The organism is Corticimicrobacter populi (genome assembly GCF_003123725.1).
GTDB classification, from domain to species: Bacteria; Pseudomonadota; Gammaproteobacteria; order Burkholderiales; family Burkholderiaceae_B; genus Corticimicrobacter; species Corticimicrobacter populi.
This window is the reverse complement of record NZ_QETA01000008.1, coordinates 57237-157642: the sequence shown is the minus strand read 5'-3', so window position 1 is coordinate 157642 and position 100406 is coordinate 57237. Positions and strand designations below refer to the sequence as shown.

94 protein-coding genes and 3 tRNA genes (1 of these 97 only partly in view) are annotated in these 100406 nt (G+C 59.5%); 58 read left to right on the top strand and 39 right to left on the bottom strand.

Translation table 11 applies throughout. The annotated features are described in order from the left end of the window. The 8 genes from DD235_RS15945 to mnmG all read right to left on the bottom strand — a co-directional run. A partial coding sequence (locus DD235_RS15945; RefSeq protein ID WP_239990187.1) for a GTP-binding protein occupies window positions 1-154 on the bottom strand: 154 nt, incomplete at its 3' end. Between the two features lie 72 nt (window positions 155-226). Further along, window positions 227-301 (bottom strand) — tRNA-Thr (locus DD235_RS15940). A gap of 4 nt (window positions 302-305) precedes the next feature. After that, window positions 306-379: transfer RNA gene (locus DD235_RS15935), tRNA-Gly, on the bottom strand. 50 nt (window positions 380-429) lie between these two features. Beyond that, window positions 430-516 (bottom strand) — tRNA-Tyr (locus DD235_RS15930). Between the two features lie 109 nt (window positions 517-625). Next, window positions 626-1528, bottom strand: a complete 903-nt coding sequence (locus DD235_RS15925; protein WP_109063103.1) for a ParB/RepB/Spo0J family partition protein — start codon at window positions 1526-1528, stop codon at window positions 626-628. Between the two features lie 35 nt (window positions 1529-1563). Next, entirely contained in the window at window positions 1564-2361 is a 798-nt protein-coding gene (locus tag DD235_RS15920) for a ParA family protein (protein ID WP_109063102.1), read from the bottom strand. Beyond that, window positions 2358-3041 carry a 16S rRNA (guanine(527)-N(7))-methyltransferase RsmG gene (gene rsmG / locus DD235_RS15915; protein WP_109063101.1) on the bottom strand — a complete coding sequence of 228 codons (684 nt, stop codon included), beginning with the start codon at window positions 3039-3041 and terminating at the stop codon, window positions 2358-2360. Before rsmG ends, DD235_RS15920 begins: the two co-directional genes overlap by 4 nt. Continuing rightward, window positions 3038-4951, bottom strand: a complete 1914-nt coding sequence (mnmG, locus tag DD235_RS15910; protein WP_109063100.1) for a tRNA uridine-5-carboxymethylaminomethyl(34) synthesis enzyme MnmG — start codon at window positions 4949-4951, stop codon at window positions 3038-3040. Before mnmG ends, rsmG begins: the two co-directional genes overlap by 4 nt. 129 nt (window positions 4952-5080) lie before the next feature. Between mnmG and eco the strand changes: the two genes are divergently transcribed. Then, window positions 5081-5836, top strand: coding sequence for a serine protease inhibitor ecotin (eco, locus tag DD235_RS15905; RefSeq protein ID WP_109063099.1), 756 nt, complete (start codon window positions 5081-5083; stop codon window positions 5834-5836). Between the two features lie 337 nt (window positions 5837-6173). Here the strand turns inward: eco and DD235_RS15900 are convergent, their stop codons facing one another. Next, a complete protein-coding gene (locus DD235_RS15900) occupies window positions 6174-7340 on the bottom strand; it encodes a methionine aminotransferase (protein WP_109063098.1) in 1167 nt (388 codons plus the stop codon). Between the two features lie 397 nt (window positions 7341-7737). On the opposite strand from DD235_RS15900, the gene DD235_RS15895 reads away from it, so the two are divergent. Beyond that, complete coding sequence (locus DD235_RS15895; RefSeq protein WP_109063097.1) at window positions 7738-8487, top strand: RNA polymerase sigma factor FliA; 750 nt, start codon at window positions 7738-7740, stop codon at window positions 8485-8487. Window positions 8488-8537: 50 nt separating this feature from the next. On the opposite strand, the gene DD235_RS15890 is transcribed toward DD235_RS15895, so the two are convergent. Together DD235_RS15890 and DD235_RS15885 are read right to left on the bottom strand one after the other, a co-directional pair. Continuing rightward, window positions 8538-10337: an EAL domain-containing protein gene (locus DD235_RS15890; protein ID WP_109063096.1), complete on the bottom strand. Its 1800-nt coding sequence runs from the start codon at window positions 10335-10337 to the stop codon at window positions 8538-8540. Window positions 10338-10438: 101 nt separating this feature from the next. Further along, complete coding sequence (locus DD235_RS15885; protein WP_109063095.1) at window positions 10439-11188, bottom strand: flagellar brake protein; 750 nt, start codon at window positions 11186-11188, stop codon at window positions 10439-10441. Window positions 11189-11551: 363 nt separating this feature from the next. Between DD235_RS15885 and DD235_RS15880 the strand changes: the two genes are divergently transcribed. The 5 genes from DD235_RS15880 (at window position 11552) to DD235_RS15860 (ending at window position 16359) form a co-directional block, all read left to right on the top strand. Next, window positions 11552-12700, top strand: coding sequence for a branched-chain amino acid ABC transporter substrate-binding protein (locus tag DD235_RS15880; RefSeq protein WP_109063094.1), 1149 nt, complete (start codon window positions 11552-11554; stop codon window positions 12698-12700). A gap of 107 nt (window positions 12701-12807) precedes the next feature. After that, the gene (locus DD235_RS15875; RefSeq protein ID WP_109063093.1) at window positions 12808-13743 is read left to right on the top strand and encodes a branched-chain amino acid ABC transporter permease; all 936 of its coding nucleotides are present in this window, start codon (window positions 12808-12810) and stop codon (window positions 13741-13743) included. Continuing rightward, window positions 13740-14837 (top strand): ABC transporter permease subunit, encoded by a 1098-nt coding sequence (locus tag DD235_RS15870; RefSeq protein WP_109063092.1) that lies wholly within the window; start codon window positions 13740-13742, stop codon window positions 14835-14837. Before DD235_RS15875 ends, DD235_RS15870 begins: the two co-directional genes overlap by 4 nt. Beyond that, the gene (locus DD235_RS15865) at window positions 14834-15628 is read left to right on the top strand and encodes an ABC transporter ATP-binding protein (RefSeq protein ID WP_109063091.1); all 795 of its coding nucleotides are present in this window, start codon (window positions 14834-14836) and stop codon (window positions 15626-15628) included. The genes DD235_RS15870 and DD235_RS15865 overlap by 4 nt, the downstream gene beginning before the upstream one ends. Continuing rightward, complete coding sequence (locus DD235_RS15860) at window positions 15625-16359, top strand: ABC transporter ATP-binding protein (protein WP_109063090.1); 735 nt, start codon at window positions 15625-15627, stop codon at window positions 16357-16359. The genes DD235_RS15865 and DD235_RS15860 overlap by 4 nt, the downstream gene beginning before the upstream one ends. Before the next feature lie 77 nt (window positions 16360-16436). Here DD235_RS15860 and DD235_RS15855 read toward each other — a convergent pair whose 3' ends face one another. Together DD235_RS15855 and DD235_RS15850 are read right to left on the bottom strand one after the other, a co-directional pair. Then, window positions 16437-16865 carry a MaoC family dehydratase gene (locus DD235_RS15855; protein ID WP_109063117.1) on the bottom strand — a complete coding sequence of 143 codons (429 nt, stop codon included), beginning with the start codon at window positions 16863-16865 and terminating at the stop codon, window positions 16437-16439. A 108-nt stretch (window positions 16866-16973) separates the two neighbouring features. Beyond that, window positions 16974-18971 carry a methyl-accepting chemotaxis protein gene (locus DD235_RS15850; RefSeq protein ID WP_109063089.1) on the bottom strand — a complete coding sequence of 666 codons (1998 nt, stop codon included), beginning with the start codon at window positions 18969-18971 and terminating at the stop codon, window positions 16974-16976. Between the two features lie 289 nt (window positions 18972-19260). On the opposite strand from DD235_RS15850, the gene DD235_RS15845 reads away from it, so the two are divergent. Next, a complete protein-coding gene (locus DD235_RS15845) occupies window positions 19261-21264 on the top strand; it encodes a methyl-accepting chemotaxis protein (RefSeq protein ID WP_109063088.1) in 2004 nt (667 codons plus the stop codon). Window positions 21265-21323: 59 nt separating this feature from the next. Here the strand turns inward: DD235_RS15845 and rfbD are convergent, their stop codons facing one another. The 3 genes from rfbD to DD235_RS15830 form a co-directional block, all read right to left on the bottom strand. After that, the gene (gene rfbD, locus DD235_RS15840; protein ID WP_109063087.1) at window positions 21324-22232 is read right to left on the bottom strand and encodes a dTDP-4-dehydrorhamnose reductase; all 909 of its coding nucleotides are present in this window, start codon (window positions 22230-22232) and stop codon (window positions 21324-21326) included. Between the two features lie 193 nt (window positions 22233-22425). Beyond that, a complete protein-coding gene (locus DD235_RS15835) occupies window positions 22426-23712 on the bottom strand; it encodes an aspartate aminotransferase family protein (RefSeq protein WP_109063086.1) in 1287 nt (428 codons plus the stop codon). A gap of 109 nt (window positions 23713-23821) precedes the next feature. Beyond that, window positions 23822-25303, bottom strand: a complete 1482-nt coding sequence (locus tag DD235_RS15830; RefSeq protein WP_109063085.1) for an NAD-dependent succinate-semialdehyde dehydrogenase — start codon at window positions 25301-25303, stop codon at window positions 23822-23824. Between the two features lie 289 nt (window positions 25304-25592). Here DD235_RS15830 and DD235_RS15825 point away from each other — a divergent pair, with 289 nt between their 5' ends. From DD235_RS15825 to DD235_RS15765, 13 genes are all read left to right on the top strand, one after another. Further along, window positions 25593-26039: a GNAT family N-acetyltransferase gene (locus DD235_RS15825; protein ID WP_109063084.1), complete on the top strand. Its 447-nt coding sequence runs from the start codon at window positions 25593-25595 to the stop codon at window positions 26037-26039. Between the two features lie 307 nt (window positions 26040-26346). Then, a complete protein-coding gene (locus DD235_RS15820; protein WP_109063116.1) occupies window positions 26347-28407 on the top strand; it encodes a hydantoinase/oxoprolinase family protein in 2061 nt (686 codons plus the stop codon). A 2-nt stretch (window positions 28408-28409) separates the two neighbouring features. After that, entirely contained in the window at window positions 28410-30404 is a 1995-nt protein-coding gene (locus DD235_RS15815; protein WP_109063083.1) for a hydantoinase B/oxoprolinase family protein, read from the top strand. A 16-nt stretch (window positions 30405-30420) separates the two neighbouring features. Continuing rightward, window positions 30421-31911 (top strand): aldehyde dehydrogenase family protein, encoded by a 1491-nt coding sequence (locus tag DD235_RS15810; RefSeq protein ID WP_204524267.1) that lies wholly within the window; start codon window positions 30421-30423, stop codon window positions 31909-31911. 33 nt (window positions 31912-31944) lie between these two features. Further along, a complete protein-coding gene (locus tag DD235_RS15805; protein WP_109063082.1) occupies window positions 31945-32613 on the top strand; it encodes a haloacid dehalogenase type II in 669 nt (222 codons plus the stop codon). 15 nt (window positions 32614-32628) lie between these two features. Further along, entirely contained in the window at window positions 32629-33909 is a 1281-nt protein-coding gene (locus DD235_RS15800) for an NAD(P)/FAD-dependent oxidoreductase (protein WP_109063081.1), read from the top strand. 36 nt (window positions 33910-33945) lie between these two features. Beyond that, window positions 33946-35520, top strand: coding sequence for an ABC transporter substrate-binding protein (locus DD235_RS15795; protein WP_109063080.1), 1575 nt, complete (start codon window positions 33946-33948; stop codon window positions 35518-35520). 19 nt (window positions 35521-35539) lie between these two features. Next, the gene (locus DD235_RS15790; protein ID WP_109063079.1) at window positions 35540-36499 is read left to right on the top strand and encodes an ABC transporter permease; all 960 of its coding nucleotides are present in this window, start codon (window positions 35540-35542) and stop codon (window positions 36497-36499) included. Beyond that, entirely contained in the window at window positions 36496-37362 is an 867-nt protein-coding gene (locus tag DD235_RS15785; protein ID WP_109063078.1) for an ABC transporter permease, read from the top strand. Before DD235_RS15790 ends, DD235_RS15785 begins: the two co-directional genes overlap by 4 nt. After that, complete coding sequence (locus DD235_RS15780) at window positions 37359-39068, top strand: ABC transporter ATP-binding protein (RefSeq protein ID WP_109063077.1); 1710 nt, start codon at window positions 37359-37361, stop codon at window positions 39066-39068. The genes DD235_RS15785 and DD235_RS15780 overlap by 4 nt, the downstream gene beginning before the upstream one ends. A gap of 26 nt (window positions 39069-39094) precedes the next feature. Then, a complete protein-coding gene (locus tag DD235_RS15775; RefSeq protein WP_162300519.1) occupies window positions 39095-39946 on the top strand; it encodes a GNAT family N-acetyltransferase in 852 nt (283 codons plus the stop codon). A 49-nt stretch (window positions 39947-39995) separates the two neighbouring features. Next, window positions 39996-41324 carry an NAD(P)/FAD-dependent oxidoreductase gene (locus DD235_RS15770; protein WP_109063075.1) on the top strand — a complete coding sequence of 443 codons (1329 nt, stop codon included), beginning with the start codon at window positions 39996-39998 and terminating at the stop codon, window positions 41322-41324. A 105-nt stretch (window positions 41325-41429) separates the two neighbouring features. After that, window positions 41430-42452 carry an Rpn family recombination-promoting nuclease/putative transposase gene (locus DD235_RS15765; RefSeq protein WP_109063074.1) on the top strand — a complete coding sequence of 341 codons (1023 nt, stop codon included), beginning with the start codon at window positions 41430-41432 and terminating at the stop codon, window positions 42450-42452. 36 nt (window positions 42453-42488) lie between these two features. Here DD235_RS15765 and DD235_RS15760 read toward each other — a convergent pair whose 3' ends face one another. The 5 genes from DD235_RS15760 to DD235_RS15745 all read right to left on the bottom strand — a co-directional run bounded on the left by DD235_RS15760 (window position 42489) and on the right by DD235_RS15745 (window position 46955). Further along, complete coding sequence (locus DD235_RS15760; RefSeq protein WP_109063073.1) at window positions 42489-43100, bottom strand: plasmid pRiA4b ORF-3 family protein; 612 nt, start codon at window positions 43098-43100, stop codon at window positions 42489-42491. A 250-nt stretch (window positions 43101-43350) separates the two neighbouring features. Next, window positions 43351-43608 (bottom strand): hypothetical protein, encoded by a 258-nt coding sequence (locus tag DD235_RS16760; RefSeq protein WP_146193525.1) that lies wholly within the window; start codon window positions 43606-43608, stop codon window positions 43351-43353. A 275-nt stretch (window positions 43609-43883) separates the two neighbouring features. Then, window positions 43884-45158, bottom strand: coding sequence for an amidohydrolase (locus DD235_RS15755; protein WP_109063072.1), 1275 nt, complete (start codon window positions 45156-45158; stop codon window positions 43884-43886). A gap of 36 nt (window positions 45159-45194) precedes the next feature. Continuing rightward, window positions 45195-45779 carry a helix-turn-helix domain-containing protein gene (locus tag DD235_RS15750; RefSeq protein ID WP_109063071.1) on the bottom strand — a complete coding sequence of 195 codons (585 nt, stop codon included), beginning with the start codon at window positions 45777-45779 and terminating at the stop codon, window positions 45195-45197. Window positions 45780-45881: 102 nt separating this feature from the next. Continuing rightward, window positions 45882-46955, bottom strand: a complete 1074-nt coding sequence (locus tag DD235_RS15745; RefSeq protein ID WP_109063070.1) for a tartrate dehydrogenase — start codon at window positions 46953-46955, stop codon at window positions 45882-45884. 97 nt (window positions 46956-47052) lie between these two features. On the opposite strand from DD235_RS15745, the gene DD235_RS15740 reads away from it, so the two are divergent. Both DD235_RS15740 and DD235_RS15735 read left to right on the top strand, forming a co-directional pair. After that, window positions 47053-47955 carry a LysR substrate-binding domain-containing protein gene (locus tag DD235_RS15740; RefSeq protein ID WP_109063069.1) on the top strand — a complete coding sequence of 301 codons (903 nt, stop codon included), beginning with the start codon at window positions 47053-47055 and terminating at the stop codon, window positions 47953-47955. Between the two features lie 71 nt (window positions 47956-48026). Beyond that, window positions 48027-48521, top strand: coding sequence for an Lrp/AsnC family transcriptional regulator (locus DD235_RS15735; RefSeq protein WP_109063068.1), 495 nt, complete (start codon window positions 48027-48029; stop codon window positions 48519-48521). On the opposite strand, the gene DD235_RS15730 is transcribed toward DD235_RS15735, so the two are convergent. The 4 genes from DD235_RS15730 to DD235_RS15715 all read right to left on the bottom strand — a co-directional run bounded on the left by DD235_RS15730 (window position 48475) and on the right by DD235_RS15715 (window position 51187). Next, on the bottom strand, window positions 48475-49872 hold the full coding sequence (locus tag DD235_RS15730) for a type II toxin-antitoxin system HipA family toxin (RefSeq protein WP_109063067.1): 1398 nt from the start codon (window positions 49870-49872) through the stop codon (window positions 48475-48477). The genes DD235_RS15735 and DD235_RS15730 overlap by 47 nt on opposite strands. 3 nt (window positions 49873-49875) lie before the next feature. Next, a complete protein-coding gene (locus tag DD235_RS15725; protein WP_109063066.1) occupies window positions 49876-50136 on the bottom strand; it encodes a helix-turn-helix transcriptional regulator in 261 nt (86 codons plus the stop codon). Between the two features lie 81 nt (window positions 50137-50217). Further along, on the bottom strand, window positions 50218-50763 hold the full coding sequence (locus tag DD235_RS15720; protein WP_109063065.1) for a hypothetical protein: 546 nt from the start codon (window positions 50761-50763) through the stop codon (window positions 50218-50220). Window positions 50764-50830: 67 nt separating this feature from the next. Then, window positions 50831-51187: a cupin domain-containing protein gene (locus DD235_RS15715; protein ID WP_109063064.1), complete on the bottom strand. Its 357-nt coding sequence runs from the start codon at window positions 51185-51187 to the stop codon at window positions 50831-50833. Window positions 51188-51422: 235 nt separating this feature from the next. Between DD235_RS15715 and DD235_RS15710 the strand changes: the two genes are divergently transcribed. The 6 genes from DD235_RS15710 to DD235_RS15685 are packed head-to-tail and all read left to right on the top strand — an operon-like array spanning window position 51423 to window position 57433. Further along, window positions 51423-51722 (top strand): chaperone NapD, encoded by a 300-nt coding sequence (locus DD235_RS15710; RefSeq protein ID WP_109063063.1) that lies wholly within the window; start codon window positions 51423-51425, stop codon window positions 51720-51722. Between the two features lies 1 nt (window position 51723). After that, window positions 51724-54264, top strand: coding sequence for a nitrate reductase catalytic subunit NapA (gene napA, locus DD235_RS15705; RefSeq protein WP_109063062.1), 2541 nt, complete (start codon window positions 51724-51726; stop codon window positions 54262-54264). 11 nt (window positions 54265-54275) lie between these two features. After that, window positions 54276-55286 (top strand): ferredoxin-type protein NapG, encoded by a 1011-nt coding sequence (gene napG / locus DD235_RS15700; protein ID WP_204524266.1) that lies wholly within the window; start codon window positions 54276-54278, stop codon window positions 55284-55286. Continuing rightward, complete coding sequence (gene napH, locus DD235_RS15695) at window positions 55283-56302, top strand: quinol dehydrogenase ferredoxin subunit NapH (RefSeq protein ID WP_239990186.1); 1020 nt, start codon at window positions 55283-55285, stop codon at window positions 56300-56302. Before napG ends, napH begins: the two co-directional genes overlap by 4 nt. Beyond that, window positions 56299-56757, top strand: coding sequence for a nitrate reductase cytochrome c-type subunit (locus DD235_RS15690; protein ID WP_239990185.1), 459 nt, complete (start codon window positions 56299-56301; stop codon window positions 56755-56757). The genes napH and DD235_RS15690 overlap by 4 nt, the downstream gene beginning before the upstream one ends. A gap of 31 nt (window positions 56758-56788) precedes the next feature. Further along, window positions 56789-57433, top strand: a complete 645-nt coding sequence (locus DD235_RS15685) for a NapC/NirT family cytochrome c (protein ID WP_109063059.1) — start codon at window positions 56789-56791, stop codon at window positions 57431-57433. 15 nt (window positions 57434-57448) lie between these two features. On the opposite strand, the gene torD is transcribed toward DD235_RS15685, so the two are convergent. The 4 genes from torD to DD235_RS15665 all read right to left on the bottom strand — a co-directional run bounded on the left by torD (window position 57449) and on the right by DD235_RS15665 (window position 62218). Continuing rightward, on the bottom strand, window positions 57449-58153 hold the full coding sequence (torD, locus tag DD235_RS15680; RefSeq protein WP_109063058.1) for a molecular chaperone TorD: 705 nt from the start codon (window positions 58151-58153) through the stop codon (window positions 57449-57451). A 1-nt stretch (window position 58154) separates the two neighbouring features. Next, a complete protein-coding gene (gene torA / locus DD235_RS15675) occupies window positions 58155-60665 on the bottom strand; it encodes a trimethylamine-N-oxide reductase TorA (RefSeq protein ID WP_109063057.1) in 2511 nt (836 codons plus the stop codon). Between the two features lie 57 nt (window positions 60666-60722). Beyond that, on the bottom strand, window positions 60723-61907 hold the full coding sequence (torC, locus tag DD235_RS15670; protein ID WP_109063056.1) for a pentaheme c-type cytochrome TorC: 1185 nt from the start codon (window positions 61905-61907) through the stop codon (window positions 60723-60725). A gap of 77 nt (window positions 61908-61984) precedes the next feature. Then, complete coding sequence (locus DD235_RS15665; protein WP_109063055.1) at window positions 61985-62218, bottom strand: periplasmic nitrate reductase, NapE protein; 234 nt, start codon at window positions 62216-62218, stop codon at window positions 61985-61987. Window positions 62219-62490: 272 nt separating this feature from the next. Here DD235_RS15665 and ccmA point away from each other — a divergent pair, with 272 nt between their 5' ends. The 9 genes from ccmA to ccmI are packed head-to-tail and all read left to right on the top strand — an operon-like array spanning window position 62491 to window position 69135. Further along, complete coding sequence (ccmA, locus tag DD235_RS15660; RefSeq protein ID WP_109063054.1) at window positions 62491-63117, top strand: cytochrome c biogenesis heme-transporting ATPase CcmA; 627 nt, start codon at window positions 62491-62493, stop codon at window positions 63115-63117. A gap of 23 nt (window positions 63118-63140) precedes the next feature. Further along, the gene (gene ccmB / locus DD235_RS15655) at window positions 63141-63833 is read left to right on the top strand and encodes a heme exporter protein CcmB (protein WP_109063114.1); all 693 of its coding nucleotides are present in this window, start codon (window positions 63141-63143) and stop codon (window positions 63831-63833) included. 44 nt (window positions 63834-63877) lie between these two features. Further along, window positions 63878-64699, top strand: a complete 822-nt coding sequence (gene ccmC, locus DD235_RS15650) for a heme ABC transporter permease CcmC (RefSeq protein ID WP_204524268.1) — start codon at window positions 63878-63880, stop codon at window positions 64697-64699. Then, window positions 64696-64887, top strand: a complete 192-nt coding sequence (gene ccmD, locus DD235_RS15645; protein ID WP_109063053.1) for a heme exporter protein CcmD — start codon at window positions 64696-64698, stop codon at window positions 64885-64887. The genes ccmC and ccmD overlap by 4 nt, the downstream gene beginning before the upstream one ends. After that, window positions 64884-65333, top strand: a complete 450-nt coding sequence (gene ccmE, locus DD235_RS15640; RefSeq protein ID WP_109063052.1) for a cytochrome c maturation protein CcmE — start codon at window positions 64884-64886, stop codon at window positions 65331-65333. Before ccmD ends, ccmE begins: the two co-directional genes overlap by 4 nt. Beyond that, window positions 65330-67273 (top strand): heme lyase CcmF/NrfE family subunit, encoded by a 1944-nt coding sequence (locus DD235_RS15635; protein WP_109063051.1) that lies wholly within the window; start codon window positions 65330-65332, stop codon window positions 67271-67273. The genes ccmE and DD235_RS15635 overlap by 4 nt, the downstream gene beginning before the upstream one ends. A 1-nt stretch (window position 67274) precedes the next feature. Continuing rightward, window positions 67275-67874 (top strand): DsbE family thiol:disulfide interchange protein, encoded by a 600-nt coding sequence (locus DD235_RS15630; protein ID WP_109063050.1) that lies wholly within the window; start codon window positions 67275-67277, stop codon window positions 67872-67874. Continuing rightward, complete coding sequence (locus DD235_RS15625) at window positions 67871-68455, top strand: cytochrome c-type biogenesis protein (protein WP_239990183.1); 585 nt, start codon at window positions 67871-67873, stop codon at window positions 68453-68455. Before DD235_RS15630 ends, DD235_RS15625 begins: the two co-directional genes overlap by 4 nt. 11 nt (window positions 68456-68466) lie before the next feature. After that, a complete protein-coding gene (gene ccmI / locus DD235_RS15620) occupies window positions 68467-69135 on the top strand; it encodes a c-type cytochrome biogenesis protein CcmI (protein ID WP_162300518.1) in 669 nt (222 codons plus the stop codon). Between the two features lie 49 nt (window positions 69136-69184). Here ccmI and rfbC read toward each other — a convergent pair whose 3' ends face one another. Beyond that, a complete protein-coding gene (gene rfbC / locus DD235_RS15615; protein WP_109063047.1) occupies window positions 69185-69727 on the bottom strand; it encodes a dTDP-4-dehydrorhamnose 3,5-epimerase in 543 nt (180 codons plus the stop codon). Window positions 69728-69882: 155 nt separating this feature from the next. Between rfbC and DD235_RS15610 the strand changes: the two genes are divergently transcribed. From DD235_RS15610 to DD235_RS15595, 4 genes are all read left to right on the top strand, one after another. Further along, window positions 69883-71865 carry a VWA domain-containing protein gene (locus tag DD235_RS15610; protein WP_204524265.1) on the top strand — a complete coding sequence of 661 codons (1983 nt, stop codon included), beginning with the start codon at window positions 69883-69885 and terminating at the stop codon, window positions 71863-71865. Between the two features lies 1 nt (window position 71866). Further along, entirely contained in the window at window positions 71867-72568 is a 702-nt protein-coding gene (locus DD235_RS15605) for an ABC transporter ATP-binding protein (protein WP_239990182.1), read from the top strand. A gap of 2 nt (window positions 72569-72570) precedes the next feature. Then, on the top strand, window positions 72571-73815 hold the full coding sequence (locus DD235_RS15600) for an ABC transporter permease (protein ID WP_204524264.1): 1245 nt from the start codon (window positions 72571-72573) through the stop codon (window positions 73813-73815). A 197-nt stretch (window positions 73816-74012) separates the two neighbouring features. Continuing rightward, a complete protein-coding gene (locus DD235_RS15595; RefSeq protein ID WP_109063045.1) occupies window positions 74013-74369 on the top strand; it encodes a glycine zipper 2TM domain-containing protein in 357 nt (118 codons plus the stop codon). Window positions 74370-74426: 57 nt separating this feature from the next. On the opposite strand, the gene DD235_RS15590 is transcribed toward DD235_RS15595, so the two are convergent. Next, window positions 74427-75044 carry an HdeD family acid-resistance protein gene (locus DD235_RS15590; protein WP_109063044.1) on the bottom strand — a complete coding sequence of 206 codons (618 nt, stop codon included), beginning with the start codon at window positions 75042-75044 and terminating at the stop codon, window positions 74427-74429. Between the two features lie 164 nt (window positions 75045-75208). On the opposite strand from DD235_RS15590, the gene DD235_RS15585 reads away from it, so the two are divergent. Continuing rightward, entirely contained in the window at window positions 75209-75571 is a 363-nt protein-coding gene (locus DD235_RS15585; RefSeq protein WP_109063043.1) for a YgiW/YdeI family stress tolerance OB fold protein, read from the top strand. A gap of 33 nt (window positions 75572-75604) precedes the next feature. Here DD235_RS15585 and DD235_RS15580 read toward each other — a convergent pair whose 3' ends face one another. Continuing rightward, window positions 75605-76399, bottom strand: a complete 795-nt coding sequence (locus DD235_RS15580; protein ID WP_109063110.1) for an EcsC family protein — start codon at window positions 76397-76399, stop codon at window positions 75605-75607. A gap of 121 nt (window positions 76400-76520) precedes the next feature. Next, window positions 76521-77615 (bottom strand): FliC/FljB family flagellin, encoded by a 1095-nt coding sequence (locus tag DD235_RS15575; RefSeq protein WP_109063042.1) that lies wholly within the window; start codon window positions 77613-77615, stop codon window positions 76521-76523. A 246-nt stretch (window positions 77616-77861) separates the two neighbouring features. On the opposite strand from DD235_RS15575, the gene DD235_RS15570 reads away from it, so the two are divergent. The 15 genes from DD235_RS15570 to DD235_RS15500 all read left to right on the top strand — a co-directional run bounded on the left by DD235_RS15570 (window position 77862) and on the right by DD235_RS15500 (window position 96309). After that, window positions 77862-79130, top strand: a complete 1269-nt coding sequence (locus DD235_RS15570) for a tyrosine-type recombinase/integrase (RefSeq protein ID WP_109063109.1) — start codon at window positions 77862-77864, stop codon at window positions 79128-79130. Window positions 79131-79301: 171 nt separating this feature from the next. Further along, entirely contained in the window at window positions 79302-80141 is an 840-nt protein-coding gene (locus tag DD235_RS15565; RefSeq protein ID WP_109063041.1) for a flagellin N-terminal helical domain-containing protein, read from the top strand. A gap of 231 nt (window positions 80142-80372) precedes the next feature. Next, complete coding sequence (locus tag DD235_RS15560) at window positions 80373-83882, top strand: O-linked N-acetylglucosamine transferase family protein (RefSeq protein WP_162300517.1); 3510 nt, start codon at window positions 80373-80375, stop codon at window positions 83880-83882. Between the two features lie 163 nt (window positions 83883-84045). Further along, window positions 84046-84270, top strand: a complete 225-nt coding sequence (locus DD235_RS15555; protein ID WP_109063039.1) for an acyl carrier protein — start codon at window positions 84046-84048, stop codon at window positions 84268-84270. Between the two features lie 6 nt (window positions 84271-84276). Next, window positions 84277-85329, top strand: coding sequence for a ketoacyl-ACP synthase III (locus DD235_RS15550; RefSeq protein ID WP_109063038.1), 1053 nt, complete (start codon window positions 84277-84279; stop codon window positions 85327-85329). Further along, window positions 85326-86087, top strand: coding sequence for an SDR family NAD(P)-dependent oxidoreductase (locus DD235_RS15545; protein ID WP_109063037.1), 762 nt, complete (start codon window positions 85326-85328; stop codon window positions 86085-86087). The genes DD235_RS15550 and DD235_RS15545 overlap by 4 nt, the downstream gene beginning before the upstream one ends. Beyond that, window positions 86084-86824, top strand: coding sequence for an SDR family NAD(P)-dependent oxidoreductase (locus DD235_RS15540; RefSeq protein ID WP_109063036.1), 741 nt, complete (start codon window positions 86084-86086; stop codon window positions 86822-86824). The genes DD235_RS15545 and DD235_RS15540 overlap by 4 nt, the downstream gene beginning before the upstream one ends. Then, the gene (locus DD235_RS15535) at window positions 86824-87465 is read left to right on the top strand and encodes a NeuD/PglB/VioB family sugar acetyltransferase (protein WP_204524263.1); all 642 of its coding nucleotides are present in this window, start codon (window positions 86824-86826) and stop codon (window positions 87463-87465) included. The genes DD235_RS15540 and DD235_RS15535 overlap by 1 nt, the downstream gene beginning before the upstream one ends. 43 nt (window positions 87466-87508) lie before the next feature. Next, window positions 87509-89461, top strand: coding sequence for a motility associated factor glycosyltransferase family protein (locus tag DD235_RS15530; protein WP_146193524.1), 1953 nt, complete (start codon window positions 87509-87511; stop codon window positions 89459-89461). A 9-nt stretch (window positions 89462-89470) separates the two neighbouring features. Then, on the top strand, window positions 89471-90346 hold the full coding sequence (locus DD235_RS15525; protein WP_109063034.1) for a class I SAM-dependent methyltransferase: 876 nt from the start codon (window positions 89471-89473) through the stop codon (window positions 90344-90346). Window positions 90347-90372: 26 nt separating this feature from the next. Continuing rightward, window positions 90373-91098 (top strand): acylneuraminate cytidylyltransferase family protein, encoded by a 726-nt coding sequence (locus DD235_RS15520; RefSeq protein WP_109063033.1) that lies wholly within the window; start codon window positions 90373-90375, stop codon window positions 91096-91098. Then, on the top strand, window positions 91099-92271 hold the full coding sequence (locus tag DD235_RS15515; protein WP_109063032.1) for a polysaccharide pyruvyl transferase family protein: 1173 nt from the start codon (window positions 91099-91101) through the stop codon (window positions 92269-92271). Between the two features lie 59 nt (window positions 92272-92330). Continuing rightward, window positions 92331-93026 (top strand): sugar phosphate nucleotidyltransferase, encoded by a 696-nt coding sequence (locus tag DD235_RS15510; protein ID WP_109063031.1) that lies wholly within the window; start codon window positions 92331-92333, stop codon window positions 93024-93026. After that, entirely contained in the window at window positions 93023-94387 is a 1365-nt protein-coding gene (locus DD235_RS15505; protein ID WP_109063030.1) for a GHMP family kinase ATP-binding protein, read from the top strand. The genes DD235_RS15510 and DD235_RS15505 overlap by 4 nt, the downstream gene beginning before the upstream one ends. 59 nt (window positions 94388-94446) lie before the next feature. Then, a complete protein-coding gene (locus DD235_RS15500; protein WP_239990181.1) occupies window positions 94447-96309 on the top strand; it encodes an N-acetylneuraminate synthase family protein in 1863 nt (620 codons plus the stop codon). On the opposite strand, the gene DD235_RS15495 is transcribed toward DD235_RS15500, so the two are convergent. From DD235_RS15495 to fliS, 6 genes are all read right to left on the bottom strand, one after another. Further along, window positions 96310-97473, bottom strand: coding sequence for a DegT/DnrJ/EryC1/StrS family aminotransferase (locus DD235_RS15495; protein ID WP_109063028.1), 1164 nt, complete (start codon window positions 97471-97473; stop codon window positions 96310-96312). Between the two features lie 4 nt (window positions 97474-97477). Beyond that, complete coding sequence (gene rfbA, locus DD235_RS15490) at window positions 97478-98362, bottom strand: glucose-1-phosphate thymidylyltransferase RfbA (protein WP_109063027.1); 885 nt, start codon at window positions 98360-98362, stop codon at window positions 97478-97480. A 120-nt stretch (window positions 98363-98482) separates the two neighbouring features. Beyond that, window positions 98483-98782 carry an EscU/YscU/HrcU family type III secretion system export apparatus switch protein gene (locus DD235_RS15485; protein WP_109063026.1) on the bottom strand — a complete coding sequence of 100 codons (300 nt, stop codon included), beginning with the start codon at window positions 98780-98782 and terminating at the stop codon, window positions 98483-98485. Beyond that, entirely contained in the window at window positions 98779-99990 is a 1212-nt protein-coding gene (fliK, locus tag DD235_RS15480; RefSeq protein ID WP_109063025.1) for a flagellar hook-length control protein FliK, read from the bottom strand. The genes DD235_RS15485 and fliK overlap by 4 nt, the downstream gene beginning before the upstream one ends. Next, the gene (fliT, locus tag DD235_RS15475) at window positions 99987-100328 is read right to left on the bottom strand and encodes a flagellar protein FliT (protein WP_109063024.1); all 342 of its coding nucleotides are present in this window, start codon (window positions 100326-100328) and stop codon (window positions 99987-99989) included. The genes fliK and fliT overlap by 4 nt, the downstream gene beginning before the upstream one ends. A 15-nt stretch (window positions 100329-100343) precedes the next feature. Then, window positions 100344-100406: the 3' end of a flagellar export chaperone FliS gene (gene fliS / locus DD235_RS15470; protein ID WP_109063023.1), read on the bottom strand. The gene runs 375 nt beyond the window's last position; 63 of the gene's 438 nt are visible here — the last part of the coding sequence; its start codon lies beyond the right edge, outside the window — the gene reads right to left on this strand; its stop codon occupies window positions 100344-100346.

Genomic DNA, 100406 nt, shown 5'->3' with positions numbered 1-100406 from the left:
TGTCGATCTGGTCGTAGCCCTTGGCGTCACCGCCGAACTTCTTGGCCAGCACCGTTGCAATCGCTGCCGTCAGCGTCGTCTTGCCGTGGTCAACGTGACCGATCGTGCCCACGTTCACGTGCGGCTTCGTGCGCTCAAACTTACCTTTTGCCATGGATGACTCCCGACCTGGATTCTGCTAAAGAAAAGAAGAATGTACTACGCGATACGTACTACAAAAGATTTGTGGTGCCCATGGCGCGGATCGAACGCGCGACCTCTCCCTTACCAAGGGAGTGCTCTACCACTGAGCCACATGGGCAATCTGGAGCGGGTGAAGGGAATCGAACCCTCGTCGTAAGCTTGGAAGGCTTCTGCTCTACCATTGAGCTACACCCGCACTCGCCGACAACCAGGCAATTCGAAGCGCCCCGTTTGTACCGGCGCTCTTGGTGGAGAGAGTTGGATTCGAACCAACGTAGGCGCAAGGCCAACAGATTTACAGTCTGCCCCCTTTAACCACTCGGGCATCTCTCCAGCAGAGAACTGATGATTATGAACCTCTTCAAGAAAAAGGTCAACTCCTCAGCGACCAGAATAATAACATCATTCCAGTCTCTTTGACCAGCGCAATCAAATTTATTCTTTACTGGTCCAGCACACTGCTCAGGCCCTGCTTTTCAAGCAGCGCATTGAGATGGTCCCAGCCATGGAAATAAATCAGCAACTGTCCCTTGTCCTTGCTGCCTACTTTCAATGTCACCTGGGTGCCCAAGGCATCCGACAGGGCTTCTTCGAGACGCGCCACGTCTCTGCTCCCGGCCGGACCTGTCTTTTTCTTGCGGACAGGCTCCCCCGCAGCCTCCTGAACGGTTCTGTTGACCATTTTCTCGGTATCGCGCACCGACATGCGGCGTGCCACGACGAGGTTGGCCAACTGAATCTGGGTAGCAGCATCAACAGCCAGCAGGCTGCGGGCATGCCCCATGTCGATATCTCCGGCCAACAGCATGGTCTGGACCGGCTCCGCCAGGTTGAGCAGGCGCAGTAAGTTGCTGGTGGCAGAACGAGAGCGACCTATAGCCGTCGCCGCCTGTTCGTGTGTCAGTCCGAACTCATCGAGCAGGCGCCGTACGCCGTGTGCTTCTTCAAGCGGGTTGAGATCCTCACGCTGGATATTCTCGATTAGCGCCATCACGGCGGCATTTTCATCTGCAACCTCCCGGACCAAAACCGGGACTTCCGTCAATCCAGCCAGTTGGGCAGCGCGGAAGCGACGTTCCCCTGCAATGATTTCATAGCCACCTGCCGCCAGGGCGCGAACCAGAATGGGCTGCATAATGCCCTGTGTTCGAATGGATTCGGCAAGCTCATTGAGTGCCCCCTCATCCATGCGAGTACGAGGCTGGTATTTTCCTGCCTGCATCTGACTGACTGGCAGCACACTGGGTGCCTTGCCCGCACTCTCGATCTGATCGAATACCGGCGCATCCGCACCCAGCAGTGCATCAAGTCCCCTGCCGAGACCCTTGGTTTTCTTGGTTGCCATGCTTTTCTTACCTGTTCGAAGAGATTGAGACTTATTCAAAAATTCTTGACGCGTTTGATCAACTCATCCCCAAAGGCAATATAGGCCTTGGCACCTGCCGAGGATTTGTCGTACACCACGCCGGGCAATCCATGACTGGGTGCCTCGGCAAGACGAACATTGCGCGGCACCACACTCTTGAATACTTTGTCGCCAAAATGTGATTCGAGCTGGGCCGAGACCTGCTGCTGCAATGTCACGCGGCGGTCGAACATGACACGCAGCAGACCAATCAGCTTGAGTTCCTGGTTGATATTGCGATGAACGCGCTTGATCGTATTGACAAGATCAGAAAGCCCTTCAAGTGCAAAATACTCACATTGCATGGGGATAATCACGCCATGAGCCGCTGTAAGCCCATTGAGCGTCAGCAGAGACAACGTAGGCGGACAATCTATGAGAATGAAATCATATTGTCCTGCAACAGATACCAGCGCATTCGCCAGTTGGCGCTCCCGCTGCTCCATGCCTACCAGATCGATTTCGGCGCCGGACAGCTCTCGATTGGAAGGCAATACATCATAACCGCCCGACTCTGACCTTACTTTGGCCTGTTCGACGCTTTGTTCGCCGATCAGGACCTGATAGAGATTACCCTGCAGGGCATGCTTGTCGATACCACTCCCCATTGTGGCATTGCCCTGTGGGTCAAGATCGACCAGCAGAACTTTCTTTTTATGCGCCGCCAAGCCTGCCGCAAGGTTAATGGCCGTCGTGGTCTTTCCAACCCCGCCCTTCTGGTTTGCAATGCAAAAAACATGCGCACGGCGCTCACTGCTTGCTGTCTTGTTCATGCTTCTTCCTGTGTACGTCGAAAATGCACCAGGCATCGCTGGGCATCGAGTTCCGGAACCTGCAGGGAATCTATGCTTGTGATTTTCCATGCCGTCTGCTGCATCGCAGCAATCTCATCATCCGGCAACTTGCCCTTCATGGCCAGAATACTTCCCCCCACCTTCACATGCCGACCAGCAAGGCTGACAAAATCATCCAACGATGAAAAAGCCCTGGATACGGCAATATCGCAGTTTACCTTTTCTATGGCTTCTATCCGTCCATGAACGGCCTTGAGATTACCAAGCTTGAGCATGCTGGCAGCATGTTGGATAAAAGCTGTCTTTTTCTCAACGGCATCAACGCAAATCACCTGAATATTGGGCATCACAATACTGATGACAACGCCAGGCAAACCAGCCCCTGATCCAATATCCAGTACAACGGAAGTTTCACGTGAAACAAGCTCTGCCTGAAAAGTTGGAACGACAGACAGACTATCGAAAAGATGCTGCACAAGCATCTTGTCAACATCTCGGATAGCCGTCAGGTTGTAGGTCCTGTTCCATCTATGGAGCAAAGCAAGATAATCCAGCAAAGATGCATACTGACTATCATCAAGAGTCACGCCTAGCGATTGACATGCTTTTTTCAAACGTGGCAATGCCTGTACTTCAGAAAAAGGAAGATGTTGGCTCATGCGTTGCTGTCTGCTTTGTATTGCAGTCGTTTAAGATGAATCAGTAGCAGCGATATAGCCGCGGGAGTAACTCCCGAAATACGGGAAGCTTGCCCTATTGTTTCAGGCTGTGCAGTCTGTAGCTTCTGACGGACTTCGAAAGACAGACCTGTTACGGTCGCATAGTCAAGTCCAGAAGGAATTCTATGATTTTCATGCGCAGCATGTTTACGCACTTCATCCTTCTGCCTTTCGATATAGCCTGCATATTTGATCTGAATTTCCACCTGCTCAGATTCGCTCCCCTCTTCCAGTCCAGGTCCAGCTATGGGTGTCCCATCAATCCCTTCAGCTTTCATCAATGCCTGATAACTTACGTTAGGACGTTTGAGTAAATCAGCCAATGAATATTCTTTTTCGATTTTTTTACCCAACAATTTTTCTGATTGTTCATCAGAAAAAATTCGAGGATTGACCCAGGTACTCTTCAATCGCTCTGTTTCACGTGAAACATTATCTCTTTTACGATTGAAAGCATCCCACCGGTCATCAGGTATCAGTCCCAACGACCTACCAATTTCTGTCAATCTGAAGTCCGCATTATCTTCGCGCAAGCTTAGTCTGTACTCTGCTCGAGAAGTAAACATGCGGTACGGTTCACTGACTCCACGGGTAATCAGATCATCGACAAGAACCCCCAGATAAGCCTCATCTCTACGTGGAGACCACCCATCCTTGTCTTGCGCCATCAAGGCAGCATTGACCCCAGCAAGCAATCCCTGAGCAGCTGCCTCTTCATAACCTGTAGTCCCGTTGATCTGGCCAGCAAAGAACAGTCCTTGGAATGCTCGTGTCTCGAAGGTTGATTTCAGTTCACGTGGATCAAAGAAATCATATTCGATGGCATACCCAGGCCGCAGAATATGTGCTTGTTCAAGGCCAGGTAAGGAATGAATCAGATCAAGCTGAACATCGAAGGGCAAACTGGTAGACACACCATTCGGATATACCTCATGAGTCGTCAGTCCTTCAGGCTCCAGAAAAATCTGATGACTCTCCTTGTCAGCAAACCTGTGTATTTTGTCTTCAATAGAAGGACAATAACGAGGCCCTATCCCCTCAATAACACCACTATACATAGGTGAACGATCAAGGCCGCCCCGAATGATGTCATGAGTACGGGCATTGGTATGAGTTACCCAACAAGGAACCTGCCTAGGATGCATTCCCGCATTTCCCATATAGGAAAAAACAGGTACAGGATCAAGATCACCTGGTTGCTCCTGCAACCTGGAAAAATCAATGGTACGACCATCAATTCGCGGCGGTGTACCTGTTTTCAGCCTGCCTTGTGGAAGCTTCAATTCCTGCAGCCGTTTGCCCAATGAAGATGCAGGGGGATCCCCTGCCCGCCCACCGGAATAATGCTGCAGACCAACATGAATCAAACCATTAAGGAACGTACCCGCAGTCAGAACGACTGTTTTTGAGCGAAAGCGAACCCCTACCTGAGTGATGGCTCCAGCAATTCTGTCACCTTCAACAATCAGGTCATCTACAGCTTGTTGGAAAAGCCATAGATTTGGCTGATTTTCCAACATATACCGTATGGCTGCCTTGTACAGGATTCGATCTGCCTGGGCTCGAGTGGCCCTGACTGCTGGCCCCTTTGATCCATTCAAAATACGAAACTGGATACCGCCTTGATCAGTGGCCAAAGCCATCGCCCCACCAAGGGCATCAACTTCTTTGACAAGATGTCCCTTGCCGATACCACCAATCGATGGATTGCAGGACATCTGACCCAATGTCTCGATATTGTGTGTCAGAAGCAATGTCTTGCAACCAGTTCTGGCTGCAGCCAAAGCTGCTTCCGTGCCGGCATGTCCGCCACCGACAACGATGACATCAAACTGTACTGGATAGTCCATGTTTAAAAGCAAAAGATCATCAAGGAATGAATTATAGATCTTGGCGCATTTCAGTATGCATGCAAAACTGTAAGCGCTTCATTGTTTCACGTGAAACACACAGTCGATAGACTATCTGGAGAGCCCCATATGTCGATGATGAAACGCAATATAGTCCTTGCAGCAGTACTGAGTGCTTCCATTCCGGCAATGTCCATGGCAAATGCCACCGTACCCGAACAGGACATCAGCTTTGTGTACATTGCCGGGAAGAGCCAACCCTGCACAGGTGTGGCACCACAACAATGCATGCAGATCCGTAGTTCAGCCAATGAAGAATGGCAGAATTATTACGGCAACATCGAGGGCTTCGATTTCAAGAACGATGGCACAGAATCGTTGCTGAAAATTCGCAAGGAAAAAATAAAGAATCCAGCGGCAGATCAGTCATCGGAAAAATGGGTCCTCGTAGACGTTGTGACTGAACGCCAACCCCTCTCTGACTTGCTCTCTCCTTTTCCCGAACCAGAAAAAGATTGGGCAAGGTCTGTGATTCATGTGCCACAACAGCTCAATGAAGAAGACTACAGAGTCGAAATCATCGCAGGCAAAACCCTGGAGATAGATTGCAATCACCATATCCTGCCTGCAACCTACAAGGAAGAAACCATCCAGGGCTGGGGATACGATTATTACGTAATCGAACCTGAAGAAGGAAAGATGATTTCGACCATGATGGCATGTCAAGCGCCCATGCGAAACGAATTCGTCAGCACTGCCAACGGCCCTGGTCTTGTCCGGTACAACAGTCGTTTGCCAATCGTGGTCTACACACCAAAAGATACTGAAATTCGTTATCGAATCTGGAAAACAGACGCGGCAACATCTCAAGCAGATAGACTGTGATGTACAGATCAGCCTGAACTCACCCGCTAACAGCCTGTGGATAACTTTCTGGATAACTGGGAGGATATCTTCAGGACAGTTTCTGGACAACTATGCGTTCTAAGTTCAGGCAAAAAACTGTCCAGAAAACATCCCCGGCTCACACAGAAGTTACCCACGCCAGAAAACATCAACAAGCATATGAAAAATATGGATTTTTTCGAAAAGTACCACTTATACACAGGCACCCATTACTAAAGACATGTATATATATAAAAAGAAATAGATAACTTGAAAGACACTTTTCTGAGGCAAAAAAAAGGCCGACCTAATGCCTGCCTCCTGTCGATAACTTTCTTTAAAGTTCAGTCAACCTCGAAACAGCCTCCTGCAGTGTGGCTTCTTTCTTGGCAAAGCAGAACCTGACCAGACGATGGTTCGATTCCGCAGCAGAAGGGTCAGCATAGAAAGCAGAGACAGGGATCACGGCGACACCAAAAGTACGTGTCAGCCATATCGAAAAATCAGCTTCTGACAGGTCTGAAATTTCACTGTAGTCAGCAAGCATGAAATAAGTCCCCGGTGCCGGCAATACCTTCAATCGGGTAGAAGCGAGCCCTGCAGCCAGCAGATCGCGTTTTTCCTTGAAAAAGGCAGGAAGACCAAGGTAGTGCTCAGGATGCGTAAGAAAGCCTGCCAAAGCTACCTGAAATGGCGAGCTGACCGTAAACACCATGAACTGATGAACCTTGCGGAACTCTCGCATCAGGGCAGCTGGAGCGCAACAATAGCCAACTTTCCAGCCTGTGACGTGAAATGTCTTTCCGAAGGAAGAAACAATGAATGCGCGTTCAGCAAGCGCTGGCCTGCGTGCCAAGCTCTGGTGAACCAGTCCATCGAATACAAGATGCTCATAGACTTCGTCGGACAGAAGCAGCAGATCGTGACGCTCCACAATTTCTTCCAAGGCATCCAGATCATGGCCAGACAGAATCGATCCAGTAGGATTGTGGGGCGAATTGACGATCAGCAGACGCGTTTTTGACGTGATGGAACCCCTGACCCTGCCCCAGTCTATTGAATAGCCAGGAGAGGCCTCTGTAGGGGCGTGCATGGGCACATAGATGGGGGAGCCACCTGCCAACCTGATCGCAGGTGCGTAAGCGTCGTAGCAGGGCTCTATGACGATGACTTCATCACCAGGATGTACAGACGCCAGGATAGCCGTCATCAGTGCTTGTGTAGCACCACTGGTTACTGTGATTTCGGTATCCGGATCGTAGGTTCTACCGTAAGTCTCCTGCACTTTGCCTGCAATGATACGGCGTAATGGCAGGTAGCCAGGCATGGCGGGGTATTGGTTGAACCCTTGCTGCATGGCTGAGGTGACCAGGTCCAGCAACGCAGGATCCGGTTCGAAGTCGGGAAAGCCCTGTCCCAGGTTGATTGCCCCGGTTTCCTGAGCAAGGCTGCTCATGGTCGTGAAGATGGTGGTGCCGATGTCCGGCAGTTTGGAAACGATCATTGCAGATCCTGCATGCCAAAAAATACATTGTAGGTATTTCCTGCATGAGAACGCTGTCAGGGCTATCCTTTGTTTATAAGCTTTATATATAACTGCTTATAGATAAGATAGCCTGTTGATAACTCTATCAACCATGAAAAATTCATTGACATCAATATGTTGAGCCTGTTTTTTGCCTGTGGAAAGATGCTGTGTGGACTGAGGACGGATTCTGGACAAGATTTCGGTCTGCCGGCAATGCCAGGGTTGTGCATAAGCTGTCCACAGGTTGACCACAGATCTTCTTCATAGAGGCTGTCCACAGGCGCAAATCGGTGTAATGAAGGCTTGTCTTCTGTCGTAGAATGGGCTGGGTAAGGCTGATGAGCAGCCAGGACCGATCATTTTTCGTGTGTGTATGCAGGGACAGGAATCCGAACTGATAGAACGCCACGCACCGCTGGTACGCAAGCTTGCCCTGCAGTTGGTGGCCAGGTTGCCCAGCAGCGTCGAGCTGGATGATCTGATCCAGGCCGGGATGATCGGGTTGCTGGATGCCGTTCGGCGTTACCAGAAGATGCCTCAGGCTGGATTCGAGACCTATGCCACGCAGCGCATACGAGGAGCCATGCTTGATGAATTGCGCAGTCAGGATTGGCTTCCGCGCAGCGTACGCGAAAAGGCCAGACGCATCGAGCAGGCCATACATGCCCTGGAGCAGTCACTGGGACGTGCACCGCGTGAAAGCGAGATTGCTGCGCATCTCGAATTGGGGCAGGATGAATACCTGATGCTGCTGCAAGATGCTCAGGGCGTGCAGATCCTGCACTATGAGGATTTCGAATACGATGGCGATGGCCTTGAAGCGGTCATGCGTCCTGATGTGGTGACAGCCAATGGGGCCGATCCTCTTGAGTCCCTGCTGGGGGGAAACCTCCGGGAGGTGCTTGTCCAGGCAATCGATGCGCTGCCCGAGCGCGAGAAACTGTTGCTGGCACTGCTGCACCAGGAAAACATGAATCTCAAGGAAGTTGCTGCTGTCATGGGGGTGACGGAAGGACGTGTGTGCCAGTTACGTACACAGGCCATCAATCGCATCCGGGCGCGAATACGCGACCAGGGCTGGGATCAGCGACCTGACGAGCTGGTTTCGATGCAGATACTGTAGTGTTGCCATCCCGTGTGCCGGGCATGGCACAGCGGCTCATGGCTGTCTGATTACGATGTCACCGGCATCAGACATGACTCTACGACCAGATCCAGGTTTTCCTTCTTGACTCGGTGCTTCACGCGGGCTGCTGCCGAAGCGATATCCTGTGGCTGTATACGGTCGCCTTGCGTGGGATCGACGTAGACAGCGCCCATGCCCAGTGATACGAAAGGAAAGAAGCGATTGATGCCGTGGCGATCTTCTGCCTCGATTCCACCTCGGGCCTGGTCCTCATGATCGTACAGTCGTTGTGCGCGCAGGTTGAAGTCGTTGATGATCGAGTGTGCCCGCTGTTCCCAGTTGCTGCTGCCAAAGACAATGATGAAATCGTCGCCGCCGACGTGGCCGATGAAATCCTGCTGCGGGTTGCAATGTGATTTGATGACTTCAGCGCAAAGCCGGATCATGTCGTCACCACGCCAGTAGCCGTAGACATCGTTGAAGGGCTTGAAGTTGTTCAGATCGCAGTAGGCCGTTACGAACGACTGTTCCTGGTCGAGCTGGGAGGCAATGTGGTGACTGATGGGGATATTGCCTGGCAGCGATGTGAGTGGATTGGCGTAGCGTGCGGCTTCTATTCTCTTTTCCGTGACTTCCTTGACCAAGGCTTCCCCGGTACCAAGGCCATCGTAGCGGCCCTGGTGTGTGATGATGAAACCATCGACCAGATAGCGTTGGTCCTTGGATATCAGCAGGTGACTCAGGCTTTCGATGGTTGTGCTGCCATCGACCAAGACCGGGTTGCCATTCATGAACTGACTGCAGGATTTGCGTCCGTAGAGTTCGCGGATGAATTGTTGCGCATAGTGTTCCGAAAAATCGCGCCGGTTGACGATACCGACAGGTCGGTCTTCTGCGTTGATGATGGCAGCCGCATGCAGGCCCGGGTTGTCGATGAACAGCTTGTGGAGGTGGTCGTTGGTATCTGTTTCGAGTCGGACGGCCGGTGCGCAGATGCGCAGATTGTGTACGGTCGCGTGATAGGGCTGGATAGTGGTGCGCTTGAGGGCGATGTTTTCCAGCTTTTCCTGGATGTGCCCGGGCAGTGTCTGGATGGCCTGCGGCGAGGGGTAGCCCAGGAACCAGCCCTGTACATAGCGAATGCCGAGTTCCCGCGTGACGAGCAGGTCCTGCTCCGTTTCAATGCCTTCGGCGACGATCTGCGTGCCCATGCTGTTGCCGATTGCCAGGATGGACTGGACCAGTTTCTGCTTTTTCTCATTCTGGCCGATACCATTGAAAAAGTACCGGTCTATCTTGACGATCTCAGGTTGAATCTGATCCCAGAAACGCAGGCAGTTGCGACCGGATCCGTAGTCGTCTATCGCCAGCAGCATGCCGTGGGCGCGCAGGCTTGCGAGTGCCCGCTGCAACAGCATGCCCTGCTCTTCTGCTGCATCCTCTTCAGTGATTTCTATGACGATTTTTTCGGCTGGCAGAGATTGTTGCTGACGGATGATTTCAGGCAATGCGTCACCATGACGTCGCCATTGCTCGCTCAATGCCGAGCTGGACATATTGAGGAATAGCCTGGCGGGTTGCTGCTGGTCGCAATAGCGCTGCAGAGCCAATTGCGCACAGGCCAACTCCAGGTCGGCGTGGATGCCCTGGCGTCGGGCTTCGGAGAACAGGGTAGCAGGCTGCTGCAGGGGCGAGGGGGCAATGCCACGGATCAGACTTTCATAGCCTGAGATGGCATGTCGCACCATGTCGACAATAGGCTGAAAGTGTGGAACGAGCAGTCTGTTCAGAATGATGTCGGCAACGGAATGGCCGGTGTCGACTGGCGCAGGGATATCCAGTTGCATAGGGAGAAGAAATGCCTGAACGGATACAGTTGGAAGGGAATAGTCATTATTAATTCCCAGCATGTCTGTTTCGTGACAGGCCTCTTCTCTCTGTTCTGGTGTCAGAACCCTTTGCGCCGGGCGCTCTGTTCGCGTTCGACCATGCCGATGTAGCGCTGAATCATGATGAGAACGGCATTGGGCAGGTCAACGAATTCTGCTCCGATGCGGCGGCAGTTACGCTGGCTGGGCAGGACTTCATTGATACAGCGCACTACCCGGATGGTGATCGGGAATGATCCGACCCGAGGCAGGTCAAGCAGGCAATTGTGATAGAGCGTGCCCGGTTCGTAGTTGATGATCTTGCCGTAGTCCATGATGGCCAGGCCACTGGAACTGATGTCGCGCAGTTCGACGCTGATACCGTCGCCTGTCGATAGCGTGCTGTTGGGCGAGGCACCTTCCACGATGGTGCACAGGGCTGGTTCGAGTGCAGGGATGGATACGCGGTAGGATTCGCGGCGCTGCAGGCGTGACAGGCTGGCCGGAATGTCGATGGCCAGCGCCGGCAGACCATCGTGCGTACATGCCTCAATGGAGGATGACGAGAAGAAGATGGGTACGCTGTCAAGTGCGGTTTCGAAACGCACGAAGTCGGCACGGATGAATATCTGATTCAGGTCTTCGGCGGCGGCATGATCGAGGATGACTTTGTTGTCCTGCACATCGACATCGAGAATCGTGGTGACGACGGAAATCGGACGATCCTGTACATGCATGCGTACCAGCGCCTGTCTTCTTTCGAGTGCGCGCAGCAGACCAATGATTTCGAGTGGCACGGTGACCAGGTAGGGGTTATCGTTCTGGTGCATGTTCGGGTCCGTGGCGCGTATCTGATTAGATACAAAAAAGTTTCAAGAAGATACTTGGATTATAGACAAACAGATCGTGATGCTGTCTATATCATGGACCTTCATGCAAATATTATTTGATGGGCGAAAGCATTCCCTGTCTGGGGGGGTGCAACCTTCTGTTTGTATAAGGTGCAACCATAGGGTTTTTACGCATAACTCTTTGAAAGTACCGTCACTATAATCGCCAGACCTCGTTCCTGCTCATACCATGAATATCGTGGCATGGCGCAGCAGAGACAGTGGTGATACCGCAACCTGGATTGAGGTTGCAACCCATGGTCAGGCCCACTTGTTCCCGACGATCCGACAGGAGAAGAGTAGATGAAAATGAAACAATCCATGCTGGCCGCCTGCATGGCTCTGGCCGGTTTTGCCATGAGTGGTACCGCGGCCCATGCTGCCGACATCAAGTTCGGTTTTGCCGCGCCCCTGACCGGCCCCCAATCGCACTACGGCGAAGACATGCGCAATGGTCTGCTGCTGGCGATCGAAGAGGCCAATGCCAAGGGCATCGAGGTTGATGGCAGCAAGGCCAATTTCATCCTGGTGTCCAAGGATGACCAGGCTGATCCGCGCATTGCCGTACAGGTTGCACAGCAATTGGTCGACGAGGGTGTCGATGGCGTGCTGGGCCATTTCAATTCGGGCACAACGATTCCTGCTTCGCGCGTCTACTACGATGCGGGTCTGCCACAGATCGCCATGGCGACCTCGCCGGAATACACCCTGCAGGACTATGAAACCACCTTCCGCATGATGACCAGCGATACCCAGCAGGGTGCGGCCGTGGGCAAGTTCATTGTCGAAAAGCTCAATGGCAAGAAGGTTGCACTGATCGATGATCGCAGCGCCTATGGCCAGGGTCTGGCCGACGAGGTCGAGAAAGCGGTCAAGGCCGCCGGTGGTGAAGTGGTACGTCGCGAGTACACCTCGGACAAGGCAACCGATTTCACGGCCATCCTGACCAATATCCGTGGCGTGGCTCCTGATGCGATTTTCTACGGTGGCCTGGATGCGCAATCCGGTCCGATGAAGCGTCAGATGGTGTCGCTGGGCATTACCGCGCCGCTGGTGTCGGGCGAAATGACCCGCAGCGATACGTTCCTGAAGCTGGCCGGTTCGGCTGCCGAAGGGACCTACGCTTCGCTGGCCGGCGTGCCGCTGGACCAGATGACGGCCGGCAAGGAGTTTGCCGAATCCTATGAAAAGCGCTTCAACAAGGCTCCCGGCGTGTATGCGCCTTATGCCTACGATGGTGCCTGGAACCTGATCACGGCTATCCAGAATGCCAATAGTGCCAAGCCTTCGAGCTATATCGGAAAACTGGCTGATCTGGAACGCTCGGGCGCGACCAGCGAACACATTGCCTACGACGACAAGGGCGACCTGAAGGAAATCTCGGTCACCATCTATGAAGTCAAGGACGGCAAGTGGGAAATGGTCGAAACCATGGTCAGCTCGGCCAACTGAGTCTGATTCTGATGCAGGACCGGTAATGACGAGGACGGATGCGCCGCAAGGGCATCCGTCCGCTTGTTTGGCAGTATCTGCAGCATCTCTGCAATTAGGAATTCCGTATGGAATTATTCATCCAGCAAATCGTGAACGGGCTGACACTTGGCAGCGTTTACGCCCTGGTCGCACTGGGGTATACGATGGTGTACGGCATCATCGGACTGATCAATTTTGCACATGGCGATGTGGTCATGATTGGCGCCATGGTGGCGACAGTCGTGGCAACGAGCCTGCTTTCCGGCGGTGAGCCCGGCAGCCTGTCCGTCTGGCTTGTCATTGGTGTGGCACTGCTGGTTGCCATGCCGGTGTGCATGGGGGTGGGCTGGACGGCCGAACGGGTTGCCTATAGACCCTTGCGGCGTGCTCCGCGGCTGGCGGCACTGATTACTGCCATCGGCGTGTCTTTCATCCTGCAGAACGTGGCGATGATGATCTGGGGTCGCAACTACCTGAGCTTTCCGCAGATTATCGAACCTGACATTTTCAAAATTGGTGGCGCCAGTATCAGCAGCCTGCAGATTGCCATCATCGTGGTTGCCGCGCTGATCATGATTGGCCTGACGCTGGTGGTGCACAAAACCCGCCTGGGTACGGCGATGCGTGCTACCGCACAGAACCGTGAAGTGGCCGGCCTGATGGGCATCAACATCAACACCGTCATCTCGGCGGCATTCCTGATCGGTTCGGCTCTGGCGGCCGTGGCGGCCATCATGGTCACCACCTATTACGGACTGGCGCAGTACACCATGGGGTTCATGCTGGGCCTGAAGGCTTTCACGGCAGCCGTGCTGGGGGGGATCGGCAACCTGGCCGGTGCCATGCTGGGCGGGTTGCTGCTGGGGGTGATCGAGGCCCTGGCGGCAGGCTACAGCGGTGATCTGACCGGCGGTGTGCTGGGCAGTCACTATCAGGATTTCTTCACTTTCATGGTGCTGGTACTGGTGCTGGTCTTCCGCCCGTCCGGTCTTATGGGTGAGCGTGTGGGAGACCGCGCATGACGACTTCGACTCTGCAAAACGGCGTTTCGGCGCAGCGCAATACGGCTCGCCTTGCGGGCTGGGTGGTACTGGCCATCGTACTGATCGCCCTGCCCTTCGTGATCGGGCAGGCAGGCCAGAGCTGGGTGCGCATTGCCAACTTTGCCCTGCTCTATGTCATGCTGGCGTTGGGGCTCAACATTACGGTCGGATTTGCCGGTCTGCTTGATCTGGGCTATATCGCCTTCTACGCCGTGGGTGCCTACACCTGGGCATTGCTGGCATCGCCACATTTCGGGCTGCACCTGCCGTTCTGGCTGGTTATCCCGATTGCCGTGGCGGTGGCAGGCATGTTCGGCCTGTTGCTGGGCATACCGACATTGAAGCTCAAGGGGGATTACCTGGCGATTGTTACGCTGGGCTTTTGCGCCATTATCGGGATCTTCCTGCGCAACCTGAATGCGCCGTTCAATATCACCAACGGGCCGCAGGGCATCAACAGGATCGATTCGTTCCAGGTGGGTGATTTCAATTTCGGGCGCGCCAGCACGATCTTCGATATGCGCTTCACCGGTCCCGAGAAGTACTACTTCCTGCTGTTGTTCATGACGCTGCTGATTGTGCTGATCAGTTCGCGGCTGCAGAACTCGCGGGTGGGTCGTGCGCTCGAAGCAGTGCGTGAAGACGAGATCGCTGCCAAGGCGATGGGTATCAACATCCGCAACGTCAAGTTGCTGGCGTTTGCCACAGGTGCAATGTTTGCCGGACTGGCGGGTTCTATGTTCGCTTCGATGCAGGGATTCGTGAGCCCCGAGAGTTTCAGCCTGCCCGAGTCGATTTCGGTGTTGTGCATGGTCGTGCTGGGCGGCATGGGCCATATCCCTGGCGTGATCATCGGTGCCATCATTCTGGCGATTCTGCCGGAGTTCCTGCGGGCCATTGTGGTGCCGGTACAGCAGACGCTGTTCGGTGATGTCATCGTCGATCCCGAAGGCATCCGCATGTTGTTGTTCGGCCTGGCCATGGTGCTGGTGATGTTGTTCCGTCCGGCGGGTCTGTGGCCTTCGGCAGTGCGCAAGCGTGAACTGTCCACGAGCAAGGGAGAAGGTCGATGAGCATCCTGCTTGAAGCAAAGGGCCTGAGCAAACGCTTTGGTGGCCTGCAGGCGCTGTCCGATGTGAGCTTCCAGATCCGGCGTGGCGAAACCTATGGTCTGATCGGCCCGAATGGTGCCGGCAAGACGACGCTGTTCAATGTGTTGACCGGACTGTACGTGCCCGAATCGGGCCGGGCCGATTTCGACGGCAAGCCGCTGGTCGGGATTGCGCCCCACAAGGTGGCGTCGGTCGGCATGGCGCGCACCTTCCAGAATATTCGTCTGTTTGGTAATTTGAGTGCGATCGAGAATGTGATGATCGGTCGCCATGTGCGCACGCGCAGCAATTTCCTGGGGGCGATTTTTCATACTCCGGCTACGCGTCGCGAAGAGATTGCCACGCAAAAGCGCGCCTACGAATTGTTGGAATACGTTGGTATCGCACATCGTGCCAACGATGTGGCCCGTTCCCTGCCCTATGGTGACCAGCGACGGCTGGAGATTGCCCGTGCGCTGGCGACCGAGCCCAAGCTGCTGGCGCTCGATGAGCCGGCAGCAGGTATGAACGAATCCGAAACGGTGGTGCTGCGTCAGTTGATCGAGAAGATCAGTGGCGATGGCATTACCGTGCTGCTGATCGAGCATGACATGAAGCTGGTGATGGGGTTGTGCGACCGTGTGCTGGTGCTGGAATATGGCAAGGTGCTTGCCGAAGGTGTGCCGGCCGAAGTGCAGCGCAATCCCAAGGTGATCGAAGCCTACCTGGGGGCCGGCGCGGCAGCCGAGGTAACGACAGGAGAATCGGCATGACGACGCAAAAGACGCCACTGCTTGAATTGCGCGACCTGCAGGTTGCCTATGGTGGCATCAAGGCTGTGCAGGGCATCAATCTGCATGTGAATGAAGGCGAGCTGGTGTGCCTGATCGGTGCCAATGGTGCCGGCAAAAGCACGACGCTGCGTGCCATTACTGGTCTGGTGCCGGTGGCTGGTGGTTCGATTTGGTATGACGGCAAGCAAACCACCAATACGCCTTCGTATCAACTGGTGCGCAAGCGCCTGGTCATGGTGCCCGAGGGGCGTGGCATTTTCGGTCAACTGACGATCGAGGAAAACCTTGCCATGGGGGCCTACGTGCGCAATGACCATGCCCAGATCAAGCAGGATCTCGAGCGGGTTTTCGAAAGTTTTCCTCGACTGGCCGAACGCCGCCATCAGTCGGCCGGTACGCTGTCGGGGGGCGAGCAGCAGATGGTTGCGATGGGGCGCGCGATGCTGGCCCGGCCGCACCTTTTGCTGCTTGATGAGCCTTCCATGGGGCTGGCACCGCTGATGGTCGAGAAGGTATTCGAGGTGGTGCGCAATATTGCTGCCGAAGGCGTGACCATCCTGCTGATTGAACAGAATGCCCGCCTGGCGCTGGAACATGCCGATCGCGGTTATGTGATGGAGTCAGGTCACATCAGTCTGGAAGGCCCAGGCAAGGATCTGCTGCATGATCCCAAGGTCCGTGCTGCCTATCTGGGAGAAGACGAGGCCTGAGGGTCTTGTTTCCCGCATGAAAAAGCCCAGCCAACTTGTTTCAAGTGGCTGGGCTTTTTCGTTGTTGATCGGTTGGATCAGGGAATATAGATTTCGGCTTCGCCGTCGATCACGACCTTGCCTTCGACCGTGCATTGTGTGGTGAAGAATACGCGACGCTTTTCCGTATCGATGCGCGTGATGGTTACGGTGGCGGCAACCTTGTCGCCGATGTAGATGGGCCGCTTGAAGATCAGCGATTGCGAGACGTAGATGCTGCCCTCGCCCGGCAATTGGGTGCCGAAGATCGTGGAGAACAGGCTGCCGCCCAGCATGCCGTGGGCTATGCGCTTTTTGAAGCGGGTGTTGCTGGCGTATTCCTCATCCAGGTGGACCGGGTTGTGGTCGCCGGATACCAGCGCGAAGCCGCGTACCGTGTCATCCGTGACATCCACTTCGCGCGTCAGCGACATGCCGATGCTCAGTTCGTCTATACCGTAGGACTTCTTGTCTGTCGTGCTGGACATCTGATTGAATCCTGTAAAAATAAACCAAGGCGGTGCGACCTGCATTTTACTGCGCCAGGATGACAGTCAGTGGCATGCAGGCCGGTATGTCCTCCGGACTATCGGGGTTTAATTGATTCTGGCTTTTCCGGGAATGGACGTGTCTTCTTCTGCATCGATGATTTCGTTGCTGGGAATGCGGAAGATCGACATGCGGCTGGCCATCTTGTCGACGCGCTCGCTCAGGGTCTCGGTGGCGGCAGCACTTTCCTCGACCAGGGCGGCATTCTGCTGCGTGACGTGATCCATTTGCGAGACCGCCAGATTGATCTGTTCTATGCCGATGGACTGTTCCGACGAGGCTGCCGAGATGTCGTTCATGATGGCCGTGACACGCTGTACGGCCGATACTACCTCGTGCATGGTTTCGCCGGCGCGCTTGGCGTTGTTGGCTCCCGTACCGACCGTGGCGTTGGATGTTTCGATCAGGGTTTTGATCTCGCGTGCTGCCTGGCCGCTGCGCTGTGCCAGGGCGCGCACTTCGCTGGCTACCACGGCGAAACCCTTGCCCTGTTCACCGGCCCGGGCCGCTTCGACGGCTGCATTGAGTGCCAGGATATTGGTCTGGAAGGCGATGCCTTCGATCACGTTGACGATCTCGCCCATCTTGGCTGAACCGGAAGCGATGGTTTCCATCGAGCGCACTACCTCATCAACCACCACGCCGCTGCGCTCGGCCACGTTGGAGGCGTTGGCTGTCAGCTCGTTAGCGATGCGGGCATTTTCTGCATTCTGCTTGACCGAGGACGCCATTTGCTCCATGGCGGCAGCCGTTTCTTCCAGCGCCGAGGCCTGTTCTTCGAAGCGGCTGCTCAGACCCATGTTGTCGGAAGCAATGGCCCGGGTGTCGTTGTTGATTTCGTCGATGCCATGGCGGGTGCTGCTGATGAGCCTGGACAGGCTTTCCTGTGTCTTGCGCAGTGAGATGAACAGTTCACCGACCTCGTTATTGGAGCGGGCCTCGACGCGCTCTGTCAGGTCGCCACTCGCCATCTTGGACAGGTGCTGGCTGACTTCGTCGAGCGGCTTGATAAGACGGCGCGTCAGGATGTAGATGCCGATCGACAGCAGCAGCATCAGGCCGAGCGCGATGGTGCCGAAAATGCCCAGCTTGATCCGTGCCGCATGCGTGATTTCCTCGACGTCGGCAGTGCCGGCGATCAGCCAGTTGCGGCTGGGCGACCAGGCGTAGACATCGACCTGGTCGGCACCCTTGAAGTCGTGATAGTGGATGCCGTTTTTTTCGCGCAGCATGGTGGCGGCCAGTTCGGCACTCTGTCCGTGGCTGTTGCCGTTGGCGGCGGAAACTGGCTGGCCTGCCAGCGAGGGGTGGATTTCGAAACGGGGATTGCCGCCCTGCGTATCGCTGCTGATGACGTAGTAGAAACCGCTCTGGCCGATCTTGCGGCTGGAGATGTCCTGCTTGAGCATGTCTTCCTGGGCACTGATATCGACGCCGACGAACTGGACACCGACGATCTTGCCTGTGCTGTTGGTCAGGGGACGGTATTGGGTGATGTATGGGCGGCCAAGCAGTGTGGCCATGCCGGTGTATTCCTGCCCGGCGCGCAGTGCGCTGTAGGCGGGATGGGACTTGCCCAGGGGCGTGCCGACGACACGCTGGCCGGATTCGTCCTTCAGGGAGGTGGAGATGCGGATGAAATCATCATCCTTGGCAACGAAAATGGTGGCTACGCCACCGGTCAATTCGGAGAATCGATCCGGGCCTTCGAAGTTGAGATTGAGCGTGCGCGTACCAGCACGCAGGACGGGTACGGTTTCAGCTCCGACCTGAATGGTGGTGGTGGGATCGATCTCGATCCGTTTGGGGTAGCCGTTGGCAAATACCCGCATGAAACTCTTGATTTCGTCGTTGACGGTGCGATCGAAGAGCGTATTCATCTTGACGATGCCCTCGACTTCAGCCCGCATGATGTCGATGGCTATTTCCTGCTGCATCATCACGGCAGTTCGGCAGAAAAAGCCCAGTACAGCCGCACCCAGAAAGAAAACGAGGCAGGGCAATAGCGTTGCAATACGCAGGTTGCGCAGCAGAGGCAGGGTCATGCGGGGGATCTCCAATAGGGGTTGTTATAAAGAGCGTTAATCTAATATTTATGTCACTAAAAGAAACTTGATCGTACATTACTTTGTCTTATTACGTCATTATTTGCATGAGAGGAGATAGACTCAGAAGTTGTGTTTTTTCTCATGGTTTACGCTAATAAAGGGTTTTTTGTGCTTATTTGATGAAAATCAGAACGTCCTTGAAAAGGTATGATCTGCTTGTGGAGACACCAAATCCACATATAAAAATTAGTCAATATGTTGTCGATTGTTTGCCTGGAACCGCAAAATGAATCTGTCTATATTCAAGTGGCGGCAGTGGCGTATCGCCAATCTGCTGTCCGTTCTGGTTTTTCTCCTGACTGCCCTCGTCTTTTCCGCTTTCATGGCGGCGTTCTATCGTTCTGTATCGCACACACTGGAAAATGAAGCCGTCGCCCGTATGGAACAGGGCGTTGGTGCCATTGCCAAGATGAGCGAGATGTTCGATGCCGCAGCCAAGGATGCGGCATACAGCTTCATGGGCGTTTTTTCCAGCTCGTTGTTTCCGCAGGCCTTCGATATCGATGCGGGGCTCAGCATTCCGGTCGGTGGTACGACGGCCCCTGCCCTGATGAATGACGATCGGCTGCTCAACGGTGATTTTTCTGCAGTAGATGTCTTTACTGCACGCACCGGTGGTATCGCCACGATATTTGTCGCCAAGGATGATGATTTCATCAGGGTGGCGACTTCGTTGCGCACGGACAAAGGGGATCGGGTTATAGGAACCTCGCTGGGGCCGACGCATCCCGCTTATGCCTTGCTCCGAGAGGGCAAGGAGTTCGTGGGGGCGGCCAGCCTGTTCGGCAAGACCTACATGACGGTATATCGTCCCATCCGCAATGATGCCGGTGCCATCGTGGGCCTGCTTTTCGTGGGGGTGGATATCACCAAGGCGGTCGATGAACTGAGACAGGAGATTCTGGGCTACCGGATCGGGGAGACCGGGCGTTATGTCGTGATCAATGCCAGCCGAGGCGATCGCCGTGGTCTTTATGAAGTGCATGAACAGCAGTCAGGTCGTTCGGCCCTGGACAGCCGCAATACGGCCCGTCGTGCCCAGATCGAGAAAATGCTGGCAGAGTCCTCCGGCATCCATCGCTATACCGAGGATGGCCATGAGATGATCGAAGTCTATGGACATGCGCCCGGTTGGCAGTGGTTGATTGTCGGCCAGGCGAATCTGGATGAACTGACCCAGGAGGCACGCAGTACGCTGACTGGCTACATGGTGCTGGCGGTCTGTGTGTTGCTGGTGCTGGCTATTGCCATCTTCCTGGTGGTGCGCAAGGTGCTGGGGCCCCTGCGGGCCTTCAATCGTCATCTGGCGCAGATCGCTGCCGGCGATCTGACCGCTCGGGTACGAGTCGAGTCCGACAATGAAGTGGGCCAGTTGTTCAGTGGCCTGAGGCAGATGCAGGGTAGTCTGTCACGCAGCATCACTTCGGTGCGCACGAGCGTCAGCCAGATTGATGTCGGTGCGCATGAAATCGCCCGCGGCAACCAGGATCTGAGTCGCCGCACCGAAGAACAGGCTTCCTCCATTGAAGAAACGGCATCGGCCATGGGAGAACTGGCGGCCACTGTTCAGCAGAATGCGGAACAGGCACGCCAGGCCAGCACCTTGGTCAACGATGCTTCTGCCGTAGCACAGCAGGGTGGTGCGGTCGTGGACCGGGTCGTGGCAGCCATGCAGGAGATTGCGACGGATTCCGGCAAGGTCGGTGAAATCGTCAATGTGATCGACAGCATTGCCTTCCAGACCAATATCCTGGCGCTCAACGCGGCGGTGGAAGCGGCTCGGGCCGGTGAACAGGGTAAGGGGTTTGCGGTGGTGGCCAGCGAAGTGCGTGCTTTGGCGCAACGCAGTGGCCAGGCCGCCCGCGAGATCAAGACTCTGCTGGAAACCTCGGGCGATCGTGTTCGCACGGGTGTCGGCCATGCCCGGCAGGCGGGCGATACCATGAAGGATATCGTGGCGTCCATTCAGCGTTCCACGGGCCTGATGCAGGAAATCGCGGCAGCGGCGCTGGAACAGGCCAGCGGCATCGAGCAGGTCAGCAAGGCGATGGCCCAGATGGATCACACCACGCAACAGAATGCCGCGCTTGTCGAGGAGGTTGCAACGGCAGCCCGGTCGCTGCAGGATCAGGTCGAGGCTGTTGTCGAGGCGGTGTCGGTTTTCAAGGTGCTGCAGGGCGAGATTGTCGATGCCGATACCGGAGAGGTATCGGCACCGGAGCAGGCCTGAAATATGTGAGCACCGGCCTGAATGGTGTCCGTGGATACCGTTCAGGCCGGAAGCGTTCGCTATGCTGCCCTGCCCGCTTTCAGCAAGGCCAGGGTCTGCTCCACCCCTTCCCGCCAGTCAGGCAATGCCAGCCCGAAAGTCGTTCGCAGCAATGACGTATCCAGCAGCGAGTTGGCGGGACGTGGCGCAGGCAGTGGATAGGCTGAGGTCGGTATGGCGAGGATATTGTCGGGTGACAAGGTGAGCGGGTAGCCCAGCCGGCTTGCCTGCGTGGCAATATGGTGCGCATAGCCGTGCCAGGAGACCGATCCGGCGGCACTCAGGTGATAGGTGCCGAAAGGAAATTCTGCCTGCGTGGTCTGGCTGGCTGTAAGGCGGGCCAGGATCTGCGCACAGGTATCGGCGATCAGGCTGGCAGCCGTGGGGGCACCGTGCTGGTCATCGACCACGCTCAGGCTCTGTCGAGTTTGCAAAAGACGCAGCATGGTCTTCAGGAAGTTGTTGCCGTAGGCACCGTATACCCAGCTTGTGCGAAAAATCAGGTGCCGCGGTGTGGCACTCCGAACGGCCTGTTCGCCTTCCAGCTTGCTCTGTCCATATATTGAAAGTGGATGGGTCGTATCGGATTCGGCGTAGGGCGTGGGCTGGCGGCCATCAAACACATAGTCTGTCGAGAAGTGCACCATCACGGCACCCAGGCGTGCGGCTTCCTCGGCGAGGATGGCCGGTGCCATGGCATTGATCTGCCGTGCCAGTCCAGGATCGTTTTCGGCCTTGTCCACGGCCGTATAGGCGGCGGCATTGACAATGACATCGGGGGCGTGCTGGTGGATGACGGCGGGCAGTGTGTCCGGCTTTGCCAGGTCGGCGGCATGACGGTCCAGGGCAATGACCTCTCCCAGTACCGACAGGCTGCGGCGCAGTTCGAAACCGAGTTGTCCGGTCTGGCCAGTGATGAGAAAGCGCATGGTGGGATTTCCTGGCGGAAGAATGGAGAAGTGTCGCAGGGGACGGGCAGTGTCTGCCAGTGTGCATCGCAGGTACGGGATGGTCAACCCTGGGCACATGCCTGCAGACCCGACGATGTTGCATGTATTTGCAACGTCGCCGGGTCTCGGCATGACAGGGTGATCACGCTGGGCTGAAGCCCGCTTCAATTCATCAGGTCGAGGAGGCTTTTGCTATCGCCGTGCCAAGAATCCCCAGCGCTTCCTGGGCAATATCCTGCGGCGTATTCAGCGGCGCCAGCAGGCGCAGCGTATTGCGATAGACGCCGCACTTGATGACCAGCAGACCATCGGCCCGGCACAGGTCGATGACGCGCTGGGCCATGTCTGCGTCCGGCTGGCGCGGATCGCCGTTGCGCACGAATTCCAGGGCCAGCATGGGGCCTACGCCGCGCACGGTGCCGATGACAGGGAATTGCGCGGCCAGTGCATCCAGTCCGGCACGCAGCAGCGAGCCCAGGCGTTCACCCTGCTCCAGCAGCGATTCCTCTTCGAAAACATCCAGGACTGCCAAGGCGGCTGCGCAGGCCAGCGGGTTGCCGGCGTAGGTGCCGCCCAGACCGCCGGGCGTCGGGGCCTCCATGATGTGGCGCTTGCCGACGACACCCGACAGCGGCAGGCCGCCTGCCAGGCTCTTGGCAACCGTGACGAGATCGGGCTGGATGCCGGCATGCTGGAAGCCGAACATTTTTCCGGTACGACCGAATCCCGTTTGCACTTCATCCAGGATCAGCACGATGCCGTGATGGTCGGCCAGTGCGCGCAGCTTTTTCAGAAATGCGATGCCTGCCGGACGGAATCCGCCATCGCCCTGGACGGGTTCCAGCAGAATGGCGGCGACCCGCTCGGGGGCGATCTGTGTCGCGAACAGTTCTTCCAGCGCCTGCAGGGCATCGTCACCCGATACCCCCAGATAATCGTCGGGATAGGGCGTATGGTAGATATCGCCGGCCAGCGGGCCGAAGTTCTGCTTGTACGGGGTGCTCATGCCGGTCAGCGTGGAGCCCAGCAGCGTGCGGCCGTGGAAACCGCCGCGAAAGGCAATGACACCGGGTACGTTGCGATAGGCTCGGGCGATCTTGATGGCGTTTTCGACGGCCTCGGCCCCGGTGGTGGCCAGCAATGTCTGGAAGGGTTCGCCGCCACCGACCAGTGTGTTGAGCTTTTCGGCCAGGGTGACGTAATGGTCGTAGCCGACGACCTGGAATGCCGCGTGGCTGACACGGGTCAATTGTGACTGTACGGCCGCCACGACGCGGGGATGGTTGTGGCCGACGTTCTGCACGCCGATGCCGCCCACGAAGTCGATATAGCGGCGTCCTTCGGCATCCCACAGCAGGCTGCCTTGTGCCCGCTCTGCGAAGATGGGATGCGCGGTGACAACGCCGCGTGGTACATGCTGTGTCCTGGCATCAATCCAGGCCTGGTTGGTATGTGTCATTTTTCAGGTTCCTTCTGGCGAATGAGGGAGTGGTGTGTGCTGATATGTTTGTTGCCTGAATGTTTTGGTGCCAGGGGCAGAACCGCCCTGGCTCCTGCCTGTGCCAGGCTCAGTCGAGCTGACCCTGGCAGACATACTTGATGTGCATGTATTCCTCGAGACCGTGGCGGGAGCCCTCGCGGCCATAGCCGGAATCCTTGACCCCGCCAAAGGGGGCCGATTCTGCAGCGACGGCACCTTCGTTGACCCCGACGATGCCGGTTTCCAGCGCATCCGTGACACGCCAGATACGGCGCACGTCGCGCGAATAGAAATAGGCTGCCAGTCCGAAAGGCGTGTCGTTGGCCTGCCGGATCACGTCGGCCTCATCGCCAAAGCAGGAAATGGGCACGACGGGACCGAAGGTTTCCTCGCAGGCGCAGGCCATCGAGGCCTGTACGCCGGTCAGGATTGTGGGGGCGTAATAGTGGGCGGGCGCGCCGCTGCCCGGTTCGAGGCGATGGCCGCCGGTCACGATATGCGCGCCCTTCTCCACGGCGTCGCGGACATGGCGGTCGATTTTTTCAACGGCACGGGTGTTGATCATGGGGCCGATCTGCGAGGCCGGATCGCTGGCCGGGCCGACCACCAGCGCCTGCACGCGGGTGGTCAGCCTGGAGACGAAGTCGTCGTGGACGTCCTGGTGGACATAGACCCGGTTGGGGCAGACGCAGGTCTGACCGCCATTACGGAATTTTGCGACCATCAGGCCTTCGACGGCGGCCTCCAGGTCAGCGTCTTCGAACACGATGAAGGGGGCATTGCCGCCCAGTTCCAGCGACAGCTTCTTGAGGGTATCGGCCGAGCGGCGCGCCAGCAGCTTGCCGACCGGCGTCGAACCCGTGAAGGTGATCTTGCGCACGCGTGGGTCGTCCAGCCAGACATCGGCCACATGGGCGGCCTGCTGGCGTGATGCCGTGACGATATTCAGAACGCCGGGCGGCACGCCGGCCTGCTCTGCCAGGCGCACCAGGGCCAGGGACGTCAGCGGCGTATCTTCGGCCGGCTTGCAGACGACGGTGCAGCCCGCAGCAAGCGCCGGGGCAATCTTGCGGGCGATCATGGCAGCAGGGAAATTCCAGGGGGTGATGGCCGCCACTACGCCGACCGGCTCGCGCAGGGCGAACATGCGCCGACCGGTCACGGGGGCGGCAATGATGTCGCCATCGGCACGCGTGGCTTCCTCGCCGAACCATTCGACATAGCTGGCGGCATAGGCGACTTCGCCCTTGCCTTCGGCCAGCGGCTTGCCCTGTTCGCGGGAAATCAGCCTGCCCAGATCATCCAGGTTGGCCAGGATCAGGTCATTCCAGCGTTTGATGATCAGGGCCCTCTGCCTGGCGGGGACTTTGCGCCATGAAGCAAATGCAGTGTCGGCTGCATCCACGGCGCGGCGGGCATCGCCTGCGCTGCTGTCCGGTACGCTGGCAAAGTCCTTTCCCGTGGCCGGGTCCGATACGGCAAAGACGGCACCGTCTTCGGCTTCCATCCAGGTACCGGCAATGAAGTTCCTGCCCGGCAGCAGATCCGTGTTCAAGATAGTGAGCGGCATGTGTCTACGTCCTTGTGAGGCAACCTGAAAATTAAAGCATCGGTGGTCTGGCAGATTTGTCCTTATTGGCTCGGAAAACAGATAGACCATGCGGTTGTTCACGGCATTTCGGCAGGCTCTGCTGCTGCTGTCACAGGTTCTTGAAATTTCAATTGCATTGTGTTTTTTGGTTGCTTGTTGCGCTGAAAATCAGGGTATTTACTTATTATTTTGGTTGCGTGATGGCACTATATTGAATATCAGGCGGAGCGATTTCAGCGCAAGGAGAACGGCAGTGGCTGGACATGGCATGGACGAGATACCGGCGGTTTTCGAGGTCACGCGGGAAGATGGCTATTGCATCAGCGATGCGCGGCAGATGCTCGATATCGAGTTCATCCACCGCTATCTGGCCGATGAAGCGTACTGGTCGGCAGGGCTGCCCAGGCAGATGCTGGAGCGTGCTCTGTCCGGGTCGCTGCCGTTTGGTATTTATGACGGCGATGGCGTGCAGGTTGGATTTGCGCGGGTTGTGACCGATGGGGCCATATTTGCCTACCTTCGGGATGTCTTTGTCGTGGAGGCCCATCGTGGACGTGGGCTGGCGACCTGGCTGGCTCGGGTCATGCAGACGCATCCGGCACTGGCAGATGTCCGGTCGTGGTTGCTGGCGACCCGGGATGCGCATGAGGTCTATCGACGGGCCGGATTCGAGAGCGTGCCGCATCCGGAGTGGTACATGAGGATCAGGAAATAAGCATGACTGGCCGCTGAGTACGTCCTCTGTCGGTTTATTTAAAACACTATATTGAAATTATGGCGGTATGAAATTTTCATCGCCATAGGCTATTTGCACCTAAAAAACGCATATGCACATTTAAAGTGCGTTTTATTCCCCAAGTTTGTGCTTTTTGTATTGATTCGGGGTTTTCCCGATTTTTTAAAAAACTGCTAGAAATGCGATTATATTTTTAATATATTAAACATCATCGGTCGGATGAATGAACCCGAAGCAATATTCGAAACCGGGTGTCTTCATCGGCATGCAGGAAAGGGCATTTGAAATGGGCTACAGAATCGGGGTCGATATCGGCGGGTCATTTACCGACTTTGCCGTATTGGATGAGGCAAGTTCGGAAGTCTTCACACTGAAGGTGCTGTCGCGGCCGGATGCACCGGGCAGCGAGATCACCAAGGGTCTTGAGACGTTTGCCGAGCGCGATGGCATCCGGGCGGAAGATGTCGGCTATTTCACGCATGGCACGACCGTCGGCATCAATGCCGTCATTCAGCGCAAGGGCGTCCGGCTGGGCCTGCTGACCACGCGTCACTTCGAGGATGTGCTGGAACTGGGCCGGTTGAAGATCCATCCCATCCACAACCTGTATGGCCGCCGCCCCGACCCCCTGATCAGCCGGGATCGCGTGTTCCCGATTGACGAGCGTATCGACAGTGAAGGCCAGGTGCTGTTGCCTGCCCAACTGGAGAGTATGGAACAGGCTCTGGCTGCCGCGCAGGCGAAAGGCTGCGAAGGGCTGGTCATCTCGTTTCTGAATGCCTATCGCAACGGTGCCAACGAACAGGCCGTCAAAGCGTGGGTGCAGCAACAGGCTCCTGGCATGGCGGTGTTCTGCGCCAGCGAGATATGGCCCATCATCCGTGAATACGAGCGCACCACGACCGCTGTCATCAATGGCTACGTCCAGCCCAAGGTCAGTCATTATCTGACCTCTTTCGAGCAGGCCCTGGCCGCCCAGGGTGTGACGGTGCCACCCCGGATCACCAAGTCCAATGGCGGTGTCATGAGCGCGGCCCAGGCCAAGGCCGAGAGCGTGCAGATGATACTTTCGGGCACGGCCTCCGGTGTCATCGGGGCCGGCTTCGTGGCGCGCAGTTGCGGCTACGGACGCATCCTGAGCCTGGATATCGGCGGCACCAGTGCCGATGTGGCCGTGATCCACGATGGCCAGGCCCAGTATGGTGTCGGCGAGGTCGTGGGCGAATTTCAGATCCATATTCCGTCCGTGTCGGTGACGTCGGTGGGTCAGGGGGGCGGATCGATTGCCTGGGTGGATGCGCATGGCGTCCTCAAGGTCGGGCCGGACAGTGCCGGCTCGCTGCCGGGGCCTGCCTGCTACAACCGGGGCGGTACGCGGGCAACGGTCACCGACGCCTTCGTGGTCTGCGGGGTGATCGGGCACAGCCAGCTTGGCTACAGCGCAGTGCAGGTGGATCGCGCGCGTTCGCTGGCCGTCGTGGGTGAACTGGCCGCTTTGCTGAAGCAGGATGTACACGAGACAGCCGAAAACATCATCCGCATCGCTACGTCCGAGATGTACGCCGATGTCAGCGCCCTGCTGTCGCGCTTCGGCATCGATCCGCGCGAATACCATTTCCTGGCTTTCGGGGGGGCCGGGCCCATGATGGCCAGCTACCTGGCACGCGAACTCAACCTGCAGGGCGTGGTGGTGCCCCTGGTGCCGGGTGTGCTGAGCGCGCTGGGTGGATTGGTCGCCGATGTCCGCAACGATTTCATCGATACCCTTTACCAGGATGTGTCGCCCACCATCGCTGTACCGCTGCAGGCGGCGCTGGACGGATTGCGCACGCGTGCCGAGCAGTGGCTGCGGGTGGAGCAGGCGTTTACCGGCGAGAGCATCCTGCAGTGTTCGGCGGATATGCGCTATCGCGGCCAGTCGTACGAGATCGAGACGCCGCTGGAGCCGGCCTGGATCGAGCGTGGCGACGTGGCGCAGATCGCGCAGGCTTTCCATCGTGAACACGCGCGCCTGTTCGGTCATCACGACGCGCAGGCCGTGCCGCAACTGATCAGTCTGCGGCTGGTGATTTCCGGTGCCACGGCCAAGCCCGTGATCAAGCCAATCGGCAAGGCGCTGCAGCCGTTGCTGCCGCGCCAGCAGATCGAGGCCTTCATGGATGGGCAGTGGCGCACGGTGCCGGTGTATGTCCGCGAAGACCTGCGCGAGGGGCATGCGTTTACCGGCCCTGCCATCGTCATGCAGAACGATACGACCACCACGGTGTTGCCAGACATGGCGGTGTCGGTGGACAGCTTCGGCAACCTGGTGATTGCCTGCGTACCTGCTGCGGCCTTCGGAGAATGAACATGGCCTTCGACAAGAGAAACATACAGATCCTGGCGAATTACTGCTGCGCAGCCGCCGATGCCATGGCCTATACCCTGATGCGCACTGCGCATTCGGCCTTCGTCAAGGAAACCGAGGACTTTTCCTGCACCATCCTGACCGAGGACGGACTGGCCTTTGCCTCGCCTCGCAGCTTCGGCGCACCCTGGTACAGCGGCATCGATTACGCGCCGGTGCTGGACATGATCGACAGCTACGAACCGGGCGACATCTGCATCACCAACGATTCCTACAGCGGCAATGTGGCCACGCACTCGCCGGACCTGCATATCTGGAAGCCGGTTTTCCATGACGGCAGGATCGTCTGCTTCGTGGTCGGGCATATCCACAATACGGATGTCGGCGGTGCCGTGCCTGCCTCGTTGTCGCGTGCCCTGACCGAGATCGTCCAGGAGGGGGTGCGGATTCCCCCGCTGAAGATCGTCAGGGCCGGTGTGCTGAACCAGGATGTGATCGATATCCTGCTGCTCAATGTCCGGGCACCTGCGCAGAACTGGGGGGATTTCAACGCCCAGATTGCCTCCGTCAATATCGGCGAGCGCAAGATCCACGAGATCATCGACCGCTTCGGTGTCGATGCCTTCCGGGAAGGCGCACGCGCCATCCTGGACTATGCGCACCAGCAGGCATGCAGCGTCATCCGCGAGATTCCGGACGGTGAGTATTTCTTTGCGGATTATGCCGACGAGGATGGTGACAGTGACCATCCCTGCCGGGTGGCGCTGACGTTGCGCATACAGGGTGATGAACTGGTGCTGGACTATACCGGCAGCGATCCCCAGTTGGCATCATCGCTGAACGTGCCGACGGGCGGGCGTGAGCGCCATCCGCTGGCGATGGTGGGCCTGACCTATGTGCTCTATACGCTGCATCCGGGCTTGCTGCTCAATGCCGGCACCCTGCGCGTGGCGCGTGCCATCCTGCCCCGGGGCAGCGTGGTCAATTGCGAAGCACCGGCTGCCGTGGGCATGCGTTCGCTGACCTGCATGCTGACCCAGATCGTGACTTTCGGGGCGTTCTCGCAGGCGTTGCCGGAGAAGATTCCGGCCAGCGCGCCGGGTGGCAACGCCATCATGAACATCAAGACCCATGACAGGCACAACCTGCCCATCATGGCTTCCATCGGCCCGGTGGGCGGTGGGGGCGGCGGCACGCCCTTCAACGATGGCCCGGACGGCATGGGTGGCTCTTCGGCCTTTCTGAAAAACACGCCCATCGAAATCAACGAGGCCGAAGTGCCGATTCATTTCCTGCGCTACGGTATCGAACCGGATACGGGCGGTGCCGGCAAGTACCGGGGCGGCATGGCGACGGTCATGGCATTTCGGGTGTCGGCACCGGGTACGGTGGTGACGGCCCGCAATCGCAACCGCTCCCGTTTTCACAGTTGGGGCGTGCTGGGGGGGCGACATGGGGCATTGTCGCGATTCCAGAAAAATCCCGATACGTCGCGCCATGTCGAACTGGGCAATACCGACGTGGTGGCCTGCGAGCCGGGTGATGTGATCCGGGTGATCGGGCCGGGCGCGGGCGGCTACGGCAATCCGCTCGAACGCGATTCCCAGCGTGTGCTCAGGGATGTGCAGTGCGGATTCGTTTCCCCGGCCCAGGCGCGCTTGCAGTATGGCGTGGTGATCAATGCACAGGGCGAACTCGACCAGGCTGCGACCGATGCGCTGCGTGCCTCGATGGTGGTGGGCGTGCCTGACGAACATTTCGATTTCGGCGCGGCACGGACCGCCTATGAACAGGTCTGGACCCGGGCACGCTACGCCCGCCTGACCGATTTCCTGGCGGGCGTGCCCATCCTGTGGCGGCATTACCTCAAGCACCGGATCTTCGATGCCGTGGCAGCCGGCGAGCATGCCGGTGGCGACATGGATATGCAGATGGATGCCGTGCTGGCCGATATCCGGCAGCGTTTTCCGGCCCTGACGCCGGTCGCACAAGACTAGGGACGAAAAAAGACTCATGGACATGAACACAATCAGCGATTTCGATCCCGGCGATGTGAGGCTGCCAGGCGGCCATTTCATCGGGGGCAGCCCTGTGGCGGGCGGGCAATCGGACATCGAGGTCAACCGGCCATCCGATGGGCTGCTGCTGGGGGCGGTGCCCGACGGCGATGCCGACCTGGTAGACCGGGCCGTGCAAAATGCCCATCAGGCGCTGCAGGACAGTGGCTGGGATCGCCGGCCACCACGCGAACGTGCCCGCATCCTGCGTCGCTGGGCTGACCTGATTGACGAGCACAGCTTGACGCTGGGGCGGCTGGAGGCGGTGAGCTCGACCCGACCCATTCATGATTGCATCCGACACGAAGTTCCGTTTACCGCCGAGGCAATCCGTTTTTTTGCCGAGTGTGCAGACAAGTACAGTGGCGATCTGCTGCCCACGCGCGGCGGCAGTCTGGGTTTGCTGGCACCGGAACCCTATGGCGTGGTGGGGGCGATCACGCCGTGGAATTTTCCGCTGTCGATGGCTTCCTGGAAATGCGGCCCGGCACTGGCGGCCGGCAATGCCGTGGTACTCAAGCCGTCGGAGCTGACGCCTTTCTCGACCCTGTATCTGGCGGAACTGGCCATCCAGGCTGGGCTGCCGGCGGGTGTCCTGAATATCGTCAATGGCTATGGTGCCAGCACGGGGTCTGCACTGGTGCGGCACCCCCTGGTGCGCAAGGTGTCGTTCACGGGGTCTACGGCGACCGGAGCGGTGGTGATGTCGGAGGCGGCGCATCATGGCATGAAGCCAGCCACGCTGGAACTGGGCGGCAAGAGCCCGCAACTGGTGTTCGAGGATGCCGGTGATATCCGCGAAGTGGCCGGTCGCATCGCCAAGGGCTTTACCTCCAATGCCGGACAGGCCTGCGTGGCCGGAACACGCCTGATCGTGCAGCGACGCATTGCGGCTGCGCTGGTCGAGGCGGTGGCCGAGGAGGTTGCCGAACTGCGCCCCGGCCTGACCTGGCAGGCTGCCACCCGCTATGCCCCGCTGATCAACGGACGGCAGGCCGACAAGGTGCACGAGGCGGTGCAGGCCAGTATTGCTGCAGGTGCTCGTGCCCTGACCGGGGGCGGTTTTTTCGAAGGCACCGGCGGCGGCTTTTTCTATCGGCCCACCATCCTGACAGAGATCGATGCCAATACACCTGCCGTACGCGATGAAATCTTCGGCCCGGTGCTGACCGTGCAGGTCTTCGATGATGAGGATGAAGGGATCGCGCTGGCCGGACATCCGGTGTATGGATTGGCCGCCGGCGTGCATACGCAGGACCTGGGCCGGGCCCTGCGCGCGACCCGTGCGCTGGCGGCTGGCACGGTCTGGGTGAACCGGTATGGCCGCACACATGACTTCATCGTGCCCACAGGCGGGTTCAATGGCTCGGGCGTGGGCAAGGATCTGGGACGGCAGGCCTTCGAGGCGAACCTGCGTCACAAGAGCGTATTGATCGACTTCGATTGAGTTTTCATTTCAGGCAAGCGCAAGGAATCCATCATGGCCATTTTCAAACCCAAGTACGTCACTTTCGATTGCTACGGCACGCTGATTTTTTTCGACATGGCCGGCATTGCCGCCGAGATCTATGCCGACCGCGTCAGCCCCGAAATGATGCCGACCTTCACCCAACACTTTGCGGCGTTTCGCCTGGATGAAGTGCTGGGTGACTGGAAGCCCTACAAGGATGTGGTCGAGAGCGCCATCCGCCGTACCTGCAAGCGCAATGGCATCGAATACCGGGAAGGCGAAGGCGAGCGTATCTACCGGACGGTGCCGACCTGGGGACCGCATGCCGACGTGCCGGCAGGGCTGGCCAAGGTCGCCAAAGAGGTGCCGCTGGTGATTCTGTCGAATGCGATGGACGAGCAGATCCACAGCAATGTCGACAAGCTCGGTGCGCCCTTTCATGCCGTGTTCACGGCGCAGCAGGCGCAGGCCTACAAGCCGCGCATGCGCCCGTTCGAATACATGCTGGATCAGTTGGGCTGCGGCCCGGAAGACATCCTGCACGTGTCTTCCAGCCTGCGCTACGACCTGATGACGGCCCATGATCTGGGGATCCGCAACAAGGTGTTCGTGGCGCGTGGGCACGAACCCTCCACACCGTACTACGGATACCAGGAAATCCGCGATATCGGCGGATTGGCCGGTGTGCTGGGACTCTGACCGGTAGCCATCATCATGAAGCTCGAACCGTACTGGCTGAGTACCGCACCCGCCTTCGATGCTTCCGCTGCGTCGGACCTGCCTGCCCAGGCAGAATGCGTGATCGTGGGGGCCGGATTTACCGGGCTGTCTGCGGCCCTGTCGCTGGCGCGCGCCGGTGTGCAGGTGGTGGTGCTTGATGCCGGGACCGTGATCGGCCAGGCCTCCGGGCGCAATGGCGGGCACTGCAATACCGGCGTTGCCCACGATTTTGCCGGGCTGGTCAGGAGCGCGGGGCTGGAACGAGCCTGCTCCCTGCAGCGCTTCTATACGGAAGCGGTCGATCATGTCGAGCAACTGGTGCGCGAAGAAAACATTGCCTGCGATTTCGTGCGTCGCGGCAAGCTCAAGCTGGCTTCCAAGGCACGTCATATGCAAGGACTGGAGGCCACCTATGTGGCACTTCGCCGCTATGTGTCGTCCGATGTCCAACTGTTTGACCGAGCCGGGCTGCGCGATGAAATCGATTCCGAGGCCTTCCACGGCGGATTGCTGATGCCGGGGGGCGCACAGATGCACATGGGGCGTTTCGGCATGGGGCTGGCCCAGGCGGCGGTTCGCCAGGGAGCCTGCGTGCATGAGCAGACGCCGGTGACCGGACTGGAGCGCTTGGAAGGCACGCGTTACCGAGTGCGCACGTCCAGGGGCACGATCGAGGCCGGGCGCGTGCTGTTGGCGACGGGCTGCTCCAATGTCGGCCCTTTTGCCTGGCTGCAGCGACGCATCGTGCCGGTGGGCAGCTTCATCGTTGTGACCGAGCCGCTGGCCCCTGCCGTGATCGACAGCTTACTGCCGCAGCGGCGCACATACGTGACGACGCTGAACATCGGCAACTACTTCCGCACCACGGAAGATGGGCGTCTGGTCTTTGGCGGGCGTGCCCGATTTGCACTCAGCAATCCGCTGTCCGATCGCAAGAGTGGCCACATTCTGGAGGCCGGCCTGCAGCGGGTATTTCCCCAGCTTGCCGGGACCCGGATCGAATACTGCTGGGGCGGTCTGGTCGATATGACGGTGGACCGATTCCCGCGTGCCGGACTGCACGAGGGACTGTATTTCTCGACCGGCTACAGCGGGCATGGCACCCAGATGTCGGTGCGCATGGGGCAGGTCATGGCCGAGCAGATGCTGGGCCGGCCGGCCCAGCATCCCTGGCAAGGCGCGGATCAATGGCCCGCGGTGCCGGGCTATAGCGGCACGCCCTGGTTCCTGCCGATGGCGGGACTGTATTACCGGATGAAGGACCTGTTTTTCTGAAGTCGAAGTCGTCAACGCAACACAAAAGGAAGCATCATGGGGAATGACACTGATAAGCACGGCAAATCTGGCTGGTCCCGTCGCGACATTCTGCGATTGTCCATGGCGACGGGGCTGTCCATGTCGGCAGCTGGGCTGCTGCTCTATGGCGGACCGGCCCTGGCCGAAGCCCCCAGGCGTGGCGGCAGGTTGCGCGTAGCGGCATCCAACTCGTCGGTCGCCGATACGCTGGACCCGGCCAAGGGCACCAACTCCGGCGACTACATGCGCCAGTTCATGTTCTACAGCGGGCTGACCGAACTCGATGACCAGATGCATGCCCAGCCGGCGCTGGCGGAGTCGTTCGAGTCGCCGGATGGCCGTGTCTGGCACCTCAAGCTGCGCCAGGGTGTGGTGTTTCACGATGGCAAGCCTTTCACGGCCGACGACGTGGTCTATTCGCTGTTGCGGCACAAGGATCCTGCCACGGCGTCCAAGGCCAAGTCACTGGCTGATCAGTTCGAGACGGTGGTGGCGGAAGGCCCGCACGATGTCCGCATTGAACTGGTGTCGCCCAACGTCGATCTGCCGGCCCTGCTCGGCACCTCGCATTTCCTGATCATTGCCGATGGCACGACCGATTTTGCGCTGGCCAACGGCACGGGGCCCTATCGCAGCAAATCGTTCACGCCGGGCGGCAGCGTGGTGGGTGTGCGCAACGAGAATTTCTGGAAAAACGGCAAGCCGTACCTGGACGAAATCGAACTGATCGGCCTGACCGACCAGGCTGCGCGTGTCAATGGGCTGCTGGCCGGCGATCTGCACATGGTGACGACCATCGGCCCGCGCGACATCGAGCGCCTGCGCGCCGGTGGCCGCCATGAGGTGCTGGAAACCCGTTCCGGGCTGTATACCAACCTGATCCTGCGCCAGGATGCCGATGTGGTGCGCGATCCGGATTTCGTCATGGCCATGAAATACCTGCAGAACCGCGAGCGGGTGCGCGATGCGATCCTGCGCGGCTACGGCACGCTGGCCAACGACCATCCGGTGCCCGACTGGCATCCCTACTACATGAAAGATCTGCCCCAGCGGGCCTACGATCCCGACCGTGCGCGCTTTCACGTCGAACGCGGCAAGCTGCAGGGCAAGGGCGGAGACCTGGTCTGCACGCCCAATGTCGAAGGGTCGGTCGATGGCGCCCAGTTGCTGCAGCAGAGCGCACGTACAGTCGGGTTGCAATTGAACGTGCGACGGGTGCCCTATGACGGCTACTGGAGCAATCACTGGATGAAGCACCCGATGTCCTACGGGTCGATCAATCCACGGCCGACGCTGGATGCGCTCTTCTCGCAGTTCTACAAATCGGATTCGCCCTGGAACGAATCGGGCTGGCAGAACGCGCAGTTCGACGAGTTGCTGATCCAGGCCCGGGCCGAGCTGGACGAGGGCAAGCGCAAGCAGATGTATGGCGACATGCAGGTCCTGATCAGCGAGCAGTGCAGTGTGCTGATCCCGGTTTTCATCAGCTTCCTCGACGCCTATGACAAGCGAGTCAAGGGCCTGACGCCGAACCCGGCCGGCATGCTGATGGGATACCGCTTTGCCGAGGATGTCTGGCTTGATGCCTGAAGCCGGAAAGGAGCCGTGAATGTTCAATTGGACCATTGCCAGCCTGATTGTCAGGCGTCTGGGGGCCGGGCTGTTGACCCTGTTCCTGGTGGCCGCGCTGATCTTCGGCATCACCAGCCTGCTGCCGGGAGACGCGGCGCAACTGGCCCTGGGGCAGCAGGCCACGCCTGAGACCGTGGCCGCGCTGCGCCAGCAACTGGGGCTGGACCAGCCGGTCTGGCTGCGTTTCTGGCAATGGCTGGCGGGCATCCTGCAGGGCGATCTGGGCACGTCGTATGCCAGCGGTTTCCCGGTGGCCGAGCTGATTGCCTCGCGGATTCCCAACTCGCTGATGCTGGCGGGGGTGACGGTGCTGGTGTCCGTGCCGATCGCGCTGGTGCTGGGCATCGTCTCGGCGATGAGCAATGGTTCGCGGCTCGACCGGGTGCTGGGCATCCTGACCATGTCGGTGGTGGCGGTGCCGGAATTCCTGGTGGCGACGCTGGCCGTGCTGGTGTTTGCCGTCAAGCTGCAGTGGCTGCCGGCACTGTCGTTCGGCGGCAACGTCGACAGCCTGGGCGCGTTTTTGCGCAGCTATGCCATGCCGGTGCTGACCCTGAGCTGCGTGGTCGTGGCGCAGATGGCGCGCATGACGCGGGCGGCCATTATCAACCAGCTCGATGCGCCCTATGTGGAAATGGCGCTGCTCAAGGGGGGGCGGCCGTTGCGGGTGGTGCTGTCGCACGCCCTGCCCAATGCGGTCGGCCCGATTGCCAATGTGATGGCGCTGAGCACGTCCTACCTGCTGGGCGGCGTCATCATCATCGAGACCATTTTCAATTATCCGGGATTGGCGCTGCAACTGGTGGATGCGGTGAGCAACCGGGATTTGCCGATGGTGCAGGCCGGGGTGCTGTTCTTCAGTGCGTGCTATCTGTTTCTGCTGCTGCTGGCGGACATCTGCACCATTGTCTTCAACCCGAGGCTGCGCAAATCATGATCAAGAAAATACTGAACCTGCCGTCGGGGCTGTGGCGATTCTGTGTGTCGCTGCCTTTGGCCGGCAAAATCGGGCTGGTGATTTCGCTGTTCTGGCTGTCGATGATGGTGCTGGGTCCCTATCTTGCGCCGTACGGCATGGAGGATCTGGCCGACAACGATATTTTCGGCTCCCTGAGCAGCCAGTTCTGGCTGGGCACCGATTACCTGGGCCGGGATATGCTGAGCCGGATCCTGTATGGCGCCCAACTGACCATCGGGCTGGCCTTGACGGCAGCCATATGCGCCAGCGTGGGTGGCACGCTGCTGGCGCTGCTGGCGGTGGTAGCTGGCGGCACGGTCGATGAGATCATCAGCCGGATCAACGACGTGTTGCTGGTGACGCCGAGCAAGATTTTCGCGTTGCTGATCGTGGCGGTGTTCGGTTCCTCCCTGCCCCTGTTGATTATCACGGCGGCGATTACCTACATGCCGGGTTCCTACCGGATTGCGCGCTCGATGGCAGTGAGCCTCAATGCCATGGAATACGTCATCGTGGCGCGGCTGCGCGGCGAGGGCAATTTCTACATTGCCTTCCGGGAACTGCTGCCCAACATGATCCATCCCATGTTGGCGGATTTCGGCTTGCGCTTCGTCTATATCGTGCTGACCCTGAGCGGCCTGAGCTTCCTGGGCCTGGGCGTACAGCCTCCCTATGCCGACTGGGGTGCACTGGTGCGCGAGAACATGTCGGGGCTGTTCGAGGGCGCGCCGGCGGTGATCGTGCCTGCCGTGGCCATCGCCACGCTGACGATCGGCGTCAATCTGCTGATCGACAGCCTGTCGCTGCGCAAGCGCGTGGCCGCAAAAGGAGTACAGGCATGAGAGCATCACATGAACCCCTGGTTGTGGTCGAAGGCCTGCAGGTCGTGGCCCGTCGCGATGGCGGCCCCGAAACCACCATCGTCAACAACGTGGGCTTTTCGGTCGGGCGCGGCGAGGTGCTGGCCCTGATCGGTGAATCCGGCTCCGGCAAGACAACGATCGCCCTGTCCCTGCTCGGCTATGCCCGCCGTGGCTGCCGCATCGCGAGGGGATGCGTGCGGGTCGATGGCACCGATGTGCTGGCGCTGGATGACCGGGCGCTGCGGACCCTGCGCGGGCGCAAGGTTGCCTATGTGGCGCAGAGCGCGGCCGCGTCTTTCAACCCGTCGCGTACCATCATGAACCAGGTGATCGAAGGCGCGCAGATCCACGGCCTGATGACGCCGCAGCAGGCGCGGTTCAAGGCCGTCGAATTGTTCCGAGCACTGGCGCTGCCTGCCCCCGAGACGATTGGCGAGCGTTATCCGCACCAGGTATCGGGCGGGCAGTTGCAGCGCCTGATGGCGGCCATGGCACTGATCAACGATCCGGATGTGGTGGTGTTCGACGAACCGACCACCGCCCTGGATGTGACCACGCAGATCGACGTGCTGCGTGCTTTCAAGGAAGCCATCCGCGAGCGCCATACCAGTGCCGTGTATGTTTCGCACGACCTGGCCGTGGTGGCCCAGATGGCGGATCGGGTGGTGGTGCTCAACGGCGGGGAAATCCAGGAATATGGCGAGATCGGCCAGATACTGACCAATCCGCAGCATCCGTATACCCGCAGCCTGCTGGCTGCCGCCCGCCCGGAAACTGTGGTCGAGACCGTCGAGCAGGCACCGGCGGCTCTGTCCCCGGAAAGCGCAGGCATCCGCCCGCTGCTGGAGGTGTCGGGCCTGTCGGCAGGATACGGCAAGCCGGATCGCCAGGGGGTACCGCCCATCAAGGTCCTGACGGATATCGATCTGCGCGTGGCGCGTGGCACAACCCTGGGCATCATCGGTGAGTCCGGCTCCGGCAAGTCGTCGCTGGCCTGGACGATCGCGGGACTGGTGGCACCCTACCAGGGACAGATACGCTTCGATGGCCGGCCTTTGGCCCCGCGCTTCATGCAGCGCGACCAGGATGACCGCCGCCGTATTCAACTGGTTTTCCAGAATGCGGACACCGTGCTCAACCCCAAACGCACGATCGAGGAAATCCTGATGCGCCCGCTGCAGGTCTTCAACTGCTGCCCGCCTGACAAGGTGCGTCAGCGGGTCATCCAGTTGCTGGACATGGTGCGTCTGCCGGCGGCCATTGCGCAGCGCCTGCCCTCGGAACTGTCGGGCGGGCAGAAGCAGCGCATCAATCTGGCCCGGGCATTGGCTGCCGAACCCGACCTGATCCTGTGCGACGAAGTGACCTCGGCGCTGGATACGGTGGTGGGGGCGGCCATTCTGGAGTTGCTGGCGGAATTGCGCCGGGAGCTGGGCCTTGCCTATATCTTCATCAGCCATGACATCTCGGTGGTGCGCGCCATCTGTGACGAGGTGATGGTGCTGTACCGGGGCAAGCAGGTCGATCATTGCGCGCGCGGTGAGCTGACCGTACCACCCCGGCATCCCTACACCGACCTGCTGGTCAACTCGGTGCCGGAACTGCGCCAGGGATGGCTGGAAGAAGCCACGGCGCGCATCAGTGCCGACAGGTCACGCCAGCAACTGCTGGCGGAACGACAATAATGGCCGAGACATTGGAGAATCCAGACATGCTGCAACAACAGGAATCTGCATGGCAGTTCCAGCCCCTGCGTGAGCAGGACCTGCCCAGGGCACACGCCCTTTCGGTCGCCGCTCGCTGGCCGCATCGCCTCGAAGACTGGGCCTTCTGCCTGGCATTGGGTGAAGGTCTGGCGGTCTGGGAACAGGATGCGCTGGTGGGCGTGGCCCTGCGTTGGCGCTATGCGCATGGCATGACGATCGGTCTGATTATCGTGGCTGATACCCATCGCGGGCGCGGCATGGCCAGCCAGATGGTGGAGAAGCTGCTGGCCGATTGCGCCAGCGAGCCGGTCTTGCTGCATGCCACGCCGGCAGGCGCAGGCGTGTATGCCCGACAGGGTTTTGTGCCGGCAGGCCAGGTGCTGCAGATGCAGGGCGAGCCTGCGCCGGTCACGCCCGTGGTCGTGGCCGGACAGATTGCCGAGCTGGCAGACGCATCGGCCTTGCGCGAGGCGATTGCGTTGGATGACGGCGCAACCGGCATGGGACGGGCAGCGTTGCTGCAGGCCCTGGCCAGCGCCGGGCGCATGGTGGGCCTGTACCGCGATGGGCGCTTGCAGGCCTATGCGGTGGTGCGCCTGTTTGGCCGTGGGCAGGTGATCGGCCCGGTGATCGCCCCTGATCGCGACTGTGCGCTGGCCCTGATCGATACCCTGCTGGCCGAGGCCGGTCCCGGATTGGTGCGCATTGATATTCCCGAGACCTCTGGCTTGCAGACGGCACTGCTGGCGCGTGGGTTGCAGCAGGTCGATACCGTGGCTGTCATGGCGAAAGGCGCATGGCCGATTCCCGCAGGGGGCTCGTCGAGATTTGCATTGGCGTCGCAGGCGCTGGCCTGACGAGGCAGGCCCTGGCGGGCCTTCAAAACTTTCCAAGGAAACCAAGAGCATGTTGCAGAATATCGAAGCGGTGCCGGACAGCGGCGAGTTTCCGCAGGCCGTCGATGTCGTGGTTATCGGTGCGGGCATCGTGGGAACGGCGGCGGCCTATGAACTGGCTCGCAAGGGTGTGCGGGTGGCCCTGTTTGAGAAAGGCCTGGTCGGTGCCGAACAGTCCAGCCGCAACTGGGGATGGTGCCGCCAGCAGAATCGCGACCATCGCGAACTGCCGCTGGCGATGTACAGCCTGCGCCGCTGGGGCGAACTGGGTGCCGAGACGGGTGAAGAACTGGGCTTTCGGCGTTCGGGCATTGTCTATGCGACCACCCGCCAGAGCGAGATCGATACCTGGCAGGCGTGGGGTACCAAGGCGCGGGACTTCGGTTTCACCAGTGAAATCCTGACCCCTTCTCGCGCCCGCGAACTGACATCGGGCAGCACCACCCAATGGCTGGGCGGTGTCTGGTCGCATGACGACGGCCATGCCGATCCTTTTCGAGCCAGCCCGGCACTGGCCCGCGCCGCGCAGAAACTGGGCGCGCTGGTCCACCAGAATTGCGCCGTGCGAGGCCTGGATATCGAGGCTGGGCGCATCAGTGGTGTCTGGACCGAACGCGGCCTGGTGCGTGCCTCGACCGTGGTGTGCGCGGGTGGCACCTGGGCCTCGCTGTTCTGCCGGCGACATGGCCTGACCCTGCCGCTGGCGCATGTCAACGGCACCGCCATGCTGACCTCGGATGCCGCGCCCGGCGTGATTTCCACGCCGCTGTACACCCCGACCTTCGCCCTGCGCCCGACCATCGATGGTGCCTATGCGCTGTCTGTCTCCGGTCGTGGCCGGCTGGAAATCACGCCGCAATTGTTCCGTCATGCCCGGCAGTTCTGGCCGGGTTTTCGCAACCGGCTGCCCAACCTCAAGATCAGGATCGGCAAGTCATTTTTCCGGGGGCCGGAGGCCAATGAGCATTGGCAGATGGATGGCGAGTCGCCATTCGAGCGGCAACGCATCGTGGACCCTGCGCCTGATCATGCGATGGTCGATGAAGCCCTGCGGGCCATCAAGAAAGAGTACCCGGCCATGGCCGCGCTGCAGGTGGTGCGCGCCTGGGGCGGATTGATCGACAGCACGCCGGACCTGATCCCGGTGATCTCGCCGGCCGGGCCGCAAGGGCTGCTGATCGCGGCGGGATTCAGCGCGCATGGCTTCGGGATCGGGCCGGGGGCGGGTCGGCTGGTGGCGGATCTGGTGTGCGGGGATACGCCGATCGTGGATCCGGCACCGTTCAGGCATGCGCGGCTGGTGGATGGGACGGAGCTGGGGAAGCCGGGGATGATTTGAGGGGGCTATTGGCAGATGTACGGAGTGACAATTTTGTCCAATTTTCAATGATTCAGCCATCCGGTAGATTGCCTGCTGTTGCCACACAGACAGGGAGTTGCCGTGATGTCAGAATCCAAGATGCAGCAAGGGCAGGTTGTTATATCGAGTACGGCTACATCATCTGACCACATTACCCCACTGCCCGGCCTGCGCCTGACCAACGACCTGGTGTTCAAGGCACTCTTCAGCCGGCACCTGCATCTGCTGTCGGATCTGATCAATGCCATATTGCAATGGCCCACGCCGATTGCGGTCGTCAAAGTCCTCAACCCCGATATTTTGCCGCGTCACGTCAATGGCAAGCGCATTGTCATGGATATTCTGGTGCGCGATGCCACCGAGGCCCTGTTCATCATCGAAATGCAGGTCCGTCGCGAGGAACCCTGGCCTGAACGCAATGTGTATTACCTCGCCCGTGGTCTGTCGGAGCAATTGCAGGCGGGCCAGAACTACGACGGTCTGCGACCTGTCATTGGCATCAGCCTGCTGGCGCATGATCTATTCCCAGAACACCCACAACAAGCTCTCTGGCGGTTGGCCCTGCGTGACGAGCAGACTCCCGCCGTCTGCTTCAAGGAAGCCTTGCAACTGCATATAATGGAACTGCCCAAGGCTGAACGGCTCGGCGGTCTGCCGCCCGAACTACACGCCTGGATCGCCTGCCTGCTGCACAACCTGGACGAGGCCGTCATGAAGCAGATCACCCATCCCCCTGTGCAAGAAACATTACAACACCTGCAAACCCTGTCCGCTGACGAAAAACTGCGCTGGGCCGCGTTGCAGCGTGATATTGCCATGCTTGATGAGCGCACGGCTCTCAATCGTGCTACTCGCAAAGGGGTCGAGCAAGGGTTGGCGCAGGGGCGGGCAGAAGGTTTGCAGCAAGGCATTCAACAAGGGCAAGAGCAAGGTCGTCAGGCAGCACTGCAGACCATGCTCAATCAACTCTTGCTGCGCAAATTCAGCCACATTCCAGCCCCGATACAGGCGCGTATCGCCACTGCCGACCTGCCCACCTTGCAGCAATGGACGATGCAGGTACTCGATGCCGAACGGATTGAGGATATGTTCGAATCGCCTCTCTGAGCTGTCTGTACAGCGTCCGCCCAATATAGTCTTGAATTAGATCTGTATTTGACGCAATCGCTGATTGACCTCATCGAGGTCGAAAGCGGCGGGATCGAAGCGCTTGCCGTGCCAGAGCAGCATGTCATCGTATTCAGGGTGAGTCCTGTCGGAGAGTACTCGCACGAAGTGCTCGTAGCCCGGCAGACCGCCGACATCTTCGGGCGGGCAGGCATTTGCGCCGTCCAGACATATGGGCGAAGTCAGTGGATCGTTAAAGAACGCCACTTCCATGATGCGCAGGTCGTGCTCCCAGTTGTCACCGAAGTCGTAGAGGTAGGCAAGATCTTGGGTATCACCCAGGGCTTTGTCCAGACGCACCCGCTTTTCGCTTTGAAGGTTGAATTCCGAGTAGTTGGGATCCAGTTCGCCATAGCGAACGCCATTGATTTGGAACTCATGCAGGTGTCCCCCCTGCCAGCCCATCGCTCGCAGAATCGTCTTGTGCAGCTTGGGCAGCGTGATGCGACTAGGCACGACGATGGTGCGATGGATGATAGGTGTGATGTATCGCAGTTCGATGCGCAGCACCAGCGCTGTGCCTTGCAGGGGAACGACCTTTGCACGGCTTACGTCGCCTGTTCTTTGCAGGGTAAATCCAGATGTCATGGAATAAATCCTGGATGCAGTTGATCGGGTAATCGGCGATACGGGTCAGCATCAGGATCGTAGCGTGGCAATTGCAGTCTTGAGCATCGGTGGACTCACCGTGCCGATCCTATCGTGATCCCCTTTGCTCATAATCCCAGATATTTTAGCTATGGATGTTCTCGGTCGATGATGGCGATGCAATATATATTTTACGAGCCAAACTGGGATCTTTGCAGTGGTTCATTAAGTGTGAAAGAAGATTTTTGGCTTATGTGATTAACACATCAATTCCGTTCAAATTTATACGACAACACCACTTTGAAATGGGATATTTTTGAAAATCATTCAATACTGCAAAACCTTCAGCCAGTAAATATTCTTTTTCACCATTTTCATAGTGATTGTATTCATATATTGCTACAGGCCTACCAACCCACAGCATGATTTTTTGTCCTGAGGAGTCTTCGATTTCATCATCTTTAGAGAGAAGAACCAAATCTTTATCTATTAGCGAATTGAAGTCCACTCTGATTCTTGGCTTATCCATTCCTGATCACATAACGCCTACAAAACCAGAAAATATAGCAGTCTGCAAATCAAATGGAAGCATGGATCCCTGCCTGGAATCTCTCATTGCAAGGCTGAGGGTCTTGGTTTGATGGCCGTACTGCATTTAGCGGCATCATTTTGTGCTGATGATGGGCATCGTCTGGGAAGGCCTGCCGCAGGAGTTTGGCTACGGCTCTGGCATGCCTAAAAATTTGCGGATCGATAATTTTCACTATTGGTAGATTCCAACTTTCACCCCGCTCCCAAAACCACCCCCACCATCCCCCCCACCAACGCGACCCCCTTCCCCAGCACCCCTTCATCAAAATCAAACTCAGCCGTATGGTGCCCACTGGGCAGATCTGCCCCCAGCACCATATAAGCGGCCTTTCCCCCCCTCGCAGCCACCGCATGCGTCATCAACGTGGCATCTTCACTGACGCGCACATCGTAGCGACTCACCGTGTCCCGAAAGGCACCACTGCACTGCGCAACCTCCCTCGCCCACGCCACCATGTCGGCAGGGTTCTCCCAGTCACGCGCCTCGCCGATCAGCCGAATATCCGCTTCCAGTTGGTGCGCCGCCGCCGTCCCTGTAATCAATGCCTGTACACGGGGATCCAGTGCGTCCAGATCGTGCTGGCGCTCGGCGCGCAACTCGACGCCAAATCGGGCTTCGTCCGGCACGATATTGAGCGCCTGGCCGGCGTGCATGGTGCCGACGTTCACGCGGATACCCGGCTGGCCGGACTGCGCCAGGGCGTGCAGGCCGAGGGTGGCCTGGCAGGCACCGAGCAGCGCGTTGCGGCCGGTCTCCGGGGCGCGGCCGGCGTGGGCGGGGGCTCCGTGATAGGTCACGCTGTACTTGCGCGTGGCCAGGAAGCCGACCGGGTCCAGCGCCACGGTATCGGAGGGGACGCCCAGGCCGATATGAAAGCCCAGGAAGACATCCACGTCATCGAGCCAGCCCTGTTCCACGATGGCGCGGGCACCTCGGGTGCCCTCTTCTGCCGGCTGGAAGATCAGGCGCAGGGTGCCGCACAGGAGTGCTTTCTGCGCGGCCATGATCTGGGCAATGCCCAGTGCGATGGCCAGGTGCCCGTCGTGTCCACAGGCATGCATGACACCGGTGTGCTGCGAGTGCCAGCCTTCTTCGGCGGGGCGATGGCCCTGCCCTTGTGTGTCTACTTCGTGGATCGGCAGCGCATCAAGGTCGGCACGGATGGCGACGGTTGGGCCGGGCCGGTCGAAGTGCAGTTCGGCAATGCAGCCGGTGTGCGCAGGGCCTTCCGCGGGGGCACCCAGGGTCTTGCTGCCGATGACGGGTGCGCCGGTCTTGATGTCGAAGCCGAGCGCTTCGACATGTCGCGCTACATAGGCGGTGGTGGCGGCTTCCTGCCAGCCCAGTTCGGGATGGGCATGCAGGTGTCGGCGCCATTGCACCAGTTGGGGGGTCAGGGCCTGGGCCTGTTCGGCCACGGACCGGACAAGCGCAGGATTGGGGGCTGGCAAGGTAACGGTAGTCATGGCGAACGGAAATTCAATATATTGGAGGAATGAAACCTAGATGTATGAAACCGGCATCCGCGTATTCATGATCCAGAGCACATTGGCGGCCGTCTCGGTCTCGTTGCGCAGGAAATGGGTCTGCGTGCTGTCGAACTGAAAGCTGTCGCCCGCTTCCAGCCGGGCCTGCTGGCTGCCCACACCCAGGGTGAGCTGGCCGTCGAGTACCAGGCCGGCCTTTTCTCCCGGTCCGATCAGCACTTCGTCAGCGCTGGTATGGGGTGGGATTTCGATGATCATGAACTGGATGTCGTGCTTGCCGTGCGGTGTCAGCAACTGCTTGTTCAGCGGGCCGACGCTGAAGTGCGGGCGCTGCGCGGCGCGACGCACGAAGTCGTGCTCGGCGCTGGGCTGCGCTTCTTCCTCATCGGTTTCCAGCAGGTCGGAAAGTGGTACGTCCAGCGCCATGCGCAGCCGTTCCAGTGTACGCAGCGAGGGGTTGGCGATGCCTCGCTCGACCTGGCTGATCATGCCGACGGAGACGCCGGCCTTGAGGGCGAGTTCGTTGACGGTCATCTTGCGCGTGCGGCGCAGGGCACGGATACGGGCACCGGGGCGGGCTGCAGCTGTCGAGTCGGGCATAACGAAATTTCAAGATTTTGAGTTGATTTCATTATATTTATATTTTTGCCTCTGTGTCGCCTATGTGCCGTCTCGTGCTGTATTCCCGCCCTGCGGGGGTCTTCAGGTTGCGTTTCGGACACGCTCGGCAATGTCCTGACCGACGTCGGTTGTCTTGGCCTGACCACCCAGGTCGGGCGTGTGCGGCCCCTGCTTGAGCGAGTCCTCGATGGCGCGCACGATGGCGTCATGAGCCTCTGCATGGCCCAGGAATTGCAGCATCAGCGCACCGCTCCAGATCATGGCGATGGGGTTGGCGATGCCCTGGCCGTAGATGTCGGGTGCCGAGCCGTGCACGGGTTCGAACAGTGAGGGGAAATCACGCTCCGGGTTCAGGTTGGCCGACGGTGCCAGCCCGATGGTGCCGGTGCAGGCCGGGCCGAGGTCGGAGAGGATGTCGCCGAACAGGTTGGAGGCTACCACCACGTCGAAACGCTGCGGTTGCAGTACGAAGTGGGCGGTGAGGATATCGATGTGTTGCTTGTCCACTGCGATGTCCGGATAGTCGGCACCGATGGCATCGGCTCGCTGATCCCACCAGGGCATGCTGATGGCGATGCCGTTGCTCTTGGTGGCGACGGTCAGCTTGCGCTTGCGCTGTTGCGCCAGTTCGTAGGCAAACCTGAGGACGCGGTCGGTGCCCTTGCGGGAGAACACCGATTCCTGGATGACGATTTCGCGGTCCGTGCCCTCGAACAGGATGCCGCCGAGATTGGTGTATTCGCCTTCGGTGTTCTCGCGCACGACCAGAAAGTCGATGTCGCCGGCTTTGCGTCCGGCCAGCGGGCATGGCACGCCGTCGAACAGGCGTACCGGGCGCAGGTTGATGTACTGGTCGAACTCGCGCCGAAATTTCAGTAGCGAGCCCCACAGGGAGATATGGTCGGGTGTGGTGGCGGGCCAGCCGACGGCACCGAAATAGATGGCGTCATAGCCCGAGAGCTGTGCCTTCCAGTCCTCGGGCATCATGGCTCCGGTCTGCTGATAGTAGTCGCAGTTGGCCCAGTCGATGGTGTCGATCTGCAGGCTGATGCCAAAGCGCTGTGCGGCAGCTTCCAGCACGCGCAGGCCTTCCGGCATGACTTCCCGGCCGATGCCGTCTCCGGCGATGGCGGCGATTTTCAGTGTCTGGCTCATGGTCTCTTCCTGTTGTGGTGTTGTGTCAGTCGATCATCGTAAGCCCCACTGCCATACCCTACAATGAGCCATCTTGTGAACTGAATATTCACACATCATGAATAAAGATCCATTGCCGGAAGACCTGCGGGTATTCTGCGCGGTCGTCAGGCACGCCGGGTTTTCGGCGGCGGCGCGGCAGCTTGGCGTATCGCCGGCCTATGTGACCAAGCGCATCCATGTGCTGGAGGCGGTGCTGCAGACGACGCTGCTGCATCGCACGACCCGGCGCGTGGCCGTGACGCCGGCTGGCGAGCGTGTCTACCACTGGGCGCTGCGGATTCTCGATGATGTTGAGCAACTGGTGGATGACATCAGTGCCACCCGGCGTGCCCCGCGTGGCGTGCTGCGGGTCTGCAGCAGCATCGGCTTTGGCCGGCGCGTGGTGGGGCCGGCCCTGTCGCAGTTTGCCCGCGAGCACCCGGCGGTGCAGGTGCGCTTCGAGGTGTTCGACCATCTGGTGGATATCGCGGCGGCGGGTTTCGATCTGGATATCCGCGTGGGGGAAGACATTGCGCCGGACATGATCGCGCGCCGCCTGGCGGACAACAGTCGCATCCTGTGCGCGGCTCCAGAGTACCTGGCGCGGCGCGGCGAGCCGCGCTCGCTGCAGGAGCTGGCGGCGCACGACTGCCTGGTGATCAAGGAGCGCGACCACCCTTTCGGGATCTGGCGTTTGCAGCATGGTCGCCAGGAAAGTCGCGTCAAGGTGCAGGGACCGCTGTCCACCAATCACGGTGAAATGGCCGTGCAATGGGCGGTAGACGGCCATGGCGTGATCCTGCGTTCGCAGTGGGACGTGGCACCACTGATCCAGGCGGGAAAGCTGGTGCATATCCTGGCCGACTACCGGCAGGAGGCCAATGTCTGGGCTGTCTACCCGTCGAGACTCAATGCCTCGGCCAAGGTACGGGTATTCGTGGAATTCTTGCAGCGCAGTCTGGATCGGGGGTTTCCCTAGTAACGGCAGCTCGGAGCGCCGGGGATAATGGATCGCGCCAGCCTGAATCCGTACGCTACATCTTTCCTGCCATGTCTGTGCCCATCAAACTCGATCGACTCGACCTGCGTATTCTGTCGCAACTGCAGCAGAATGGCCGGATGACCAATGTGGTGCTGGCCGATGCCGTCGGCCTGTCTGCCAGCCCGTGCCTGATTCGCGTCAAACGGCTTGAAAAGGCCGGCTACATTGAGGGCTACAGCGCGCAGATCAACCTCAACAAGCTGGGCGATGTGCTGACGGTGTTTACCGAGGTGACGCTGAACGATCATCATCGCGAGGATTTCCAGCGGTTCGAGACGGCCATCCGCGATATCGACGAACTGGTCGAGTGCCATCTCATCAGCGGCGGCTATGACTACCTGCTGAAATTCATGACGCGCGGCGTGGCGCATTACCAGCAGATCATCGAGGGCCTGCTGGAGCGCGATATCGGCATCGAGCAGTATTTCAGCTATATCGTGATCAAGTCGCCCATCATCAAGAAGCAGTATCTTGTCGAGCGGCTGTTCCCGGCTGTGGCGTAGGAGAGGCTTTCAGCCTGTTGGCAGCGCTCGACAGACCATCCAGGATACGGTCGGCCAACGCCTGCGGAAAGTCCTTCGGCAACAGGGCGTGAACGGTATCGATGACTGCGGGAGTACGTTCGATCAGATCATCGATCACGGCCTCCGCAGCCAAGCCGTCGGGCGTAACGATGCCGTATTCGGTACCGATTTGCACCCAATGCCTGAGCAGAATGTCGTGCATTTTCCAATGCACATTCTTTGTTCGCACGGCCATGGCCATTTTGGCCTTGAACGGCGATAGCATGTTTGCACCCGTCCCCATGATTGGATAGGCCGAGAGGATGTCGTAGAGCGGTGCCAGTTCGTAGGCACCACCCGGGCGCAGGAAAATACTGAAATTCTTCGCGTGACCATCGGTTGCACCCAGCATCCAGAACAGGACCAGCGCCTGGAAGAAGGTGCGTCTGTCATGTTCCGGTGTGCGCGAGGTGGCCAACAGACTCATGATGGCCCCAATGCCGGGCCCGCCATCTGCCTCGTATTTCAGGTGAGGTGGTGTGCCTGTCGACTGGCACATGTCTTCCTGCGGTAGCCGCACCAACCAGCGATGCCCGTCCGGTTCTTGCCACCATGCGCGGTCGAAGCGCTCGACGGCCAGCACTTTCATGTCTTCAAACAGCAAAGGCTGTGTACGCGCCACGGGCAGGCCGTAGGCGCGCAGAATCTCTGAGCACAGCCATTCGTTTTCGACGGAGTCTCGCATGTCGAATTGCAGGTTGCCGACCAGGCCCAGCGGTAACTTGAATATGTGGGATGTGGGTGTCGAGCCGTGTGGCAGGCACCACTGGTTATTGAACCAGAGCAGTGCCGTTTTTTCCTGTGCGCCGGCAATGGAGATGCGGAACGCATCATCTTCGCTGCCGCCTCCGAGTGATGCGGGTGCCAAGGTACTGCGCAGTATTCCGGCGATTTCGGCGTCGCTCAATGGGGTTGCGTTGACACGCTGAATGGCGTCTGGCGTCACTGTGTCCGGCAGTATCTGCAGTGCGCCGACGCAATCTCTGCCGATGTCGGTCAGCAGCGTAAAGGCGTCTGTTGATGTCGCTTGAAATCGGCGTGCCAGGCGTTCGCGGATGTCCCGGCTGTCTGGCAACAGATTGTCGAAGTAATGTCGTACCGCGTCCCCACGGTGAGGGAGATTGCCCGGTGTAAACGGTAGAGATAGCGAGAGTGGTCGCCCGTGCCCGGATGCAACCCATGCGTCATCGTACTGGAGGATATCGCCGGCATAGGGACGTACGCTCCAGGTGCCGACGGATAGGCCGTTCATCCAGAGTCGCAGGGTCTGTGCATGACTGCGTCTGCCCATGTTTCACCAATTGGGGCCGGAAGATGGCTTGGCGGGTGCAGTGGCCTTTTCTTGGCGGAGGACCAGCTCCACGCCCAACATGCTCAAAAGCTGCAGCAGCCGCTCGGCGCTGACCCTGTCGGCATTGCGCTCCAGGGCAGACAGTGTCTGCTGGGTCACGCCGAGGCGCAGCGCGGCGTCTGCCTGAGTCAGTCCAGCCTGCTTGCGAAACCCCTTGAGCAGCGCAGGCAATTGTGCCGCTGTGCGGATGGTGTAATCAGGCATACAGCCTCCAAGCTGTATTGATGATTTACATAGTTTATTTTGTAAAGTTGAAATACTCAACTTTGTTTGTATTTATGCGTGTCAGCCCTGCAGCATATCGAGCATCCGCGTCAACTGCGCATCGGCATAGGCCAGCTTGTCGGCCGGCACGTCGGCAGTGGACTGCACCGCAGCCTGGGGGGCGGCCTGAGGGGCCGAATAGTCCATGTAGGCCATGACATTGCTGTCACCCCAGAAAAACGGATAGATCAGGGCGAAGTCATCCTCCGATGGCAGTTTCTCGTCCTGCACCTGCTGCGCAAACACCAGCAACGGCAGGATTTCCAGATAATTTTCCGAGGCCATCACGATCCCGACCTGCCAGCATTGTGTCGGTTCGTCGTAGCTGACGACGGTGCCAGTACGCACATCCTTGCGCCACATTTCCAGGATGGCCTGGTTGGTTTCGCAGCGATAGGCCTGCAGGTCGCTGGCCGTCAGCGGCTGGTCGCCGTATTTTTCCCGGCTGTTCCACCATTGCAACCATGCCGCGGTGAGTTCGGCGTTGCGCGGCGCAGCCTGGAGGAAGGCTTGCAGCCGCTCGGGGCTGATCGTTGCGCGCAGGAAAAAGGAATGCGGTTCAGACATGCAGGGCGGGCTCCGTTTGAAGATGACACCAATAGCGGAGCACCAGTATAGCGAGAGGCGGTTTTCCTCAATCCAGTGCCAGCACCACATAGACCTTGCGCAGGGTTTCGGTGATCTCCCAGATCCCCGTGGTATTGCGCGGAAAGAACAGCGTATCGCCGGCATGGATCCGGACGGGGGCCTGACCCGTTGGGGTGAAGATGCAGGCACCCGACAGGATATGCATCACTTCGGCGTTGTCGAGCTGGCGTTCGAAGCGGCCCGGCGCACATTCCCACAGCCCTGTTCCGTGTTCTCCAGCTCCTGCCAGCATGACTTCCAGCGTGCGGGTAGAGATGGGCTTGCCGTCCAGTGGTCGTGCCACGGTGCCGGAGTCCAGCAGGCCGGTTGCGGTGGCGGCATCGGAAATGACGGTAATGGACATGGTTTGTGCTCCAGGAAAGTGTGATGACCGTTCGCAGGCATGCGGCGGTTTCGCACGGAAAGGTTACGCGCAGGTGCCGTGGTGATGTGACTGATCTGGCGGGGCATAACCGCATCGAATTGCGATTTTCAGATGTCGGACAGCAGATTGTTGGGCGCTGTTTTCCGGGGAGATAGAAGCGCTATATCCGAAATTAATAACGGATCAAAGTTGTCGTGGCACAAAGACCACACACATGGCGGGGGAGTCCAATCATGGCAAGTCTTATCAACACTTGAGGGTCGCCATGCGTATCGCCAGCCTGCTGGTTCGGACCGGCAACATGATCGAGGCCGAACAGGCCGTGTCGGCAATTCCGGGCGTAGAGATACATGCCCGCGATGAAAAAAGCGGCACTTTGCTCGTCACCGTCGAAGACGGCGAGGGATATGCGGTCGCCGACTCCCTTTCCGCGATCAGCCTGGCCAAGCCGGTGCTGTGCGCCACGCTGATCTACGAGCACACCGAAGAACTTCCCGAGCCGATGGGGGCATGAAATGAGCATCAACCGACGTGAATTTATCAAGGCCAACGCTGTGGCCGCAGCCGCCACAACAGCCGGTATCAGCATTCCGGTCGTGGCGCAGCCAATGGGTGGCGACCAGAATCAGGTGCGCTGGGACAAGATTCCCTGTCGCTTCTGCGGCACGGGCTGCTCGGTGCTGGTGGGTGTGCAGGAGGGCCGTGTTGTCGCCACGCAGGGTGACCCGGATTCTCCCGTCAATCGCGGCCTGAATTGCATCAAGGGCTATTTCCTGTCCAAGATCATGTACGGTGCCGATCGCCTGACGCAGCCGCTGCTGCGCATGACCAATGGCCAGTATGACAAGGATGGCGAATTCACGCCGATTACCTGGGATCAGGCTTTCGACCTGATGGCCGAAAAATGGAAGGCTGCACTCAAGGATGGGGGGCCCAATGCCGCCGGGATGTACGGCTCAGGTCAGTGGACCATCATGGAAGGCTATGCCGCCTCCAAGCTGTGGAAGGCAGGTCTGCGCTCCAACAACATCGACCCCAACGCCCGCCACTGCATGGCCTCGGCCGTGACCGGCTTCATGCGCACGTTCGGTATCGATGAGCCGATGGGCTGCTACGACGATATCGAGCAGGCCGACGCCTTCGTGCTGTGGGGCTCCAATATGGCCGAGATGCACCCCATTCTGTGGACCCGCATCACCGACCGACGCCTGACCCATCCGGGCAGCGAAGTGCATGTGCTCTCGACCTTTGAGCACCGTTCGTTCGAACTGGCCGACAACGGCATGATCTTCGTGCCGCAGACCGACCTGGCCATTCTCAACTACATCTGCAACCACATCATCCAGACGGGTCGGGTCAACCACGACTTCGTCAATGCGCATGTGCGCTTCAAGATCGGTGAAACCGACATCGGCTATGGGCTGCGGCCCAACCATGTGCTGGAGGGCGATGCCACCAGCAATGGCTATCCCGGTGCCGAAGGCAAGCCCAAGGGCGACCCCAATGCAGCACGCGACAGCAGCTTCGAGGAGTTCGCTGCCTTCGTGTCGGAGTACACGCTGGAGAAGACGGCCGAGCTGTCGGGCGTGCCAGCCGAGCGACTGCTGCGCATGGCCGAGATGTATGCCGACCCGGATCGCAAGATCGTGTCGTTCTGGACCATGGGTTTCAACCAGCATACGCGGGGCACCTGGGTCAACAACATGATCTACAACGTGCACCTGCTGACCGGCAAGATCAGCCTGCCCGGTTGCGGTCCGTTCTCGCTGACAGGTCAGCCTTCGGCCTGCGGTACAGCCCGCGAGGTGGGGACGTTTGCCCATCGCCTGCCGGCCGACATGGTGGTGGCCAACCCGGCTCACCGTGCCATCGCCGAAAAGATCTGGAAGTTGCCTGAAGGCACCATTATTCCGCAGATCGGTCTGCATGCCGTGGCCCAGAGCCGTGCCCTCAAGGACGGCAAGATCAAGGTGTACTGGACCAGCACCACCAACAATATGCAGGCCGGCCCCAACATCAACGGCGAGATCTACCCCGGCTGGCGCAATCCCGAGGCCTTCGTGGTGGTGTCGGATGTCTACCCGACGGTATCGGCGCTGTCTGCCGACCTGATCCTGCCTTCGGCCATGTGGGCCGAGAAGGAAGGGGGCTTCGGCAACGCCGAGCGCCGTACCCAGCTCTGGCGCCAGCAGGTTCAGGCACCGGGCGAGGCCAAGAGTGATCTGTGGCAGTTCATGGAGTTTTCCAAGCGCTTCAAGGTCGAGGAAGTCTGGCCCGAGGAGCTGATTGCCAAGCAGCCCGAGCTGCGTGGCAAGACGCTGTTCGACGTACTGTACGCCAACGGCCAGGTGAATCGCTTCCCGCTGTCGGATATGCCGGCGGCACATGATCATGCCATCCAGAACTACATGAACAATGAATCCGAGTACTACGGGTTCTATGTCCAGAAAGGGCTGTTCGAAGAGTATGCCCAGTTCGGTCGCGGCCATGGTCACGACCTGGCCGATTTCGATATCTATCACCGTGCGCGCGGTCTGCGCTGGCCGGTAGTGGATGGTCAGGAAACGCTGTGGCGCTTCCGCGAAGGCTACGATCCCTACGTGCCCGAAGGCGAAGGCGTGCGGTTCTACGGACACAAGGATGGCCGTGCGGTGATCTTCGCCCTGCCGTACCAGGATCCGGCCGAAATGCCGGATGAGGAATACGACCTGTGGCTGTGTACCGGTCGTGTGCTGGAGCACTGGCATACCGGCTCGATGACGCGCCGCGTGCCCGAGCTGCACCGTTCCGTACCGGAAGCCCAGGTATTTATGCATCCGGAAGATGCGGCCGGACGTGGGCTGCAGCGTGGCATGCAGGTGCGCGTCACTTCGCGGCGCGGCGACATGGTGGCGCAGCTTGAGACGCGAGGTCGCAACCGGCCGCCCAAGGGGCTGATCTTCGTGCCTTTCTTCGACGAAAGCCGGTTGGTCAACAAGCTGACGCTGGATGCGACCTGCCCGATCTCGAAAGAGACGGACTTCAAGAAGTGCGCCGTCAAGGTTGCACGGGTCTGAGGGTAAATGTCATGGTCTCGCAGCCTACTCCCGATCCCCGCAAGGATGCCGCCGCTTCCGATGAGCGTGCGGCAGCCGGCTCGCGCCGCCGCTTCATCAAGAACGCGGCCGGTGCGGCGGGGGCAGGCTGCCTGCTGTCGCTGGGGGTCGGGCTGTACTCGACCCAGTCGCGGGCCTTGCCTGCGACGGCCTTGCGTCCGCCCGGTGCGTTGCCGGAAGAGGATTTCCTGTCGGCCTGCGTGCGTTGCGGCCTGTGCGTGCGGGCCTGCCCGTTCGATACGCTGGTGCTGGCCGAGCTGGGCGATCACGTCGCCACCGGTACGCCCTACTTCATCGCCCGCGATATTCCCTGTGAGATGTGCCCGGATATCCCCTGTGTGGAGGCTTGTCCGACCGGTGCGCTCGATCGTGGCCTGACCGATATCGATCAGTCCGAGATGGGGCTGGCCGTGTTGATTGACCAGGAGAACTGCCTCAATTACCTGGGGCTGCGTTGCGATGTGTGCTATCGGGTCTGTCCGCTGATCGACAAGGCGATCACGCTGGAAACCATTCACAACCCGCGCTCGGATCGGCACGCGATGTTGCTGCCGACCGTGCATTCCGATGCCTGTACCGGCTGTGGCAAGTGCGAGAAAGCCTGTGTTTTGCCTGGCGAGGCGGCCATCAAGGTGCTGCCGACGCGGCTGGCACAGGGCTCGCGTGCCGAGCACTATCGGCGAGGCTGGGAGGAGCGCGAGGCGGCTGGCAAGTCACTGATCGGCGAACAGATCGAGCTGCCCGTGCGCGGACTCGATCAGCCGCCCGGCAGCAATACGGCACCCTTGCCCGCTTCCGGGGCGGAAAGCGTGGTGCCGGCCCGAGTGCCGGAGGCCGCTGCAGGTGTGTCACAGTCCTCGCCCGCTGCGCCAGCCGTTCATAGTGCAGCACCGGCCGATGTGTCCAGTGCCTCGGGCACGGGGCGGGCCGATCCGGTCAAGCCGTTCAGCGGCCAGGGCCTGAATTCAAGGTGGGCACCATGAGTCAGCCAGTCATGCCCGATCTGCCAAAATCCGCAGCGCCTGCCGCTCGTGTCGACGCACGTCGAGTGCCTGCTCCGGCCAGCGGCAAGCGTGGTGGCAAGTACCCTGGTCAGGAGGCCATCGAAACCAAGGGTTGGTGGCGAGCCCACCGCTGGTTGTTGCTGCGCCGCCTGAGTCAGGTCGTGACGCTGGGCCTGTTTCTGGCCGGTCCCTGGTTCGGCCTGTGGCTGCTCAAGGGTAATCTGAGTGCCAGCCTCGTGCTCGATACCGTGCCGCTGGCAGACCCGTTCGTGCTGTTGCAATCCCTGGCGGCCGGACACTGGCCGTATCGCGAGGCGCTGATCGGTGGCGGCATCGTACTGGCCTTCTACATGCTGCTGGGGGGCAGGCTGTTTTGCTCCTGGGTCTGTCCGATGAATATGGTGACCGATCTGGCGGCCTGGCTGCGACCGCGTCTCGGTATCAAGGGCAACAAGGCCCCGGCGGCTTCGACCCGCTACTGGCTGTTGCTGTTCATCCTGCTGGCTGCTGCGGTCACAGGTAGCCTGGCCTGGGAGTGGGTCAATCCTGTGTCGATGCTGCATCGCAGCCTGATCTTTGGGTTCGGGCTGGCCTGGGGCATCGTGATCGGCGTGTTTCTGTATGACCTGTTCATCGCCCACCATGGCTGGTGCGGCCATCTCTGCCCGCAGGGGGCCTTCTACGGTGCGCTGGGTCGGGTCGGACTGCTGCGCATCAAGGCAGACAGGCGCGCCGATTGCGATGACTGTATGGACTGCTTTGCGGTTTGCCCGGAGATGCAGGTGATCCGCCCCGCGCTCAAGGCAGCGGGCCAGGAGCATGCCGTGATTCTGGATGGCGATTGCACGACCTGTGGGCGCTGCATCGACGTCTGTGCCAAAAACGTATTCCGCCTGTCTTCCCGGTTCGACAGGACGGTCTATCCCCTTCCTCACCGCGTTGCGGCCAAGGGCAGTTCCGCCCGGTCGCCGCGGAGCATTCCGGAGCAATCATGATGAAACCTCGCAAACTGTCCCTGGGTGTCCTGCTGGCGGCCACGTTGGCCCTGGGCGCGCACAGCGTCACTTCCCTGGCAGAAGAAGCTGTCAAGGGCCTGCGTGGCGCGGACGTGTCCGAGCCCGATGAATTCAAGTCCGGGAGCTTCCGGAACATGCCGGACGGCCAGTCGATTCCCCGCAATTATGTGCAGCAGCCGCCGATGGTGCCGCACAAGATCGATGGCTATGAGATCAGCCTGAATTTCAACCGCTGCATGGATTGCCACTCCTGGAGCCGCTACAGCGAGACCGGTGCGACCAAGGTCAGCCTGACGCACTTCAAGGATCGCGACGGTGGCGAGTTGGCCAACATTTCGCCGCGCCGGTACTTCTGTGTGCAGTGCCATGTTCCCCAGACCGATGCCAAGCCGCTGATCGAAAACACCTTCGAACGCGCTGGCGGGTTGCGCTGAGCACGGCGGACAGGATCAAGGAGCAGAGAACATGGCAAACAACGGCAAATGGGCACGCCTGAAGCAGTGGGTCAGCCAGCGCCGCAAGACAATCGGCGTGGTCAGCATCAGCTTCGTGCTGGGCGTGCTGGCCTGGGTCGGTTTCAATGCGGGTCTGGAGGCGACCAATACCGAAGCCTTCTGTATTTCGTGCCACGAGATGAGCGACAACGTCTATGTGGAGTATCGCAACTCCATCCACTACCAGAATGCCTCCGGCGTGCGCGCGACTTGCGCCGATTGCCACGTGCCCAAGGAGTGGGGGCCCAAGATGCTGCGCAAGCTGGAGGCCTACAACGACGTGCTGCAGACCATCCTGGGCAGCGCCGATACACCGGAGAAATTCAATGAACGGCGCCAGGCCATGGCCGAACGGGAATGGGCGCGGATGAAGGCCCGTGACTCGCAGAACTGTCGCAGTTGCCACAAGGCCGATCATTTCGACTTTTCCCAGCAGGGCCGGCGTGCTGCCGAAACGCACCAGCAGGGACTGGTCGAGGAAGGCAAGACCTGCATCGATTGCCACAAGGGTATCGCGCACTCTTTGCCGCAGATCGACCAGGGTGTCGGCGCGGCGCGGCCGGATGCCGTGCCTGCCGGGGTCTTTCATGATGCGTCGTCAAGGCGGGCCGAGTAAGAAGGGCGGCTCGCGTCAGACTCGTTCCTGTGCGGCGTCGTCCGCGATGTCGCGCAGGAAGGCGTGGTCCTGGCGTACGAAAGCCAGCAGCAGGGTGGCGAGAGCAGGATAAAAATCCAGCTCTGTCGCGCATGACTGGCTACGTTGTTCGAAGGCTGGCAGCCATCCCAGTAAATAGGTTTCAAGGCTGCCTGCCTGTTGATGTGCAGATGCAGCCACTGCATTGTCTGTATCGGTCAGTGGCTGTATCAACTGATAGTGCATCATGGCCAGACAAACTGCCAGATGGTCTGCAGGTTCGCGAAACCGGGCATCTACTGCCAGGGCAGAGTGCTCCAGGAAGCTGCGCATACGGGTTTCGGCCTGACCATAGAGCTGTGGCGCGGCGTCATCGTAGCAGGAAGCATAAGGCGGCGCACCGTCCCGGGCGCTCAACAGGAACATCTGGGCAAAATCGGCAGCCAGTTCCAGCCTGGCCAGCGGCAGGTTGTGCCATGCTGTCATGGCGGCGCGCAGACGCGCGACTTCTCCGGTCAGTCCTGCAGCTGCCAGGCTGTCGCACAAAGAGGCGGCCGAGCCGGTCTGCAGGGTGTCGAAGTGCGCCTGGGTCAGTTCAGCGGCATACAAGCCCGAAAACCAGCTGTATATCCGGGCACGCTGTGTTGCCACGGCATGCCACTCATCCAGAGCGAGGCTGGGGAGGGACAACGGATGTGACATGTCAGATCTCCCGTCCTTGTGTATCCACTTCAATCGGCCCACCAAAGGATGTGACACGTGGCACCGGTCCCGTGAACCGTTCTATCTCCACCAGGCATGTGTTGGCGCTGGTGGCTTGTGCCAGGCGCGAGGTGCCTACGTCCAGCGTCAGCGTATTGGGATCGCCGTAAGTATCCAGTGCGCCGATTTCCGGACCTGTCGGGCCATACCAGGCGCCTTCCTGAATGCGCACCACGCCTGAGGGAAAGTCTGCCGACACGTGTGCGCCGGCCAGTAACTGCCCTCGATCATTGAAGACGCGTACCAGGTCGCCATGACGGATCCCCCGCGCGGCAGCATCCTGCGGGCTGATGAATACAGGTTCGCGCCCCTGAATGGCGTATGTGGCGCGCAAAGGTTCGGATTCGCACAGTTGCGAATGCAGACGTTTGTCGGGGTGGACGGATTGCATCCAGAGCGGATAGCGGTCAGAACCCGGGCCGCCATGCGAGCGCTCTGTCTTTTCCATCCAGACAGGATGGCCCTTGCAGTCTTCGTAGCCGTAGCGGTCTATCTTGCGGCTGAAAATTTCTATGAAGCCCGAAGGCGTACCGAGTGCATTGACTTCGGCATCGTCGCGAAAGCCGGCATGGCGGACTTCCGGCTTGCCCTTTGGAAACAGAACGTAGCCTGTTTTCCAGAAATCCGCGAAAGGCGGCATGTCGAAACCTTTCTGGTTATTCTCCTGGCGGCAGCTTTCGTACAGACTTTCGACCCATTGCATTTCGTTCATGCCGCGCGTGTATTCTGCTTCGCGGTCAAAGCGACGCGTCAGACCACGAAAAATGTCGAAGTCGGAGCGCGAGTTGAACAAAGGATCGATCAGCTTGTGCATGGCGATGACGCCGCGATTGCTGTACGAGCCGTAGGCGTCCAGATCGTTGCGTTCAAAAGTCGTGCAGGCTGGCAGCACGATATCGGCGAAGCGGCAGGTTGCTGTCCAGTTGTAGTCGATGGCGACCACGGTTTCCAGTTTTTGCCAGGCCTCTTTCATCCGGTTGCGCTGGGGGTGACGATGCCATTGGTTGCAGCCGCTGAAAATAGCCATCTTGTAGGGAGGCAATGTCACTTTGGAACCATTGAAGTCAATCACGCTGCCGGGTTCCAGCAGGGCATCGACCACGCGGGCGATCGGCAGCACGGAGCTGTAGCCCTTGTAGTCCGTGTTGTCGTATTTGGGTTTCTGCCCCGGGTCCAGGTTAAGAGGGAACGAACCTGGCATGGCAGCACCGGACGAGGGTTCGCCCACCGAGCTGTAGTGGTGTGAATAGCTGATGCCACCGCCTGGCAGGCCGATCTGGCCTAGCATGGCCGCCAGTACCGCGCCCATCCAGTATGGTTGCTCGCCGTGTTGCTGGCGCTGGACTGCCCAGCCGAAGATCAACTGGGTGCGGTTGCCGGCCATCAGTCGTGCCAGTTCACGGATGCGATCTGCCGGCACGCCGCAAATGGCCTCGGCCCATTCCGGCGTTTTTTCCACCATATCTTCGGTCTTGCCTTCCAGATAAGGCAGAAAGCGCTCGAAACCCACGGTGTAGGTTTCCAGGAATTGTTCGTCGTACAGCGACTCCTTGACCAGGGTATGGGCAATAGCCAGCATCAATGCAACGTCCGTCATCGGGTTGACGGGCTGGTGTTCCGCATCCAGGTATTTCTGGGTCTTGCTTTTGACGGGATCCATACAGATCACCCGGATCTGTTTGTCAGCGATTTTCTGCTTGAGCTGTTCGAAATAGGTGTAGGTCTCGTGGGTTTCGGTGTTCCAGCCTACCTGCAGGTTTTTGACAGGGTCGTTCGCCCAGAAGATGATCAACTTGCTCTCGTTCAGGATGACATCCCACGAGGTACCTTGCGTATACACCTCGGTGGAGCCCAGTACGTAGGGCAGGATCACCTGTCCGGCACCTGTCGAATAATCGCCCACCGTAGCGACAGCGCGTCCATGCATGCCTATGCCGCGCAGCATATGGTTGACACAGCTGTGCATCTGGCCGACCGAGCGCCAGCCACCACCGCCGGTATGGAGTGCCCAGGGGCCGTATTCCTGCTGGATACGCTCAAGCTCCTCGTAGAACAGGTCCAGTGCCTCGTCCCAGCTGACGCGGACAAAGCGATTGTCGCCTCGTTGGCTGGTGTCGCTGAGATGGCGCTTGCGGTACCAGTCCAGGCGGACCATCGGATAGCGTACCCTCGAAGGGCTGTAGATCATGCCGATCATGCCCTTCAGCATTTCGGTGGGATGCTTGTCGAACTCAAAAGGCCTGATTTCCTGTACCCGGTCGCCGGATACACGTGCGCGCATTGCGCCGAAGTGTGAGCCAGTGACTTTCCAGGAGTGAAAGTCATCGGACATGTCCGGTACAGGCGGCACCGTCTGCGCCATTTCCCTGGCTACCAGCAGGCCGGGGGCGGCTAATGTGCTGCTTGACAGCAACGTCATTGCCTTGAGGAAGCCTCGCCGTGAATATTTCATACTGCTCTCCTTGCTTTGCGGAACTGCGGCATGCCCGAACATGCCGCAGTGGCTTGCCTAGTGCGTTGCGTTGCTGAAATCGGAAGAATGGTTTTGCAGGTACTTGAGAATGACCTTGGCCGTTTCGTTGTCCAGGTTGGTGAATCCCACCATGCCGTTGAACATGCCAGGCCAGGTATTGGCATCGAAGTGTGCTTCCTGGGGTTGGCGATGGCAGACGCTGCAACTGGTGTTGTATGTGCTGCGCGCGATGCTCCAGATCGGTTCCTGGCTGTCGATCAGGTTGTTCTTTGGGATCCAGCCAGCGACCTGGACCTGCTGCCATTCCAGACCGGTCAGCGCATCTTCCCTGCTGTCGAGCACGTTGATGGTCTGTGCGTCACGCGAGACTTCTTTTTCCAGGATGGCATTGGTGATGTTCAGGCCGAACTGGCTGTACCACACGCGACCGTAGCCCTTGTTCTTGCGCCATAGGAGCAATTCCACACGCTGGGCATCTCCCTTGGTTTCAAGGACCTTGACCGCCGTGGCCATCTCGATGTGGCCGATTTTTCGCTCCAGGGTTTCTTCGGCATAAAGTTCCTGGGGCGCTGCCAGGTAGTAGGTCTGCCCGGACTGGACGCTCTGGCTGGATGCTGCCGAGCGCAAGGGATCGAATGCCGGATTGTGGCCACCTTTCACGTCTGGCAGTTCATGAGCGATACCTCTATGACAACTGACGCAACTTTGATCACGTTCAGCGGCACCACGCATGATTTCTCGAGCTGCAGGCTTCATTTTTTCGAAGTCCATGTCGTCGTAGTCGTGACAGGACCGGCACTCCTTGGATCCGTTGGCTTCGAAGCGTGCCCACTCTCGCTGTGCCAGCACGATACGGTGATCCAGGAATTGCTCGCGTGTATCGATATCGCCGAGTATCTGGGACAGCACTTCGCGACTGGCTTGAATCTTGCGTGCAATTTTGTCTGTGAAGTCATGCGGAACGTGGCAGTCCGCACAATACGCACGAACCCCGGAGCGATTGCTCCAGTGCACAGTGTTTTTGAGTTCCTGCAAGGAGTTGTCATGCATGGTGTGACAACTGATGCAGAACGCTTCTTCATTGGTGGCTTTGAGGGCGGTATTAAAGCCTTGCCAGCTGAGGATGCCAGCCAGAAAACCACCCGTGACCAAAATGCCCAGACCAATCCTGGTCGAAGGACGAAGGAACAGTTGATGCAGAAAATTCAGTAATTTTTTCATGGCAGATCTACTACGAACAGAAGGGCTTGCCTGGCCTGAAAGCCACCCAAATCAATATTCGGCACACACTGCAGAAGTTATTTGGGAGGGCCGAAGAAAAAGATTTGCAGCATCCAGACAACAAAGCCATAGGCAGCGATGGCAACAACCATGAGAAGCGGCAAGCCAACACAGGCCAGCATGAGAAAACACCTCCATTCGCGACGGCCCGTACGGGTATCCGGAACCGGATGCGTGTCCTGAGCAGGATGCCTGTCAGCCAGTTTTGTGCCGGCAGGATCCTCCGGCGATTGTGATGGGTCGTGATGCATATCGTTCTCGCTATTTCTTGATTGGACCTTGCTGTCCGCAGTTGCCGCATGGCGCCATATTCGTATTCTGTTGATAGGCTGTTAATCGTGGTCGGGGTATTGTTAATGCCAGATATGAAATGGTTAATGGCGGTTTACGTCGATGAATTTTCAGCAAAAAACCATTTATGCTTCGGCTTCTTTATTGCTTCAGTCATTGATCGCGGACAAATTTGAAAGAGAGGCGGGAGTGGTACAACTTGACGTATGGATGTTCGTCCCCAGAGCCCGCAATGACACTGAAAACACATAACCTCGGATGCCTCAAAGGCGATCGTCTGCTGTTCAGCGGACTGACGCTGCAGGCTGAGGCTGGGATGATCCTGCGTGTGGCTGGCGGCAATGGTGCGGGCAAGAGCAGTCTGCTGCGTATCTTGGCTGGCCTGGCAGCACCGGAAAGTGGCTCGATAGAGTGGGCCGGGCGGCCGGTCGAGGCGGACCGCGATGGTTTTCGCCGCTGTCTGTTCTACCTCGGTCACGCTGCCGCCGCCCATGAGTTGCTCAGTCCCTGTGAGAACCTGCGCTGGGCCTGTGCCTGCGCAGGAGAGCCACAATCCGACCGCAACCTGTATGTCGCACTCGAGCAGGTTGGCCTGACGAGGGAAATGGATATGCCGTTGCGCATGCTGTCGCAGGGACAGCGGCGGCGTGCCAGTCTGGCGCGTTTGTTCCTGTCCGCGCAGCGTCCCTTGTGGTTGCTGGACGAGCCGTTTGCCGCGCTGGACGTGGATGCTGTCGAGCGCGTGGCGCAGGCCGTGCAGGCGCATTGCGCCCGGGGCGGCACGACGGTGCTGACCACGCACCAGGATGCTCCTTTCAGTCAGGCCATCGCCAGTCTCGACCTGGGAGACTACGCATGAAACAGGCGCTGGACTTCCCTGCGATGCAGGCTGGCAGCAACACTTACGGCGGGCTGTTCCGTGCTGTGCTGCAGCGCGACCTGTTGCTGGTCTGGCGCAATCGTATGGATGCCGTCACGACCCTGGGTTTTCTGGTCGTGGTGGCCAGCCTTTTTCCGCTGGGCATCGGGGCGGACCCTGCCCGGCTGGTCGCCATTGGCCCCGGCGTGATCTGGGTGGCCGCCCTGCTGTCGGTGCTGCTGTCACTGCCGCGGTTGTTCGCTCAGGATCATGACAACGGCACACTCGAACAATTGTCGCTGTCGGGTGAGCCAGCTGTGCTTTGGGTGATGGCCAAGTTGCTGGCTTTCTGGCTGGGTGCCTGCCTGCCAGTGATCCTGGCGGCCCCTTTGCTGGCGCTCTGGTTCCAGTTGCCGGCCAATGCCTGGCCGGCACTGCTGGGCGGGTTGCTGCTGGGTACGCCGGTGCTGGCCATGCTGGGTGCGATTGGTGCGGCGCTGACGCTGGGCCTGCGCAATGGCGGCATGCTGTTGGGGCTGTTGGTGCTGCCGCTGTATATCCCCGTCCTGATCTTTGGTGCGGGAGCCGTCGAAGCGGTGCTTTCCGGCGTGGGCGCGCGTGCGCATCTGCTGCTGCTGGGCGGTATCTGCGCGGCAACGCTGGCACTGGCCCCCTGGGCCTGCGCCGCTTCCCTGAATATTGCCATGGAGTCCTGAAAATGAATCCGCAAGCCTCCATTTCTTCCCTGGCCCCTTCGGCCATGGCCGATGCCACGGACAGCCGCCCGGTACGGCGTATGCGATTGTTCCATTTCGCCGCGCCACAGAACTTCTATGGCATGGCTGGTCGGGTAGCACCCTGGAGTGCTGCGCTGGCCGTGCTGCTGGCCTGTGCTGGCCTGTGGCTGGGTTTCTGGGTTGCGCCTACCGATGCACAGCAGGGCGAGGTCTATCGGATCATTTTCATCCACGTGCCGGCGGCCTGGATGTCGATGCTGGTATACCTGGCCATGGCTTTCTGGTCGATCATCGGACTGGCGTTCAACACCCGACTGTCTTTCGTGATGAGTCAGGCTCTGGCACCGACTGGTGCCCTCTTCTGTGTGATCGCCCTGTGGACCGGCGCGCTCTGGGGACGACCCACCTGGGGGGCCTATTGGGTTTGGGATGCGCGCCTGACATCACAATTGCTGCTGCTGTTCCTCTATCTCGGTCATATCGCCCTGACGCGTGCCATTGATGATCCGCGCCGTGCGGACAGGACCGGCGCACTGGTCGCGCTGGTCGGTGCTGTCAATGTGCCGGTCATCTATTTTTCCGTGAACTGGTGGAACACCCTGCACCAGGGGGCATCGGTCAGCCTGACGCGTGCACCCAGCATGGCCACAACCATGCTGCTGGGGATGTTGGCCCTGACCCTGGCTGCCTGGTTCTACACGATTGCCGTCACGCTGTGGCGGGCACGCAGCCTGGTGCTGGAGCGCGAGCGTCATGCCGGCTGGGTACAGCAAAAACTGGATGCACGGCTGGCGGCTGCCTCGGTCGATCGCCGCGTTGAAGATATTCAAGGAGTCCGATCATGACATGGTCATCCTGGTCCGAATTCTGGCAAATGGGCGGTCATGCCTGGTTTGTCTGGGGCAGCTACGGCGTCTGTGCGTTGCTGTTGTTGATTGAAGTTCTGCAGTTGCGCGCGGGTGCGCGCGCTACGCTGCACAAACTGTTGCGCTGGCGCCGGGCGACGGTGTGTCGGCGGGAGGGCACGTCATGAAAGCACGACACAAGCGCCTGGCCTTGATTCTGGGGGGCATGGGCCTGTTGACGGCAGCGATCCTGTTGGTGTTGTCGGCATTCCAGGAAAACCTGGTGTTCTTCCATTCCCCAAGCGATATCCTGCAGGGGCAGGCCACGCCCGAGCGCATGCTGCGCATCGGCGGCATCGTCGAGGAAGGGTCGGTGCAGCGTCAGGCCGACGGCCTGACCGTACAGTTTGCCGTGACCGATACCGCCAGCTCGATTCCGGTGGTTTACCAGGGATCGCTGCCTGACCTGTTCCGTGAAGGCAAGGGGGTGGTGGCGCAGGGTCGGCTCGATGAGGCGGGACTGTTCCATGCCAGTCAGGTGCTGGCCAAGCACGACGAAAACTATATGCCGCCCGAAGCGGCAGACGCCTTGCAGCAGGCACAAAAAAGCATGCTGACGGTGGTGCAGCCATGATTCCGGAACTTGGCCATTATGCGTTGTTGCTGGCCTTTGCCCTGGCGCTGGTGCAGGCCGTTGTGCCGCTGGCGGGGGCCCGTTCCGGCCGGCTGGCGCTGATGCGTGTTGGCCGGGCGGCTGCGCACGCTCAATTGCTATTTATTGTGCTGGCCTATGTGGCGCTGACCTGGGCGTTTGTGGTCAGTGATTTTTCTGTACGCTATGTGGCATTGCACTCCAATACGGCCACGCCGCTTATCTACCGGATCACGGCTGTCTGGGGCAGCCATGAAGGGTCACTGTTGCTGTGGAATCTGGCGCTGGCGCTGTGGACGGTGGCCGTGGCACGTCATTCGCGCGGCTTGCCCGAGGACTTTTCCGCACGGGTGCTGGGCGTATTAGGCTGGGTCGGTGCCGGTTTTCTGGCGTTCATGTTGCTGACGTCCAACCCTTTTACGCGTCTGTTGCCGGCTGCGGCTGAAGGGCGTGACCTGAATCCGTTGCTGCAGGATCCCGGCATGATCCTGCATCCTCCTCTGCTGTACATGGGATATGTGGGCTTCTCGGTCGCTTTTGCCTTTGCCATCGCCGCCCTGCTGGCGGGTCGCCTGGATGCGGCCTGGGCTCGCTGGTCGCGACCCTGGACCACGGCGGCCTGGGTATTCCTGACGGCAGGTATCGCTGTAGGTTCGGGCTGGGCCTATTACGAATTGGGATGGGGCGGCTGGTGGTTCTGGGATCCGGTCGAGAATTCGTCGCTGATGCCCTGGCTGCTGGGCACAGCGCTGATCCATTCGCTGGCTGTGACTGAAAAGCGCGGTGCCTTTCGCAGCTGGACAGTGTTGCTGGCGATCGGGACATTTTCGCTGTCGCTGCTGGGCGCCTTCCTGGTGCGCTCCGGCGTGCTGACCAGCGTGCATGCCTTTGCCGTGGATCCTGGCCGGGGCATGTTCGTGCTGAGTTTCCTGGTGGCGGTGATCGGCTCTTCCTTCATGCTTTATGCCTGGCGGGCCCCCACACTGGGTGGTGGCGGGCGCTTTGGCCTGGTGTCGCGCGATGCGGCGCTGCTGGGCAACAACATGCTGCTGGCCGTCGTCACGGCGTCGGTGCTGCTGGGCACGTTGTATCCCCTCTTCATGGATGTACTGAAACTGGGCAAGATCTCTGTCGGACCGCCCTATTTCGAGGCGGTGTTCGTACCGTTGATGACGCCGGTGGTGATCCTGATGATGCTGGGTACGTTCCTGCGCTGGAAGGATGACGAACCTGCCATATTGCTGCGGCGCGTGGCACCCGCCTTTGTGATGAGCATTGCCGTGGGCGTGTTGTCGGCGCTGCTGCACCAGCAACTGGGCTGGCGTGCCGGCCTGGGGCTGGGCCTTGCGGCCTGGGTGGTGCTGGCCAGTGTGCAATTGCTGGCCGGACAACTGCGGGCCCGTGGCCGTGCTTCCTTGCTTGAGCGGCTCAGGTCCACGCCAGCCGCCTGGTGGGGCATGTGGCTGTCGCACCTGGGGATCGGCGTGTTCATCATTGGCGTGACCTTGGTCGGTAGCCTGGACGAGAGTCGCGATGTGCGCATGCTGCCGGGCGAGAGCGTGGTGTTTGCCGGCCATGACCTGCATTTCGAGGGTATCCGGGAGTTTGGCCGATCGAACTACGATGCCGCGCGGGCGACTTTCACGCTGTCGCGCGAAGGACAGGTCATCGGTACGCTGCAACCGGAAAAACGGCTGTACATCGCACAGCAGATGCCGATGACCGAAGCTGCTCTGGATATCGGTTTCTGGCGTGACTTCTATGTGGCACTGGGCGAACCACTGGATCGCGAGGCCTGGATCGTGCATCTGTATTACCGCCCATTCATCAGCTGGATATGGGCCGGCTGCGCACTGATGGGGCTGGGCGGCATACTGGCAGCGCTCGATCGGCGCTATCGGCGTCGAGGCAAAGGAGCATGACATGAAACTGCGCTTTATCCTGCCTGTGGCGATCCTGCTGGTGCTGGCTGGTTTCCTGGCCTACGGCTTGACGCTGGACCCGCGCAGCCTGCCTTCTGCCCTGATCGATCGGCCGGTACCGTCGTTCACATTGGAGAGGCTGGACAAGCCGGAACAGACATTTTCCCCCGAGGAAATGCGGGGACGCGTCTGGTTGCTCAATGTGTGGGCATCATGGTGCGTGGCCTGCCGTGAAGAGCACGATGCACTGATGGAGATTACCCGGCGCGAACTGTTACCCGTTGTGGGACTCAGCTACAAGGAGGTCCGCGGGGCCGGTCTTGATGTGCGTGGCGTGGCACCTGAAGCCGAGATGGCGCAGGCGCGCGAACGTGCTGCAATCTGGCTGGAGACGCGAGGCGATCCCTATCTGCTGACCGCCATGGATATGAATGGGCGCACGGCGATCGATTTGGGTGTCTATGGTGTGCCGGAGACCTTTCTGATCGATGGCGAGGGACGGATCCGTTACCGACACCTGGGGCCGATCACGGTCGACAAGCTGGAGCAGGAACTGTTGCCGATGCTGCGGGCGGCCGGCGCACCGGGAGCCATGCCATGAATAGCCTCGGACAATGCGCCGGCATGAGGGCATCCGGCATCATGCGCTACGGGGTATGTGCCCTCCTGGCCTTGGTGTTCGCACTGGCAGGCATGAACGCGCTGGCGCAGGCAGCACCTGCCGTGTCGCGCGAGACGGCCGAACTGGAAAACCAGGTGCAGCGGATTGCCTACACGCTGCGATGCCTGGTGTGTCAGAACCAGTCGATTGCCGAGTCCAATGCGCCGCTGGCCCTGGACCTGCGCGAGCAGGTGCGTGAACAACTGATACAGGGCCGCAGCGAGGCGGAAATCACAAACTACATGGTGGAGCGGTATGGCGATTTCGTGTTGTATCGCCCCCCTCTGCGTGTCGCGACGCTGGGCCTGTGGCTCGGCCCATTCGTGCTGCTGCTGGCGGGTGCTGGCTGGCTGGTCGTGCGGTTGCGCAAGCGGGCCCGCCAGGCGAGGACGGTGCTAACGCCAGTCCAGCGTCAGCAGGCGCGCGCACTGCTTGATGGCCTTGATGACAGCGGCTCTGGTGTCATGGCTCCAGAGGATGATCCTGCAGGCAAGCAGGATCAGGAACGTGCCGGGTCATAGCGGAGATGAACATGGAATGGTCTTATACGATGGTGCTGTCTGTGTTGTTGACGCTATCCATGACGATCGCTGCGATAGCATGGGTCGTTTCGCCATTGCTGCGTGGCGCAGAGGCCGGGCGGCAGGGAGCTGACGGGGGCGACATACAGTCCAGCGCTGCGCTGGCAGTCTTGCGTGAACAGCGGCGCGATCTTGAGCGTGACAAGGCCGCCGGTCTGATAGAAGCTGCCGCCTTCGATCAGGCCATGCAGGAGCTGGAGCAGCGTGCCTTGTCCGAAGGGTTGCAGCAGCGTCAGACACAGGACCGTGCTGCCCAGCCCCGCTGGGCGTGGGGTGTGATGGCCTGGCTGGTACTCGTGCCGCTGGCGGGCTATCTGGCATTGGGAGATCCCGCAGCGGTGGAGCCGGCCAATCGCCAGGCGGCAGTCGATACCAATAATGCCGATGCCTTGAGTGAGATGGTCGGCAATCTGGCACAGCGTCTGGAGGGTGGCGGGGGTACGCCTTCGGAATGGGCCATGCTGGCCCGTTCCTATACTGTGCTGGAAAACTATGCGGGTGCCGCCTATGCCTACGAGCAGTTGCTGGCACTGATCGGCCCGGACGATCCGAATGCTGCCGCCGTGCGCGCGGCGCTGGAGGATATGCGGCAGGCGATGCGGCAAGGTACCGCTGAATAATCAGGCGGGCAGGTATCCGCGGTGCGATGAACGCGACGGTTGATATGCACTAGCGAACGAGTGCGTCCAGTCCCGGATTGGCGCGATCCTTTTCGGCCAGTACGGGTACGACACCGCCCGGCCAGGCGATGCCGATTTTGGGATCGTTCCAGCGCAGTCCGCGCTCCAGGTCCCGGCACCAGTAGTCGGTGGTTTTGTAGAACACGTCGGCGGATTCGGAGAGCACCATGAATCCATGTGCAAAGCCAGGGGGAATCCAGATCTGCTGCTGGCTGTCAGCCGTCAGTTCGGTGCCGCTCCACAGACCGAATGTCGGCGAGTCGTGACGGATATCGACGGCAACGTCGAAGATCGTGCCCTGCAGCACGCGGATCAGCTTGCCTTGCGCCCTGGGTGCGAGCTGGTAATGCAGGCCACGCACCACCCCGCGCCGGGAGTGGGAGTGGTTGTCCTGGACAAACTGCACGGACTGCCCAACAAGCGCATCAAAACGGGCCTGGTTGAAGCTTTCCAGGAAAAAACCTCTTTCATCGTGGAAAACGTCGGGCTCGATGAGCTTGACGTCGGGCAGTCGAGTGTCGGTGATGCGCATGGTGTGGGTGACGTGTATGGCCGAAATAGGGGCATGTAAGCCTACCGCTGCAATTGTGCCTGAAATCCGGTTCTGCTCAAGGTGCCGATCTGCCAGTCTGACTGCTATGCTTCGCCATTATGAAATCGATGCGTGCCCTTCTTTCACTGTGGCTCATGCTTGCAGCATGGGCGTGCGTGGCTGCCGACAGCACCGCGCCGTTGCTGCAGCCGGGCCGCCAGACACTGTATCAGCGCGTGCTGGCCGCTCAGGATTGCATTCTGCATGACACGGTGGGTGAGGCGGTCGCTGCGGTCGATCCGGGTTCGACCCGAATACTGCCGCCCCTGAGTCGGCATTATGTCTATGCCCGCCAGCGTGCCGCCGATGGCAGTGACTGGCTGCAGGTCGGGCCGGATGCCCATGGGCAGCGCAATGGCTGGATCCCTGCTGCCTGCGCGGTCGAATGGAATACGCAGTTGACGCTGGCCCTGACCAGCCCGGCCCGGCGCGATCCGCTGTTGTTTTTCGAGCATCGCGAACAGCTTGAGGATCTGCTCCTGAAATCCGACAGGGGAGCAAGGCTGGATACCCTGCAGGCCCAGTTGCAGCGCACGGGCCAGGCCGATGGTGTGCTGGCGCGGGAACCGTCCGTGGCCATTGACCCGCAGCGGCGGTTCTATCTGCTGCCCGTGCTGTCGGGTGAGGAAATCATGACGCCCGATGGCCAGGTGGTCAGGCTGCTGGAAGTCGCTTCGCTCAACGCCAGTCGTGCCGTAGGGCCGGCAACGGGCCGGTCGCTTGCGATGACGGATGCAACAGCAAGCGCAGCAGGTACGTTGCGCACCGCCGTGGTGTTCGTCATCGACACGACTATTTCCATGCGCCCCTACATCGACCAGACTCGCGACATGATCCGGCAGGTCTATGCCCGGATGCGGGCGCAGGGACAAACCCAGGACGTACGCTTCGGCATGGTGGCCTATCGCTCCAACGTTGCCGCCGTACCCGGTCTCGAATACACCAGCCGCATCTATGTCGACCCCAGTCAGGCCAGCGACGAAGCCACTTTCATGGCCCAGGTGGCCGATATCCGGCAGGCAACCGTTTCCAGCAGCCGCTTCGACGAAGATGCCTACGCGGGTGTCATGCAAGCCATCGATGGGATCGACTGGAGCGGCTTCGATGCCCGCTATATCGTTCTGGTGACCGATGCGGGCGCGCTTTATGCAGCCGATGCCCTGTCCTCGACCGGACTGGATGCAGCCCAGGTCCGGCAGGCGGCAGCGGATGCCGGTATCGCCATTTTTGCGCTGCATCTGCGCACGCCGGCGGGACGGCGCAACCATGCGCGCGCTGAACAGCAATATCGCGTATTGGCGCAGCACGCGGCGGCCGATGCCCCGCTGTATTACCCGATTGATGCGGGCAATGTGCGCACTTTTGGTCGCAGGATCGGTGCCCTGACCGAAACGCTGGTCGAGCGAGTGGGCAGGCGTGCTGGCAATGACGGGCAAGATGTGGCCCTGGCAGGTATTGTCAGGCCTGACCAGAAAAGGGCGGATACCGACGATGCCGATCAGCAGATTCGTCACGATGCCGCCCAGGTAGGCCATGCCATGCAGTTGTCCTGGCTGGGGGGGCGCAGTGCCGCCAGCGTGCCGACAGTCCTGCGTGGCTGGATCAGCGATCATGACTTGCGCCGGCCGGATGTACCGGCGACCGAAGCGCGAGTGTTGCTGACCAAGGCACAATTGAGTGATCTGAGTGATGCCGTCAGGCAAGCACTGGAAGCCGTCGAATCCGGATTCGGATCGGAGCAGGACATGTTTGCCCGACTGCGCAGCGTGGCCGCTTCCATGGGGACCAATCCGGATGAGGCCACCCGGCGTGACGACCTGTCCGGGGACGTGTCGCCCGGCATGCGGGTCGGTGAATATCTGGACAGCCTGCCCTATCGCAGCGCCATCATGTCGCTTGATGAAGAGGCCTGGCGCAGCTGGGATCGCCAGACGCAGGCCGCCTTTATCGATGGCCTCAAGGCGCGCCTGCGGCTCTATGAACGCTACAACGAAGATGTTGATCGCTGGATCTCGCTGGCGCACGATGGCGATGTGCGCGATGATGTCTACCCTGTTCCTCTCGAAATGATGCCCTGACATGCAGTCCATGCTGGAAATCCTGAACCTGACGGTGGTGCGCGGCCAAGGTCCCGGCCAGCACAGCATCAGCCTGCCGGCGCTGAGCCTGGCATCAGGCGACGTCTGGGCCGTCACGGGCGAGAGTGGCTGTGGCAAGAGTACGCTGCTGGAGGCTATCGGCCTGCTGCTCAAGCCGGAAACCATCGGGCATTTCGAACTCGGGCGCACGGATGTTGCCGCGTTGATCCAGCAAGGCGATGAGCCGGCCCTGGCCCGGTTGCGTGCCGAGAAGCTGGGTTTCGTGCTGCAGCAGGGCGGTCTGCTGCCTTTTCTGAGTATCCGCGACAACATCACCCTGCCGCGCCGGTTGCTGGGGTTGCCGGCCTGGTCGGAACGCCTTGCTCACTGCTGCACCACCTTGCGCCTGGAGTCTGCGCTCGACAAGCGTCCTGCCGCGCTGTCGATCGGCGAGCGCCAGCGTGCAGCCTTCATCCGGGCCATTGCCCATGAGCCGGACCTGTTGCTGGCCGACGAGCCCACGGCGGCCCTCGATCCGCATCATGCCTATACGCTGCTGGAGTTGTTTCTGGCGCTGGTGCGTGAGATGGGCATGGCTGCCCTGATCGTGTCCCACGACTGGCCGCTGGTACAGGGCTTTGGTCTGCCCCGCATCACGGCCTGCAGCATGCCGGGCGCAACGACTTTCGAACTGGTGGGTTAGCGATGATGCGTCGAATCCTCCTGGCCCGCCTGGCGGTGGCCGACCTGCTGCATGACCGCAAGGTATCGCTGTTCATGATGGCGACGCTGGTGGCCGTGATTGCCCCCCTGCTGCTGCTGTTTGGCCTCAAGCAAGGCGTGGTCGAGCAATTGCGCAGCGATCTGGTGCGCAGCCCCGATGCACTTGAGGTCCGTATGCTGGGTAGCGGCGATTTCGACGATGCCTGGGTCGCTGCCGCGCAAGCGCGTGCCGATGTGGCATTTGCCGTGGGCATGACCCGGGCGCTCAACCTGCGTGGCGACCTGCTCGCGGACAGCCGCCGCTTTGCCGAGAACATCGAGCTGATTCCGACGGCGGATGGCGATCCGTTGCGGGCAGAGGCACAGGCCGCATCCTTGCCTTCTGCCGATGTGGCTGCGCAGACTTTGCCCGCCCTCTTCCTGAGCAGTGCCCTGGCGATGCGCTTGCAGGCTGCGCCCGGCGATACCCTGACGTTGGGTGCGCAGCGCCGCCTGGATGGCGTGCTGGAGCGTGGCCAGTGGCAGGTTTGGGTAGCCGATGTGCTGCCGGCCCATGGCATGGACCGGCTGGCTGCATTGGCACCCCTGCCGCTCCTGGTCGAGCTGGAGCGTTTTCGCGACGGCTATCGGGTCGAGCGCTCAGGACTGACCACAGGACGTATCGCAGATGATGGCGAGCCTGTCCGCTATGCACGTGTCAGGCTCTATGCCCCTGATGCCGACCGCATCAGCTCATTGGCGCGCTGGTTGCAGGAGCAGCATATCGATACGCGCAGCCAGCAGGCACAGGCAGACAGCGTGCGGCAGATATCCACCGTGCTGGGCTGGGTGTTTGGTGTGATCGCAGTGGCGGCGCTGCTTGGATGTATCGCTTCGCTGGCCGGTGCCTTCCTCTCCAATATCGAGCGCAAGCGGCGCAATCTGGCCCTACTGGGGCTGCTTGGCAGCACCCAGGGCGAGCTGGCCTGGTTGATGCAAGTTCAGGCGCTGTGCCTTTCTTCGGCGGCCTATGCCTGCAGTCTGTTGATATACGGCCTGGGCAGTCTGGTGTTCGATACCGTGCTGGGCGGTGGTCCGGCGACAGGACGGTTCGTGTGTGAGCTGGCTGGCTGGCAGATGGCGATGGGCTATGTCTTGACGCTGTTGCTGGCAGGTAGTGTCTCGTGGGCAGGCACTCGTCGGGCGGTACGGATCGATCCGGCCGAGAGTCTGCGCGAGGTCGGATAGCGACCGGCTGAATCGTCAGCCAGGAAGGCGTGCCGGTTGCGTTGGATTGTAATTTTTGATGTCGTCTCCGGCCTCCTTGTAATAAAAGTCACGCAGCCGAAGGGCTGCTTGCAATCCGCTGCAGAAGTCACAATTGCCGGCTTGTATCGTTCAGCACCTGACGCTAGGCTCCGACAACAGCATCATGAGGAGTCTGTATGAAACCGACAACCCGGCTCGCAACCTACATATTGGCGGGGATGATTGCCCTGGGCTCGAGTGCAGCATCGGCCACGGATCGAACGACCCGCAATACCGTGATCGGCGCGGGTCTGGGGGCACTTGCTGGCGCGGTTCTGACCGAAGGCAATACCTGGGCTACGCTGGGCGGTGCAGCAGCAGGCGGCGTACTGGGCAACCTGCTGACCGAAGAGCGTCCCCGACAGCGATACGGGCACCATGGTGGTCGCCATCGCAGTGAATGGCGATCAGGTCCGAATCGCCATCATGCCGGGGGAGCATGGCGGCATGACCGTCGGAACGGGGCACCGCATCATGGACACAGGCACCGCTGAACGGTGAGTGTGTATTTGTGACCAGAACACCTGTATAAACCCGGGCCACAGGTGCAACTAGCGGGCTGTTGTATGTCCCCGGCGCAGCGCCTGCCCCAGCATGATCAGCGTGATGCCCTGGAACAGCAGGTCGAGGGCCAGCAGAAAGCCCAGTATCCAGAGACTGTTGGCAGGCCACCCTGCTGCAATGAGCAAACCCGCCAGCAGCGTGATCAGCCCCGAGAGCGCCAGCCATTTCCAGCCTGCCTGGCTGCGGTTGTTGAACCATAGCCATAGCCTCAGAGCCCCTGCTGCGATCAGCACGGCTCCCAGCAGCAAGGTCAGCGCGGCGGCTCCTGCAATCGGGTTGTAAAGTGCCAGCAAGCCGGCCGCGATGTAGAACAGTCCGCTGACCGTCCAGATCAGGAAGCCGCTCCAGCCCTTGATTCGCCAAGCCTGGATCAGATGCAGAATGCCGCCCGCCAGCATCAGGGCACCGACGAACAGCACGCTCACCAGCGTGAAGGCCAGTACATAGACGGCACCAATCAGGCCCAGTACCAGCAGCAGCATGCCCAGCCCGACAAACCAGCCCCAGTGCGCGCCCAGTGCCGTCAGGTTGCTGACCAGTGGGGCCGTGGGTGAAAGGCCTGGTACCGGATTGTCGTGGGGTTCGGAAGAGGGTCGATCATTCATCATGGACTCCTGGAGTGGTACATCTGGAGAAATGGCCGTATCCGGTTCAGCATGAATGCAATATGAACAGTTCGTTCATGCTCCATATGGAAGCAGTTTGCCATACTAAATCCATGCCTTGATGAATCGAGGCAGTATCCATTCAACTGATCCGGAGTTTAGATATGCAAAAAACCAGTTTTCTCGCCGCCATTGCCGCTTCCGCCACGCTGCTCGCCGCCCAGCCAGCTCTGGCCCAATATACCGGGCCGGGCGCGCAGGGTATGGCTGTTTCCGTTCAGGATATTCTTGATAATCCTGTCGATGACCAGCGCGTCATCCTGCGTGGCCATCTGGTGCGCCAGGTCTCGGACGACAAATACCTGTTTTCGGATGGTCAGAAGGAAATTCGCGTCGAGATTGACCGCAAGCGTTTCCCGGCCCAGTCGATCGATGAAAAGACCCGCGTGGAGATCGTCGGCGAAGTCGAAAAGGATTTCCTCGAATCGCCCGAGATCGATGTGGAAGTCATGCGGGTTGTTGAATAAGGCAGCGAGGGAGGCCAGCGGCCTGGAGCTGCCTCAGCGCAGCTCTTTCTGGGCAGCAATCCGATTGAATTCGGCCTTCACAGTATCGAAGCCATATGCCTTCTCAAGTCGCTTGACGGTGAAGTGGCCACGCGCCATATCCTGGAAAAAATCGGTAAACATGGTGTTGATCAGTGCGCCGCTGGCCGCCCCTACAATCGGAATGGCCTGCGCTGCCGCTTTTTCTGTCACCACGACGCCGAACCGTGTGGCCACCTTTTCCAACAGGCTGCTCAGCCATTTTCCGGCATGCGTCGTGATGACCTCGGCAGTCATCAGTCGCATCGCATAGTAGGTTGTCTCGGCGGCGTCGTCATCCTTGGACTCACCCCCCAGCGCAAAGACCTGCAGGCAGGCCTGCTTGGTGTCTTCATCCTCCAGATCGAAGCCTTCACTGCGGGCAATGTCTGCCACCGCGCGCATCATGATAGTCGTTGAGACAGGCAGTTCGACTGCCAGGCCGGTAAAACCGAAGAAGCCCCCTACTCCGCCCGAGATGGCCGCATAGGCCTTGTTCCACTTGGGCGAGGCGTCTTTCTGTTCGTTGCCCAGACTCCACAAAGCCGCATCGGCGGCCTTGCTCAGTGCCGTCTTGACCAGCAACTGGATTTTGCTTTCCATGCCGCGCGGCAGGTATTCCAGGATCTTGTCGAGTGGTTTGCCGACGACGCCTGTCAGTTTTGCCGTCAGCGTGGGCGACAGCAGGGTCTGGACGGCTTGTTCCAGGTCTTGCTGGTCAAGAGGTGTCAGGGAGGACTGTGGCTCGGTCTGGTCGTGATGGGTGCTCATGTTTTCCTTGCCTGGTGGCATCGGCTGCACATGCATGAAAAATAACAGCCCCGGCCGCAAGTGCCAAGGGCTGTTTGACATGCGTGTACGCCCGTCAGGGCGTACCAGGCATGGAGGGTGATCAGCGCAGCAGCGACAGGACAGTCTGCGGAACCTGGTTGGCTTGGGCCAGCACCGAGGTGCCAGCCTGCTGCAGGATCTGTGCGCGTGTCATGTTCGACACTTCGGTGGCGTAGTCGGCGTCTTCGATGCGCGAACGGGCTGCCGACAGGTTGTTGACGGTGTTGTTCAGGTTGGCGATCGTGGACTGGAAGCGGTTCTGGATTGCACCGAGGTCGCTGCGCAGGTTATCGACCTGCTGCAGGGCCGCGTCCAGCGCTGCCAATGGCGATGCCGTGGCCGCGCCGGTGGGCGTATATTGGGCGGCGGTGTTGTCAGCCAAGGTGGTAGCAGTAATTGTCGTGTCGGCAAAGGTTACTGCGCCATCGGCGTCTACCTCACCTTGGAATTGCTTACCGTTGGCCGTACGAATCACATAGTCAGTATAGGTGCCATCGGCCGCTGCTTCGCCCACGCCATGCACGGTAGCGCCTTTGCCTGCGAACTCTATTCCGGAGAGGTCGAGTTCGGTAGTCGTGATCACACCGTCAGCCGACGTATCCTTCAGCGAGCTCAGGGCTCCGGTCACACCAGATACGCTGAATGAACCCAGGCCCAGTTCCGTGCTGTCGATCTTGCGCAGGTTGATGGAGATCTTCTCCCCGTCATGGGCTCCGACCTGGATGTCGAGCTGTGTCGTTTCTGCCAGGACCTTGACACCGTTGAACTGGGTCTGCTCTGACACCCGATCGATTTCGGCGAGGCGTTGGCTGATTTCCGCCTGGATGGAATCCAGGTCCGTGCCGGAATTCGAACCCGTCGAGGCCTGTACGGTCAGTTCACGCACGCGCTGCAGGTTGTTGTTGATTTCGTTCAGTGCGCCCTCGGTCGTCTGTGCGACCGAAATACCGTCATTGGCATTGCGGGCGGCTTGCTGCAGGCCCTTGATGTTTGCCGTGAAGCGATTGGCGATGGCCTGCCCGGCGGCATCGTCCTTGGCGCTGTTGATGCGCAGGCCCGAGGACAGGCGTTCGATGGCCGTGCCCAGCGAATTCTGGGACTTCGTCAGGTTGTTCTGGGCAACCAGGGACAGGTAGTTCGTATTGATAACGGATATTGACCCGGACTCACCACACTTGTGTCCTGCTCTTCATGCAGCAGGCTGATTCATAAGATAAAAATTGAGAGCAGGCCATGTTTTTCCCCATACACTTGATATCGGCGTGTAGCCCTTTGTGCATATCCGACGGGCGCTGGTCAGGCTATTTTCATGGTCACCCTGCGTTATTTGCGTGATTTGCCACGGTATCGCAGCCGTTTCCCGAGTGTATATATTCGTGCCTTTTTTCAAGGCAGTACACGCATGACCATTCATTTGCTTACGGAACGCAGCATCAGGACCGCCGTGCCGCAGGTGAAACCCTATACGCTGCGCGATGGCGGCAGCCTGTTCCTCCATGTCCAGCCTTCGGGCGGCAAGCTATGGCGTTATCGCTATCGCATGCAGGGGCGGGGGTATGTCTATGCCATTGGTCGCTATCCTGATTGTTCACTCGAGGAGGCGCGCCAGGCGTGCGCCCGTGCGCGGGCGCTGGTACGTGACGGTATCCACCCCCTGGCTGATCGGCAGAGACGGCTGGCTGACCGGTACGAGGCCGGGCACCATACTTTTTCGGCTGTAGCCGAACGCTGGATGGCTTTCAACAGCGACTGGAGTCCGGGCTACGCCTCCAAGGTGCAGGCTTATCTGCACAGCGATGTTCTGCCTGTCATCGGCAGGATGCCCGTGTCCATGATCAGGACCTCTCAGCTACGGCCGATAATCCAGGCCGTTGCCGACCGGGGCGCACGTACGGCAGCCGTGATGGTGCGGCAGTGGCTGGGCCAGATATTCACCTATGCCCAGGCCCACGGTTATTGTGAGCATCACCCGGTCCATGGGCTGCGTGGATTGCTCAAGCGCGGTGCGACGCGGCACCATCCGCCGCTGGACTGGAACGATATCCCCGTGTTTTTCGACAGGCTGGAGCAGTGGCCAGGACATCGCACCACGATACTGGCCTTGCGATTGCTGGCGCTGACATTCGTCAGAACGGGGGAATTGCGGCAAGCCTGCTGGGATGAGTTCGATCTGCAGGCCGGACTCTGGCATATTCCTCCGTCACGCATGAAGATGCGGCGGGCGCATATCGTGCCTCTGTCGGTCCAGGCCCTGTGCAGGTTGCGTGAGTTGCATACGCTGACGGGACAGGGGGAGACGCTTTTTCCCAATATGCGCAATCCAGCACAGGGCATCATGGGACGCAGCTCGCTCAATCGGGCGATTGGCTGTCTTGGCTATGCCGGGCGGTTTTCCGCACATGGTTTTCGGGCAACGGCCACGACGTTGCTGGGGTTGCTGGGCTATCCCGACAAGCAGGTCGACCTGCAACTGGCGCATCGTCGGCTCGACAGTTCACGTGCTCCCTACGATCATGCCCGTTTTCTGAGTTCCCGGAGACAGTTGATGCAGGATTGGGCCGATATCCTCGAACGGCTTGAAACCGGTGCAACGCTGGATCGGGTGACCCAGGAGTTCGGTCCGGTATCGGCCCGCAGGGCTGCATTCCTGGGAGTTGTCCAGCGAGAATGAACGGGGCGTGCAGGGGGCTTGTAGAAAATTTTCATGAAACCCTAAAGTTTTCGCTAAAGCCCCCGTTAATGGGTGGCAAGGCAGCACAGCCAGCCCCAGGGTCCGGCGGCCGCCAAGCTGTACAGGGCATACCCTGCCCGGCAATGAACGCCTCTACTCTCAGGAGCTAACATGTCTGTTATCAATACTAACTATCTGTCGCTGGTTGCCCAAAACAACCTGACGAAGTCCCAAAGCTCGCTGGGCACCGCCATTGAGCGCCTGTCCTCGGGCCTGCGCATCAACAGCGCCAAGGACGATGCTGCTGGCCAAGCCATCGCCAACCGCATGACCGCCCAGATCAAGGGCATGACCCAGGCTGCCCGCAATGCCAACGACGGCATCTCGCTGGCTCAGACCGCTGAAGGCAACCTGAACGAAATCAACAACAACCTGCAACGCATCCGTGAACTGGCTGTGCAGGCTGCCAACGATTCGAACCAAACGGGCGATCGTGACTCGATCAACACCGAAATCAACCAGCGCCTGTCGGAAATCAACCGTATCGCCGCCAGCGCTTCGTTCAACGGCCAGAAGCTGCTGAACGGCAGCATTGGCTCGACCGGCCTGCGTTTCCAAGTCGGTGCCAACAACGTCACGGCTGAAGACGTGATCACCGTTGGTCAAGAGTCGCTGATTTCGGCTTCGGCTTCGGCCCTGGCAATCGATAGCATCTCCGTGGCTACCCACGAAGACGCCCTGTCGACGATCGCTGCCATCGACTCCGCCCTGAGCACGGTCGATACGGCTCGTAGCAACCTGGGTGCGATCCAGAACCGCTTCCAGTCCACGATCGCCAACCTGAACAACACCATCAACAACCTGTCGAGCGCCCGTTCGCGTATCGAAGATGCTGACTACGCAACCGAAGTTTCGAACATGACGCGCGCGCAGATCCTGCAACAGGCAGGTACCTCGGTGCTGGCCCAGGCCAACCAGGTTCCGCAAACCGTCCTGTCGCTGCTGCGTTAATAGTAGCGGCAGACCGGCTGTGCCTCCCGGCATGGCCGGTTTGGTCCGGTATCTGCCCCTGTGCTTTGTCACGGGGGCATTTTTTTTGTGGCGTGTATGGCAGGTTGGGTTGCTGACTGTCAGGTTTGCAGGCCAGAAAGTGTGATAACTTAACTTCGTTTTACAAGATTGTGGGTGTTTATGTCGGCCAATGCTTGCACGACCTCGGCAGAGGATGATCTGATTCGCCACATGTCGACGGATCGTCATACGGCACCTGCCAATCTACGGGCGGCCGCATGGCTCTATGGACTGGATACTGCGCCATTGGTGCAGGCCAGGGTGCTGGAGCTGGGCTGTGGTACCGGCATGAATCTGCTGCCTTTTGCGTTGAGTCATCCGCAGGCGCAGATCGTGGGGATTGATATCGATCCCGCACAGATCGAGATCGGTCAGGCCAGGCTCGCCCAGCTTGGGGTCGGTAACTACCAGTTGTTTTCCATTGCACTGGATGCCCTGTTGCAGATCCAGGACATCGGGACTTTTGACTACATACTGGTGCGAGGCGTATTTGCCTTGCTGGATGCCGAGACACGACTGGCCTTGATGCGGTTTTGCCAGACCTGCCTGAGCGAAAACGGCATTGCCTGCTTCGATTATCCCGTCTACCCTGGCGCTCGCAACGACGAGAGCCTGCGGGATGCCCTGCTGTTCCATAGTGGGCAGGCCGAGGGCGAGCAGCAGCAGCTGGACAGTGCCCGTGCCATGCTGATCTTCCTGGAACAGGGGCTGGCGGCAGGCAACCCGCAGCGGCCAGCGCTGCAGGCACTTGTCCGACAGGATGAAAAGCTGTCCGATCTGATGCTGGGCCTCAAATATCTGCAGGGGTTTTATCATCCCTGCTACTTCATCGAGTTCAATGGCTTGCTGGACCAAGCAGGCCTGATCTATGTTGGGGATGCGCGTCCGCATAGTGAAATACCGGAGAGCTGGGGCCCTGAGACTGCCCAGGTCTGCGAGGCCATCAATCCCGGTGGCAACAAGATTCTCGTGCAGCAGTATCTCGATTTTGCTTGCGGCCGCAGTCGCCGGCTGAGCCTCGTGGCACGCCGGGAGCGGGCTGCACAAGTCCTGACGGCACCAGATACGGCACGGCTGGAGCAATTGCACTGGTCCGGTCATTTCGTGCGCTATCAGAACGAACAGGGTCATATCGGCAACGGCCACCTTTTGGCCGATGGCTCAGCGCTGGAAACCGTAGGGGCAACAGGCCTGTCGATGCTGGATCATATTGGCTATGCATGGCCTCATAGCGTCGATTACGCGAACCTGAGCTTCAATACGAGGCCTGTCGTGTCCCGAGGAGATCAGGCCGATGAACAGCATGCAGCCGATGCCAGCCGTGCGTTGCGCAGCCTGTTTCTGACGGCAGGCAATCATCTTCATTTTTCCAGGGAAGCTCTGGCATATGATACTGCCAGCGAATCGCACCTGACGCTGGTGCCCGGTATGGTCGCGCATGTAGCCCTCGAGTCGGGGACTCGCATTTGCAGTGCCAACCCCTGGCAAGAGACGGTCTCCCTGGACCTGACGTCGCAAGAGGCGGCTGTCATGGCCCTGCTGGATGGCCGCCATGGTCCGGTGGACTGGATACGTGCCGCAGCAACGCATGACTCGGAAGAGGAAAGGGCGACGACCGAGGCGGCGCATGTGGTACTGACGCTGCTCAGAAAACTGCATGCCCATGGTCTACTGCAAGGGGCCTCCAGCGCATGGCTCGAGTTCTATGCCTTCTCCATTGAGACGGAACTTGATCGCCCGGAAGTGGCGGCAGACAGTGCATGGCGGTTGATGATGCACACATTTGCACCCGAGTGGGGGGGGATTGGATGTGCCCGACCTGTAGACAGTCGCGAGAAATCGGCTGCCGACTCGAGAGAACTCAACGAGGCTGTGATCGAGATTCATCGCCAGTTGGCTGCGCTGGAGTTCGAGCGTGCCGAGATATTGGCCGACAATCTGGTCAAGGCCTGTCCTGCTGACTGGCGCGCCTGGTACGAACGGCATGTTGTGTCACTGTTCATGGGAAAATATGGCGACCTGCTGGCTCCGGCCCTGAGAGCCATGCTGCTCAGGCCCGACAGCGCTGAGACCTACGGTGCCGTTGCCCTGTCCATGAAGTTCATCAAGCGCTACTGGCAGCACAAAAACCTGCTTGAAAAGACGCTGCGCACCAACCCCAGGCTGTCCAAGACTTGGGATCATCTTGGCATATTCTATGCAGACCGCCAGCAACTCGACATGGCCAGCCTGTGCAGCGAGCGGGCAGCAAAGTTGGATCCCGAAAATGATGAAATCCTGTCGAATCTGGCAGGCAACTATTCCAACCAGATGAGGGTGGACGAAGCGCTCGGCATTTATCGGCGCATCATCCGCAACAGCCCGAACAAAATGGTGCTGTACAGCAACTACCTGTTCGTCGCACAGCATGCAAGCAACCTGTCTGCCCAGCAAATGTTCGAATTGCATCGGCAGTTTGGTCTCCAGGCAGAGCGGCTGGCGAAGCGCGTGCCGCTCAAATTGACCTTCGAACAGTCACGCAATCCTGAAAAAAGGCTGAATATAGGCTTTATATCGGCTGATTTGCGCGCACATGCCGTCAGCAGTTTTATCGAGAAGATGTGGGCCAGCCTGGATAAAAGCCAGTTCAATATCCTGGCATACAGCAACTCCAGGACGCATGACGACGTCAGTGCCCGGTTGCAGCAGCACACCGCGAAATGGACGCGCGTGGTGGAAATGAGTGATGTCGACCTGGCACGACAGATCCATGCGGATGGTGTCGATATCCTGGTCGACCTGTCCGGCCATACGTCCGGCAATCGCCTGCCGATGATGGCTTTCAAGCCTGCCCCGGTGCAGATGAGCTGGATCGGCTATCCGGCCACGACCGGGGTGGCGGCAATCGATTACTACATCGCTGATCTTGGCTTCAGGAGCGATCCTGACGTACTGGTGTCGCAGTTCGTCGAAAGCCTCATCTATATCCCTTCGACTAATTCGTTCGGTGTCATGTCGAAGGGCGGGGCCGGCAAGCCGAAGACGCCGGCACCTTGCATTCACAATGGCTATGTCACATTCGCGAGCCTTAACCGCCCCCAGAAGCTGAATGATGACATCCTGAAGGCCTGGGCGGAGATCTTGTGCCGTGCGGGCACGGCCCGACTGCTGATCGGCAATATGTACGGCGAGGACATGATCCAGCAGATTGCAAGCAAGATGCAGAGCTGGGGTGTGGCGGTCGAGCAGCTGATTTTCAAGCGACGCATGGATCATGCGGAGTACATGCAGGTGCATGCCGAGATCGACGTATTACTTGATACTTTCCCTTATACGGGGGGAACTACCAGCCTGAACGCGATGACTCATGGCATTCCCACCCTGACGCTGGAGGGTGATACGCTGGCTGGCAAACAGGGGGTGGTTATCATGCGCGCCAGCGGGTTGCCGGAGTTCGTCGTTGCCGATCGTGCCAGCTATGTCGAGCGTGCTGTGGCGTTGGCGAACGATATGGACGAAATCATCAAAATCAGGAAGGGATACCGCGGCAGTCGTCATGGCGTGGCCAATTTCCAGGTGCGGCCTTCGTTCTATTTTGAAAGGGCGCTTCGCGAGGCGTGGCAGCGTTTCTGCAAGGGAACGCCCAGGGTTGGGTTCGAGGTCGGGTACGACACGGGAGAATGCCGGTCATTTGAGCAGTGACAGCGAGTGCCCGGCGTGGTGAAACGGCTGCTGCCGGGTAAGTTGGGAAGTGAAAAGGGAGTTCCCGTTTCTTTCGGGGATTGGTTTTCGGGGGTAAAGGTAGACTTGTCAGTCTGCTGGTGGCCAATGGTGGCTGCCCCCGCTTCATGCATGGAGTGCTGATATGGCCACTATCGAAGAATTCATTGAAGAGTTTACCGCTGCTGTCGATTTCCAGGAGCCGGTGGCACTCACCGCCGATACCGCGCTGGACAGCCTGCCCGAGTGGGACTCGCTGGCCGCGCTGGGTGTGATTGTCATGTTTGATACCCAGTATGGCAAGGTCATCACGGGTGACGACATCGAAAAGGCCGCAACGGTGGGCGACCTGTACAAATTGATCGGGTGATCAGTCATGGGCCTCTCCGTTCTGAATAATGTACGTTTTGCCGGCGTATCGACCTGCGTGCCGAAACAGGTCGTGCATAACATCGACGATCTGCCTCCGCATCTGCGTTCGGAACGTGAGCGGCTGGTGCGCAACATCGGTATCCAGACTCGCCGCGTATGTCCCAAGTGGCAGTGTTTCTCGGACCTGGCCTTCGAGGCTGCGGAGCGGCTGCTTGATGACCTGCAGTGGAAGCGCGAGGAGGTCGATGCTCTGATCGTGGTGACTCAGTCGCCCGATTACATCGTGCCTGCGACGTCCATCATCCTTCAGGATCGATTGGGCTTGCCCCATTCGACGGTCGCTTTCGACGTCAACCTGGGTTGTTCCGGTTATCCCTTTGCCCTGCAGATCCTGGGCAGTATGGTGGCCTCCGGTGTCGTCAAGAAAGGGCTGATTCTGCTGGGAGACCGTTCCAGCTACAAGCATCGCGACACACTCAAGGATCCGTTGTTCTCCGACGCGGCCACTGCAACTGCGCTTGAGTATCAGGAAGGCGCGGCACCGATGTATTTCAACCTGAACAGCGATGGCAGTGGCCACAAGGCCATCATTTTGCCGGTCGGTGGGCACCGCGAACCGTTCGAACTGGAGCATGCGATTGCACACAAGGGCGAAGACGGATTTTGGCATTCGGCGCTGGATCTGGTGCTGGATGGCCCTGCGATTCTCAGCTTTTCGACGCAACGGGTGCCGCCCATGGTGGAGCAGCTCATGGAATATGCTGGCATGACGCAGGATGAAATCAATTACTTCATCTTCCACCAGGCCAACCGGCTGATCAACGAAACCATTCGCAAGAAGCTCCGGTTACCGGTGGAGAAAGTACCCTCGACCCTGCACGATTTCGGCAATACCAGTGGTGCGTCGCTGCCGGTCACTGTGACTGCACGCCTGCGTGAGGCACTGGCCGAAGGCCGTAATCGTTTGCTGTTGTGCGGCTTCGGCGTAGGCCTGTCTTGGGGGGGCGCAGTGGTCGATGTCGAATCGGCCTGCTTCCCCGAGTTGATCGAGGCATGATGGAGCAGGATCCGTTTTCGCTGTCAGGAAAGCGCCTGCTGGTGACAGGGGCGTCTTCCGGCATTGGCCGGCAGATTGCCCTGACCTGCGCACAGATGGGGGCGCAACTTGTGGTGACGGGGCGCAATGAGGCGCGGCTGCAGGCTGTCGTCGATGCCTTGCCCGGCGGTGGACACGTAGCGGTCGTCGCTGATCTGGCCAAACCGTCTGGTCGTGCGCAACTCGTGGCGCAGTCTGGCGTGATCGACGGGATAGCACATGCTGCCGGGATGTCGAAGCTGGTGCCGTTCCGGCTGATCAGTGAAGGGCATCTGGACGAAACCTTCGCAGGCAATACCTTTGCACCGATGCTGCTGACCCGGGAGTTGCTGGCAAAGAAGCGGATCGCGCCCGGTGGCTCGATCCTGTTCATTGCGGCGCTATCGTCACACAGTGGTGCTCTGGCGACTGCAGCCTACGCTGCCAGCAAGTCGGCCCTGCTGGGCGCGATGCGTTCGTTGGCACTCGAGGTGGCTCGACAGGGCATTCGGGCCAATTGCATTGCGCCGGGTTATGTTCGTACGCCGATGCTGGATGGCCTGGGGGCGGGCGGTGGAAAAATGGAAGACCTGTTTGCTCTCACGCCGTTGGGCATGGGCGAGCCGGAAGACGTGGCCCATGCGGCAGTTTTCTACCTGTCCGATGCCAGTCGCTGGATTACGCGCAATTATTTCATTCTCGATGGCGGTTTGAGTACGCCCATGGATATCTACGCATGAGCAGTACGGCGCATTATCCTTTTTCGGTCGCCGGCAAGACGGTCATGGTGACAGGGGCTTCCTCCGGGCTCGGTCGGCATATCGCTCTGGTGCTGGCGCGTCGTGGTGCCCGTCTGGTCTTGACCGGACGAGATGCCGACCGATTGCGCGAAACGCATGAGGCGCTGCCTGGAGAGGGGCATGTGAGAGTCGAGGCAGACCTGACGCTGGATGCTGACCGAGACCGGCTGGCTCAAGCCTGCTCAAGCCTGGACGGCGTGGTGCATTGTGCTGGCATCCAGAAACATTGTCCCGTTCGTCAGTTGACCGAGTCGCTGATGACGGAAATGTACCAGGTGAATTTTCTGGCACCCGTCATGCTGACCCAGCGTCTGCTGCAAGGCAATCGTATTGCGCAGCAGGGTTCCATCATCTTCATGTTGTCGACGGCTGCCCATATCGGCACGCGCGGTCTGGGGCCCTATTCAGCCATGAAGGCCGGTCTGCTGGGCATCATCAAATGTCTGTCTCTGGAGCAGGCCAAGCGGAAGATCCGCGTCAATGGCATTTCGCCCTCGGCGATTGCTACGCCCATGTGGGAGACGCATCAGGCGCAGCTCGAGGCCCAGAAGGCGCGCCATCCTCTGGGGCTGGGCACGCCGGACGATGTGGCCAATGGCGTGGTCTACATGCTGTCGGATGCCAGCCGCTGGGTGACCGGGACCAGTCTGGTCATGGATGGCGGAGCAGTGATCTGATGAAACAGGTCTACATCATTGGAGCGGGTGGCTGGGGGCGCGAGGTTCTGGTCCAGATGCGGGATGCGCCTGCGTGCGACCAGGATTGGTGTATCGCTGGTTTTCTTGATACGCGAGCGAGCATGCTGGATGGCATCGATTGCGGGCTTCCGATCGTAGGCGATCCGCTGACCCACGAGCCTCAGCCTGATCACGCTTTTGTCTGCGCAGTTGGCCTTCCGAAGGCCCGTGAGCAGTATGCCAGGCCTATTCTGGAAAAAGGGGGCGAGTTCATTCATATCCGCACGCCTTACAACACAGAAGGCTATCTGAGCGCCCGTGTGCACCTCGGGACCGGCTGCTTCTGGGCGGCGCGCGTGCAGTTCAGTCCGGATGTCCATGTGGGTGATTTTGCCAATATCCACAGTGGCACCATCATCGGCCATGACGTCCGGATCGGCCGCTATGCGCAGATCGGTGCCATGACGTTCGTAGGTGGAGGTGCGCAGATTGGCGATTACGCCATTGTGTATCCGCATGCCACCATTGTTCCCAACGTCAGGATCGGTGAGGGCGCTACGGTGGGGGCTGGGGCTGTCGTGATCAAGGATGTACCACCGGGAAAGACGGTCTTCGGCAATCCGGCCAAGGTGATTTTCTGAGGATGACTGGTGTGCGTGTCTCGGGATTTGAGAGAGTGGAATCATGAGATTGCCTGCTGCTGTGGCGTATATCCCGGATTTTCTTCGCCATTCCCGCGTCAAGTCGGAAGCATTTTTTGATTTGGTGCATGAGCCGATTCGTCAGGGATGTGGATTCGATGTGGGGCAGTCCGCCGGCGGGCAGGTCCCGTCTGGCCTGTTGCCGGGCTTCAACCTGCAGGAATTCGTAGAGATTGCTGCTGCCGCGATACCGGACGCCAGGGAAAACATCTGGGCCGCCACCTATCATCACATGCCTGAGTTGGCCCTGGATTACTTGTTTGGTTCTCTCCCTGAGAATCCCCTGGTTCTTGCTTCCGAACTGACGCCCTGGTTGAAGCGTGCCTGCATTCAGCGTGGCATTGATTTCCTGGATATGCGCTGTTCTCCACTGGGGTTTGGGCGTGATCTTTTGATTGCGCTGGATACATCCAGCCAGTCGATACGGGAACGTATCCTGGAATACGCAGTCTCGGCGGATGACTTACGGCTCGAGGCTGCCTTTCTGGGAGCCAACCTGCGTGCGCACCGGAATCGGCTCAATGAGGCCAGGCGACACACCTTCGATTTGAACAACACGTTGGTCTATGTCTCTCAATCCTTGCGAGATGAGGCCCTGATCGCAGCAGATGGACATTTCCTGCGTGTGGTGGAGTTCGCAGACAGGTTGCGGGCCTTGTGCAAAGAGCGCCAGCTGCTTTGCCTGGTCGATCATTCCGATATTTATTCGGCGCAACGCTGCGAGACGGAGCGGCGGGAGCTCTCAGCGATGATGGGGTACGAAGTCAAGGCATGCCATCAACATACCTATCAGATATTGAGTGCACACGACGATACCGAGATCGTGGGCATTGCCGCGCCGGCTTTGTACGAGGCACCATGGTTCGGAAAAACGGCACATTGGCTTGGCCGGCCCCTGACTCCATTGGCCGATGAGTATCCTGCTGCGGCCGAAGGTTATCTACAGGTCGGGTTTGACAGTATATTGGCCCCTGCCTTCTGGCACGCGATACTGACGCCAGATGCCCCGTCCCCCCGTCCGTCACGCCTGCCAGGCTTTGGTCGCCACTATGGCCGGGAGCTGTTGGAGGAATGGGGCGATCATGAGCGGATACTTAACTGGGAGCGTCTCCTTCCTTGGCAGAGTTTCGAGCGCTCGGGTGGCATTGTGCTGAGACGGCGCATCACTGAGCTGGAACGGGCCCAAGGTAGCCAGGGCACCTCGCAGCCGAGGGGAAAAAACGACGGGGCCCGGGAGGGGGCCTCAATGACCTCCCGGATTCAGCGTCTGAAAAATACCAGGATTGGGCAGACCGCCTACATTGTCGGCAATGCTCCGTCGTTGCGTCTGCTGGATATCGACAGGCTGATGGAGCAGGAATCGTTCTGGTGCAACAGGGCTTTCGAACTGGAAGCAGATGGTTATGCTTTTCGACCTAAGTATTACTTGATGCGTGATGCGGTCAGTTTGCAGGCATGGACCGAACGAGTGCTGGCAGTCAAGGCCGATATCAAGTTTTTCGGCAAGGAAGCCTACAGGTTCCTGGATGAGCATCATCCGGAGGCATTGGCCGAACAAGACATCATGGCTCTTGAGGTCAATCAGAACCAGGGGTTCTGCATGTGTGACGATGAAGAGAATTTCTCGTATGACCCCTCCCTGATGGTTCACTCAGGCTATACGGTCGTCCTTGATGCAATACAGGTCGCCTATTACATGGGTTTTGCGCGCGTGCTCGTTGGTGGGGTCGATCTGGATTATTCCCAACCATATTTCTACGGCGCACGACATAGCCGAAAACAGGATGAGATGGATATGCTGACGCAATGCATGCGTGAGTCCTTTATCGTGGCCAGACGGCATTTTGAGCGGAACGGGCGCCAGCTGTTGAAAATTACCCCTTCTCCCGGTCTGTCACTGGACTATTTCGATTGTCCGGAAATGCTTCGGAAATAGGAGTCTGGAATGTCATCGTTCCTGTATGAGCTGGAATCGCTCGGTATTATTCTGGTTGATCGTCTCCAGCCTTTCCATCCGACTGTCCGGGATCGAGATGATGTCTCCGTACTACGCGACCCCTTGACGGAGGTGATTGTGTTGTCCGGTGCCGATCATATGTCCCTGGAGTACTACCAGCAGCGGGAAGGCTCAGCCGGTCAGCTCAGGGAAGGCAATCTGACCACGTTGCCGCGACTGGCCGATAACATACGGCGGGCACAGGACTTTGGCCCGATTCTGAGGAACCGGCGTTGGCTGGATTTTGGCTCAGGACTAGGCGGTATGCTTGATGAAATGCGGGGGCAGGCAGCATGGTCCGCTGGGCTGGAGCCCAATCGGGAGCGCGCGGCCCTGGCGAGACAGAATGGGCATACGGTATTCAACGATTTGAGCGAAGTGGACGACGGGGCACTCGACATCGTCACGATGTTTCATGTGCTCGAGCATCTTACCGCGCCGGTCGACGAACTGGTCCGGGTGCGGGAGCACCTGAGGCCTGGTGGACGCCTGCTTGTCGAAGTGCCGCATGCGCGGGATGCTCTGTTTTCCCTGTATGACTGCGAGGCTTTCAAGCAGTTCACGTTCTGGAGCGAGCATCTGATTCTTCATACGCGCCAGAGCCTGGCGATCCTGCTTGAGAAGGCTGGCTTTGTCGACATCGAGGTTTCAGGATTCCAGCGCTATCCACTGGCAAACCATCTCCACTGGCTGGCGCGGGGCAAACCGGGAGGGCAGGAGGCGTGGAGTCTTCTCAATACGGCTGGGTTGGCGGCGGAGTATGAGGCCGCCCTGTCCCGGGTAGATCGAACGGACAGCTTGATCGCGCTTTGTCGCGCACCCTGATTGTCGAACACTTTATGTGATGTGATATGGCCAGTCGAATCATCGCCATTGTGCCTGCCCGGGGCGGCTCGAAAGGAATTCCGGACAAAAATGTCATGCCGGTTGGCGGAAAGCCACTGGTTGCCTGGACTATTCAGGCGGCCTTGGCTTCTGGTGTCGTGGACCGGGTCATCGTCTCTACCGACGAAGAGCGGATTGCCGGGATCGCGCGGGCGGCAGGCGCGGAAACACCCTTCATCCGTCCTGGCCATATAGCTCGGGATGAAGTACATGCGGTCCATGTCATACTGCATGCTCTGGACTGGTTGCTGAAGCATGAGGGCACCGAGCCTGAGGGTGTGCTTATGTTGCTGCCCACGAGTCCTTTGCGCAAGCCGGAAGATATCCGAGGTGTTGTCCGGATGTTCGATAAGCATCGCGCGGATGCTGTGGTGAGCGTCGTGGATCTTGGCAAGTACATGACCAACCTGCGCTATCTGAACGGCAATGGCGAACCTTTGGAGCGGGTTGCTCCCGACGAGGACAGAAATGCGCAGCGCCAGGGATTGAGGGGGTTGTTCGCCGTGAATGGCTCCATATTCATGGCGCGTCCGGACGTGTTGCGCAGGGAAGGCTCCTTCCATGTGGAGGGGGCCCTGGGGTATGTGATGGACCCTTTGAGTTCCATCGACATCAACAGTCTGGACGACCTGACGCTGGCCCGCGAGATCCATGCCTTTCGACAGCAGCAACACAATGGGAACTTGGCCTGAATGAAAAAAGAAATACTTGACGCGCATGTCCAGCAGCCAGATTTGGGCATTCGGACGCAGGCAAAGAGGAAGCGGCTGCTGCATATCGGCGTCCATGACTCTGCCAATCGCAATGCGGGTGATACGTTGCTGTTTCCCGTGGTCCGGCGGGCTTTCGATGTCTGCATCGGGCCATTCGACTGGGAGCTGCGCCAGGCCTGGGATGCGCTGGATGCCGAAGAAGCGTCGCGCCTCAATGAGGTATATGACGGGATCGTGATTGGTGGCGGCGGGTTGTTGCTGCGGGACCAGGATGGCGCTGATGTCTCGCGCAGCGGTTGGCAGTGGAATAGTTCGGTGGCGGCTGTCGATGCCCTGGACTTGCCGCTGATCATATATGCGATTGGTTACAACCGCTTCAGGGGCCAGCCCGACTTCGAGCCCGTTTTCACGGATCATATTCAGGCAGTGGCCAGGCAGTCGGCTTTCTTCGGTTTGCGTAATACAGGTTCTATCAACGCAATCGCTGCTTATCTGCCCGGGGAGTCTGCTGTTTCCCTGCGCCGACAGTTCTGCCCTACCACGGTACTTTGGCAACTCTATCCCCAATACCAGAAGCAAGCATCGACGCATGACGAAAAGGGGCACCGGGTCTTGGCGTTCAACGTCGCATTCGATCGGGCGGCTTACAGGTTTGGTGCAGAGGAGCAGGTATTGCTCGGACGGTTGGCCGATTGCATGATGTCAGCGCAGCGGCAGGGTTGGCAGATCGTGGTGGTGGCACACAAGTCCGCAGACCGGGGCATCGAGCAGTATCTCAGCGCGGCAGGGGTGAGCTATGAAACACGGGACCTGACGGATGCCTCTCCTGATGAGGTTTTGTCGTTCTATGCCGAGGTTGATGCTGCCGTGGGCATGCGTGGGCATGCGCAAATGATTCCCTTCGGGCTGAGACGGCCCATCTTCTCGATTATCAGCCATGACAAGATGCGTTATTTTCTTGAGGACATCGACCAGCCCACCTGGGGAGGCGAGATCGGTTCTCCGGATTTTGAGCAGCGACTCTCATCCTTTCTGGAGCGTCTTGAAAACAACAGGGCTCTGGTTCACGAAGAGGTGGGCATCGCACAGGATTTGATCTGGCAGGAGACTCGCCGCAATTTTGACGTCATAGGCAAGATGATAAAGGGCTGACGGCGCGGCGGAGTCACGATACTTGTATATGTGCAGGCGCATGTCGTAAGAGAGAGGGAATGCAAGTCTATATTCTGTGCGGCGGGGCAGGAACCCGCCTGGGTAGTGTGTTGCAGGGGGGGCAAAAGGCGCTTGTGGATATCCACGGAAAGCCTTTCCTGGCCCTGGTGCTGACGCAATTGGGCATGGCTGGCATTACCCGTGCGATTCTGTGCGCGCATTATCGGGCGGACCAGATCGAAGAGGCGTTGCCGCACCTGGAGGCTGAGTCCGGCGTGGCGTTGAGCATGGTGACGGAACCCACTCCGATGGGCACAGGTGGCGCTGTGTTGCATGCGTTGACCGCAGAGCCGGCGCAAGGACGTTACCTGGTATTGAATGCAGATACTTTTCTCTCTGCACATGCTTATCGGATGATGCTGGAAAGTGACCGAGATACCTTGCTGGCCGTAGAGACGCCCGACAGTGCTCGCTATGGTGCTCTGTCACTTGGGGCCGAAGGACGCATCCTTGCGCTGAATGAAAAGAGTTCGGCCGGGGCGGGTCTGGTGAATGCGGGTGTCTATGGCTTTTCTCCAGATACCCTGTCCGGTTTTGCTGTTGCACCATGTTCTATGGAGCGCGAAATCCTGCCTGCACTGATTGAGCGGCAGCAGCTGTATTCCGTTGCCTACGATGGCCTGTTCGTCGATATCGGGATTCCCCAGGCTCTGTCGTCGTTTCGAGATATGGTGCAGGCGGGAGAGTTGATATGAAGCAATTGCTGGACTTGCTGACATTGGGCCCCCAGAGCACGGTCATGGATGCGGTGACTTGTATAGAGGCGGGCAAGCAGAAAATCGCTTTCGTGATTGAGCCGGATGGTCGCCTGGTGGGCGTAGTCGTCGATGGCGATGTTCGTCGTTATCTGCTGTCCGGCGGGTCGACCGATGCATTGGTCGAGCACTGCATGAATCGGCATTTCAAGTCTGTCAGGATAGATGCGCCACGCGAAGAGTTGCTGAAACTGTTCGATCTTGGATATCACGCCATTCCTGGCGTGGATGAGCACGGAAGACTGTGCGACATCTACACAAGGCAACTACGAGCCGAGCCTGAGGTTCCCATTCTGACGCGTGCTCGTGCCCCGGTACGGATGAGTTTTTGTGGCGGAGGATCGGACCTTACCTATTTCTTCGTCGATCACGCTGCGGCTGTACTCAACTGCACAGTAGCTCTGTATTCTCATGCCACCTTGCTGCCGCGTGCCGATGGCGTAATCAATATCTATGCGGAAGATCTGAATCAGCATGAGCATTACGCGGATATCCAGGAATTGCTGCAACATGAAAACAAGAGCCTGCTTTCCAGTGTGGTCTCATTGATTCGCCCAGAGCATGGATTTGATTTATATCTGCGCTCCGATTTTCCAGTAGGCTCCGGCCTGGGTGGATCTTCTGCCGCCACGACGGCCGTGATCGCTGCGTTCAACGAGCTGCGCCAGGATCACTGGAATGCTTATGAGATTGCAGAGTTGGCTTTCCAGGCTGAGCGCCTGTGCTTTGGCGTATCGGGTGGTTGGCAAGACCAGTATGCGTCCGCTTTCGGCGGCTTCAATTTGATGGAGTTCGAGAACCAGAACAACAGGGTTCATCCCATCCGATTGGAAGAGAGCGTGCGCAGTGAGCTGGAGGCCTGCCTGCTGCTGTGCGATACCGGCGTATCCCACGACTCCGGGAACCTGCATGAACAGCAGCGCCAGGAAATGCAACCCATGTCCTCTCAGTCCGAGAGCCTGAAGGCCAGTGTCTCTCTGTGCCGGCGGATGCATCATTATTTGATTCGCTCGGAACTGAACCGGTTTGGCCGTTGCCTACATGAAATCTGGATGCTGAAAAAGCAATTCTCCAAAGGGGTCAGCAGTACGCATTTCGATGGCATCTACGAGGCTGCTTTGGCTGCCGGTGCCTTGGGCGGCAAGTTGCTCGGGGCGGGCGGCGGTGGTTTCTTCCTGTTTTATGTACAACCGCCTTCCCGCCGTGCCGTGGTCCAGGCGCTTAAGGCGTTCGGTTGTACTCCTACCAATTTCCGTTTTGATTTCGATGGCGTGACCTCATGGCGAACAAAGACCCAATAATTTCCAGTTCTGCGATTTTTGAGATCGATGGATGTCCTGTGGGATCAGACCATGTTTTCGTGATTGCGGAAATTGGCAACAATCATAATGGCTCGCTCTCTCTGGCACGGCAGCTGGTGGATGCCGCCAAGGCATCCGGTGCGGATTGCGTCAAGTTCCAGTTGCGCAACCGGGATGCGCTGTATCGCCGCAAGGCCGATGGATCGCGGGCGGAAGATCTGGGGGTTGAGTACATACAGGATCTGCTGGACAAGGTGGAGCTTGGCCTGGAGGAGCATCGTGTCTTGCGCCAGTATTGTGCCGAGCAGGAGATGATCTATCTATGTACCCCCTGGGATGAGCCCAGCGTGGATGCGCTGGCCAGCTTCGATGTGGCAGCGCTGAAGATCGCCTCTGCCGATCTCTGCAATCCTTATCTGATGTCCAAGGCGGCATCGCTTGGGAAACCGTTGATCGTTTCCACGGGTATGTCGTTCGAGCATGAAATCATTCGTGCGGTGGAGCATCTTGGAACGCTGGGAGTTCCGTTTGCACTGTTGCATTGTAATAGCACCTATCCTGCCCCCGAGCATGATATTCAGTTGCGTTATCTGGATCGGCTCAGGGAGCTCCATCCTGTGGTGGGTTATTCGGGGCACGAGCGCGGTATTGCGATTACGTTGGCTGCAGTAGCGTTGGGTGCACAGATCATTGAACGCCATATCACGCTGGATCGCGGTATGGAAGGGCCAGATCACCTGGCCAGCCTGGAGCCTGCCGAGTTTCGTCTGCTTGTGGAAGGCATTCGGCAGATTGAGAAAGCACTGCCCGCGCAAGGCCCAGGCCGCCATGCGAGCCAGGGCGAGCTGTTGAACCGGGAGCATCTGGGGAAAAGTGTGATCGCGGCACGTGCAATCGCTGCCGGAGAAACCTTTGGCCCGGAGATGCTGCGCATTGCAAGTCCGGGGCAGGGGTTGCCGCCGTATCAGTTGCCAAGTCTGATTGGCCGCGTTGCCCAACGTGCGCTGGAGCAGGGAGATTTTCTTTATCCTGGTGATTTGCAGGAACAGGCTTCGACCGTGCGCGAATACCATTTTCCGGTTCGCTGGGGGGTGCCCGTCCGATATCACGATTTTCGCCAGTATCAGCAATCCATTAAACCCGACCTGTTTGAGTTTCACTTGTCCTACCGGGATCTTTCAGTTTCGCCAAAAAGTTATCTAAAGCAGGTGGATTGCTCCCGCCTGGTGGTCCATGCGCCCGAGCTGTTTGAAAACAGCGAGCTGCTAGACCTGGTTGCGGATGATCAGGATTACAGGGCGCGTTCGATCAATAACCTGCAGCGTGTGGTGGATGCCACACATGAAATTGCCGAGTCTTTCCCCATGGCGGGCGATTTGCTGATTGTGGCCAATGTAGGTGGCTTTTCTGCCGATGCGCCGCTGCCTGTCACCCGTCGTGCCGAACTCTATGAACGTTTTCATGATGCATGTTCTCAGGTGGACTTTGGTCGTACCGAACTGATCCCGCAAAATATGGCACCGTTTCCATGGCATTTCGGGGGGCAACGGTTTCAGAATATATTCATGATGCCCGACGAGCTGGTCGAACAGGCGCGGGCCTCAGGACTGCGTTATTGCCTGGACCTGTCACACTTGCAGATGGTGTGCTTTCATTTTGGCCTCGATTTCCAGGCTGCACTTGCCTTGTTGCTGCCGTATACGGCACACCTGCATGTGGCCGACGCGAAAGGCATCAATGGCGAGGGTGTGTTGATCGGGACGGGTGATATTGACTGGCCCGCTGCGTGGTCTCAGATTGTCCTGTATCGCGATGTGAGCTTTATTCCAGAGGTTTGGCAGGGGCACAAGGAGCAAGGAGCCGGGTTCTGGTCGGCCCTGACTTTCCTGGAGGAGTTGGACAGGCAGGCAGCCCGGGACTGATCAATCGACGGCTCCGCCGTCACCCGCTCTCCTTTTTCCGGAGTCCGTGGCGTTGGTGCTGCCGTTGATCAGGGCAATGATGGTGTCGATCACGCTGTTTGATAGCGTGGGAAATATCGGCAGGCACAGCACATGTTTCGACAGATGCGCAGCATGGGGCCATTGCCCGGTGGCCGCATCCCGGTACATGGGAAAGTCGCTGATCAGGGGATAGAAATAGCGGCGCGCATGGATGCCATGTGCCCGCAGCCGGGCGTGCAATTCGTCCCGGCTCAATGGGTAAGGTGGCTCGACCAGAATGGGGAAATACGCGTGGTTGGCCTTGGCGATGCCGCCGTCGATCCCCGGACGAATGCCGGGTATATCGGCCAACCCGCTTCGATAAAGCTCGAAGCACTGTCTGCGCGCCTCGATGGCCTGGTCGACATGCTTGAGTTGCAGCAGGCCGAAAGCGGCATTCACTTCGCTCATCTTGCCGTTGATGCCGGCTGCAGCGACGGTCGTTTCGTCAATGAAGCCAAAGTTTTTCAGGCGGTCGATGCGCTGCTTGGTTGTGGCGTCGTGGCAGACGATCGCTCCCCCCTCGAAGGTATTGAAAACCTTGGTCGCATGGAAACTTAGCACGCTGAGATCGCCATGCCGAAGGATGCTGCCGCCTGTGTCCTCGACGCCAAAGGCATGGGCTGCGTCGTAGATGACTTTCAGCCCGTGGCGTTGGGCAATTGCCTGGATGGCGGTCGTGTCGCACGGGATCCCGTAGCAATGTACCGGCAGGATCGCCGTCGTGTGTTCGGTGATGGCGGCCTCGATTCGTGCCGGGTCAAGGTTGAAGGTGGCCGGATCCACGTCCACGAAGACGGGGGTGAGGCGATTCCAGAGCAGGGAGTGGGAGGTGGCGACGAAAGAATAGGGGGTGGTGATGACCTCTCCCTGTATATCCAGTGCCTGCAACGCTGTCAGCAGGGCAATGGTGCCATTGCAGAACAGCGCAATATGATCGACACCCAGGTATTCGCACAGCGCTTTCTCCAACTGCTGGTGCATCGGCCCGCCATTGGTCAGGGTCTTGCTGTCCCAGATGGCCTGCAGATAAGGCAGGAATTCTTCCAGCGGGGGCAGGGATGGCTGGGTGACAAAGACCGGAGGCGAAGTGCGAGTGTTCATGTCATCAAAGCGAAAAATCGTCCAGCAGGCGGGACAGGTAATGGCCGTATGCAGTCTTGGTCAGTCGGTGTGCCAAGACCTCGAGCTGGTCGGCACTGATCCAGCCATTGCGATAGGCGATCTCCTCCAGACAGGCCACCTTGAGTCCCTGGCGGGTTTCGATGGTGTGGATGAACTGGCTGGCATCGAGCAGGGACTCATGCGTGCCGGTATCGAGCCAGGCGAAGCCGCGGCCAAGTAGTTCCACTTTCAGGCGGTTGGCCTGTAGGTAGGCCAGATTGACATCGGTGATTTCAAGCTCGCCGCGTATGGATGGCTTGATGTTGCGGGCGATGTCGAGCACTGCGTTGTCGTAGAAGTAGAGGCCGGTGACAGCATAGTGCGAGCGGGGCTGCTGAGGCTTTTCTTCGAGGCTGATGACATTGCCATGGCTATCGAACTCGACAATCCCGAATCGTTCGGGATCTGAGACGTGATATCCGAAGACGGTGGCTCCTTCCTGTTGCTGGCTGGCGGCTCGCAGTCGGTCGGAAAAGTTTGGTCCGTAGAAAATATTATCACCGAGTACCAGGCAGACCGGCGACTGCCCGATGAACTGCTCGCCGATGAGGAATGCCTGCGCCAGGCCATCGGGCGACGGCTGCTCGGCATAACTCAGGCTGATGCCCAGGCCGCTGCCATCTCCCAGCAGCTTCTGGAAGCCCGGCAGATCATCGGGCGTCGAAATGAGCAGGATGTCCTGGATCCCGGCCAGCATCAGTACGGACAATGGGTAGTACACCATCGGTTTGTCGTAGATTGGCAGCAACTGCTTGGAAACACCACGAGTGATGGGGTAAAGCCGTGAGCCTGAGCCCCCGGCCAGGATGATGCCTTTGCGTTGGGGCATGATGTGCTGGGCAGATGAGTTGGAGGGATATGCACTAGCCTAGCAGAAACGGTCGCTGGCAAAGCCTGAAACAGCGAGCAGGATAGGGCGGGTTTGCTTGTGCGTGGCGGAGGCCGGTGGTCAGGTGCCTGGGGTGTTGCTGTCGGTGGCACCGGCTTCGCTTTCCAGTTGGTACAGCCAGGCCAGGAGTTCGGCGATGGCAACATACAGCTGGGGTGGAATGTGCTGGTCCATGTCGACCTGCATCAGCAGGTCGACCAGTTCCGGTGACTCATGGATAAAAACACCATTTTCGCGAGCGGTACGGATGATGTTTTCAGCCTGTACTCCATAGCCTTTGGCGACGATCTTGGGCGCAGGTTCCTGCGTGTCGTAGCGCAGTACGGCCGCCCGCTGGCGTTGGCGCTTGTCTTGGCTCATGCTGTGTCGCCCGCCGCGTCAATCTGCAGGTCCTGCAGGGTCAGTCCGGATGCCTGGAATCGTCCACGCAAGCGTGCTGCCTGCCGTTGCAGTGTGTCTGCATGGTCCGGATCGCTGGACAGATGCACGGACCAGTGACCATTCTGGAGCCGCAGGTCAGCGGCAATGGTGCCCAGCTTCGGCAGGTGCAGCGTCAGGTGCGAGTGCCAGTGATCGGTATCATCAGTGGCCTCCTCGGTACCCTGGCGCTCCTGACCCTGCCTGCGTTCGATCTCCCACTCCATCGGTGTGCCGGGCCAGGCCTCGCCCTGGAACATGACGGATTGCTGGGCCAGGATGTCGAGTTGCTGACGTACGATCAGTGTGACTTCCGGTGGCAGGGGCGGAGCACCGGCATTGAGCATTTGCCCGGTGCTCTGGCCAGGCTGCAGACCAGAGGCATTCCCTGTGGTGGTCGCGGATGCGAGCGTCTGGGGACCAGGCGCGAAGCCCTGCGCTGGCGCTGCGGCCCTGCCGCGCGCTGCCTGCTCGGGCATTTGCAGGTGAGCCTGTGGCTGCGCATGGACACGGGCCATGGGTTGCTGTCCGTAGGTGGCGCGGGCGAGTTGGGACTCGTAGAACAGGCCACTTTGGGTGACGGTACGGGCCAGCGCCAGGGCAAGCTGCATTACAGATGGGTTGCCACCCTGGATGCCAGAAAGGGCCTGTGGTTGTGGCACGGTTGTTGAGGTTGTGCTGCCACTGCCCGCCGTGTTTGCTGTCGTGCCTGTACCAGACTGGGCCTGTGGCGTGCTGCCAGGGGGATTGTTCCAGAGTGGGGCGCGCAGTTGCGGCTGCGGTGGCAATTGCGTCTGGGGGTATTGCTGCAGGACACTCAGAATGGTGCGAGCCGCCTGTCCGAGCGAGGTCGGGGAGGACGGAAACAATTTGCTCAGTGCGGCGAGGTCGAAGCCTCTCTGGGCCCCCAGGCGCGCCTGGCGAGTCTGGTCTGCTGCGGACTGTCGACCCGCTTCGCGGGCTGCTGGCTCTCGTGTCGCCTGATCCTGGCGACGGCCGACCGCCCCGGGCGGGTCACTTCTGTCGACATGCGGCGCAAAGGCAGGCTGTTGACCGCGCGTCAATGTGCCATGCTTGGCCAGCGTAATGCCCAGCGCAGTATCCAAGCGCTGTACGAGAAGGTTGCTGGGCGCAGATGGGCCGCCACTCATGCTGGTTGCGGATGCCTGCCGTAGGTCCGATTCAGCTTCTGCTCACGGCGTGTCTGGGCGATCTGTTGGCGGATCTGGACGAGTTGCTGATCTGCCAGTTCGCGTATCTCGGTATCGAGTTGCAAGACTTGCTCCAGCAGCTCGGCGCAGCGCTCACGGTCTGCCGTTTCGGTTGGGATGGCGGAGGCGCTGGTTAATTCTTCCGCAAGCGTGATGTAGCGGGGGCCCAGATCCATGAAGAATTCCCAGTTGTCGCGTTGTGCAGCAAGCAGCATGGCCTTGACCAGGCTATGGAGCTCTTCGTAACGCGACAGCAATGCGGTCGGTGCTTGGGCCATGGAAATTCTCTGAAATCAGCGATGGGCTGGTGATGAATAGCCCGGGTCGACGGAAGTATGCCACGCGTCAGCAATGTT

What these genes read in the sequence shown, in the direction of transcription:
- napG (WP_204524266.1), top strand. Translation starts at nt 54,276, where the DNA reads ATGGTCTCGCAGCCTACTCCCGATCCCCGCAAGGATGCCGCCGCTTCC.
- DD235_RS15860 (WP_109063090.1), top strand. Translation starts at nt 15,625, where the DNA reads ATGACGACGCAAAAGACGCCACTGCTTGAATTGCGCGACCTGCAGGTT.
- DD235_RS15735 (WP_109063068.1), top strand. Translation starts at nt 48,027, where the DNA reads ATGTCTGTGCCCATCAAACTCGATCGACTCGACCTGCGTATTCTGTCG.
- DD235_RS15825 (WP_109063084.1), top strand. Translation starts at nt 25,593, where the DNA reads ATGGACGAGATACCGGCGGTTTTCGAGGTCACGCGGGAAGATGGCTAT.
- rfbD (WP_109063087.1), bottom strand. Translation starts at nt 22,232, where the DNA reads ATGCGCTTTCTCATCACTGGCCAGACCGGACAACTCGGTTTCGAACTG.
- DD235_RS15830 (WP_109063085.1), bottom strand. Translation starts at nt 25,303, where the DNA reads ATGCCGCTCACTATCTTGAACACGGATCTGCTGCCGGGCAGGAACTTC.
- DD235_RS15550 (WP_109063038.1), top strand. Translation starts at nt 84,277, where the DNA reads ATGGGCCTCTCCGTTCTGAATAATGTACGTTTTGCCGGCGTATCGACC.
- DD235_RS15610 (WP_204524265.1), top strand. Translation starts at nt 69,883, where the DNA reads ATGCTTGCAGCATGGGCGTGCGTGGCTGCCGACAGCACCGCGCCGTTG.
- DD235_RS15815 (WP_109063083.1), top strand. Translation starts at nt 28,410, where the DNA reads ATGGCCTTCGACAAGAGAAACATACAGATCCTGGCGAATTACTGCTGC.
- DD235_RS15880 (WP_109063094.1), top strand. Translation starts at nt 11,552, where the DNA reads ATGAAAATGAAACAATCCATGCTGGCCGCCTGCATGGCTCTGGCCGGT.
- napA (WP_109063062.1), top strand. Translation starts at nt 51,724, where the DNA reads ATGAGCATCAACCGACGTGAATTTATCAAGGCCAACGCTGTGGCCGCA.
- DD235_RS15810 (WP_204524267.1), top strand. Translation starts at nt 30,421, where the DNA reads ATGGACATGAACACAATCAGCGATTTCGATCCCGGCGATGTGAGGCTG.
- DD235_RS15745 (WP_109063070.1), bottom strand. Translation starts at nt 46,955, where the DNA reads ATGAGCCAGACACTGAAAATCGCCGCCATCGCCGGAGACGGCATCGGC.
- DD235_RS15545 (WP_109063037.1), top strand. Translation starts at nt 85,326, where the DNA reads ATGATGGAGCAGGATCCGTTTTCGCTGTCAGGAAAGCGCCTGCTGGTG.
- DD235_RS15835 (WP_109063086.1), bottom strand. Translation starts at nt 23,712, where the DNA reads ATGACACATACCAACCAGGCCTGGATTGATGCCAGGACACAGCATGTA.
- DD235_RS15760 (WP_109063073.1), bottom strand. Translation starts at nt 43,100, where the DNA reads ATGACATCTGGATTTACCCTGCAAAGAACAGGCGACGTAAGCCGTGCA.
- DD235_RS15720 (WP_109063065.1), bottom strand. Translation starts at nt 50,763, where the DNA reads ATGTCTGAACCGCATTCCTTTTTCCTGCGCGCAACGATCAGCCCCGAG.
- DD235_RS15925 (WP_109063103.1), bottom strand. Translation starts at nt 1,528, where the DNA reads ATGGCAACCAAGAAAACCAAGGGTCTCGGCAGGGGACTTGATGCACTG.
- DD235_RS15890 (WP_109063096.1), bottom strand. Translation starts at nt 10,337, where the DNA reads ATGCAACTGGATATCCCTGCGCCAGTCGACACCGGCCATTCCGTTGCC.
- DD235_RS15600 (WP_204524264.1), top strand. Translation starts at nt 72,571, where the DNA reads ATGATGCGTCGAATCCTCCTGGCCCGCCTGGCGGTGGCCGACCTGCTG.
- torC (WP_109063056.1), bottom strand. Translation starts at nt 61,907, where the DNA reads ATGAAAAAATTACTGAATTTTCTGCATCAACTGTTCCTTCGTCCTTCG.
- torA (WP_109063057.1), bottom strand. Translation starts at nt 60,665, where the DNA reads ATGAAATATTCACGGCGAGGCTTCCTCAAGGCAATGACGTTGCTGTCA.
- DD235_RS15520 (WP_109063033.1), top strand. Translation starts at nt 90,373, where the DNA reads ATGGCCAGTCGAATCATCGCCATTGTGCCTGCCCGGGGCGGCTCGAAA.
- DD235_RS15515 (WP_109063032.1), top strand. Translation starts at nt 91,099, where the DNA reads ATGAAAAAAGAAATACTTGACGCGCATGTCCAGCAGCCAGATTTGGGC.
- DD235_RS15920 (WP_109063102.1), bottom strand. Translation starts at nt 2,361, where the DNA reads ATGAACAAGACAGCAAGCAGTGAGCGCCGTGCGCATGTTTTTTGCATT.
- DD235_RS15560 (WP_162300517.1), top strand. Translation starts at nt 80,373, where the DNA reads ATGTCGACGGATCGTCATACGGCACCTGCCAATCTACGGGCGGCCGCA.
- DD235_RS15605 (WP_239990182.1), top strand. Translation starts at nt 71,867, where the DNA reads ATGCAGTCCATGCTGGAAATCCTGAACCTGACGGTGGTGCGCGGCCAA.
- DD235_RS15585 (WP_109063043.1), top strand. Translation starts at nt 75,209, where the DNA reads ATGCAAAAAACCAGTTTTCTCGCCGCCATTGCCGCTTCCGCCACGCTG.
- DD235_RS15570 (WP_109063109.1), top strand. Translation starts at nt 77,862, where the DNA reads ATGACCATTCATTTGCTTACGGAACGCAGCATCAGGACCGCCGTGCCG.
- DD235_RS15690 (WP_239990185.1), top strand. Translation starts at nt 56,299, where the DNA reads ATGATGAAACCTCGCAAACTGTCCCTGGGTGTCCTGCTGGCGGCCACG.
- DD235_RS15805 (WP_109063082.1), top strand. Translation starts at nt 31,945, where the DNA reads ATGGCCATTTTCAAACCCAAGTACGTCACTTTCGATTGCTACGGCACG.
- DD235_RS15850 (WP_109063089.1), bottom strand. Translation starts at nt 18,971, where the DNA reads ATGACCCTGCCTCTGCTGCGCAACCTGCGTATTGCAACGCTATTGCCC.
- DD235_RS15865 (WP_109063091.1), top strand. Translation starts at nt 14,834, where the DNA reads ATGAGCATCCTGCTTGAAGCAAAGGGCCTGAGCAAACGCTTTGGTGGC.
- DD235_RS15530 (WP_146193524.1), top strand. Translation starts at nt 87,509, where the DNA reads ATGAGATTGCCTGCTGCTGTGGCGTATATCCCGGATTTTCTTCGCCAT.
- ccmC (WP_204524268.1), top strand. Translation starts at nt 63,878, where the DNA reads ATGGCCGATGCCACGGACAGCCGCCCGGTACGGCGTATGCGATTGTTC.
- ccmB (WP_109063114.1), top strand. Translation starts at nt 63,141, where the DNA reads ATGCAGGCTGGCAGCAACACTTACGGCGGGCTGTTCCGTGCTGTGCTG.
- eco (WP_109063099.1), top strand. Translation starts at nt 5,081, where the DNA reads ATGTCGATGATGAAACGCAATATAGTCCTTGCAGCAGTACTGAGTGCT.
- DD235_RS15485 (WP_109063026.1), bottom strand. Translation starts at nt 98,782, where the DNA reads ATGAGCCAAGACAAGCGCCAACGCCAGCGGGCGGCCGTACTGCGCTAC.
- DD235_RS15630 (WP_109063050.1), top strand. Translation starts at nt 67,275, where the DNA reads ATGAAACTGCGCTTTATCCTGCCTGTGGCGATCCTGCTGGTGCTGGCT.
- DD235_RS15790 (WP_109063079.1), top strand. Translation starts at nt 35,540, where the DNA reads ATGTTCAATTGGACCATTGCCAGCCTGATTGTCAGGCGTCTGGGGGCC.
- DD235_RS15895 (WP_109063097.1), top strand. Translation starts at nt 7,738, where the DNA reads ATGCAGGGACAGGAATCCGAACTGATAGAACGCCACGCACCGCTGGTA.
- rfbA (WP_109063027.1), bottom strand. Translation starts at nt 98,362, where the DNA reads ATGCCCCAACGCAAAGGCATCATCCTGGCCGGGGGCTCAGGCTCACGG.
- DD235_RS15770 (WP_109063075.1), top strand. Translation starts at nt 39,996, where the DNA reads ATGTTGCAGAATATCGAAGCGGTGCCGGACAGCGGCGAGTTTCCGCAG.
- DD235_RS15635 (WP_109063051.1), top strand. Translation starts at nt 65,330, where the DNA reads ATGATTCCGGAACTTGGCCATTATGCGTTGTTGCTGGCCTTTGCCCTG.
- ccmA (WP_109063054.1), top strand. Translation starts at nt 62,491, where the DNA reads ATGACACTGAAAACACATAACCTCGGATGCCTCAAAGGCGATCGTCTG.
- DD235_RS15900 (WP_109063098.1), bottom strand. Translation starts at nt 7,340, where the DNA reads ATGATCGTTTCCAAACTGCCGGACATCGGCACCACCATCTTCACGACC.
- DD235_RS15580 (WP_109063110.1), bottom strand. Translation starts at nt 76,399, where the DNA reads ATGAGCACCCATCACGACCAGACCGAGCCACAGTCCTCCCTGACACCT.
- DD235_RS15540 (WP_109063036.1), top strand. Translation starts at nt 86,084, where the DNA reads ATGAGCAGTACGGCGCATTATCCTTTTTCGGTCGCCGGCAAGACGGTC.
- DD235_RS15525 (WP_109063034.1), top strand. Translation starts at nt 89,471, where the DNA reads ATGTCATCGTTCCTGTATGAGCTGGAATCGCTCGGTATTATTCTGGTT.
- torD (WP_109063058.1), bottom strand. Translation starts at nt 58,153, where the DNA reads ATGTCACATCCGTTGTCCCTCCCCAGCCTCGCTCTGGATGAGTGGCAT.
- DD235_RS15765 (WP_109063074.1), top strand. Translation starts at nt 41,430, where the DNA reads ATGTCAGAATCCAAGATGCAGCAAGGGCAGGTTGTTATATCGAGTACG.
- DD235_RS15685 (WP_109063059.1), top strand. Translation starts at nt 56,789, where the DNA reads ATGGCAAACAACGGCAAATGGGCACGCCTGAAGCAGTGGGTCAGCCAG.
- DD235_RS15780 (WP_109063077.1), top strand. Translation starts at nt 37,359, where the DNA reads ATGAGAGCATCACATGAACCCCTGGTTGTGGTCGAAGGCCTGCAGGTC.
- DD235_RS15885 (WP_109063095.1), bottom strand. Translation starts at nt 11,188, where the DNA reads ATGCACCAGAACGATAACCCCTACCTGGTCACCGTGCCACTCGAAATC.
- fliT (WP_109063024.1), bottom strand. Translation starts at nt 100,328, where the DNA reads ATGGCCCAAGCACCGACCGCATTGCTGTCGCGTTACGAAGAGCTCCAT.
- ccmD (WP_109063053.1), top strand. Translation starts at nt 64,696, where the DNA reads ATGACATGGTCATCCTGGTCCGAATTCTGGCAAATGGGCGGTCATGCC.
- DD235_RS15665 (WP_109063055.1), bottom strand. Translation starts at nt 62,218, where the DNA reads ATGCATCACGACCCATCACAATCGCCGGAGGATCCTGCCGGCACAAAA.
- fliK (WP_109063025.1), bottom strand. Translation starts at nt 99,990, where the DNA reads ATGAGTGGCGGCCCATCTGCGCCCAGCAACCTTCTCGTACAGCGCTTG.
- DD235_RS15740 (WP_109063069.1), top strand. Translation starts at nt 47,053, where the DNA reads ATGAATAAAGATCCATTGCCGGAAGACCTGCGGGTATTCTGCGCGGTC.
- rsmG (WP_109063101.1), bottom strand. Translation starts at nt 3,041, where the DNA reads ATGAGCCAACATCTTCCTTTTTCTGAAGTACAGGCATTGCCACGTTTG.
- DD235_RS15820 (WP_109063116.1), top strand. Translation starts at nt 26,347, where the DNA reads ATGGGCTACAGAATCGGGGTCGATATCGGCGGGTCATTTACCGACTTT.
- DD235_RS15845 (WP_109063088.1), top strand. Translation starts at nt 19,261, where the DNA reads ATGAATCTGTCTATATTCAAGTGGCGGCAGTGGCGTATCGCCAATCTG.
- DD235_RS15715 (WP_109063064.1), bottom strand. Translation starts at nt 51,187, where the DNA reads ATGTCCATTACCGTCATTTCCGATGCCGCCACCGCAACCGGCCTGCTG.
- DD235_RS15565 (WP_109063041.1), top strand. Translation starts at nt 79,302, where the DNA reads ATGTCTGTTATCAATACTAACTATCTGTCGCTGGTTGCCCAAAACAAC.
- ccmI (WP_162300518.1), top strand. Translation starts at nt 68,467, where the DNA reads ATGGAATGGTCTTATACGATGGTGCTGTCTGTGTTGTTGACGCTATCC.
- DD235_RS15535 (WP_204524263.1), top strand. Translation starts at nt 86,824, where the DNA reads ATGAAACAGGTCTACATCATTGGAGCGGGTGGCTGGGGGCGCGAGGTT.
- DD235_RS15755 (WP_109063072.1), bottom strand. Translation starts at nt 45,158, where the DNA reads ATGACTACCGTTACCTTGCCAGCCCCCAATCCTGCGCTTGTCCGGTCC.
- DD235_RS15870 (WP_109063092.1), top strand. Translation starts at nt 13,740, where the DNA reads ATGACGACTTCGACTCTGCAAAACGGCGTTTCGGCGCAGCGCAATACG.
- DD235_RS15855 (WP_109063117.1), bottom strand. Translation starts at nt 16,865, where the DNA reads ATGTCCAGCACGACAGACAAGAAGTCCTACGGTATAGACGAACTGAGC.
- DD235_RS15775 (WP_162300519.1), top strand. Translation starts at nt 39,095, where the DNA reads ATGCTGCAACAACAGGAATCTGCATGGCAGTTCCAGCCCCTGCGTGAG.
- DD235_RS15795 (WP_109063080.1), top strand. Translation starts at nt 33,946, where the DNA reads ATGGGGAATGACACTGATAAGCACGGCAAATCTGGCTGGTCCCGTCGC.
- DD235_RS15625 (WP_239990183.1), top strand. Translation starts at nt 67,871, where the DNA reads ATGAATAGCCTCGGACAATGCGCCGGCATGAGGGCATCCGGCATCATG.
- DD235_RS15785 (WP_109063078.1), top strand. Translation starts at nt 36,496, where the DNA reads ATGATCAAGAAAATACTGAACCTGCCGTCGGGGCTGTGGCGATTCTGT.
- DD235_RS15505 (WP_109063030.1), top strand. Translation starts at nt 93,023, where the DNA reads ATGAAGCAATTGCTGGACTTGCTGACATTGGGCCCCCAGAGCACGGTC.
- DD235_RS15730 (WP_109063067.1), bottom strand. Translation starts at nt 49,872, where the DNA reads ATGGGCAGACGCAGTCATGCACAGACCCTGCGACTCTGGATGAACGGC.
- ccmE (WP_109063052.1), top strand. Translation starts at nt 64,884, where the DNA reads ATGAAAGCACGACACAAGCGCCTGGCCTTGATTCTGGGGGGCATGGGC.
- DD235_RS15590 (WP_109063044.1), bottom strand. Translation starts at nt 75,044, where the DNA reads ATGAATGATCGACCCTCTTCCGAACCCCACGACAATCCGGTACCAGGC.
- DD235_RS15555 (WP_109063039.1), top strand. Translation starts at nt 84,046, where the DNA reads ATGGCCACTATCGAAGAATTCATTGAAGAGTTTACCGCTGCTGTCGAT.
- DD235_RS15750 (WP_109063071.1), bottom strand. Translation starts at nt 45,779, where the DNA reads ATGCCCGACTCGACAGCTGCAGCCCGCCCCGGTGCCCGTATCCGTGCC.
- napH (WP_239990186.1), top strand. Translation starts at nt 55,283, where the DNA reads ATGAGTCAGCCAGTCATGCCCGATCTGCCAAAATCCGCAGCGCCTGCC.
- rfbC (WP_109063047.1), bottom strand. Translation starts at nt 69,727, where the DNA reads ATGCGCATCACCGACACTCGACTGCCCGACGTCAAGCTCATCGAGCCC.
- DD235_RS15725 (WP_109063066.1), bottom strand. Translation starts at nt 50,136, where the DNA reads ATGCCTGATTACACCATCCGCACAGCGGCACAATTGCCTGCGCTGCTC.
- DD235_RS15710 (WP_109063063.1), top strand. Translation starts at nt 51,423, where the DNA reads ATGGCGGGGGAGTCCAATCATGGCAAGTCTTATCAACACTTGAGGGTC.
- DD235_RS15875 (WP_109063093.1), top strand. Translation starts at nt 12,808, where the DNA reads ATGGAATTATTCATCCAGCAAATCGTGAACGGGCTGACACTTGGCAGC.
- DD235_RS15800 (WP_109063081.1), top strand. Translation starts at nt 32,629, where the DNA reads ATGAAGCTCGAACCGTACTGGCTGAGTACCGCACCCGCCTTCGATGCT.
- DD235_RS15595 (WP_109063045.1), top strand. Translation starts at nt 74,013, where the DNA reads ATGAAACCGACAACCCGGCTCGCAACCTACATATTGGCGGGGATGATT.
- DD235_RS15495 (WP_109063028.1), bottom strand. Translation starts at nt 97,473, where the DNA reads ATGAACACTCGCACTTCGCCTCCGGTCTTTGTCACCCAGCCATCCCTG.
- mnmG (WP_109063100.1), bottom strand. Translation starts at nt 4,951, where the DNA reads ATGGACTATCCAGTACAGTTTGATGTCATCGTTGTCGGTGGCGGACAT.
- DD235_RS15510 (WP_109063031.1), top strand. Translation starts at nt 92,331, where the DNA reads ATGCAAGTCTATATTCTGTGCGGCGGGGCAGGAACCCGCCTGGGTAGT.